Here is a 100,730-nt window from a genome sequence, read left to right on the forward strand (position 1 = left end):
GTGCCGAATATGCCGCTCAAGACGCTGCTTACGGGTTATCGCAAGGAATTGCTACAGGTTTTCTTTGCCGCGCTCATTGCGTCTATAGGCACGACGTTCGCCGTGTTTGCGCTTTCGTTTTCGCGCGCACAGGCGCAACCCATCAGCACTTCGGTCATGCTGTGGACGGCTATCGTCGCTAACTTCATCGCGGTCTTCACCATTCCGTTATGGGCCACGCTATCCGACCGTATCGGCCGACGACCTGTATTTATCGCGGGAAACTTGCTGTGCGCAGTTAGCGTCGTGATCTTTTTGTGGTCAATCACGACGGGGAGCAATGCGCTCGTTTTTGCAGCGGGAGTAGTGCTCGGCGGCTTCGCTTATAGCATCACGAATGCAGTGTGGCCGGCGACATACGCGGAACGCTTTCCGACGCAAGTCCGCCTTTCCGGCATGGCGATCGGCACGCAGTTTGGCTTCGCCGTGGCCGGGTTTGCGCCGCTAGTGGAATCCGCGCTCATAGGTAAATACGGTACGGCGTCGTGGGTCATGCCGGCTGCATTCGCGGTGCTGGTGTGTCTGTTGTCCGCAGTGTCCATCTTTTCTATGCGGGAGACTTATGACGTTCCGCTCGAGCAGCTCGGCAAACGTAATTCGATCCTCTAGCGCTGACGCCAACGCGGCCCTCGCGGCATGAAGCATAATGGCTCCGAACTCGACAGGAGCCATGCATGACCGAAACGTTGAAGGATCTGCCGTTGCCCGATGGCATCCGCTCACGTCTGATCGACAACGGCAATGGCCTCTCCATGCACGTGCTGGAAGCAGGTTTCGAAACGCCGGGCAGACCATGCATCGTGCTCTTGCATGGCTTTCCCGAGCTTGCTTTTAGCTGGCGCAAGGTGATGCCGGCGCTTGCCAATGGCGGCTATCATGTCGTCGCGCCCGATCAGCGCGGCTACGGGCGTACCACGGGCGCGGCTGCTATATTCGATACGGATCTCGACGACTTCAATTTTCCAAATCTCGTGCGGGACGTGCTTGGGCTTATAAGTGCCTTGGGCTATCACAGCGTGGCAGCGGTCATCGGCCATGATTTCGGTTCGCCTGTAGCAGCTTGGTGCGCGTTGATCAGGCCGGATGTCTTCAGGTCGGTGGTCATGCTTAGCGCGCCGTTTGCGGGGCCGCCGACATTTCCATTTGGCACCGCATCGGAACATGCGCTGCACGAGGCGGGCGATACAGCATTGACCGAGATGGCCACTGTCTTGGCGGCGCTAGACGCGCTCGACCCGCCCCGTAAGCACTATCAATGGTATTACTCGGGTGCCGATGCGAATGAAGACATGTGGCACGCGCCGCAAGGCATGGCCGCATTTCTGCGCGCTTATTTTCACGTGAAGAGTGCGGACTGGCCGGAAAATCATCCTCATCCTTTAGCGGCGTTGAGCGCGGAAGAACTCGCTACGTTGCCGACTTACTATGTGATGGAGAAAGATAAGAGCATGCATGAGACGGTCGCACCGCATATGCCTTCGGAGGAGCAGATCGCATCATGCGCATGGATGCCGGAACGCGATCTCGACGTCTATGCGGGGGAATATTCGCGCACCGGTTTTCAAGGCGGGCTTAACTGGTATCGCTGCGCGACTAGCGACGCTCACACGGCCGCGCTTAAGACATGGTCAGGCAGCACGATAGACGTGCCTGCATGTTTCATTGCTGGAAGTAGCGACTGGGGCGTGTATCAGCGGCCTGGCCAATACGAAGCGATGCGCATGCGCGCATGCAGCAATTTCCGCGCGGTGCATATGATTGAAGGTGCCGGGCATTGGGTGCAGCAAGAACAGCCGGTCACGGTGGCTAACCGAATTCTGCGATTTCTCAGGCAGGACGCGTTCGGCTTTTAGACTGCCGCACGCGTCCTCTTTCCCTGATGCTTCTAATACTCAACCGGCGGTGCGCTTACCCTTGATAAGACGCGCTACGCGTTCGGCGCCGAGCCGCCATTCATAAGGATTCGTGTAGTCGAACTCGCGCACCTTGCGGGACAAATATGGCCAAAAGCTGTCTCGCGTCCTGGAGTCGTTCACACGCGCCTGCCGTGAGAGACGGCGATTGTCGTTCCAGGGAAAGCTGCGGACTTCTTTCGATGCCCGTCGTGGCAAGCCAAACACCATCGAATACGCATAGCGCGGTGCATCCGAGTGATTCGGACCCGCGAAATGCAGCGTACGTCCCGCATGAATGGTGCAGTCGCCGAGTTCGAGCGGACAAACGACCGCCTCGCCAGCATTGAAGCCCGTGACGCATTCAAGGCCATGCGTGCTCGGATCGCCGCCAATGGGGCCATGCGGAAGCACGGGTCCAATATGCGAGCCGGCGATGAACTGCATGCACCCGTTGGTCAGCGACACCGGCTGCAAGGGGAACCAGAAATTCACCTCTCGATGTTCGATGCGCGGGTCGGTGAATGCTTCATCCTGATGCCAGGGTGTCACGGCCTCGGTATGAGCGGGCTTATGAAAAAAGCTGTCGCTCACGAAGCGTGCCTTGGGGCCGAGCAGTTGCATGGCGACACGTTGCACGCGCCGATTCAACTCGCTCTCCATGAGGCTTCGCTCGAAATGCGACGGACCATGCAATTGCGCGAGCTTAGGCTTGTCCGGACCCTCACCTTCCGGATAAAAGTCGAACAGCATGCCTTGCTTGAATCCCGCCTTTTCGCGCAGCAGGCGGTCGCCAATTGTACGCAAGGTCTTAATCTCCGCATGCTCCGCAACTTTCTCAAGACGGAGAAATCCGTCCTTCCAAAAGCCCTCGCATTGCGCTTGGGATAACGATGTCATCTCCCTTGTCGCCCCGCTCAAAGAAAGAAATGCATATCACTGGAATAAAGCTTCAACAGTGAAACAGCACACAAAACAGCGTTCTGTACGGTCTCGCACAAAGCGCCCCCATGGCCCTCGACGTCTGGCTGAACTTGCCGACTTTGATTTTTTTGAAGTCTTTAGCACGCAGCACACGGTTGAACTTTACGCGAAAGATGCTTTCACCTTTGTTCGCTGCCGCTTACTGAGAGAACAACAAGCGATACCAAATTGACGCTAATCTTGAAGAAATCGCTAGCAATCGCGCCGAGGTCCATCAAATGTGCTAGCCGCCAACCTTAGTCTACGTGGTGGAGCATACATCATGCTTTCATTCGTTGGCGCGTTACAGTCGCTTGCAACGCACCCATCTGGCGGATTCGAGCGGCATTGGCGGACAAAGCCTGGCTGAGAGCGGCAATCAGCCAGCAACATTTCCCGCTTAAACGTTTTACTGTTAAGCGGTTGCAACGATTTAATTGCCATGTCATCTCGATCATTTTTTTTAATATTGTTGCGAATCGCAGACATGCCGCTAAGACATATTCAACTCGAACAGTTTTCCTTCAACAACGACGCCGGCCACATTTACGCAAAGGTGTTTCGGCATGTATCGAATTGCGCGCGCTGGAGAAATCAGGGAACTCGTTGAAGTCATCTATGTCCACGCACCTCGCGGCTGTGAAGGCCGCTATGCATGCAAGGAGGATATCGATGCAGCAAGGACGCGTTGCCGCACTCGACGCTGGTCGTGCGCTCGCGATTGTCGGGGTTGTCGCAGTACATCTATCGTTTCAGTTCCCCAATCTGCCGGGAGCGGTGACGCTGCTGACGCACATGGGGCAGTACGGCGTGCAGTTGTTCTTCGTCATCAGCGCAATCACGATCTTCATGACCCTCGAGATGGACCATGCGCGATGTGTCGACGCGCGCCACGTCGCGCTACGCTTCTACATCAAGCGTTTTTTTCGCATCGCTCCGCTTTACTATGCGGCCATCGTCATCTACGGCCTTATCAGTTACGGGGCGACGCGCTCCGGTTACGAACACGCTTGGGTGCTCGGCGTGCATGGCCCGGTCGATATCCTCCTCAACATGCTTTTCCTGCATGCGCTCTCGCCAACGGCCATCAATAACGTGGTCCCGGGAGGATGGTCTATTGGCGTCGAAATGCTCTTCTACTTGATTGCACCGCTATTGTTTTTCCTGGCGATGAATCGCAAGCGTCTGCTCCTCGCCACCGTAATACTGCTGGCGCTTTCCTTTGCCATTACATCGATGAGCGAATGCCACGGCGTGCTCGATTGCGATGTGACGAACAACTCGTACAGTTACTTCTGGCCGCCCGTGCAGGGACCGTGCTTCATCGTTGGCATGTGGGCGTGGTATGCCTTTCGGTCGCACTTGACGGGCAACGAAAGAGTGACGCGACTTAAGTCGTACCTCTACGCTTCGCTGGCGCTTGGCTTTGCCATCGTGACCGCGATGCTCGGCGTATGGCTCGCTAAAGCTCATGCCCTCGCACCGTTATTCGCGGCATGTAGCGCCGTAGCTTTCCTGCTGTTCGTTTGCACGCGCCGCGCGCACAAAGCAAGTACGCCGCCTATCATGCGCAAGACACAAAGCCCGTCGATGATCCGCCGCTGTGCCGCCGCGTTAGGCCGTGAGAGCTACGGAATTTATCTTTGGCATTTCATTTGTGTCTACGTGACCTTCCATTTCTTTGAGGGAAGGTTCAAGGAGACAAGCAACGAGACAGCCTTGGCGCTATACGGCGCCACGCTGACGGCGGTGCTGGCGGCGTCGTATGCGTTATCGAGATTATCGGATCGAGCGATTCAGGGCCGCGCGACGCGACTCTCGCAGCACTTACTGGCAGCGCTCGACCGACACTTTAATTAGTCTTCGCCTCGTGCGTCTTAAGCGCTCGATGCCTCAAGCGTGCGATCTGCTTTAGCGCGCAGACCATAAGCCGTCAACATACGATAAAGCGTGACTCGCGAAATGCCCAACTCATTGGCCGCTTCACCCAAGCGGCCGCGATGACGCAAGAGTGCGACTTCAATGGCTTGCCGCTCTGCGGCTTCGCGTGCTTGCGCAAGCGTCGTCGGCGCAGCTTCGGCGTATTCGCCGAGTTCGAGATCGCTAGCGAGAATCTGACGTCCTTCCGCCATGACAATGGCGCGACGCACGCGATTAATCAATTCACGCACATTGCCCGGCCAGCCGTAATTGTGAAGCGCCGCGATGGCGCACGGCGAGAAGCCACGCAAGCGTCGGCTCGCATCTTTTCTATAGCGATCGAGCATATGATTGGCGAGCAGTTCGATATCCTTGCCGCGTACGCGCAAAGGGGGCTCGTCGATCTGCAAGACGCACAAACGGTGGTATAAGTCCGCGCGAAAACGGCCTTCGATCATCGCGGTTTGCATATCGACGTGCGTGGCCGAAATGATGCGCACATCCACGTCCGTCGAGGTCTGGCCGCCAAGACGTTCGATTTTGCGTTCTTGAAGAAAGCGCAAGAGACTCGCTTGACTCTCGAGCGGCAGATCGCCGATTTCATCGAGAAAGAGCGTACCGCCATCCGCGGCCTCCACACGGCCGATCTTGCGTTGATTTGCGCCCGTAAATGCGCCGCGCTCGTAGCCGAACAATTCGGATTGAAGCAGATGCGGTGGAATGGCGCCGCAGTTGATTGCGACGAATGGTTGATCGCGACGTACCGAGCGTTCATGAATTGCAACCGCCGTTAATTCCTTGCCGGTGCCTGATTCGCCGGAAATGAACACTGGTGCATCCGTCATGGCGACTTTACGGATTGATCGATAAAGCGCCTGCATGGCGTCACATGAACCGACCATGCTGCCTTCCTTGCCATCGTCCTTACGCGATTCGTTGCCAGTCGCGCTGCTTGCCGTATCGTGCAAGGCGACCATGCCATACGCATGACCGACTGCATCGACTATGCGATCCGCCGATGAAGGCACGGTCACGTAATCGAAGCAGAAGTCGCGGATAAGCCGACAAATCTCGGGATTCTCGACATGCTCGGCGTCGACCGTTGCAACCCAGCCAATCTGGCAGAGTGCAAGCAATTCGGCGACAACGGCCGTATCTTTTGCGAGCCCGCGTTTAGTCAGGTCGACAATGCCGGCGGCAGCGCGCTTGCCATGACGGGCGGCTTTAGGTGGCTTGACGGGATCGATTTGCTCAATCGTCCAGCCGCGAGCATGCAAGCGCTCGGAAAGTTCTTCCGATACGGTGCGCCCGGCATAATAAAGCGTCCTGTTTTCCCCGTGCATGGCTTTTCTCATCTTATTTGTATATGCCGCTAGTATGCGCTTTATTCCTAAGAGCTTAAACGCCCCGCAAACGATAACGCGTTTTTGAATGTTTGCATTGATCTGTACAAATCGATTAAAAACGAAAGAGAAAAATTTGCGGATGCGGTTTGCGATCTGTGTCTGTACGCTTGCGCACTGCCAATCGGCCCTGTCGGAGCAAGGGCAAACGTTGAAAACGCGCCGTACATTTTACTTGCTGGTCTCAGGAACCGCATCGGGTGAACGAATTTTTAGCGCTGGTTTGAGCCTTAGCGGAAATATCGGATAATTTGTATTCTCAAATGAACTCGTCTGCCAGACACCAGAATTTTTGAAGGCAAGGCGTAACGTCGTGGAGTGTGCCCGCCCGATGAATACCAGTCAGAAAATGGATCAGCTCAGCACCCTTGCATCCTCTCGCCAGCCGCGTTTGCTGTTCGTCGAGGACGATCCGGCCATGATTCGCATCGTGGGCGAAATGCTTGCGGAATTTCCTGATCAGCGCTTTGCCATGACAGGCGAAGCGGCCTTGACGCTCGCTCGCCAATCGATCCCCGACCTGATTTTGCTCGACGCGAATCTGCCAAACATGACGGGCTTCGACGTTTGCGAGGTTCTTAAGCGCGACCCTAAGCTTGCACACGTGCCCGTCATCTTCGTGACGAGTCATGACGCGCCCGCGTTAGAGGTCGACGCTTTTCGCATGGGCGCGGCCGACTACGTTATCAAGCCGCTGGTTGCTGCACGACTGCAGGCACGTGTGCGTGCTCAACTGCGCTTGCGCCGCCGAGTCACGGAAGCACGGACGCAAGCTGTGAACGCAGACACAACGCCGCAGGTTCAACGCAAGGCAGCGAGCATCTATGTCGTGGGCATTCTTGCGGACGATACAGCCGATGCGCATCGCGACGCGCTCGAAGCGATCGGCGCGCTGGACATCGTGGCCGATTGCAAAGCCGCGCTGGCTCTTGCAAGCCGCCATGCGCCCGCCGCGATCGTGCTCGATTCACGTTGCTGCGAAAATGGTATCGACGAAACTTTGAGCCAATTGGAAGCCTCGCATCCGCATGTGCCGATAGTCGTACTCGTCGAAGCATGCGATGTCGCAATCGAGCAGCGCACGCTGGATAGCGGTGCGGCGGATGTCATCGCCAAGCCGGCAAAGCCCGCAGTATTGCAGGCTCGCGTGCTCAACGCATTGACGGCGGCGCGCAAAGTCGAAGAGGAAATCAATGCGCTTCGTGAATCGCCGGGCGGCGCGAGCGTGCATTCGTTTCCAGCGGCTTCGCGCGAAGGCCGTGATGCGTGAGCGCTGCGATTTATTTTAAAGGTGCAAGAGCGAAGCGCGCACGTCCGGCGCGCTTTGCTTCGTAAAGAGCGTCGTCTGCGGCCTTGATGAGCACAGCGGAGGTCAGCAGTTCGCGCGATGGCAAAACCGCGGCCACACCCGCCGACAAGGTCACATGCTCATCGACGTCCGAAAGGCGATGCGCAATGGCCAACGCACGCACGGCGTCCAGCATGTTCTGCGCGACCAGTTTGGCACCATCGACATTCGTATTCGGCAAGAGGCACGCGAACTCTTCGCCGCCATAGCGCGCAAGCTTGTCATAGGGCCTGCGCAGACTCTTCCCCAAAGTCTTGGCAATCGTCTTTAAACAAGCATCGCCGGCCTGATGGCCATAGTGATCGTTGAAGCGCTTGAAGTAATCCACATCCAACAGGATCAACGAAAGCGGCGAATTCTCACGTGCGCAATGCCGCCAGTCCGCAAGCAAGTCTTCATCGAACTTGCGTCGATTAGCGACACCGGTAAGACCGTCCAGCAGGGCGCTTGCGCGCAAGCGGTCGCCTTGCAGCTTGAGCGTCAGATGCGTGCGCACGCGTGCTCGCGTGATGACAGGATTGATCGGCTTAGTGATGAAATCAACGGCGCCGAGTTCGAGCGCTTTGACTTCGTCGTCTTCGTGATCCTGCGAGGTGATGAAGATGATGGGTGTATCGCGCGTCAACGGATCGGACTTGAGGCGGCGGCATACTTCGTGTCCGTCGAGATCGTCCATCACGACATCGAGCAGAATCAAATCGGGCAGTTCGTTTTGCGCGACTTGAATAGCTTGCGCGCCGCTCGTCGCCATGAAGATGTCGCACGTGTCGCGAAAGAGTTCATACAGCACGCGAATATTGACGGGCTGATCGTCCGCGATCACGAGCTTGGGACGACGGTGCACATGCATGAGCCATTGCTCAAGCTCTTCCATATCAGTTTTGCTCCAGCATGTCGCGCGCAAGTCTTGATGCGCGCTCAAAGTCGAGAGCGCGTACACGCGCAAGCAATTGTTCAAAGGCAACGCGCTGGTCATCCGGCGCTTGCGGCCACAAACTCTCGGACATTGCAATCGCTTGAAGATTCGATGAATCGAGCAACGCAACAATGTCGTTGAGGCGCGCGCGCCAGTCTTCGTCGGCAAGAGGCTGTATTTGCGGCTTCTCTTGCGTACTTGCATGCCTTTGCGGGAATGCCTGCGTGAGGCGCTCGACGCTCGTTGCAAGCAACTGCTGCATGCGCGCGAGTTGTGCGTCGATGGAGGCGAGCGCGCGCGCCGTATCGTCCGAGGCTTTGAGATCGTTTTCGAGCCGCGCAGCGAGCTTCGCCAATGCCGATGCGCCAACAGTGCCCGCGCTACCCTTAAGCGTATGCAGTACCGATGCCACGCCCTGAACATCGCGCGCGGCAAGCCGTGCAACAAGCCGCGTCAAATGCTTGGCGGTCTGTGGTCCAAAGCCATCAATCGCGTTACGAATCAGATCATGATTGCCGCCGAATCGCGCGAGCAGCGACGCGGATGGCTCGACGATGTCATCGTCTTCCGCATGACTCGATGCCGCGTCTTCCACGACGGCTCGTGCACTGAGCACTGCCACCAGCCGCTCGACATCGATCGGCTTGCCGACGTGATCGTTCATGCCCGCAGCGAGACAGGTGTCGCGATCCGCATTCGATGCATTCGCCGTCATCGCGATGATCGGCAACGCGCCGAAGCGGCCATCCGCACGTATCAGTCGGGTGGCTTCGAGTCCATCGAGGTCGGGCATCTGCACGTCCATCAGAACGGCGTCGAAGCGCGCGTTGCCCTGGAGCACGGCATGCACGCCTTCACGTCCGCTTTCCGCAAGCGTCACGGTGGCGCCTTCCGCGCGCAACAAACCTTCCGCGACTTGCCGGTTGAGCGCATTGTCTTCGACTACGAGCAGTTCGAGTCCGGCGAGACGCCGCTTGCGCGGTGCGCTTGCCGGGACAGGCGGTGCCTCTTTGTCGTTTGCATTCGATCTTGCCACGCGAATCGCGGCGACGAGTTGCTTGGGCGTGACCGGCTTGGTCAAAAAGCCGGCGAAGGGCGGCGCGCCGCCTTCTTGCGTTTCCCTCAGCACTTCGCGTCCGAAAGCGGTGACGAGCAACACGAGCGGCGGCGCGGCGCGGCCTTTCATCGTGTGGATCAGGCGTGCGGCATTCAAACCGTCGAGCCCTGGCATGCGCCAGTCCATCAGGGCGATGTCGTAAGGCTGGTTGTCGCGTGCCGCATCGCCGATGCGTTCCACGGCTTCGATGCCGCTCTCGACCACATCGGCGTGCCATCCCAGCGAGCGCACCGTGCGCAACAGGATTTCGCCCGCGATGGGGTTGTCGTCGGCGATCAGGAGGCGCACCGGATGATCGAAGTCGATGTCATCCGTTTGTATTTTGTGTACATCCGATTGAATGCCGAATTCAATATCGAACCAGAAGCGGCTGCCCACGCCCACTTCGCTCTCTACCTGCAGTTCGCCGCCCATCATCGCGACGAGCCGTTTGCAGATCACGAGTCCGAGCCCGGAGCCGCCGAAACGGCGTGTAGTCGATGCTTCCGCTTGCGTGAAGCCTTCGAAAATGCGTTCGAGCTGAAGCGCGCTGATGCCGATGCCGCTATCGCTAACCGCCACGCGCACGCGCACCGACGCGTCTTTGACCGCTTCGATGCCGTGCACGCTCACGACGATCTGCCCGGCCGTCGTGAACTTGAGCGCGTTGCCCGCAAGGTTGATGAGCACCTGCTGCAGGCGAAAGCCGTCGCCCAAGAGCGTGTCGGGCAATTCCGGGTCGAGGTCGAACAGTACTTCCACGTCCTTCGTGCCTTGATTACCGGAGAGTACGACGCCGAGTTCTTCCATCAGCTTTTCAGGCTCGAACGGATGACTGTCGAGTTGCAGCTTGCCTGCTTCGATCTTCGAATAATCGAGAATGTCGTTGAGCAGGTTGAGGAGCGACTTGGCCGCGGTTTCGGCTTTGCTCACGTAGTCTTGCTGACGACGATTGAGCGAAGTCAGTTGCACCAGATGCAGCATGCCGAGGACCGCATTCATCGGCGTACGGATCTCGTGGCTCATGTTGGCGAGGAAGGTGGATTTGGCCGCGCTCGCTGCATCGGCCTGTTCCTTCGCGTGACGCAGGTGGTATTCGAGTTCGTATTGATCGGTGACGTCGTAATTTACGCCGGTCATCGAGACGGCGCGGCCGCTCGCATCGCGTTGAATGCGCAGTCCGCTCTGAATGCGCCGGATCGCGCCATTCGCCAGAACGATGCGAAAGGGCGGCATGACGACAGGCGCTCCGTCGATGGCCGCCTGCAGACTTTGCAGCGTCGCGTCACGATCGTCCGGGTGGATGCGCTGCTGCCAGTGCTCGATATTCAATCCTTGGTCGACTAGTTCGGGCGGATAGCCGTAAATCTCGAACATGCGCGGCGTCCAGTGCAGCCGCCCGGTAACGATGTCCCATGACCAGATACCGAGTTCGGCGATATCGGCCGCGAGCAACAGTTGGTCGCGCGCATCGGCGAGTTCACTGCGTTCCTTCTTTTGCCGCGAGATGTCCGTAATGACGCATACAAAATGCAAAGCGCCATCTACTTGCATCGCGCCCGTGGAGACATGAGCGGGGAACGACGTGCCGTCCTTGCGAAGCCCGGCGAGTTCGCCGTTCGCCGTGGGCACGCCGGTGCCAGTAGTGAATTGCGTTATGTATTCGTTATACGTTTCGATCCAGGCCGGCGGCACGAGCAAGCGGATGTTCTGTCCGATCAGTTCGCTCGCGGCATAGCCGAAGACCTTCTCTCCCGCCGTGTTGAACGAGCGAATCGCGCCGCGTTCGTCGACGGTGATGATCGGGTTTATCGCCGTATCGAGTACGGTGCGGGTAGTGGCAAGACTGCGCGCGAGCTCCTGCTCGATCTTGATGCGGCTCGTAATCTGCCGCACGATCTTGAAGCCGAACAGCGCGAGCGCAAGTGCCAGCAATGCGGTGACCGCCGCGTGCCAAAGCGTGTCGCGCCACCACGGCGCGATGATCTCGTCACGCGAGAGCGCCGCCGCCACGAAAAGCGGGTAATCCTCGAGCTCGCGGTAACTGTTCAGACGCGTGACGCCATCCTGCGACGAACTGGTTATGAAGCTTCCTGAGCGGCTATCGGCGCGATGCATGCGAAAGAGCGTCGTGTCGACCATGCTCTTACCGACGAAACGGTCCTCGAACGGTCGGCGCACGATCATCGCGCCCTCATTCGAAACCAGCGCCGCCGCGCCGCCCTGGCCGAGGTCGAGACTGTCGTAGAAGCGCGAGAAGAAGGCCACGTCGATGGTCGCGAGCGCCACGCCCGCGAAGCTGCCGTCGGGCGCATCGATGCGCCGAGATATCGGCACGATCCACTTGCCGGACGAGCGGCTCTTCACCGGCAAGCCGATATGCGGCCCGCGCCCGGTGTGCGTGCGATGGTATTCAAAATACTCGCGGTCGGCATTGTTGAAACGTTGGCTGAGCGCCGGGCGCGAGTTGACGAGCCACGCGCCGTTTTTGTCGTAGATGAAAAGACCGTTGAGTTGAGGCAACTGTTCGACCCGCGTCACGAGCGAGCGATGCAGCCGTTCGAGCGCGGCCGGTTCGGTGCCTTCCTGCTCGACACGTTCGACCATGCCGATGAGCGTCGTATCGGCTTCCTTGAAGGTGTCGTTTGCATGCTGCGCCATGGCGCGCGCGAGGTTGGCCGTGGCCGTGGTCATTTCTTCGAGCTGCACGCGCCGTGCGGCAATGCTGCGCCACACGTCGGTGCCGATCAGCAGGACACAGACGGCCACGATGAAGGCCGTCATCCTGAAAGTGAGGGATTGGCGACTGGACACGCCGGAATCTCCGTTTAAGCGAGTGCCAATGGCGCAGGCCGGGGTTCTGTTCTGAACGCTGCCGTATCTTATCGTGCCATTTCGGAGGAGACCGTCGAGGGGCGGGCCTGGCGTGTACGGGGTCGTGCGCGGTTATCCGACATGTTTACGGCAGCCACAGGAAAAATCTTGATGGCGGTTTGTCCGGGCATCGGTAAAAAGGAGGAATCGTGTTTTGCATGCAGCATGCATGGTACCGGCATGCTGCATTCGGCATGCAAAATTCCAGGCGCGAGCACGTTCAGCCAAGCAAGCCATCCCGCGACGGATCGCCTCCGCGCTGCCGGTTGACGAGTCGTCCCCGAAACCAGAACGTCCATGCAAGCAGACCGCCGTAGATTGCGTAGCTGATGAAAGGCGAGACGACGAGGTAGCGTTCGACGGGCCAGTTCCACGCTAACCAGAACCGCAACGCCGTTTCGATGGACAGTCCAACGCCCCAGACGAGCGTCATGAGTCGCAATGAGTCGCGCAGCGCTGCGCTGTCGCGCCAGTAACCCTCGAAACGCTCGGCACCGCCTTTCTGTTGGCGTGCGACGGTTGCGCGCGTGAGATAGAAGATCAGTGGACGCTCGAACAGCATCGACACGAGAAATACGACGCCCGTCGCGCCCGACGCAAGCGATTCGCGCACGAGCAGGATGCGCGGACTACCGCCGAGCGCGAGCAAAACGATAGAGAGAGCAATGCCGAACAGCACCAGCGCAGAGACCGCATCGACGCGCCGTGAGCGCGTGAACTCGAATAGGCTCCATGCAAGTGGTGGCGCGGCGGACGCATAGAGCGCGCCGACGTTGCCCCAATGCGGCAGGGCGAGGCGATATGCAACCCACGGCAGCAGCAGGTTGGCGACGAGTTCCAGTGCCAGTGCAGGTTTGATCTTTTTCATGGACTCATGACGTGACGCCTTCGCGATGAGGCGGCCTTGAGCCCGAGTATAGAAGATCGCGACCGGCTGTTTCAGCCCTTCATCGACCGTTCGAGTTGCGCGGCAATCCAGCTTCGGTCGAACGTGCCTTCAGCGATGGATCGCAAAGCCTGTGCTTCTTTTTGCTCGGTCTGACGCGCGCGCTCGATCACATCGGCTGCATCGGCTTGTGCGATGGCGAGCACGCCGTCTTCATCGCCGACGATGATATCGCCCGGATACACGACCATGCCGCCCACCGTCACCGGCACGTTGATCTCACCGGGTCCGTTCTTATAAGGCCCACGATGCGTCACGCCGCGTGCATACACTGGAAAATCGCGCGAACGCAATGAAGCGACATCGCGGATCGCGCCGTCGATGACGAGGCCCACAATGCCGATGCTCTCTGCATAGCTCGACATGATGTCGCCCATCAACGCTTGCGTGAGTTCTCCGCCGCCGTCGATCACGAGAACGTCGCCGGGGCGGCAAAAGTCGAACGCGCGATGAATCATCAGATTGTCGCCGGGCCGCGTGCGCACCGTGACAGCCGTGCCCGCCAGCGTGTTTGGCCGATGATAAGGCGTGAGTCCTATCGTGCCCGAACTGCGAGCCATGCTGTCGGAGAGAAGCGATACCGCAAGCGACTTCAATGCCGCGAGCACTTCGGGACTTGCCTGCGCGGCAGATTCATTCTGCCGCCATCCGGGGGCGTTCATTGCGAGACTCCTTGCCGTGAGCTTTGACGTGCGATTTGTGAATCGAGACGCGCATAAACAATGCGCGCGTTGTGCTCAAAGATACGCTGCCGGTCTTCATCCGCGAGCCATGTAATGCCGTCGATATAGCGGCGCGTATCGTCGTAGTGATGACCCGTTTCTGGATCGATACCCTGCACCGCGCCGATCGTCTCCGAAGCGAAAAGGATGTTCTTCGCCGGAATGACCTTGGCAAGCAGCTCGGCGCCAGGCTGGTGATAAACGCAGGTATCGAAGAACACGTTGTTGAGCAAATGCTCATCGAGACGCGGCTGCTTCATGTCTTGCGCCAGCCCGCGATAACGTCCCCAGTGATACGGCACCGCGCCGCCGCCGTGCGGAATGATGAACTTCAGCGTCGGAAAGTCCTTGAAGAGATTACCCGCCAGCAACTGCATGAACACCGAGGTATCGCCGTTGATGTAGTGCGCGCCCGTCGCATGAAAGTTGGGATTGCACGATGACGACACGTGGATCATCGCAGGCACGTCGAGTTCGACGAGCGCTTCGTAGAGCGGATACCAGTGGCGGTCGGTCATCGGCAAACCGGACCAGTGGCCGCCCGAAGGATCGGGATTGAGATTGCAGCCGACGAAGCCCATCTCTTCGACACAGCGTCGCAGCTCGGCAATGCAATTTGCAGGATCGACGCCCGGTGCCTGAGGCAACTGACATACGCCGATGAATTGCCGCGGGAACAGCGACACCACGCGATGAATGAGGTCGTTGCATTCCTTCGACCATGCTTCGTTGGCGCTTGCATCGCCGAGATGGTGGCCCATGCCGGCCGCACGCGGCGAGAAGATCGTGAGGTCTATACCGCGTCCGCCCTGCACGCGTAATTGCCCGTTTTGGATGGTTTCGCGTATCTGGTCGTCGCTGATCGATGGACGAGGCGGCACGGGCACGCCGTCCTTCAGCGCGGCGATCTGCTTCGTACGCCAGGCTTCGTGTTCTGGCGGTGACGTGGTGTAGTGACCGTGACAATCGATGATCATGGAATGAGTCTCGCGATGTTTAAAGCGTTTGTTGGGCGCGGCGAGGCGTGGTACTGGCTTCGTCTTCTGGCGGACGTACACGCATCACGAGCGCGATGATCGTCGCGACCACGAGAAACGCGGCGATGGTGACGAGCGCGAACTTGAAGCTGCCCGTTGCGTTGCGCACGAGCCCTATGCTCCACGGTCCCACGAGACCGCCAAACTGCGCGATGGTATTGATGAGCGCAATGGTCGCCGCGCCTGCCGCACCCGTGCGAAACGAGGCAGCAAGACTCCAGAACAACGGATTGCCCGCATAGATGAAGAGGCCAGTCACGCACAGAAGCGCATAAGCAATGATCGGCGAGGGCGCATAAGCGCTCCCTGCAATAGCGATGGCGCTCATGCCATAGACGAAGGCCAGATGCTTCTTGCGGTCGCCCGTGCGGTCAGAACTGCGGCTGATGAGAAAGGTTCCGAGCACGCCGAAGAGCGGAGGTGCAGCAGAAAGAAACCCTACTTCGATATTCGACAGATGGCCGAGGCTCTTCACGATTTGCGGCAGCCAAAGAAAGAGTCCATAGATGCCAACGAGCGCGCAGCCGAAGAGACATGCAAGGCTCCACACGCGAATATCGGCGGCTACACGCCACATCGAAACATGACCGCTGCCACCAAGCGCCGCGCGTTCCGTTTCGAGCGTGCCTTCGAGCCAGTGCTTTTCTTCAGCGGTGAGCCAGTCGGCATCGGCGGGACGTTCCTGCATCACGCGCAACGTGATGATGCCGAGAAGAATGGCGGGCACGCCTTCGCAAATGAACATCCACTGCCAGCCTTGCAGACCGAGAATGTCGTTGCCGTAGGTCATGAGCGTCGTCGAGATCGGTCCACCCAGCACCGCTGAAAACGAGCCTGCGATGATATAGCCGCCCACTGCACGCGCCCGATAACGTTCGGGGAACCACTTGGTCAAATACACGGCGACGCCCGGCAAAAAACCTGCTTCCATCACGCCGAGCAGAAAACGTACGGTGTAGAAGGTCGTATCGTTGAAGACGAACGCAGTGGCCGCCGCGACCGCGCCCCATGTGATCAGAATACGTGCAAGCCAGCGTCGCGCGCCGACCTTATGCAGGAGCAAGTTGCTTGGCACTTCGAGCAGCATGTAGCCGACGAAGAACACGCTGCCCGCAAAGCCGAAAACCGCTGGACTGAAGTTCAGCGCGCGATTCATATCGAGCGCTGCAAAGCCGATGTTGATGCGGTCGAGATAGTTGAAGAACATCATCGCGAAGAGCAACGGCATCAGGCGGCGATACACCTTGGCCATGGTCGCTTTCGCTATAGGGGAATCGCTCGTGGCTATTGCTGCGTTCGTTGGCTGAATCATGTCGTCTCCATGCCGCGCTTGCTCGATGCAGGCGTCTTTGCAATCCGCGCTCCTGTTTGCAGAGCGCAAGGGACATGATAGGGACGTGAGCCGTCCTCCGTCCAACACGGATTGCGCATGCTTCTATGCGTTTTAGCTTATAGCGCGCTGTCAGCGTGAGCTTCGTTCGGCAGGCAAGCGAGAAACGCTTGCAAATGCGGCGAGCTGTCATCTTCACGAAAGGTCGCTGTCAACGATGTGATCTGACTCGCGCCCGGTCCCGTGAGAAGCTTGCAGACGACATCGGCGCGCCCATGCCGCGCCACCGATTCACCGACATACGTTACGCCAAGGCCCGCGGCCACGAGTGCAATCGCGGTCTGTATCTCGTAGGCTTCATGTCCGACAATGGGCGTGATGCCGGCGTCGCGATAGAGCGTGGCGATGAAGCGCGGAAACTGCGCAGCCGGATGCTTCGGATAGACAATGAGCGGCGATGTCGCGAGGTCATCCACGCGCACGCTATCACGTTCGGCGAACGCATGATCGACGGGCAGAACCGCCATCACGCGCTCATGCAGCAGGATGCGTCTCGTGCAGCCAGGACGTTCGGGTGCTTGTCTGCCAATGCCGATATGAATGCGTGCATCGCGCAGTGCATCGGCTTGCTCCTCGGTGAGCATCTCGAAGAGCTTGAGTTCGACCTTCGGATAAGCCGCATGGAAGGCCTTCAACGCGGGCGGCAAGACGCTGTACATCGCCGAACGCGTAAAGCCGACGGAGAGCCAACCATGCGTGCCGGCATCGATCGCCCGCACGCCTTGCGTCGCTTGTTCGCAATGGTCGAGAATTTGGCGCGCTTCGGTATAAAAATAACTGCCCGCTTCGGTAAGCCGCAAGGGACGGCTTCCACGATCGACGAGCTGACTGCCAAGGCGTTCCTCTAGCGCGCGAATCTGCTGGCTTAACGCAGGCTGCGCGATATGCAAACGCTCGGCCGCGCGGCTGAAGTTCAGTTCTTCAGCTAGCACGATAAAGCATTGCAGTCCCCGTAGATTCATTGCAAAAAGGCTCCCCAGGCTCCCGCTTCCGATTGATGGCATCGCTCATGATAAAGGGGAGCCGCATTGAGAGCCCGGGAAATGTGCCTTGCAATTATCTGGACGGCGGCGTGCCACCCGTACCCGGCAGAACATGTGGTCCGCCTGTGACAGGAGTGGGCGTATTAGCGGTATTTGCCGCGTTTGCGGCATTCGCGGAATTCGCTTGCCCGTTCGAATATCCCGGCGACGACTTCGGCTGCTTCGGCTGAAGCGACTGATTGATGACGCCGATCTGCCCGAGCTTCTGCGCCGCGCGATTGTCGGCCTGCGCGGCTGTGGTGACGGCAAGGCTTGCCGTGCCGACGACAAACGCCATTACAATGCGCCACGGCATACCGTTGCGATGATTTCTCATGATGACCTCCTTCAAGCGGCTGTCTGCAAGAATCAGACAACCTACTGCTAGCATGCGCAAGGATTGCGCCTAGGTTAATGCATTACGTATGCAACATCAGTTGCTGCGCGAGAAGTGACGCGTGCGGCGTGAGCGCATCGAAGGCGCGTGCGCACAGATGCAGGCGCCGCGTTGCCCACGGTTCGGAAAGCGGCACGACGGCAAGACCCGGCCTTCGAACGAGCTCTGCGGATGCTTGCGACAGAATCGCCAAGCCAATGCCCGCTTCCACTAGCATCGCCACGTTGTCGATACTGCGCATATGAATGCGGTATTCAAGCTGGCGTCCGAGCCGCGACGCGCGTTCGGCGAGATGCATTTCGAGCGCGGCATCGGCAAGACCGACAAATGCATCGCCGACAATCTCCGCAAAGGCCACTGCGTGCTCATTCGCCATGCGATGCGCACGGTTCATCATCACCACAAGCTGATCTTCCGCCACGAGATGCGTCTGCAGATTGCCGAGGTCCGTGAAGTCCGCGACGATGCCTAAATCCGCACGTCCTTCCGCTATGGCTTGCACGATGTCGGCGCTAGGCCGTTCATCGAGATCGATGGAGAGATCGGGATAAGCCGCAAGGAAGTGCGCAAGCCGCGGCGGCAGAAACGCCGCGAGCGCAGCGGTATTCGACAGCAACCTGATGCGTCCTTTGAGACCTGTTGCATAAGTGCGCAACTCGCCGCGCATCTGCTCGACTTGAGCAAGGATCATCCGTGCATGGCGCGCGAAGGCATCGCCTGCGGCAGTGGTCTGCACGCCGCGTCGATTGCGTTCGAAGAGTGACGCGCCGAGCGCGGACTCCATGCCCGCGATGCGCTCACTCGCCGATGCCAGCGCGAGATGCATGGCCTGCGCGCCCGCCGTAATGCTGCCACGCTCGATCACGGTCAGAAAAAGCCGCATGTCGGTCAGGTCGAAGCGCATGTTTGTCTCCGGTCGCTTCGGTTGAGCCGAAGTCTCTCATTGGAAAAGCCAGATTGTATGCGCGCTCACGCAACGCTAGCATCGGGCGATGGAACCTCTTCTCATCGTCATTGGCGCGGGCTTTCTGGCGGGAGCGATGAACGCGCTTGCCGGTGGCGGCTCGTTCGTCAGTCTGCCCGCCCTGATCGCCGCGGGCTTGCCACCGGTTCAGGCGAATGCGTCGTCCACGGTCGCGCTGTTTCCAGGCGGCCTGGTGAGCGCGTGGGCGTATCGTGATGGCCTCGCGCCAGTCGGCTCGGTCGCGATCCGCGAGATGCTCGTCGTGACGCTTATCGGCGGCTTGGCGGGCGCGGCGCTCTTGCTCTGTACCTCTTCCAAAACCTTTTCGTTTGTCCTGCCGTGGCTCTTGTTGTGCGCGAGCCTTGCGCTGGCATTCGGCCGCAAATTCGGTGAGGTATTGCGGCAGCGGTTTCGTATCGGCGCGGGTGCGGTGTTGTCGATTCAATTCGTGCTTGGCGTCTATGGCGGCTACTTTGGCGGCGCAGTGGGGATCATGATGATGGCTGTGTGGGGCCTTTTCGACTCGCGCGACCTCAAAAGCCTCAATGCGCCACGCACTTTGCTCGTGAGCGCGGCGAATTCGGTCGCGGTGCTGACCTTCGCGGCGGCACAAGCGGTGCGTTGGCCGGAAACGATCGCGATGCTCGTCGCTGCCATTGCAGGTGGATACGGCGGCGCGCAAGTGGGACGCCGCGCGCCGCCCGCTGTGATTCGCGCCGGTACGATGCTGGTGAGCGCTGGCATCACGATCGCATTCTTTATACGAACGTACGGCCCGATGTTGGCGCATCGGGCCTGATGCGTCCGTTTACTCGATGGGAGAGCCGCCATGATCGATGCCTTGCTCGAAACCCTGGGAGCGCTTTCGGTGCTGGCCAGCGTGGCGGCAAAAATCGCGTGGGCGGGTGACGCGCGCGCGCACGCTCTGCAATCAGCGCCGTCAAAGCCGCTCAATGCCCGCCAGTTTGAAGCGGCGGCAGGCCGAGCGGTTTCTTCGCGGCTTCATAAGCACGCACGAAGCGCGGATCGTCGCCGAGTTCGCGCGCCATCCACTTCGACAAATCCGTGCCGCAGGCGGGGTTTGCCATGTCGGTGAAGCAGGCACCGTTCGCGGGCATCATGCTTGCGGCCCAATAGAAGCTGAAGAGCGTCTGTTTCTCGGCCGGTTCCATGCCGATGGCATTGGGATCGGCGCCCGACAGCCATCGGTCGAGCTTTGCTTCGAGTGTGGCTTCCGTGTCCTGCTTGTCGTAAGAAAACACATATCCGCCGCCTGCCTGCGCGGTATGGAAGTCGTTCATGACGATTGCATTGACGAAGCGCGCGGCGCGAGCGTTTGGCACATAGCCTTCGGCGTAGGCGCTTGCGGTCAAAAACCACAGCAGCGCGAGCAATGCATTTGTTGTGTACCGCGTCGATACGCGTCCGATTTGTCGATTGCTTCGCGAGTTCACGCAAGTAACGAGGATGGTTTTTTGGGCAGATGAGGCGAACTTCCAAGGCTCGCGTCGGCTGGCGCTGATTCTACTGAGTTATTAAGAAAACTGACGGCGACGCGCCTAAGATTTTGTGGCGTTTCCAATGAAAAACGGCCCCGAAGGGCCGTTCCTGCGCTAAGGCGAGATCAGCCGCTGCTATTACAGCGGCTGGATCGTCGAAGCTTGCTTGCCCTTAGGGCCTTGCTTGACTTCGAAGCTCACCTTCTGGTTCTCCTGGAGCGACTTGAAACCCTTTGACTGGATTTCGGAGAAATGTGCAAACAGGTCTTCGCCGCCGTCATCCGGCGTGATGAAACCAAAACCCTTTGCATCGTTGAACCACTTAACAGTACCTGTTGCCATTTGTCCAAACCCTATTGAGACAAGTTACGTTGAAAATGCGCCCTTAATTTCGAGCGGCATAGATTTTTACCACGCCAAAGAGTTTTTTTCCAATACGCGTTTTTGCTAAGGTTATGGTCATACGCGCGTCATAACGGGCGATTTTTCCTGATCGCCCTTCGCATACGGACCAATTTGCCGATGTTGCTTAAGGAACTGCCGTTTTTATAGGCAGAAAACGTTCAGACAGAAGACCACATGCAATGGCTCATACGCTTGTCACCGGTACAGCCGCTTTAGCGTCTGCGCATCGGCTCGATACACCCGCTATCGCCGAAGCTCGCTGCGAACTCGCGGCGTGTTTCCGCTTAGCCGCGCTGCATGGGCTGGAGGAGGGCGTATGCAATCATTTTTCCGCGACAGTGCCAGGGCACGACGACCTTTTTCTGGTTAATCCCTATGGTTATGCCTTTAGCGAGATCACGGCGTCGCATCTGCTGATCTGCGACTTCGACGGCAACGTGATCGAAGGTGAAGGCCAGCCCGAGGCAACTGCATTCTTTATTCATGCAAGGCTGCATCGGCTGATGCCGCGCGTGAAGGCCGCATTCCACACACATATGCCGAGCGCGACCGCGCTCTGCCTGCTCGAAGGGCCGCCGCTCCTGTGGCTTGGGCAGACGGCGCTGAAGTTCTACGGCCGCACGGCCGTGGATGAGTACTACAACGGCCTCGCGCTCGATGCAACGGAGGGCGACCGTATCGCGGCGGCAATGGGCAACGCGGACATACTCTTCCTCAAGAATCATGGCGTGATGGTGGCGGGCGCGAGCATCGCCGAGGCCTGGGACGATCTCTACTACCTCGAGCGCGCGGCCGAAGTGCAGCTCCGTGCGATGAACACGCGGCGCCCGATCAAGCCCGTGCCGCATGAGGTAGCGCAGGCCGCCTACGAGCAAATGCGCGCGGGCGATGCGCAGAGCGCGCGGGCGCATCTGGCGAGCGGCATGCGGCAGTTGCGGGCGCGGGGTATCGCGTTCGACATCTGAGCGCAGTATTCAAGACCGGCGCACGAGGCGCTTAAGCCAGCCGCGCCGCCGCCCGACGTCGGTCTGTTGTAAAAATACCGCGATCACGATAATCAAGCCCTTCAGCACAAGCTGCGTGTTGCTGTCGATGCTATTGAGCAGAAGGATATTGCTCAAAAAGCCGAAGATCAGCACGCCCGCCACGGTGCCCGAGACGCGTCCTACGCCGCCGGAAAGACTCGTCCCGCCTATCACCACGGCGGCGATTGCATCCAGTTCCCAGCCCATTCCGGCATCGGCCTTGCCCTGTCGATACTGCGCTGCATACAAAACGCCAACGAGCGCCGAGAGCATGCCCGAGATGGCATACGCCGCCATCTTGTGGCGTCCCACGTTCAGGCCGGAGACGACGGCGCACTTCTCGTTGCCGCCGATTGCATACAGATACTTGCCGAAGATCGTGCGATTCATCACGAAGCCGACGACCAGCGCGATCGCCAAAAAAAACAGCGCGGGCACGGGAACGATGTCGAAGAGCAGCGCGCGCAGCGCTTCGATATCGGTGGTGGCATTGCTGCCGCTGTAAATCGAATACACGGCGGTGTCCTGCCCGGCGATAAGCCGCGCCGCGCCTAGCACACCGACCATCGCGGCGAGCGTGACGATGAACGGCTGCATGCGGCCACGCGTGATGATCCAGCCATTGAGCGCGCCGAGCGTGAAGCCCGCGAGCGGCACGATCCAGAGCACGGCTATAAGCGGCATGCGATGCCCGCCATGTAACGCAATATAGGCGCATGCAAAAGCCGCCACGACGAGCGCTATGCCGAGGTCCATCGTGAGCGGTGCCTGCGTGGCGGGCGCGCCGCGAGCACGCCTGAAGCCGCGGACGACGTTTATCGCGGCGAGCGCGATTGCAAAGACCGCGATTGCATTCAAAATTATGGATGCCGACACCGCGCGATTCCAGGCGTCCGTGGTGAGCAGCATGGCCGTGAGCACGCTGCCGAGACCCATGATCGCGCCCACCGAGAGATCGATTCCCGCCGTGATGATGACGAGCGTCATGCCGATGGAAATCACGCCTACGTTCGCCACCTGGCGAAACACGTCGGAGATGTTCGCGCTGGACAAAAAGATATTGCTGCCATCGGCCGCGTGAGGCGACGTGAACGCACCGACCACGAGCAACACAATCAAACCGAGGTAATACTTGAGGTAAGTCAGCAATGCGCTCAGGCGCCGCTGGCGCGCGGTGGTCACCGGCTCGGCGAGTTGGTCCCGGGCGTGCAGCATGGTGTCCTTCTCCGTTTTGCATGTTGCGTTTTGCATTCGGCATCCCAGCATTCGGCATTCAAAATGCCGTCAGGGCGACGCCATCCTGACGAGTGCATCGACTGAAAATTGCTCGCGCGGCAAAATTCCGCGAGCGCGTCCTTCGCACATGACGAGAATGCGGTCGCTAAGCAGCATGAGTTCGTCGATCTCCGAACTCGCCACGATCACCGTGACGCCTTCGCGCGCGGCAGCGAGAATCTGGCGATAGATCTCGGCCTTCGCCGCTACATCGACGCCGCGCGTCGGTTCATCGAGCAAAAGAAGACGCGGCTTCGTCATCAGCCATTTACCGATGATGAGCTTCTGCTGATTGCCGCCCGACAAGGTGCTTGCATCCTGCGCGAGACCGCGATGCTTGACGTTCGAAGCGTGCGCTTGCGCATCGGCCCATGCTTGTAGCTTGCCGCGTCCATAAAACGGAAAGCCCGGCGCGCGCGAAAGCGAAGGCAACAGCAGGTTCGCCTCGAGCGACTGATCGAGTACGAGGCCGTCTTTCTTGCGGTCTTCGGTGACGAAGGCCAGCCCCGCCGCGGCCGCGCGATCGGGTGAATCGAATGCATGCGCATGACCGGCCGCGCGTATCTCTCCATCGCGACGATACGGCGACACACCGAAGATCGCTTCCAGTATCTCGGTCTTGCCCGCGCCGAGCAGCCCCGAGATGCCGAACACCTCGCCTTCCTGCACCGCGAACGACACGTCCGCCACGAGCGCACGAGCCGCATTCCAGAGCGTCAGGTTGCACACATCGAGGGCGCACGCGCGCTCAAGCGGCGCTTCGGCTTCGCTGCGCTCGGGCGGCGCGAAGTCCTTGCCGATCATCATCGAGACCAGCGCCGCCGACGATTCGACCTGTGGCATCTGCAAGGTCGCGATGCGCCGGCCATCGCGCAATACGGTCACTCGATCCGCCACCGCGAATACTTCGCCAAGCCGATGGCTGATCAGCACGATACCCATGCCGCGCTCGCGCAGATCGCGTGTGAGGGTGAGCAGCGCCTGCGTCTCGGTATCGGATAGCGCGGACGTGGGCTCGTCCATGATGAGCACGCGAGCATCGGCAAGCAAGGCCTTCGCAATCTCGACGAGTTGTTTCTCGCCTACACGCAGCGTGCCCACCAGCACACTCGGCGGCACACGAAAGCCAAGTTGCGCGAGGACCTTAGTTGCCGCCGCATGCATCGCGCGCCGATCCGGAAAGCCGAAACGTGTACGCAGTTCCTTGCCAAGAAAGATGTTGTCGACCGCCGACAAGGTGTCGACCAGATTCAATTCCTGATGAATGATGGCGACGCCCGCGAGCGCCGCATCGTTCACGCTGGCAAGACGCGTTGCTTCGCCGCGCACGCGGATGCTGCCCGCGTCCGGCGTATAGAGGCCGCCCAGAATCTTCATCAAGCTCGACTTGCCCGCGCCATTTTCGCCGACGAGCGCGTGTATCTCGCCCGCCGCGACATCGAAGTCGACGCCCGACAATGCGGCGCTGCCGTTAAAGGATATCGACAGGCCTTCGGCTTCGATGAGCGGCGTGGCTACGGTGGCCATCGATCGAACTCAGTGAGTGGCGATATATTGCTTCGCGTTGTCCTTGAAGATGCCTTGCGTCGGCAACGTCAGCTTCTTTTCCACCTTCTCGCCTTTCAGCACCTTGAGCGATTGACGGATGCCTTCCGCGCCTGGCGTCGGATACATGAAGGTGCCCGCGAGCAGGCCTTGTTCGACCCACGTCGCGCCTTCTTGCGGCAAGCCGTCGATACCCACGAACTTGATGTTCTTCTCGCGTCCCGCATCCTTCGCGGCGAGATATGCGCCGTAGGCCATCGGGTCGTTATGCGCATAGACCACGTCGATCTTCGGCTGCACGCGCAACACGGTCTTCATGTAGTCGTACGCCTTGTCCTGCTTCCAGTCGCAATCCACGCGTTCGCCCACGCGCTTGATGCCTTTCTCCGGCGCGATGGCCTTATCCGCGCCATCGTGACGATCGTGCGCGGGCTGCGCACCGAAGCCGCCCCATATCTCGACGAGATTGCCTTGCGCCTTGCCAGACCCGCCCATCACCTTGACGATGAAGTTGCCCGCTTCCTGACCGATCTGTACGTTGTCACCACCGATGAACTCCGTGTATTGATCGCCGTTCACTTCGCGGTCCAGCACGAACACGGGAATGCCCGCCTTGAAGGCTTTTTCGACGACGCCCGTCAGCCCCGCGGACTCCTTGGGCGAAATGAAGATCGCGTCCATCTTCTGCGCGATGAAGTTCTCCATGTCGGCGTTTTGCTTATCGGTACGGTCCCCCGCGTCGGCAATGATGAGTTCGACTTCCGGATGCTTTGCCGCTTCGGCTCGCATGTCCTTGTTGAACTGCACGCGCCACGGCTCGACGGTCGTGACCTGAGAAAAGCCGAAACGGTACTTCTTCTGCTGCGCGAATGCGGTTTGCGTGAAGAGTGCGGAGAACGTTCCCACTGCGCCGGCAAGCGGTATAGCGAGAAGACTTGCGGTAACGATGCGTCGTTTGCTGTCCATTTTGTCTCTCTCCTTCGTCTTATGGTTGCGGGCCCTGCATTGGCGAATAAAACGTTATAGCGTGGCGGATTTGCGCGTTCGCTTTCGAGCAGCTTGATCGATGGCTTTCATCGGAGGCGCCGTGCTTTCACGCACGAGCAGATCGGCCTTCATGCGCAGATGCACATGCTCGCCGGTTTCACCTTGCAACTGCTTGTGGAGCAACTGCCAGATCGCACGCCCCACGGCTTCTACCGGCTGATGTATCGAACTGATACGCGGATGAAGCACCGACATCCACGGGGCGTCGTCGAAAGAGAGCAAGGAAACCTCTCCAGGCAGGCGCAATTCGGCATCGCGTATGGCACGCAGTGCGCCAAGCGTGGCCACGTTCGCACCGGTAAAAAGCGCGGTGGGGCGCTCGCTTGCAGACAAAAGCCCGAGCGTTGCCGCGTGGCTTTCCGTATCCGTCATGCCGCATACCACCACGCGCGCATGTCGCGTAAGACCGGCGCGTTTCATGGCGTCGAGATAGCCGTCCGCGCGTTCGCGACTATTCACGAGATCGAGCGCATTGACGATGAACGTAATGCGCCGATGCCCGAGCGCGATGAGATGTTCCGTGCCATCGCTCGCGGCGCGGCGGCTGTCCGTTGTCACCGTGTTCGCCGGAAAGCTGTTGTCCACGCGGTCCGCCATCACGAGCGGCACATCGCATTCGCGCAATTCGTCGATGGCATGTGCATAGCCATGACACGGAATGATGATCATGCCCGCCACCTGACGCGACAACACGAAACGTATGCGCTCGGCCTCGCGCTCGGGGTCTTCCTGCGCATGCGCGAGCAGCAGCCGATAACCGCTTGCCAGCGCATGATCCTCCACCACGCATAGCAGTTCGATAAAGAACGAGTTCGTGAGATCCGGCACGACGAAGCCGATGGACGTCGAACGATTGCTGCGCAATTCCGCCGCAAGACTGTTGCGCCGATAACCCAGCGCTCGCGCGGCTTCCCATACTTGTTGCCGTCGCAGTTCGCTTACGCCTTCGGCGCCTGCCAGCACTTTCGACGCCGTGCCAAGCGAGACGCCCGCCGCACTGGCGACATCCTTCAAGGTGCTGGCAGTCTTTTTACGTGAGTCCACGAGTGCTTTTGCCGTCTTTTTTTGAAACGTTTCAGAATTCTAGAAAGCGTTCGCAAACGGGGCAAGTGAGTACTTGTACGGAGCACGCTACCGCGCTACAGAGAGGTATCGTGCAGGTCCTTTACGATAGGCGGCCCGATCTTGAAGTCGGAGAAGCGCACGGTGAGGCCGCCGCGCTCGGGCGTGCAACACATGGGTCCGACGAGCCAGTGCGGCGACGCGGTAGTCGACGCGAAGGGCGCGATACGCATGAGGGTCCAATGACGCTCGTCCGCGCTGCACTGCATCTTGAGCACGCCATCGGCGACGGTCATGCGCAGCCTGAAGCGGTTGCCGCTGGCGGGCGAGCCAAGCGACCAGTCGGAGAAATCATTGGTCAGCACGGTGCTGAAGGTCAGCGCGCCGTCGTTGTACTCCGCGCCTGCCTTGACCCAGCGCTCGGCGCTCTCGCGCACCATCAGGCCCGCTTGGTCGTAGAGCGCGGAGAAATCGCCATCGACGGTGACTTCGGCGCTGAAATCACCGTTCGCGCTCGCGGCGAAAACATGGCCGTTATCGCGGATGAAACCGTAGTGCGTCTTGCGCCAGAAGTCCGTGCTGGCGTCCGTGGTGACGAACAGCGTGCCGTCTTCAATGCGCCATTGCGCGGGCTCGTTGATCCACTGACATGGGTCGAACATGGCAGCCTCGCTACGTGGAAAGGGCGTTGGCAGTATGGCACATCGTGCATGCCGAATCGAATGGTCGTACTTAACGAAGCGGACAGAGCGATTTCATTTAAGGCCCGCACTGCACTAACATGAATGCGCGAGGCTTCTCTGCGCTCATGCAACGACACGAAAGGCAAATCCATGGTCAAGTTAATGATGATCCTGCTGGGCGTGGACTATTTGCGCGGACGCTGGCGCAGTCTGATGGTGACAGGATGGCTGCTGCTGGTCGTTGGCTTGGGCATATTCATCGATGCACTCGACGGTTCGCTCGGCTTTCCGATTCCACTCGTTGGCTGGTTGTTGTTGATCGAAGGCGCGCTGACGCTTGCGGTTGCATGGGCCGGCGTCGGCGGGCAACGCAGGTTGCGCTATTCGAAGGGTATCGTGTTCGTCCTTGCGGCCGTGCTGGTGCTTCAGGGGCCGCGTCATCACGCCAACTTCATTCTTTCGTTGTTCATTGGCGCGGCCTTTCTCTCGGATGGCCTCTTGCAAGCCGCATCCGCTGTTGTCGTGCGATATCGACGCTGGCGCGTGGCGCTTGGTTTTGCGATCTTCGAAATATTGCTGGCGGTCTTCGTCATTCAACCGTACCCGACGCATTACAAGAGCACCGTGGTGTATTGCGTGGGCGTGCTCTTCATGTTCGCAGGTTGGAATCTCGTGATGATCGCGTCGCGCGTACGCAAGCTGAACAGCAATCCGGCAGTCTGGGGCGATGCAAGCGCCGAGGCCGCGAGCGCAGCGAGTGATACGAAAGACGGTACGCCAGTCGTCTTGCCGGCAAGCGAATGGGACGGGCCGCCCGCGGACAACGAGCCCGCATTGACCGTGCATGTGTGGACGCCCGTGGGTACATCGAAGGGCGAGGTGCAACGGCATCTGATCGTCGACCGGTACATTGCGGCGGTGGATCGCAATGGCGTGATATCGACGGGACATGCCGCGCTCGAATCGCCTGAGGGCGTATATGTGAGCCTTTATCCGGCAGTCGAGATAGACCGCTCGCCCGATGACTTTGCGCGCCTCTTGCGTGCCACGAGCGATAACGACGTGCCAGGCGTGTTTCAGCCGAGCTACCCGATCGAGTCGAAGACATGGTGTCCTTCGACCACGCGAGTGCGCATTCGCAATTACGATCCAACGCGGCTAGCGCGCTTCTGGAGCACGTATCGCGAGGACACGACGTACAACCTCACGCATCGCAACTGTTCTAGCAGCGTCTCGCGCGCACTGGAGGCGGCGCTCGAAGGGGCGGCTGGGCGGCTCTATGGCGCGCGGGCGGGCTGGGGCGCGCTGTTTCGTATGCTGGTGACGCCTGAACTATGGGTGGCCGCGCAGATCCGAAAGCGTGCAGTGACGATGGCCTGGACTCCTGGCCTCACGCTCGACTATGCGCGTGCGCTTAGCATGGTTGCCGATCCGCGTCCGTATGGCTGGCTCAAGGTGGCGCGCATGGCGATAGCGAAGATGCGGCAATCGCGGCGTCAATGGCGGCATGAAGGCTCTTCGTCGATGGACCCGCCTGCAAACGCCTGAGATTCAAGCGCCTTCGTCGAGATCGTCTGCGGCCTTGCGTTCGCGTCGCGCTTCGTTGGCGCGGCGTGCACGCAGTCGCTGCTTCGACAGCTGCGTAATGACCTCGCCCGTGCTCGCGCCGGCCGGAATCTCGTTGCGAATGACCTTGGGCACCATGGGCAGACCCAGGCGCTGGCGGCGCAGGGCACGCGCGATGAGCGTGCGACAGGTCTGTCCATGGCAGTCCCACTCATCGCGAATTCGCTCGCAGTAAGGACATTTTTCCATGCAAACAGTTTACCGCGAAACGCAAAGCGCTTCGCGGGCGGGCCTGGGCGCGTGTTTCTAGCCGCTAAACTGATTCGTCGGACTATGCCGGCGCTCGCGCTGATGATGGTCGAGACTGCGGCGCAGCATCTTCTTCAGCAGGCCCTTGATGAAGTAGATCGAGCGATCGGCGCGCACGTTGAAATCGAACGGCTTGAGTGCGACGACTTCGCGACCGTTGCGTTCCGAGAGCTTGGCGCGAGTTCTGCGATGATCCACCGCCATTGCCGCCAGTGTCTCCGATGCCGCCTTGAATTGTCCCCGATCCACCCGCGCGCACACATGACATGCGCGATGAAACGCCTTGTCGAAGATCGTGAGCCAGTAATCGTCCATCTCGCCGCCGTCGCAACGCGCGAGCGCTTCGAGCCCGTTCGTGCGGAGGTCCTTCATGTCGGTGAGTGTCGCTTTCTGCGTGATGCTCCCAAAACGTCGACGATAACCGATCAGCGGGTCTGCAATGCGATAGATACTGCTTGCGCGAAGGTACATGGACGGCACGACCGCCATGTCTTCGTAGTGCCGGCCCACTGGGAACTGCGTGCCGTTGAACATGTCCGTGCGATAGATACGCGCCCAGACGAAGGTATGGAAGCCGTCCGCGAAGTGCTGAAGCGCGGCGCGGTTCATCGCGTGACCGCCGCTTGCGTGATGCATGACGAGATCGATGCCGTCGATATGGCGGCCGTCGTCGTCGATGATCTTCACGTTGTATTCGACGAGGTCCCACACGCGTTCCTTGAGTGCCGGAATCACGCTGCTCGAAAAATTCTCGAGATAGATGTCGTCGCCGTCGAGGAAGCCGACGTAGGGCGTTCGCACTGCCGCAAGCCCGGTATTGCGTGCCGCGCTCAGACCGCCATTGCGCTGCTTGATGAGCTGAATATGACGGCCGCCATCGCGCTCCACGATCGCTTCCGCGGCCGCATAGGTCTCGTCGCGAGAACCGTCGTCCACCACGATGATGCGCATGGCGTCGATATGGGGCTGCGACAGTAGGGACTCGAGTGCTTCCTCGATGTATCCCTCGATGTTGTACGCCGCGACCACGATGGTCAGTAGCGGTTCTGTGTCTCGCAAAGAGTCACTTTCAAACGGCATATCGGATGCTCCGTCGGATGAAGGGGCTCAGGGGCGTGCCAGTGCATGCCAATGCGCTGGCCTGATTACGCGGTCTCCTTCTGGCGGCCGGCGTGTCGATTTGCACGCCTGTTCGGCCGGACTGCCGAGGCTCATTGGCTTCGGCTTGCTGTGCGCGATGCGAAGAGCAATCGCAGTAGATCAGATTGATTGAAGCAGGTTCCCGCAAGCTGTGATTGTCGGCTTGGGCAGAGAGGAAGGCCCAAGTTTCGGACCGGGTTCTGCTGCATATTACCGGGTCAAAAAAACAATGTAATGACAATGACATGTCGGTTAGTCGACGCAGTGACTCCAACAGACTTGCGATGCATTCTTCAAAGAAGCTGCAGCGATTACCTGTCGGTTTTGTTCAGGCGCTTTAGCGCTAGTCATCTCATTCGTTTGCAATCTCATCGATGTTTGTCCTTCATATTGCTGCGCTCCGTGCGCTTAAGCACATCAAAATATAAGTTGATGCGTCTATGAAACGCGTATGCGCCCATGCGATACCGCTTGTTTAAGTAACCTCAAGCAGATTGAAAGATTCGGTGCTTGGCGAACGCTCTGAGAAGCTCACTAAGCATGACCTCTTCAGCAAGGCGAATGCCATGCAAGGACGGTCAGACGTTCTCGGACGTAAAAAGTTGCGCCGGAAGTGGATATTGGCTTGCTTGCGCTGTCTCTCCAGGCAAGCTATTCAACGCGCGAAGCATGGCAAGCACTGCGGTCTGAGCGATCTGTTGCAATGGCGTATCGATGACCAGATCGATGATGCCGTCCACGAGCGCGTCGTGACGGTCGGGCATGAGATCGGAGCAAACGGTGACGATGCGTCGTTCTATTGCTTCCTCGCGCAGTGCGCGTATCACGCCACCCACGCCGCCGCCTGGAATGTAAAGACCAGCGAGATCGTCATGCCGCGCAAGCATGGCAAGCGTCGCTTCATAGGCCAGTTGCTTGTCTTCCAGGTTGATTTGCGTGTCGAGCACTCGCAGCCCGGGTGCATGTTCACGCAGGTAAGAGCGAAAACTGATTTCGCAGCTTTCTTGTCCCAGATAGCGGGGCGTGCCGACGAATACGCCAACCGTACCTGCCTTGCGATGCGTGAGCCTGCTCACGGCCCACGCGGCAGTGCGGCCGCTCTTGCGCGGGTCCACGCCGATATAACCTGCACGCAATGGCGCGCTCAGGTCGGACAATAGCGTGACCGTTGGCTTGCCCGCTGCATGCAAGGTTTCGATGGCCGCGGTCACATGCGGATGATCGACCGCCACGACGCCGAGCGCATCCGCTTCTTCTCCAAGCGACAGCAACGTACGCGCGATGGACGCGGGATCGAGTTCGTCCATATACGCGATCACTGCCTTGCAACGTTCGGGTTCGTGACGCGTGACCGTCTCCGTCAGAATGCGCGCGAACGCCTGATAAAACGGGTCGGCGCGTTTCTGCAGACAGAAGCCGAGCGTGCGCGGGGCATCGATGGCTCCGAGTTGAGCGCGCATGCGTTCGCGCATCAGTTGAGCACCGTGATAGCCGATGCGCTCTGCCGCTTCTATCACGCGCAACGCGGTGCCTTCGCGCACGGTCAGGCGCCCGTTGAACACGCGATCCACCGTGGCCGAACTAACGCCAGCGGCTTCCGCCACCGACTGAAGCGTGGGACGCTTGGTCATTTTGATGGAAATGATGGATTTGCGAGGGCACGCAATGATGCTTAAAGATAGCAAATTCATACGTTTCTTGCGCACGCACGGGCTCGCTCATATCATCGACTTCAATAAAAACGAATGATGTATTCCAATCATCGGATGAGGTGACATGATGGAATTGGAGGAGACGCAGCGGCGGCGCTATCGGCTGATAGGCGGGGCAGGCGAAGAGGCGAAAGCCGCGGGCCTTGCCAACGGCACCTGGTATAGATGCCCTTTGCCGCGCCCCGTGCTCAAGCAACTCACGCAACGCAGTGATGCGCGAGCCATTCGCGACACCGTTCTTTGGTACGCAGCCATCGTCGCGAGCGGCGTCCTTGCCTGGTTCGCATGGCAGGCGCATTCGCTATGGGCCATCCCCGCGTTTTTGCTCTACGGGACGCTTTACTGCGGCCCCGCCGATTCGCGCTGGCATGAGAGCGGACACGGCACCGCATTCAAGACCGCGTGGATGAACAAGGCGCTTTATCAAGTGGCGTCCTTTCAGGTGTTTCGGCGACCGACCGTATGGCGCTGGAGTCATGCGCGCCATCACACCGATACCTTGGTAGTGGGCCGCGATCCCGAAATCGGTGCGCAATTGCCGACGGACTGGCTTGCGCTGGTGCTGAACGTCTTCGCGCTGAAGCACGTAGCGAACGAATTGCCCAAGGTCGTGGCGTCTGCGTTCGGCAATATCGGTGAAGAAGAAAAGACCTTCGTGCCTGAGACGGAATGGCCGAAGGTCGTGCGCGAGGCGCGCATCTGGCTCGCGATCTATGCAGCAGTGATCGTGACATGCATTGCGTTTCGCAGTGTGTTGCCGCTGCTTTATATCGGCTTGCCGAGTCTTTACGGCGCATGGCTTTATCTGTACTTCGGGCTCACGCAACATGCGGGCATGCCGGAGAACGTGCTCGACCATCGCAAGAATTGCCGCACCGTGATGATGAATCCCGTGTTTCGTTTTCTTTATCTGAACATGAACTATCACGTCGAACATCACATGTTCCCGATGGTGCCGTATCACGCGCTGCCGGATCTGCACGATGCCGTCAAGCACGACATGCCGCCGCCTTACACGAGTTCCATCGCGGCTTATGCCGAGATCATCCCGGCGCTCATGCGGCAGACGCGGGACCCGTCGTATCACGTCGAGAGGCCGGTGCCCACCGCCACGCAAAGCTGAGTATAAAAAGGAGACATGCCCCATGACGCAATGGATCGACGCCGCCGCGTTGGACGACATCGACGATGAAGACGTCAAACGCTTCGATCACGATGGCCGCACGTTCGCGATCTATCGAGTGAACGACGAGGTGTTTGCAAGCGACGGCCTCTGCACGCACGAACAAGTTCATCTGAGCGAGGGCTTCTTGTTCGACCATGTGATCGAATGCCCGAAGCACAATGGGCAATTCGATATTCGCGACGGCCGCGCGCTCGGTGCGCCCGTGTGCATCAACTTGCAGACATACCCCGCAAAAGTGCAGGACGGGCGCATCTTCGTGGAGATTTGAAGCGCCGATGCCTCAAACGCGGAACATGCTGACCACGCGTGCAAGGCGCTCGGCCTGATCGCGCAACTCGACGGTCGAGTGTTCCGCTTCGCTGACGAGCGCCGCATTCTGCTGTGTGGCTTCGCCAATCTGCACGACGGCCATGTTCACCTGCTCGATGCCGCTCGCCTGTTCCCGCGATGCCACGCCGATCTCATCGACGATAGCGTTCACGCGCGTCACCTGTTCGACGATGCCGTTCATCGTGCTGCTGGCTTCCTCGGCGATTCTGTAGCCGTGCGATACCTTGCCCGCCGATTCGCTGATCAGCACTTCGATTTCCTTCACCGCGCCCGCACTGCGTTGCGCAAGCGCGCGCACTTCCGATGCCACCACGGCGAAGCCTCTGCCATGCTCACCCGCGCGCGCCGCTTCGACGGCAGCATTGAGCGCAAGGATATTCGTCTGAAAGGCGATGCCTTCGATGGTCGCCGTGATATCGGCGATACGTCGTGACGATGCATCGATCTCGCCCATCGTCGAAACCACGCGGCCCACGGCTTCGCCTCCCGCACGTGCAGCTTCGGATGCCGATGCGACCAGCGTGCCCGCCTGCGCCGTATTTGCCGCGTTCTGCTGCACGGTCGAGGTGATCTGTTCCATGCTCGCGGCCGTTTCCTCGACGCTCGCAGCCTGCGTCGCGATGCGCGATGCGATATCCGTGCTGCCGGATGCGATGCGAGCGGTGCCATCGCTCATGTCGGACGATGCGCTGCGAACCTGCGCGACGATGCCCGCCAGTCCGCGCGCAACGCCGTCGATGGCGCGCATCAGGCGGCCGATATCGTCTTCGCGCGTAGTATCGATACGAACGGTCAGATCGCCAGCGGCGATACGTTCCGAGGCATGCGTGACGTCGTCGAGCGGTCGGCTGACAAGCTTCGCCACGGCATAGAGCAACACGCCGACTAGCGCCGCGATCACCACGAGGCCGATCAGCAAGAAGCGGTTGCGACTTGTGTGCACATCGGCGAGCAGTTCATCGCGATATGCAATGCCACCGATCATCCAGTTCCATTGCGGCACGGTCATAAAGACGATTTCCTTCGCGCCGCCATGCACGCGCGCATCCGCGCCCGCGATTGTGGCGCCTTCGAAATCGAGCTGGCCTTCCTGTTTGTCGAGCATCGCCTTGAACGGCGCAACGCGTTCATCGGCCATCTCGCCTTGCGCGTCCGGATGCACCAGAAGCTTGCCGCGGTTCGCACCATTCGAAGCGTCGACGACGAAGTGATAGCCGGTCGCACCGATCGTGAGCTTGCGGATGTTGTCCTGCAACGCCGCGATTTCCGCGGAAACATCGACGCCCACGAACAGCGCACCGACGACGCGGCCCGATGTATCCGTCACGGGCTTGTATTCGGTGATGTACTGCTTGCCGAACAGCGCCGCCACGCCTATGTACGACTTGCCCGCGAGAATCGGTGCATAAGCCGGTCCCTTGCGATCCAGCAGCGTGCCGATGGCGCGCGTGCCGTCCTGCTTCTTGAGCGAGGTCGTCACACGCACGAAGTCGTCGCCGGTGCGCGCAAAAACGGTCGCGATTGCGCCGCTTTCCGCGAGAAACGCATCGGGAATGGCGAAGTCGCCGTTGAGTGGCTTGTCGCCCGCGTTGATCGCAGGCGTCGCAACGCCGCCGATGTCGACCGTATGCGATTCGTCGAGCGAGAAGGCAGCAGGCAGGCGATTCGAGAACATCGTCATGAAGCGCGAGACTTCGGCGCTCACGGCCGTGTTGTAGAGGCCGATCATCGATGCGATCGAGCGATTCTCACTTTCGACGCGTGCGAGCGCGTGCGCATCGACTTGCTCGCCGGCCGAGCGGGTGACGACAAGTGTGAGGGTGGCGACGACGACGGCCGCGAGAGAACACGCCAGCGCGGCGAATTTGGTGCCGACGTTCAAGCGGGCTAGACGAATACGAAGCATGGGGAGCACTGGGCGATGTGAAAGACGTAAGTGACGGTTATCGGCAGCGAAGCCACCTGCCTTTAGCGTTTCGCGGCGCGTTTGGCATGCAAAAGACAAGATGCCGCATGACTGAATGCAAAACACCAGATTCAACCGGCGTGGGAGCCAAGCTTTGTTGGAAACAACGCAGAAAACGATTAACTCAATCTTTCAACTACATTTCGTTTAGCAGCGGGGCCTTATGTGGAGCGGCTCTGGCGGCATTAGGGAAAGTACAGGGATAGGCAACACGCACTGAAGCCATTATTCTTCAAAAAACGTTTTCCAAAACCTGGCCGGCAAGCGCGTTCTAGTCACGCGATAAGCCGAAGCCCACGGCGCTCGTCGCCGTCAATGCAACAAGTCACGCGGCACGACGAGCGCCGCCGCGTACGGAGACATTCATGCAAACAGCCGTCGTAGGCGTCGTGCGCGCAGCCAGCCGTTATCGCTGGACCGTGTGTGCGCTGCTCTTCTTCGCCACCGTCATCAACTACATGGACCGGCAGATTCTCGGTCTGCTCGCACCGGTTCTGCAGCATGACATCGGCTGGACGCAGGTTCAGTACGGGCGCATCGTGATCGCGTTCTCGGCGTTCTATGCAATCGGACTGTTGTGCTTCGGGCGTATCGTCGACTGGCTCGGTACGCGCATCTCCTACGGCCTCGCCATGTTCGTCTGGAGCATCGCCGCCATGCTGCACGCGGCGGTCGGCTCGGTCATGGGCTTTGCCATGGTGCGCGCGCTGCTCGGTATCGGCGAAGGCGGCAACTTCCCGGCGGCCATCAAGACGACGGCCGAATGGTTCCCGCGTCGCGAACGCGCGCTCGCTACTGGTATTTTTAATTCCGGCGCGAACATCGGTGCGGTGTTCGCACCGGCGATCATCCCGGCGCTCGCCGTTGCCTTCGGCTGGCGCGCGGCGTTCGTGATGATCGGTGCGATCGGTCTCGTGTGGCTCGTGGTGTGGTTCGTGATGTATCGCCAACCGGACGCGAGCGCGCATGACGACGATATCGAACGCGACGACACCGAAATCGCCGATGCCGCCAACGCTCACGCAGGCGCTCCCGGCTTCAAGGTGCTCATCAAGAAGCGTGAAACCTGGGCGTTTCTGATCGGCAAGTTCCTGACCGATCCGGTGTGGTGGTTCTACCTGTTCTGGCTGCCGAAGTGGCTCAACGAATCGCGTGGCATGGACATGCAGCATATCGGTCTGCCGCTCGTCGTGATCTATGCGATCACTACGGTGGGCAGTATCGGCGGCGGCTGGATTTCATCGGCGCTGATGCGCGCGGGCTGGAGCGTGAACGCGGCGCGCAAGACGGCCATGTTCATCTGTGCATGTTGTGTTTTGCCGATTGCATTCGTTTCGATGGCGCAGAATCTGTGGGTCGCGGTCGCTATCGTCGGTCTCGCTGCAGCGGCGCACCAGGGCTGGTCGGCAAACCTGTTCACCACGGCGTCGGACCTGTTCCCGAAGCGCGCGGTCGGTGCAGTGGTCGGTATCGGCGGCATGGCCGGCTCGATCGGCGGCGTGCTGTTCTCGGAAGTGATCGGCCAAGTGCTCCAACGCACCGGTCAGTATTGGGCGCTGTTCGCCATCGGCGCATCGGCTTACCTGATCGCGTTCGCCATCATGCACGTGCTCACGCCGAAAATGACGCCGGCCAAGCTGGAATCCTGATCGCATGCAAAATGCCGTCGACACTCGAAAGATGCCGGCGGCATATTGCGTTATGAATACATCATGCAGTAGCAGTCACCGCAGCCGTCGATTCACGGACGATCAGGCGCGGCTCGAACATGGAATTACCGGGGTCGGGATGACCGGCGAGGGAATCGATGAGCTTCTGCATTGCGAGTTCGCCCATCTTCTCGCTCTGGATATCGACGGTGGTGAGTCCGGGCGCGGCGTAAGCGCCGTACGGCACGTTGTCGATGCCGGTGACGGAGACGTCCTCCGGCACGCGAATGCCGAGGGTTGCGGCTTCCTTCATGAAGCCGAGCGCGATCAGGTCGTTGTAGCAGATGACCGCCTGGGGACGCCTCGGGCCGAGCATCACGCGCGAGCAGGCGTGTTCGCCGGCAAGCGAAGTGGGCGCGTGGGCGTCGTGGACATCGAGTTCGAGGCCCACGTCTTCGAGACACTCGCGCACGCCGCGAATCCGCTCGTCGTTGATGCGCGCCTGGCCGAAGCCGAGGTATGCAATGCGCCGGTGCCCGAGGTTGAGCAGGTGCCGCGCGAGCATATGGGCGGCGAGGCGGTTGTCGATACCGACGCTCGGAATCGGCAGCGCTTCCGCGTTGCGCAGAAGCACGACGGGCTTGCCGAGATCGAGCATCCAGTGTGCTTCTTCGTCGGGTAGCCGCGAACTGACGATCAGACCGTCCACGCGTTGCGCGAGGGCTTCGATCAGCGGACGTTCGCGGGCCTGGGTTTCGTCGATATCGACGAGCAAGAGCGTGTAGTCGTGCCGGAGCGCAATGCGGTTCGCGCCTTTCACGACGTTGGTGAAGTGCGGATTGCTGATGTCGAGAATCGTGAGGCCGATAGTGCGCGTGCGGCCGGTGATCATCGAGCGCGCAAGCGGGTTCGAACGATAGCCAAGCGTTTCGATCGCCGCCTTGAGCTTGGCCTCGACGGGTGCCGAAAAGCGCTGCGCGCCGTTGATGTATTTGGACACCGTCGCGACCGAGACGCCCGCTGCGGCGGCGACATCGCGAATGGTTGTAGAAGTTTTCTTCATTCGGAGGGTAACGTTTACTTTGGCTTTTTCCAATGTTAACGGATTTTGACGTCGGTTCGGGAAACGTCGCATCGATAAAATCGATGAGGAGCGCCTTCGCTGTGGCCGTATCGGCATCACTATAAAGCCGAAAACGTTTTCTTCCATAGAGCTTTCAATTTATCTCACGTATCTCAAGGAGTTTCGATGAAACAGCCATCCGCAACGGGCAAACCGTTCAAGCGTCTGCTTCTGACCGGCGGGGCCGGCAATCTCGGGCGCCAGTTGCGGCCCGCGCTCGCGCAATGGGCCGATGTCGTGCGCGTTTCGGACATCGCACCGCTCGATGACGCAGCCTCCCACGAGGAAGTCAGCGCGGTCGATCTCGCGGACCGCGACGCGGTAATGCGCATGGTGGAAGGCGTCGATGCGATCGTGCATCTCGGCGGCATCTCCATCGACGCGCCCTTCGACGATCTGATCGAAGCGAACATTCGCGGCACTTACAACATCTACGAAGCGGCGCGCCGGCATGGCGTGAAGCGCGTCGTGTTCGCGAGTTCGAATCATGCGATCGGTTTTCATCCGGTCACCGAGGTGCTCGACACGGATTCGCCGCATCGCCCGGACAGTCTCTATGGCGTGACGAAGTGTTTCGGCGAGTCGCTGTCGCGCTACTACTTCGATCGCTTCGGCATCGAGACGGTCAACTTGCGCATTGGCTCGTCGTTCGAGGAGCCGAAGAATCCGCGCATGCTGGTGACTTATCTGAGCTACCGCGACTTCATCGAGCTCGTGCGTTGCTCGCTCTTCGCCAACCGCGTCGGCCATGCGGTGGTGTACGGCGCATCCAACAATCCGGTGAAGTGGTGGGACAACTCGGGCGCGGCGTTTTTGGGCTTCCGTCCGCAAGACAGTTCGGAACAGTTCAACGGACTCTTCCCCACAACCGCGCCGACAGCCGACCGCGACGACCCCGCACAACGCTTTCAAGGCGGTCCATACGTCCTCGGCGAACCGCTGGAGCGCAAGTAATGGCGAGCGTGGAGCGCCTCGAAGCGGCGGGACACGCGGCGGTCGGCGAGTGCCCGGTGTGGCGCGCGGAAGAGGGCGCGCTCTACTGGGTGGATATTCCGGCGCGCAAGTTCGTGCGTCTCGTCGTCGCGAGCGGCGAGCGCAGCGAGTGGACGTTGCCCGAGCAGATCGCGTGTTTTGCATTCGATCCGTCGGGCACTGTCGTGGCGGGCATGGAGAGCGGCCTGTTTGCATTCGGCATGCAGTCGACAAAAGACATTCGACCATCGAAGCTGGCCGCACCGAGTTTTCCCGCGCCGGGCATGCGCTTCAACGACGGCCGCTGCGACCGTCAGGGCCGCTTCTGGGCCGGCACGATGGTGCAGGACATGTCGCTCGCAAGTCCGGCTGGCGCGCTGTTCCGGTTCGATACGGACGGCGTGCTGTCGGAGCCTATCGTCGATGGCCTCGTCACCCAGAATGGTCTCGCCTGGTCGCCGGATGGCCGCACGATGTATCTGTCGGATTCGCATCCAACCAAGCGTGTGATCTGGGCATTCGATTTCGATCTCGACACGGGCACACCGCGTAACCGCCGCGTCTTCGCCGATCTGCATGACTATGCGGGCCGTCCCGACGGCGCGGCCGTGGACGCCGACGGCTGTTACTGGACTTGCGCCAACGACGCCGGCCGCCTTTTGCGTTTCACGCCGCGAGGCGAACTTGACCGTGAAATCGCGTTGCCGGCCAGCAAGCCGTCGATGTGCGCGTTCGGCGGCAGCGACCTCTCGACGCTCTACGTAACGTCGATTCGCCCCGGTGCGAACGCCACCGAAGACGACGGCTGCGTCTTCGCGCTGAATCCCGGCGTCAAAGGCCTGCCCGAACCGGCATACGGTGCGATGTTACCGGTCGCATAACGACGGCCTCAAGGAGCGGCAAGTCCGCTCCGCACCTTTAGCAATGCGCGCCGCACCGCAATGGCGCGCAAATATTTAGCGCTAAAGCGAACGAAAGTTCGTGAGGCAGGCTAAACACCACTTCTGTCGTCTCCGCTTAAAGAGTAGGCTGCGCGAGTATCCCAACGTATGCCAGCCAACTACCGATTATTCAATTCGGAGGAGACATAGATGGAGCTTGAAACTCGCACCATGAAGCGCGTGATGTTTCGTCTCGTGCCGTTCCTGATTCTGTGTTACTTCATCGCTTACCTCGATCGCGTCAATGTCGGTTTTGCCGCCTTGCAGATGAACAAGGCGCTCGGCTTTTCGGCGAGTATGTTTGGCTTTGGCGCCGGTATCTTTTTCATTGCCTATTTTTTCTTCGAGGTCCCTTCCAACCTGCTGCTCGAACGTTTCGGCGCACGCCGCTGGATCGCGCGCATCATGTTCACGTGGGGCATTCTTGCGGCCTTGATGGCGTGGATTCCGCACATCGCTCAAGCAACGGGCTTGTCGAACGCTTATGTGTTCTATGGCTTGCGCATTTTGCTTGGCATCGCCGAAGCGGGCTTTTTCCCCGGCATTATTTTCCTGCTAACGCTTTGGTTTCCGGCTAAGTATCGCGGGCGAGTGGTGGGCTACTTCATGGCCGCGATTCCGCTTTCGACCGTGATCGGCGGGCCTATCTCCGGCGCCTTGCTGCAAATGGATGGCTTGGCCGGCATGCAGGGCTGGCAATGGCTTTATCTGATCGAAGCGCTGCCCGCATTGGTGCTTGCATTCGTGGTGTTCTTTTATCTGACCGACAAGCCCTCCGACGCTCATTGGCTCGCTGAAGACGAGCGCAAGTGGCTCGTCGAACGTCAGGCGCATGAGCGCGCGCATCGCGAGTCGGTTCATGCGTTTAGCGTGAAGGAAGCGATCTTTAATCCGCGCGTGCTTGCCATTGCCTTGATTTACTTCGGCGCCAACGCAACCAATTACGGCTTGAGCTTCTTCTTGCCGCAGATCGTCAAGGCATTCGGCTTGACGAATTTGCAGACTGGCTTCGTCACGGCCATGCCTTACGCGGTCGGTGTGATCAGCATGGTGCTGTGGGGTCGCCACTCGGACCGCAAGCTCGAGCGTCGCTGGCACGTGGCCATTGCATTGATGGTAGCGGCAGGCGGTATCGCGGCTTCAGCTGGCCTGGATAATCCGGTAGCAAAGATGATTGCGCTTTCCATCGCCGGCTTCGGTATTTTCGGCTGTCTGCCGATTATCTGGACCTTGCCCGCTTCGTTCCTTTCGGGCGCGGCGGCGGCTGGCGGTATTGCCGCAATCAACTCGCTTGGCAATCTCGCGGGCTTCTTCGGGCCGTATGCAATGGGCTGGATCAAGGACAGCACGGGCGGCTTTGGTGCAGGTCTGCTTTGCCTGGCCGGCGCGGGGATGGTGGGCGTCGCGGCGGTATTGCTGCTGCATCACGACCCGGCGCTTGAGAGTATCGATCCGCACGACGAAGTCGATGCCGAGCCGAATCTGGCAAGGTAAAACGCTTAAGGGCCGCCTGAATATTCGGCGGCCCTTTTCAATTTTGCGGCTGGATTCACGCCGTGGCCTGAGCTCTTCGCAATCTCTCCCTGCTGTTGATCAAGTGCAAGCGCATTGCCGTGCGCGCCGAGTCCGCATCGCCGCGTTCGATCGCATCGGCAATCTGCTCGTGCTCGCGATTCACGCGAACCAGATAATCGGCGTAATGGTCGTGTGGAATGGCGGTCGCGGTTAGCCGTGTCCTTGGAAACATCCTTAAACCAAGATGCTCCATGATCTCGACGAAATAGCGATTTCCCGTGGCATGCGCGATTTCCAGATGAAAGCGAAAGTCCGGCGATACGGTGCCATCTTCCTGACCCACGCCGCGCGTAAACTCCGCGAGCGCCGCGCGCATGGTCGCTAGTCTGCCGGCATCGCAACGCATGGCAGCAAGGCCCGCCGATTCGGTTTCCAGACTAATGCGCAATTCGAGGATCGCGAGCGCATCCATGGAGCCGGCGACGTCGGCGGGGTCGAGCTGCAATAGCGACGAGGTACTCGCTTCGCACACGAACGTACCGATGCCATGACGCGTCTCGACGAGGCCCGCAGCCTGCAGTCGAGATAACGCCTCGCGCACCACGGTGCGGCTCACGCCGAAGCGTTGCACCATCTCCGCCTCGGTCGCGATTCGGCAACCTGCTCGCAATTCCCGCGCGTCGATCTGTGCGCGCAGTGCATCGACGAGCTGTGTGGTCAGACTGCGGCGTGTGCCGTGAGAAGGGGCGGCGACATCCATGGATGCGGATACATTGAACACGTCGACGGAAGGTTCGGGCGTTAGTGTCACAGCGCTCTCTTAGTGTTTTCCAGAGGTTCTGGGAATCGGTCTTTCAACACGTTGACAAATCATTCTGCAAATGATGATATGCGGCATAGAGTGATATGACAACGTACAAGAAATGCGCGCAGGGTAATCCCTAGCATTGCATGCAGGAGACAAAACTCATGGAATCACAGGCGGACGCATTGCCGTTGCAGGGCACCCTCGAACCCGAATTGCGCTTCGACCGCTTGCTGCTCACGGGTGCGGCGGGCGGTATCGGTAAAGCCATTCGGCATCGTGTCGCGGAGTTTGCAGAGCATGTGCGAGTGTCGGATCTGCCCGGCGTATTGTCGGGCGATGCAGCGCCTCACGAAGAAATCGCGCCGTGCGATCTGGCAGACCGTCAAGCAGTCGATGCACTCGCCGCCGATTGCGACGCCATTGTCCATCTCGGCGGCGTATCGGTGGAGCGTCCGTTCGAAGAGATACTCGAAGCCAACATCAAGGGCGTCTTCAACCTCTACGAAGCGGCGCGGCTCAACGGCGTAAAGCGCATCGTGTTCGCGAGCTCGAATCACGTCACAGGCTTTTATCGGCAAGACGAACGAATCGATGCCAGCGCGCGCAAGCGTCCCGATGGCTACTACGGCTTGTCGAAGTCGTTCGGCGAGGACATGGCGCAGTTGTACTTCGACCGCTATGGCATCGAGACGGTGAGTATCCGCATCGGCTCCGTTTTTCCCGAGGCCAAGGACCGCCGCATGATGGCGAGCTGGATGAGCTACGACGACTTCCATGATCTGCTGCGCCGCGCGCTGTTCACTCCGGACGTCGGACACACGATCGTTTTCGGCATGTCGGCAAATTCGCATACCTGGTGGGACAACCGTGACGCGTCGGTACTCGGCTTCGAGCCGCGCGACTCGTCCGAGAAGTTCCGCGACAAGGTCGAAGCCACGCCGGCGCCCGCACCGACCGATCCAGTTGCGGTGTATCAGGGCGGCGTGTTCACGGTGACGGGTCCGTTCGATCCGGTGTAATGCATGCGGCATACAGAATGCCGAACTCGCGTAGTCAGTCGTCATACATCCAGAAGTGTCTGACTCGCTCCTTCGAACTGAGGCACGACCGCCATGTTCTCTCTCGACTTTGCTCCGTTATTGCCGTACTGGCCGACGTTCCTTTTAGGCGCGTGGCTCACGCTCAAGATGACGTGCGTGGCGGTGTTCTTTGGCCTCATCCTCGGCATGCTCGTGGCATTTGCCAAGCGCGCGAAGGTGCCGGTGCTGACGCGCCTCTGCATCATCTATATCGAGGCGGTGCGCAACACGCCGTTTCTCGTGCAGATCTTCCTGCTGTATTTCGGGCTGGCGAGTATAGGCTTGCGCATGCCGACCTTTGCCGCGGCTGCGCTCGCCATGACCATCAACATCGGCGCTTATGCCGCCGAGATCATTCGCGCGGGTCTGGAATCGGTGCCACGCGGGCAGATCGAGGCAGCAGAGTGCCTGGGTCTTTCGCGCTGGCGCATCGGCTGGAATGTGATGTTGCAGCCCTCTATCGAGAAGGTTTATCCGGCGCTCACGAGCCAGTTCCTGTTGATGATGCAAGCCTCGGCAATCGCTTCGCAAATCTCCGCCGAGGAACTGACCGCCGTTGCCAACACCGTGCAGTCGGATACCTTCCGCTCGCTCGAAACCTATATCGTCGTCGCGCTGCTCTATCTCGGGCTGTCGCTCATCATTAAGCTCATTGCATGGGCTGTCGGTGAGCATCTGTTCAAGCGGCGCCGCGCCATCCGTCTTGCCGCAAAACGCGCGGGCAAGACGCCGCCGGACTCCCCGCGCATCGATACCGTCATTCCCGGAGGTGCGGCATGAGCGGCGGATTCACGGCATCGCATTTTGTGTACCTCGTGCAATCGATCGGCTGGACGCTAGTGCTCTCCATGCTTGCGTTCGTGCTCGGCGGTATCGGTGGATTCCTCGTCATGCTGGCGCGCATCTCGCCGCGCCTCTGGCTCGCGCGCACAGCCATCGTGTTTATCGAGGCGATTCAGGGCATTCCGTTGCTGATCCTGCTGTTCATCGTGTACTTCGGGTTATCCGTGTATGGCTATCAGGTACCCGCGCTCGTTGCGGCGGGTCTTGCGCTGATGGTTTATTCGAGCGCGTATCTTGGCGACATCTGGCGCGGCTGCGTCGAAGCCATGCCCAAGCCGCAATGGGAAGCCGCCGAGTGCCTGTCGCTGTCGCGCTGGCAGAGTCTGAGGCTCGTCATCATCCCGCAGGCGATGCGGCTCGCCTTGCCGCCCACGGTCGGCTTTCTCGTGCAGATCATCAAGATGACTTCGCTCGCCTCCGTGATCGGCTTTATCGAACTCACGCGCGCAGGGCAGATCATCAACAACTCGATCTTTCAGCCGTTCCTCATCTTCGGACTGGTCGGCGCTTTCTATTTCGTCCTGTGCTATCCGCTTTCGCGCTGGAGCCAATCGATGGAGAATAAGCTCAATGTCAGCAATCGTTAAGGTCGACGAGGTCTACAAGAGCTTCGGCTCCAATCAGGTGCTGAAAGGCGTCTCGTTCGATGTCAACAAGGGCGAGATGATCGCCGTGATCGGTGCGAGCGGTTCCGGCAAGAGCACGGCGTTACGCTGTATCGATCGGTTGGAAACTATCGACCAAGGGCAGATAGAGGTATGCGGCATTCGCGTGGACGATCCGAAGGTGGATCTGCATCTCTTGAGGCGCGAAGTCGGCATCGTGTTTCAAAGCTATAACCTCTTTCCGCACCTAACGGTCGAAGAAAACATCATGCTCGCATTGCGGCACGTGAAGAAGTTATCGCGTGACGAAGCGAGACGCGTCGCGCTCAACGTGCTCGAACAAGTCGGGCTTGGGCAGAAGGCCGATGCCTATCCCGAGCAATTGTCGGGCGGACAACAGCAACGCGTGGCGATCGCACGATCACTTGCTATGAACCCCAAGGTCATGTTGTTCGACGAAGTGACTTCCGCGCTCGATCCGCAACTCACGGGAGAAGTGCTGCGTGTCATGGAAGACCTCGCGGCCGATGGCATGACCATGCTGCTCGTCACGCATGAAATGGCGTTCGCCAAGCGCGTGGCGGACCGCATCATCTATATGCATCAGGGCAAGGTGTGGGAAGTGGGCGACGGCAGCATGCTCGATGCGCCACGCACGCCCGAATTGCGAGCGTTTCTGAACAACGGCCTTTGAACGGCATTTTTTCAATCCAAGAAGACGGAGACATCACTTGAAAGCACAGAAACACATTGCACGCGCATGCGTGGCGGCATTGATGATGGCAGGCGCCATTCACAGCGCAATGGCCGATCAGCTTGATGACATCAAGAAGGCCGGCGTCGTGCGCGTTGCCATCGCAATGGGCACGCCGCTCTTCAGCTACGCCGACGAGAACCTCAAGCCCGCAGGCTCGGATGTCGATACCGCCGCCGCGCTCGCAAAAGATCTCGGCGTCAAGCTCGAACTCGTGCAGATCACTAACGCCGCGCGCATTCCGACCTTGCAGGCAAAGCGCGCCGATCTCGTGATCGCCGACTTGTCGATCACGCCGGAGCGCGCAAAGGTCGTCGATTTCTCGATTCCCTATGCGGTGATCACCATCATCGTGGGTGGGCTTAAGAGCATCAAGGTGAAGGACTATGCGGACCTCGATGGCAAGACCATCGGGCTCACGCGTGCAACGGTCAACGACACGCTGACGACGCAGCAAGCGAAGGGCGCGCAAATTCAGCGCTATGAAGACGACGCCACGCTCATCACGTCGATGGTCGCGGGTCAGATCGACATCTTCTCCAGCACGCCGTCGAACCTTCAGGAAATGCAGAAACGTGCGCCCGCACGCAATATCGAACTCAAGTTCGAACAGAAGAACTTCGATCTCGGCATTGCGATGAACAAGGATCAACCGGCTCTGAAAGAGTGGGTGGACAAGTGGGTCAGCACGAACCAGAAGAACGGCAACCTCAACGCGATCTACAAGAAGTTCCACGGACGCGATCTGCCCGACGCCGTCCGCAAGGGCTGAACGAATGCCGGCGACATGCGTATGTCGCCGGCATTGTTCTTTACGCTAAAGGAATGCGCGGTGCGTCGAGCGGGCGCAGCTTGCCCGGATGCACGACACGACACAAGGCTTCGACAAAGAAGAAGTCGCCGAACATGGTCGCGCCATCCACGCCAATGTTGTGCGGCTTCGAATAGCAGGAGTTGTGCAGCAGGCCGTGTTCGCCGTCCTTGGTGAACTCATCGCGGCACAACGCTTCGAGCATCGCGACTCCGTGACGGCTCCATTTCGCCGCGGCATCCGCCGATGGATGAATGCGCGCCAGTTCGAGCAAAGCCGATGCGACGATAGCGGCGGCGGCCGTGTCCTTGATGTCGGCATCGCTGCCGGTTGCGTCGAAGTCCCAAGGGGGAATTTGACGGCCATCGAGACGGCGCAGATAGTATTCGGCCAGACGCTCGGCGAGTTCAATATACGCGAGCTTGCCCGTTTCGCGCGCGGAATTCGCATACCCGTAGATCGCCCAGGCCTGACCGCGGCTCCATGCAGACTCGTCGAATGCGCCTTGAAAAGTGTAGCCACGTTTGCGCGCGCCCGTTTCGAGATCGTATTCGACGGCGTGATACGTCGAGTCGTCGGGACGCACGAAGGCGCGTGCAGTCATCGCGGCATGCGCGTCCGCTGCATGCCGATAGCTGCCGTCATCGGCATGATTCGCCGCCCAGTAGAGCAGCGAGAGATTGGCCATCGTATCGATTGCGGATGCACTTCTGCCGCGCGGATCGGCGAGCGGTCCCCATGACGCGAGATAAGCGCCATCGCGCGTGGTGACGAGGCGGGCGCGCAGTTTGTCCGCCGCCTTCAACGCGATATCGGCAAAGCGTGCATCGCCCGTGATGTGATGGCCGGGCACCGCGCTGCTGTCGAAGATGAAGCCGATGTCATGCGTGTTCGGATCGTCCGCGCGTTGTTCGACCAGCAGCATGCGCGCACGAGCCCATTCGAGAAATTTCGCGTCGCCGGTATGAAGATGCGACGTGAGCAAAAGGCCTACCCAGAAGCCACAGAACCAGTTGCCGTGACTCCAGGCGTCGCCGTCATAGCCGGCGGATAGCGAAGCGGGCAGACGCACCCATTCGCCATCGGGACCCGTGACTTGCGGAAACTCGACACCGAAACTCAATTCATCGGCCGCGACTTTTACAGCCGTGCGGTCGAGCGTTTCGCGAAAGAGCCGTGTCTGGTCCTGCGTGAGTGAATAGATATCGGAAAGCGGGGTTGTAGCGTTCGACACTTTGTCTCCTGTGGACGAGAGCGGACGCGCTTAATTCGCGCTTGTCTCATGCAAGTGGGTTGCAGAATACGTTGAACACGCACGTCGATTCTAAAAACCCATGCTCACGCGACGTTAGGATGAAACGCGGGATCTGTTGGACATTTCTGCATGGAATACCGAATGCGCGTTCAAATATGCAACTTGTCGAGGCTGCGGCGATAGTCGATCGGTGAGCGGCCTGTGTGCTTGCGAAAGCACCGGCTGAAATAAGCGGGGTCGTCGAAAGAGAGTTGCGATGCGATCTCCGCGACGTTCACTTCGGAATGCAGCAGCAAGCGCTTGGCTTCGAGCATGACGCGTTCGCGTATCAGCTTTGCAGCCGTGCTGCCGAGCGCCGCGCGCGTGGCTTCGTTGAGCGCGCGCTCGGTCACGTTGAGCAGACGCGCATAGTCGGCGGCATCGTTCATCGAGCGAAAATGCTTCTCCAGAAGGCTCTTGAAGCGGCGCGACAACAACACGTTACGCGACGTGCCCGACTCCGTGACCGCCGCCGCGCTGCTCATGCGCGCGGCCTTGAGCAAAAAGATACGCAGATAAGCCCAGATTGCATCCTGATGGCCGTGCAGTTCCGAGCGATACTCGTCCATCATGCCGTCGATGAGACGCATCATTTCATGCGCTTGCGCGTCGTTCAGATAGACCGCTGCGGCAAGCTGATCGAAGTCGTGCACCGGCACTTCGGTTTCCGAATGCCGGTTCTGCACGCGAAACGAAAAGAACTCGGATGAGAAGCTGATCGACCAGCCGACCGTATCGGGGGATAGAACGAAGTCGTGTATCTGGCCTGGTGCCATGAAGAACAGCGACTGCGGACGCACCTCGTAACGCACCGAGTCGATGACATGATGACCCGTGCCCGTCACCACCCAGGCGATGTGATAGAAGTCATGCCGATGCGGATAAGGCAGTGTCGACTTCATGACTTCGAGCGGCGCAAAGTGGAAGTCCATCGACTTGACGTGCGCGCCATATTCGTAGTTCTCGATCTTGATGACCGGAACGTGGCAACCACATGCGGTACTCAACTTTCGTCTCCTGCGGGCGGCGCTTCATTCGTGCTGCGCTCGTTTTCGCGGCGCTGCATCCGAGTCTAACGAATGCTTGCGCCGCCCGTAACTGGCGGATTCCCCGACGCGTCTCATTCGAACTTGAGTTCTTTTAGCGCGGAAAGCCCGCTCAGCACGACCTTGCCGCGTTGATTGCGAACCATGGTGTCCATCACGAGAATTCGCTTGGCGTCCTTCTTCTCCACCACGGTCACGTTGATGGTGATGGTGTCGTCGATGAACACTGGCCCCAGAAAACGCAGTTCTTGTCCGACATAAGCGAAGCCCGGACCGGTCAGTCGCGTGTGTGCGGCCGAGACGAGCGAGGCCGTCAACAGGCCGTGCACGACGCGTCTTCCGAACGGTGAGCGCTCCGCAAACGCTTGCTCCATGTGCAGGGGATTCAGATCGCCCGACAGATGACCGAACGCATTGACCGCCGATTCGACCACGGTGTGGACGTCCACCTGCGAGCGGCCGATTTCCACATCGTCGAAGCGCAGCAGTTCGGGTGCTGCGGGAGCAGCGTGTAGTTGGGCGCTCATGCATTTCTCCTCGAAGTCAGCGCGATGCCGGCATCGACCAGTTCGTCGATCCGCGTAGTGTCATAACCCAGTTCGGCCAGCACCTCACGTGTGTGCTCGCCCTGTCGCGGCGGATGCCGTCGCATGGGCGGCGCCTCGCCGTCATAGCGCACCGGATGCGCAAGTACGCGTATTGGTCCCGCCTCTTCGTGTTCGAACGACATGATCATCTGGTTATGCGCGACTTGAGGGTCGACCTCGACCTGCTCGTAGTCGTTGACCGGCGCGAACCAGATATCGTGCTCCTCGAAGACGCGCATCCATGTTTCTGTCGTGCGCCTGGTCAACGCGTCATAGACCAGTCGATTGATTTCATCGCGACGCCGCACGTTGTCTTTCGGATGCGTGAACTCGGCGAGCGCGGGGACATCGAGCGCATTGGAGAGCTTCTGCGTCGGTGTAAGCGAGATCGCGATATAACCGTCGAGCGTTTTATAGACGCCATAGGGCGCAGGATGAAAGCGGCTGCCCGTTGGCGGCTGGGTGCGCTGCCAGAGCGGTCCCTTGTTCATGTAGTACGTGAAAGGCTCGATCTGCAAATCCAGTGCCGCGTTCAGCAAATTGCTCTCGACACGCGTACCCACACCCGTGCGTTCGCGCGACTGAAGTGCAGCAACCACGCCAAACGCTGCCAGCACCGCTGCATGTTGATCGACAATAGCGGAGCCTACAGGCGTCGGCGGCGAATCGGCTTCACCTGAAAGCATGGTCATGCCGCTCATCGCTTGTAATAGCAGGTCTTGTCCCGGGCGCTTGAGATAGGGACCCGACGATCCATAACCCGTGCACGAGCAATACACGAGACTCGGGTTGACCTCGTGCACTTGCGCATAGCCGAAGCCCATCTTGTCGAGCACACCGGGGCGGTAGTTCTCTATCAATACGTCGGCTTCGCGGATCAGACGCCACACGATTTCACGCGCGGCTTCCTCACGCAAGTCGAGCGAGATGCTGCGCTGATTGCGATTGCCCAGCAGAAAGAACACGCTCACGCCTTCGACGAAAGCGTCCGCGCCGGTCCAGCTTCGCTCGAACGCGCCGCCCGGTGGCTCGATCTTGATGACGTCAGCACCGACATCGGCGAGCATCTGCACGGCGGCGGGCCCTTGCAGAAAGTGGGTGAAACTCAGTACCTTGATGCCTTCCAGCATAAACTCCCCCTTCGTCCGCGCGTTATCAGGCAAGCGCCGCACGCGCGATGATCATGCGTTGTATTTCGGATGTCCCTTCGACGATCTCGAGCACCTTGGCGTCGCCGAATGCGCGCGCTACCGGATACTCCGCCATCACGCCGTAACCGCCGTGTATCTGCAAAGCCTGATGCGCTGCGTGCATCGCCTGTTCCGAGGCGAAGAGCTTGGCTTGCGATGCCTGCATGTCGAACGGCGCGCCGCTGTCCTTCAATGTGGCGGCGTCGTAAAGCATGAGACGTGCGGCATGCGCGTGCGTCGCCATGTCGGCGACCTTGAATTGCAGGCCTTGAAACTCCGCTATCGCGCGGCCGAACGCGCGGCGCGTCTTCATGTATTCGACGGACCGTTCGAGCGAGCCTTGCAAGATGCCGAGCGCAAGCGCGCCGATTAAAATGCGGCCTGTGCTGATCTGCGCGAGCGTCTGACGCAAACCCGCGCCGCGTTCACCAAGCAAATTCTCTGCGGGAATTGCGCAGTTTTCGAAGAACAACTCGTGCGTGATCGAAGCGCGCCAGCCGATCTTGCGCAGCTTGCGGCCCGTTTGATAGCCAGTAGTGTCCGAAGGCACGATGAAGTTCGAAATCTCTTTCTTGCCATCGGCACGCGTACCGGTCACAGCCGCGATTACCACCGGCCCGCCGAGTTCAGTGCCCGAGTTGCTGATGAAAGTCTTCGCACCATCGATGACCCAGCGCTCGCCATCGAAGTGCGCACGTGTGGCGATGTTGGCCGCATCCGATCCCGCATCGGGCTCGGACAAACCGATCGAACCGATCTGGCGGCCTTCGAGAATAGGCCTTAAATAAAGGTCCTTTTGCGTCGAGGTGCCGTAGTTCGACAAGAGACTCGCGACAGTCGAATTGGCCATCAAGGCGTTCGCGACCGCGCAATCCACGCGCGCCAGTTCTTCTAGCACGATGACAAACGAAAGCCAGTCGCCACCGCCACCGCCCCATTGCTCCGCATAAGGCAGGCCGGTGAAGCCAAGCTCGCCGGCTTGACGCCAGATATCGTAGGGAAAGGCTTCTTGCTCCCAGAGCTCCTCGGAATGCGGTGCAATCTCTTTGTCGGCAAAGCGGCGAACGGCTTCACGAATCATGGCGTGCTCTTCGCCGAGCCAGTGAGGCAAACGATGTATCGTGCTCATTCAGTCACCGTCACGGTCGAGGCGCGCCGTGCAAGGCGCTTTTCCATGAACTGCCTCAAGCCCGCGCGCGCGCCTTCACTCGTGAAATTCACCGCGTATTGCGCTGCTTCAAAGTCGAGTCCTGCGGACAAGGGCATTTCGTTCGCGCGATTGAGCGCGCGCTTCGCCATTTCCATTGCGAAGGGGTCGTAGACGGCGAGTGTTTCGGCGAACTCGCGCACTGTATCGAACAATGCATCGTGTTCGACGATCTCGTGCAGAAAGCCGAACGACGCGCATTCCTGAGCCGTATGACGCCGCCCGCTCAACACGAATCGCTTGGCGCAGGCGAGCCCCATCTTGGCGACGGCGAGTTGCGTGCCACCCCAGCCTGGCATGGTATTGAGCGTGATCTCGGGAAACCCGAAGCTCGCTTTCGTCGATGCAATCACGAAGTCGCAGGCAAGCGCCAATTCGAAACCGCCGCCTAGCGCGAAGCCATTGACCATTGCGATGGTCGGCTTGGCGCTTTCATGCAGGCGCAACAACGCGCGCTGCCCGGCTACCATGTCACGATACGCGCCCGCGCTGTCGAGCGTGACCAGTCGCTCGATATCGTTGCCGGCAGCGAAGGCCTTGGGACCGCTACCCGTGATGGCGATAACGCGCGTTGCATCGTCGGCGAGTGCATCGTCGAGTCCTGCTTCGAGCGCCGCGAGCATTTCCGGCGTGAAGGCATTGAGTTTATCGGCGCGGTTGAGCGTCAGGAGACGCAGCGCGCCGTGCTGTTCCGCTATGACGGGCGAGGTGTTCATCAGCATCGTGTCACAGCACCTTGAGGTAAGTCTTGCCCGATGCCACGACCACGCCGTCTTGCCGCGTGACATCGGCGACGAATACGCACACGTTGCGCTCTTCATCCTTCTCTTCGAGCGTGAGACGCGCAGTGACCGTATCGCCTATAAACACCGGCGCATTGAACGTGATGTCATAGCGATACGACACCGCGCCCGGACTCGGCGCCTTCGCCGCCATATGGCCCATGACTGTCGAAAGAAAGCCGACCGAGAGACAGCCTTGCGCAATGCGCTTCTCGAAGCGCGTGGTCTTGGCGAACTCTTCGTTCAGATGCACGGCGTAAAAGTCGCCGACTATCCCGGCAAATCCATAGATGTCGTATTCGGATACGGTCTTTGCGAAATCGGCGGTATCGCCGATTGCATAACAGTCCATGTGCGGGCGTTTGGCCATGTTGACGAACCAGTGTATTAGGTGGGGTAAACACGGCGTATCGCTTGCGAGCGACACACCGTCAACGTGGAAGTCACTTTAAAGATGCGCTTGGTTCACGCGGTAGGACGGTTCGCGCGATCTTTTGGACTTTTTAGCGTCACGTCGCGTTTGCATGGAAACCAGCGTTAAAAAGTACAAGAAATCTGGAGCCTGGTCCTAACGCACCGTTGACGCGATCACAAATACTTGCGTCAACCCGTCGCTCTTCGACATGCACGACACATGAGGCACAAGAAGAGGCAGAAGGCGGTGTCCATATCGTGAAGAACGTGGGAAGGAGACAACATGAATTCGCTTTTCAAGGCGCATCGCTCGTTGCGCGTGACGATGAGCGCCGTGCTCGCCGCATTGTGCGTCGCCGCAACAGGCAGCGCGATGGCGCAGGACAAGGTCGTGATGAAGCTTGGCCATACGCTCGCACCGGACAATCACTATCAACTGACCGCGCAGGTCTTCGCCAAGGAAGTCGCGCAACGCACGCATGGCCATGTCGAGATTCAGCTCTTTCCCCAATCGCAACTCGGGGGCGAAGTGCAGATGGCGCAGGCGTTGCGCACCGGCACGCAGGAACTCATGATCTCCGCGCAAGCGCCTATCGACAATACGATCAAGCAATGGCAAATTTTCGACATGCCTTATCTCTTCAGCAGCATGGATGAGGCGAACAAGGTGCTGCAAGGACCCGTCGGCCGCAAGTATCTCGACATGATGCAGCCGGTCAACATGGTCGGTCTTACGTGGCTTGCTGTCGGCGAACGCAATCTCTTCACGACCAAGCGTCCGGTCACGTCGCTTGCCGACATGAAGGACCTGAAGGTGCGCGTGATGCAAAGCCCCGGCTATATCGCGGGCTATAAGGCGCTCGGCGCGAACCCCACGCCGCTCGCCTATAACCAGTTGTTCCTCGCGCTGTCGCAAGGCCTCGTCGATGGCGCGGACACATCGCCCGAGCAATTCGTGCAGGACAAGTTCTCCGACGTCGCCAAGCATTTCTATGTGACGCACGTGAACTACCTGCCCGTCGTGCTCGCGATGAGCAAGAGCGCCTGGACCAAGCTGTCGCCTGCTGACCAGAAGGCTTTTCAAGAGTCAGCCGCGGTCGCCGCCGATTTCGACCTGAAGGAGTACAAGCGCGAATACGACGCCGCACTCGCGACGATGAAGGCCAAGGGCATTCAAGTGACGATGGTCGACACTGCGCCGTGGGCCGAAGCCACGAAGTCCGCGCGTGACGAACTCGTTGCGAAGATTCCGGATGGCGCCGCGCTCTACGCCGAGATGAACGCGGCCAAGCAGGCCTCGTCCGTGGCATCCAAATGACGCCTTTGTCACCGGAAGTGCCGGAGGAAACCCGTATGGAAAAGCTCGCGCGTGGCTTGATGTTCATCGACGACATGGTTCTGAAGCTGAACCTGTTCGTCAGCAGTTGCCTCTTGCTGGCAGCGGTGATCGTCGCCGGTCTCGGGGTCGTGTTCCGCTTCGTGCTGCACGACTCGCTTTCGTGGTCCGACGAAGCCGCGGCGTATCTCTTCGTCTGGCTCACGTGCCTGGGTGCGGCGGCAGGCGTCAAGTTACGCGCACATCCTGAAGTGCGCGTGCTGGCCGATCGCGTGCCGGCGGCGATCGCGCCCTTGCTCAAGGACTTCACGGACTGCGCGATTCTCGCGCTCGGCGCCGTGTTCGTCGCGTATGGCTCGGACATGCTCGCGTTGATGGGCACGGAGACGGCCGCATCGATTCCCATCTCGATGGTCTATCCGTATCTTTCCATTCCCGTGTGCGGCGCGTTGCTCGTGTTTCATTCGCTGGTGCGCATCGTCGTGTCGCACCTCGCGCCGCAGACGCAGACCAACGCCGCTTTGATCGAAGGCGTGTCCGACCATCTCTAGGATAAAGACATCATGTGGGCAATCGCTCTAGGCGCGGGGCTGCTCGGCCTCGGTGTACCGGTGGCCATCTGTATTGGTATCGCGGCGACGCTGGCGTTGTCGATCAATGGCACGCCGCTGCTCGTCATTCCGCAACAGCTCTTCTCGAACCTCAATAACGTGGGTCTGCTCGCGATTCCGTTCTTCATGCTCACGGGCGCGATCATGGATTCGGGCGGCGTTTCGCGACGCATCATCGAGTTTTCGCAAGCGCTCGTCGGCTTCATGCGTGGCGGTATCGGACAGGTCACGATTGTCGCGAGCATGTTCTTCGCGGACCTCTCGGGATCGGCCACGGCGGATACGGCGGCGATCGGCTCCGTGATGATTCCGGGCATGGTGAAGAAGGGCTATTCGCGTGCGTTCGCGGTGGCATTGCAATCGGCGGCGGGGTCGCTCGGGCTGCTTTCGCCGGTATCGATGAGCATGCTCGTCTATGCTTACACGGCGAATGTATCGGTAGGCACGATGTTTATTGCCGGTATCTTGCCGATGCTCCTAGTGGTCGCTTCGTTCATGATCGTGAACTACGTGACCGCCGTGCGCAACGACTACAGCGCGGTGGAGCCGTTCAGCGCACGCAAGTTGTGGACTACGTTTCGCGAAGCATTCTGGGCCTTGCTCACGCCGATCATCATTCTGGGCGGCATCCTTGGCGGCATCTTCACGCCGGTCGAGGCAGGCGTGGTTGCGGCGGTGTACGTCACGCTGGTGAGCGCGTTCATCTTCCGCACCTTGAAGCTCTCGCATTTCAAGGAGATTCTCGTCAAGACGTCGGTGAACACGACGCGCGTGTCGTTCCTGTTGGGTCTTGCGTTCGTGCTCGGCCGGTATCTGATCGAAGCGCAAATTCCCTTGCATGTGGCGAACAGTTTCCTTGCGATCACGACGAGCGCGATCATCCTGCTCATTCTCATCAATCTGTTTCTGATCGCGGCGCATACGGTGCTCGAAACCATTTCGAGTATCGCGGTGATAATCCCGGTGTTCCTGCCGCTCGTCGTGCAGATGCATATCGATCCCGTCGTATTCGGCGTGATCGTGCTGATCAATTCGGCTATCGGCATCAATCTTCCACCTATTGGCTTCTGCCTCTTCACGGCGGCGTCCATTGGTGGTGTATCGGTCGAAAAGGCGACGCGTGCGATTCTGCCTTTCATTCTCGCGCTCGTGATCGACTTACTGCTGATCATTTTCTTCCCGCATATTCCGCAGTTTCTGCCGCATCTGATGTCGATGAAATAACGCTCGACGACCTTGGAAAACGCTTCACCAGGGGCCTGGTCTTCGGACCGGGCCCTTGGTATGACAGCACGGTTTACGACGCGTCAGCGTGCACTGTGATATTTCTTCTGTCTAAGTACACGTGCAACCGTCCAACGAAACCTGTATGTCATTGGAGTGAACATGGCCAAAAGCACCATCGCCGATTATCTGGCAAAGACGCTTGCCGCTGCGGGCGTCGAACGCATCTGGGGCGTGACGGGCGACAGCCTCAACGGGCTTGCCTACAGCCTCGATAAAGTCGGGTCTATCCGTTGGATGCATACTCGCCACGAAGAAGCCGCGGCCTTTGCCGCGGGCGCGGACGCAGCTTCTTCCGGCAAGCTCGCCGTCTGCGCGGGCAGTTGCGGTCCCGGCAATCTGCATCTCATCAACGGGCTTTACGACTGTCATCGTAACCAACAGCCCGTGCTGGCCATTGCCGCGCATATTCCATCGACGGAAATCGGCCTCGGATACTTTCAGGAAACGCATCCGCAAGAGCTCTTCAAGGAATGCAGTCACTTCGTCGAACTGGTGTCGAACGCATCGCAGTTCCCGCGCGTGCTCGAACGTGCGATGCGCGCGGCGCTCGATCAACGTGGCGTCGCGGTAATCGTGCTGCCGGGCGATGTTGCCTTGAGCGACGGACCCGGAGTCGAACCACGGTGGACCGCAAGCGAGCCGAGCGCAATCGTTCCAGCCGAATCGCAACTCGACACACTCGCGGCCATGCTCAACGGCTGCGAAGCCGTGACCATCATGTGCGGCAGCGGTGTAGCGGGCTCGCACGACGAAGTGGTCGCGCTTGCCGATACACTCGGAGCGCCGGTCGTGCATGCGTTGCGCGGCAAGCAATTCATCGAATACGACAATCCTTTCGATGTCGGCATGACGGGCTTGATCGGCTTCAGCTCGGGCTATCACGCCATGATGTCCTGCGATACGCTCGTGCTGCTCGGTTGCGACTTCCCTTATCGGCCGTTCTATCCGCCGCACGCGAAGGTCGTGCAGATAGACTGGCGCGGGGCGCAGCTCGGCAAGCGCACGCCGCTCGACATGGGTATCGTCGGCACCATCAAGGAGACGCTCACGGCGCTCTTGCCCAAGCTCACGCGCAAGACGGAACGACGCTTCCTCGACAACGCGCTCAAGCACTATGCAGATGCACGCAAGGATCTCGATCACTACGCGACACCTTCGGCGCCTGGCCGTCCGATTCATCCGCAATATCTCACGAAGCTGGTCGATGACATCGCCGCCGAGGATGCCATCTTTACCGTCGATGTCGGCACGCCCACGTTGTGGGCCGCGCGCTACCTCACGATGAACGGCAAGCGTCAGTTGCATGGCTCGTTCAATCACGGTTCCATGGCGAACGCAATGCCGCAGTCGCTCGGCGTGCAAGCGGCGCATCCGCAACGGCAAGTGGTCTCACTGTCGGGCGATGGCGGTTTGTCCATGCTGCTAGGCGATCTCTTGAGCGCCATTCAGTTGAAGCTGCCGATCAAGGTCGTCGTTTTCAATAACAGCTTGCTCGGCTTCGTGTCGATGGAGCTCAAGGCGGGCGGTTATCTCGACACCAATGTCGATCTCAGCAAGACCGACTTCTCGCAGATTGCGAAGGGCGTGGGCATATGGTCGGTGCGCGTGGAAGAGTCGGAGCAACTGGTGGGCGCATTGCGCGATGCCTTCGCGCACGACGGCCCCGCGCTCGTCGATGTCGTCACCGCCAAGCATGAATTGGCGATGCCGCCGACCATCGAGCTATCGCAAGCGAAGGGCTTCAGTCTCTACATGCTGCGTGCTATTTTGAGCGGCCGTGGCGACGAAATCGTCGAGCTGGCGCGCACGAATCTGCGTTAAGCAAGGCAACCGGCCGCGACTCGTATCATCAAAACGGGTTGCAAACAGAGTTGCGGCCGATTTCGCGTTCGTGGTTTATGCTGTCGGACCACATCCAACGCAGACAGCGAGCCATGAGCGATTCATCAGCGGGCGCATTGCCGCTCGACCAGGTTTTCGACTTCGAAGGTCAGGCTATCCGTTATGGCGCGATAGGCGAGGGCGCGCCGCTCGTGATGGTGCACGGCACGCCGTTCTCATCGCAGGTATGGCGGCGGATTGCGCCGGTGATGGCGCGGACGCATCGCGTGCATTACTTCGATCTTCTGGGATACGGTGAGTCGGACAAGCGCGAGGGGCAGGACGTATCGCTCGGCGTGCAGAATCGCGTGCTCGCGGCATTGCTCGATCACTGGAAGCGTGACTGGAAGGGCGCGTTGCCCGACGTGCTCGCGCACGACTTCGGTGGCGCCACTTCGTTGCGGGCCGCGTTATTGAACGGCTCCGTTTATCGTTCCTTGATGCTGATCGACCCTGTCGCGCTGTCGCCGTGGGGATCGCCCTTCGTGCTGCACGTTCGTGAGCATGAGAGTGCGTTCGCAGGCGTGCCGCCCTACATACACCGCGCCATGGTCGATGCTTATGTGCAAGGCGCGGCGCATCGGCCGCTTTCGGAAGACGTGCTGCGCATCTACACGCGGCCGTGGATCGGCGAACCGGGACAGGCGGCTTTCTACAGACAGATCGCGCAGATGGACCAGCGTTATACCGATGAAATCGAAGCACGCTTTGGCGATTTGCGTTGCCCCGTGACGGTTCTTTGGGGCGAGGAAGACCAGTGGATTCCAGCGAAACGCGGCGTCGAATTGGCTTCGCGCATTCCGGGCGCGCGGTTCACCCGAGTGGCGTGCTCGGGGCATCTCATGCAGGAAGATGCGCCCGAAGCGATTGTCGGCGAATTGCTGGCGTTCCTCGCGCGCGTGGATGCGTTAGCCTAGTCCTTGCGCTTATAACGCAGCCACACCATGTCGTTATCGAGCGTCCTCGCCGAATCGAGCTTGAGATAAGCGGGCTTTTGCCATTTGTCCGTCGCCACTTCGAATGAAGAGGGATGCGCCTCGCGGCCGTCGACGAGCGGCACGATCAGCACGCTGACTTCATCGACGAGTTGCGCATTGACGAACGCGCCCGATACATGCCCGCCGCCTTCGACTATCAACGTGCCAATCTTCAACTCGCGCTCAAGCGTTTCCACGACGCGCGCGAGCTCGATATCCTTCTTTCCGCCGAACACGTAGGACGCGCCGATGGATTGCAGATAGGCGAGGTAGTCGTCATCGACATCTTCCGCGAGCACTTCGACGATATGCGAATCGAGTGCCGTGTTCGTCTTCCACGTCACGCGGCCCTTAGGGTCGATTGAAATTGCGTACTGGCTTGCGTCGCGTTTGGCGAAATGGTCCGTGCGTTCGATAGGATCTTTGGCGAGGCCACGCGGATAATCCTTGTCCTTGCCGTGCGAGATTTCCTGCATGGTGACGCGACCGCACGCCCAGGCATCGGCCTTGAAGGTCGCGGCGGTTTCTTCATAACACGGCGATGCAAAGTCGAGATGCCAGCCGTCGGTAAGGCTGCGGCCATCGAGCGAGGACATCATGTGGCAAATGATATGCATGGGGACTCCAGCGTATAAGGAAGCAAACCGTCCGCAAGCCCCATGCCCTAAATCCTCCCATAGCGCCTCCGAACTTTCCCTATGTTACGATCTTCACAAACGTGATTTAGAATGAGATCAATCTATCAAAACGTGTTGTGCGTCGCACAAGACCGCAGCACCCCGATCTCATGCTGGAAACTGCAACGAAGTCCGTCGTCGCGTGGCCCGGGAAAGTCCAAGCCGGGCATGTGAGCGATCGTAATCCTGGCGTGCCCTTCGACCTCTCATGGCTCGATGGCCTGCGCGTGAATCAGTCCGCCGTGCTGCGCCGCGCGTCCACGCTTGGCACGCGTCGCGCGGTCAAGAAGGACGCACAGGCCGCGTGGCTGCTCAAGGCGATCACCTGCATCGACCTCACCACGTTGAGCGGCGACGACACCACCGCGCGCGTCGAACGTCTTTGCGCAAAGGCGCGTCGCCCGGTGCGAGACGATTTGCTCGAAGCGCTCGGCATGACGCCTGGATCGATCAGGACAGGCGCGGTTTGCGTGTATCACCGCTATGTCAAAGCCGCCGTGAACGCGCTCGAAGGGAGCGGCATTCCGGTCGCGGCCGTCTCCACGGGTTTTCCCGCTGGTCTCAATCCGCACGAACTCAAGTTGCGCGAGATAGAGGCCTCGGTGAAGGACGGCGCAGCAGAGATCGATATCGTCGTCACCCGCGAGTACGTGTTGACCGGTAACTGGAAGGCGCTCTACGACGAGATGCGCGACTTCCGCGCCGCTTGCGGCAATGCGCACGTCAAGGCGATTCTCGGCACGGGCGACATCCGCACGCTGTCGAACATCGCCAAGGCATCGATGATCTGCATGATGGCCGGCGCGGATTTCATCAAGACATCGACGGGGAAGGAAAGCGTCAACGCCACGCTCGACGTCTCGCTCGTCATGGTGCGCATGATCCGCGAATATCTGGCGCGCACCGGCGTTGCCATCGGCTTCAAGCCTGCGGGCGGCGTTTCGACGGCCAAGACCGCGCTCGAATATCAGATCCTCATGAAGGAAGAACTCGGGCGTGAATGGCTCGAACCGGAGTTGTTCCGCATCGGCGCGTCGAGCCTTCTCGCCGATATCGAGCGGCAACTCGAACATCACGTGAGCGGACGGTATTCGTCGTTCAATCGCCATCCCGTCGCCTGAATCACGCATCACGCATCCAACACACAGCCCTCATGAGCGTAGCCGAATATTTTTCTTCGATGGAATACGGACCCGCACCGGAAGACGATCGCGCCGTGCGCGCGTGGCTCGATCAACACGCCGGCCGTTTCGGTCATTTCATCAACGGCGCATGGCGCGATGACGACAACGCCGAGCGTTTCGAATCGCGCGAGCCGGCGACAGGGCGCGTACTTGCGTCCATCGCGCAAGGCACCGATGCCGATGTTGCGGCTGCCGTGGCGGCCGCGCAAGCCGCGCTCGAAGGCTGGCAAGCGATTGGCGGTGCGGGACGCGCGCGGCATCTCTATGCGCTTTCGCGCATGGTGCAGCGACATGCGCGGCTCTTCGCCGTGCTCGAATCGCTGGACAACGGCAAGCCGATTCGCGAGTCGCGCGACATCGATATCCCCCTTGTTTCGAGGCATTTTCTGCATCACGCGGGTTGGGCGCAGTTGCAGGATCGCGAGTTCGCCGACTGGGCGCCGCTCGGTGTCATCGGGCAAATCGTGCCGTGGAATTTTCCGCTGCTGATGCTTTCTTGGAAGATCGCGCCTGCTATCGCGTTCGGCAATTGCGTGGTGCTCAAGCCGGCCGAATACACGCCGCTTACCGCGTTGCTCTTCGCCGAACTGGCGCATCGCGCGGGCTTGCCGGCAGGCGTGCTCAATGTCGTGACGGGCGATGGCCGCACGGGTGCGGCGCTCGTCGAGCATCCACGTGTCGCGAAGATTGCGTTCACGGGATCGACCGAAGTGGGTCGGCAGATTCGCGCGACGACGGCGGGCTCGGGAAAATCGCTCACGCTCGAACTGGGCGGCAAGTCGCCCTTCATCGTATTCGACGATGCCGATCTCGATAGCGCGGTCGAAGGCGTGGTCGACGCCATCTGGTTCAATCAAGGACAAGTGTGCTGCGCGGGTTCGCGTTTGCTCGTGCAGGAAGGCATCGAAGCGGCTTTCGTCGACAAGCTCAAGCGCCGCATGGAGACGCTGCGGGTCGGGACGTCGCTCGATAAAGGCATCGACATGAGCGCTATCGTCGATGACGTGCAACTCGAACGTATTCGTTCGCTCCTCGCCAAGGGCGAAAGCGAAGGCTGCGCCATCTTCCAGCCGTCGCGTCTCACGTTGCCCGAAGGCGGCGCGTTTTTTCCGCCGACGCTCGTGACCAACGTGGCGCCTGCAAGCACGCTTGCGCAGGAAGAGATCTTCGGTCCGGTGCTCGTGACGATGAGCTTTCGCACGCCCGAGGAAGCCGTCGCACTGGCCAACAACACGCGCTATGGTCTCGCGGCCAGCGTGTGGAGCGAGAACATCAGCCGCGCGCTGGACGTTGCGCCGCGCCTGCAATGCGGCGTCGTGTGGATCAATGCAACCAATCTCTTCGACGCAGCCGTGGGCTTCGGCGGATATCGCGAGTCGGGCTTTGGCCGCGAAGGTGGACGCGAAGGCGTCTATGAATACCTGAAACCGCGTGCCTGGGCGAAGCTGCCAGTTCGCGGGGAAATGAAGGCAACGCCGGCACAGCCCGATGCGTTGCTCGATACGGGCAATGTCAGCACCATCGATCGCACGGCGAAGCTCTTTATCGGCGGCAAGCAAGCGCGGCCCGATAGCGGCTATTCGCGGCTCGTGCGTTCGCCGTCGGGCGAGATTGTCGGCGAAGTGGGCGAGGGCAATCGCAAGGACATTCGGAACGCGGTGGCCGCTGCGCGCAGCATGACGAAGTGGACGGCCGCAAGCGCGCATAATCGCGCGCAGGTGCTGTATTACATGGCCGAGAATCTCAGTGCGCGCGCCGATGAGTTCGCAAGGCAACTCGTCACGCGTGCCGGGTCCAGCGACCGCGATGCGAAGCGCGAAGTCGAAGCATCCATTGCGCGTTTCTTCACGTATGCGGCATGGTCCGACAAATTCGACGGTGCGGTGCATGCGCCGCCTTTGCACGGTGTGGCGCTCGCCATGCACGAAGCGCTCGGCGTGATCGGCGTGGTGTGCCCCGACGAAGCGCCGTTGCTCGGCTTCGTGTCGCTGGTGGCGCCTGCGCTTGCGCTGGGTAATCGCGTGGTCGCGGTGCCGAGCGAGACGTGTCCGCTGATGGCGACGGACTTCTATCAGATCGCGGAAACGTCGGATGTGCCAGGCGGTGCGCTCAATATCGTCACGGGCGATGTACGCTCGCTAGCTCAAACGCTCGCGCAGCACGACGATGTCGACGCGCTCTGGTGCTTCCACGGCGCGGCCCTTTCGACGCTGGCCGAACGTGAGTCGGTGGGTAATCTGAAACGCACGTTCGTCGATAACGGTCGCGTGTTCGACTGGCACGATGCATCGAGCGAAGGCTTGCCGTTCTTGCGGCAGGCCGTGCAGGTGAAGAATATCTGGGTGCCGTACGGCGATTGATCGACGGTACGCATGTGAGAATTGAAGGGCGAAGACTTCGGGACGAAGCGCGCCCATGCATGGAGGAGACGCTGTGCTGAAGAATATCGATCCACTATTGAATGCCGACATCCTGTACGCGCTTGCCGCGATGGGACATGGCGACGAAGTGGTGATCTGCGACGCTCATTTTCCCGCTGACTCGGTGGCCCGGAAAACGGTGTTAGGCAAGGTGCTGCGCATGGATGGCGCGAGCGCGCCGCGTGCGGTGCGTGCCGTGCTTTCGGTGTTGCCGCTCGATACGTTCGTCGAAGATCCGGCAGGCCGCATGGAAGTAGTTGGCAATGCAACTACTTTGCCTGCCGTGCAACGCGAGGCGCAACGCGAAGTGGACGACGCAGAAGGGCGTGCACAGGCTTTCGCGCCGATCGAACGTTTTGCGTTCTACGAACGCGCCAAGAATGCGTATTGCGTGATAGCCACGGGCGAAGCGCGCGGTTATGGCTGCTTCATCTTCAAGAAGGGCGTGCAGCTCGCTGCCGACGCGTCTGAAGGAGAAGCGCGATGAGCGTGGTCATTCTCGGCATCTACGTCACCGACCTCGCGTTCCGTGCACAACGCATGCCCTTGCTTGGCGAAACCGTGGCAGGCTCGGCGTTTGCAATGGGTCCGGGTGGCAAGGGCTCGAATCAAGCCGTGGCGGCCGCGCGCGCGGGCGCCGACGTGATCTTCTGCACGCGCATTGGCAACGACGCGTTCGGCCAAATCGCACAGGCAACGTGGGCGGCTGAAGGCATCGCATCGCGTGCGACCGTGCTGGACGACATCGCCACGGGTGCCGCGCATATTTACGTCGACGAAAACACAGGCGGCAACGCGATCATCGTGGCGGCCGGCGCTGCGGGCACGCTTGGACCCGAAGACGTCGAGGCGATCGAAGCGGATATCGCACGTGCATCCGTGTTCGTCACACAACTCGAACAGCCGCTGCCCGCTGCGCGTCGTGGTCTCGAACTCGCGCGCAAGCATGGCGTGACAACGGTGTTCAATCCCGCGCCGGCGCTTCCGCTCACCGACGACATCTATCCGCTCTGCGACTACATCACGCCCAATGAAACGGAAGCAACCGCGCTCACGGGCGTGGCGATCGAATCGGTCGATGACGCTCGCCGCGCATCGGATGTCTTGCTCAAGAAGGGCGCGCGTGCGGTGATCGTCACGCTCGGAGAAAAGGGCGCATTGCTGCATACGTCGGGCGGCAAATCCGAACTCGTGCCGGCCTTCGACTGCGGCCGTGTAGTCGAGACCGCAGGCGCGGGCGATGGCTTCACAGGCGGCTTCGCAGCGGCGCTTGCACGCGGCGATTCGGCGCTGGCTGCCGTGCGCTTCGGTTGCGCGCTGGCGAGCCTTTCGGTGACGCGCGCGGGCACCGCTCCGTCGATGCCGCGTCTCGATGAAATCAACGCTGTGCTCGGCGAAAGGAGTGAGGTGCGATGAAGGGATCGAAGTGGCTCGCCGATCGCCAGCTGAACTTTCTGGTCGGCGTGAACTTGCTGGTCGTGATCATCGCGACATGGCTTTCCAAAGGACAGTTTCTCGACATCGACAATCTTCAGTCGATGGGCGGACAGTTGCCCGAACTCGGGCTGCTCGCACTCGGCATCATGCTGTCGATGGTGTCGGGCAATGGCGGGATCGATCTGTCCGGAGTGGGGCTCGCGAATCTGTCCGGCATGGTCGCGGCAATGTTGCTGCCGCAAATGGTCTCGGGCGACGACTCACCGGCGCTCTATACCGGCGTGTTCGTATGCATCGTCGTGGCAATGGGTGCGCTTGGCGGTATCCTAAATGGCGTGATGATCGCAAAGCTGAGGCTCACGCCCATTCTCTGCACGCTCGGCACGCAACTGCTATTCACGGGTATCGCGGTGGTGCTGAGTAACGGTGCTTCGGTGCGGGTGGAATATGTCGATCCGCTTTCCGACATCGGTAACGGCACCTTCCTGCAAGTACCCATATCGTTGTGGATCTTCGTCGCCGCCGTCTTGTTGCTCGGTTGGATATTGAAGCGCACGCCGTTCGGTCTGCGGCTGTATCTCATGGGCACGAATCCGAAGGCCGCGTTTTATGCGGGCATTCCGCGCACGCGCATGCTGATCGTCACGTATGGTCTTTGCGGCGTGCTTGCATCGCTTGCCGGACTCATCAGCGCGACGCATACGTCGAGCGCGAAATGGGATTACGGCAATTCTTATTTGCTGATCGCAATCCTCATCGCGGTCATGGGCGGCGTGAATCCCGCTGGCGGCTATGGACGTATAGTCTGCGTCTTTCTTGCCGCGACCGTCTTGCAGTTTCTGTCGAGCCTGTTCAATCTGCTCGGCGTGTCGCAATTCTTCGGTGACTGCGCGTGGGGTTTCTTGCTGCTTGCATCGCTTGCATTCGCAGGTGGCGAACGCGTGCGCGCGATCTTCGGTATAGGCGGCGCGAAGCCTTCCAGCAAGGTGCCGCAACCGCCCGCATCGACCGGACGTTGAAACGCTTTTATTTCCCCGTGATTCATAAAGAGACCAAGTGACAGAGGCAAAGGAGACAGCACTATGAAACTCAAGAAAATCACCACCGCGCTCACGGCAATCGCGCTTGCGGCAGGAGCCATTGCGGCCGCGCAAGCTGCGAACAACGAGACCATCGTGACGGTCGTGAAAGTGACCGGCATCAACTGGTTCAATCGCATGGACGAAGGCGTAAAGCAGTTCGGCAAGGACAATCCGAACATCTCCGTGTATCAGACAGGGCCGGGGCGTGCCGATGCCGCGCAACAGCTGAAGATCATCGAAGACTTGATCGCGAAGAAAGTCACGGCGATTGCAGTCGTGCCGTATGATCCGCCGACGCTCGAACCCGCGCTCAAGAAGGCGATGGATCGCGGCATCAAGGTCGTCACGCATGAAGCGGACAACGCGAAGAACACCATGGTGGATATCGAAGCGTTCGATAACACCGCCTACGGTGCGGGCTTGAACGAACGTCTTGCGAAGTGCATGGGAAGCCAGGGTAAGTGGGCCGTGCTGGTGGGCTCGCTCGGCAGCCGCTCGCAAGTGCAATGGGCCGATGGCGGTATCGGCAATGCAAAGGCCAAGTATCCGAAAATGGATCTGGTCGAGCCGAAGCTTGAAACGAATAACGACGGCGAGCGTGCTTATCAGGTCGCGAAGGAAGTGCTGCGCAAGCATCCGGATCTGACGGGCTTTCAGGGCTCGTCGTCGCTGGATGTGATCGGCATTGGCCGTGCAGTGGAAGAAGCGGGCAAGGTCGGCAAGATCTGCGTGTATGGCACGGGCCTGCCGACTGAAGCAGGCAAGTTCCTCGAAAGCGGAGCGGTCAACGGCATCGCGTTCTGGGACCCGAAGCTCGCCGGTCTCGCAATGAACAAGGTCGCGCAGATGTTGGTGGAAGGCAAGACCATCGACAACGGTACGGACCTCGGCATCACCGGATACAACAAAGTCACCGTGAGCAAGGGCCCGGGCAAGGGTGTGATCGTGCGCGGTACCGGTTGGGTTGATGTCGACAAGACCAACTACAAGCAGTATCCGTTCTGATGTGACGTACGCGGCGCGTGGTTCATTGCCGCGCGCTGCCTGCTTTCTATAAGCCATGACCAAAGAGACACCGCTCCTCGAAGTCGTCGATATTCATAAGCGTTTCACAGGCGTTTATGCGCTGCGTGGCGTGAGCCTCTCGTTTGAACGCGGGCAGATCTATCATCTGCTCGGCGAGAACGGCTGCGGCAAGAGCACGCTCATCAAGATCATCTCGGGTGCGCAACCGCCCGATGAAGGCGAACTCGTGATCGAAGGCGTGAGACATGCGCGGCTATCGCCGCTCGAATCGCTTTCCGCGGGTATCGAGACCGTTTATCAAGACTTGTCGCTGCTGCCGAACATGAACGTGGCGGAGAATGTCGCGCTCACATCCGAGCTTGCCGAACACAACGGCAAGCTCGCGCGCACGTTCGATCGCCGCGCGCTTGCCGAAACCGCTGCACGGGCGCTGGAAGCCGTGGGCTTGCCGGGCGATGCGGATTTTCAGAAGACCTTGATCGAGCAATTGCCGCTCGCCACGCGGCAGCTCGTGGCAATCGCACGCGCCATTGCCAGCGAAGCGAAGTTCGTCATCATGGACGAGCCCACCACGTCGCTCACGCAAAAGGAAGTGGACAATCTCATCGCCGTGCTCGCGCGTTTGCGTGCCGACGGCGTCGCCGTGCTGTTCGTGAGTCACAAGCTCGACGAGTGCTACGCAATCGGCGGCGAAGTGATCGTGCTGCGCGATGGTCAGAAAATGGCGCAAGGTCCTATCGAAAACTATACGAAGGCGCAGATCAGCGAGCTTATGACGGGCAAGCATCTTTCAACCGAGCGTTATCGCGCGCAAGGGGAAGAAGGCGCATCGCAGATCGTGCTCGACGTGCAGGCGCTCGGACGCAAAGGCCAGTTCGCCGATGTATCGTTCAAGCTGCACAAGGGCGAGATACTCGGTGTGACGGGGCTGCTCGATTCGGGCCGTAACGAACTCGCGCGCGCACTGGCAGGTGTCGCGCCCGCCGACATGGGCACGGTCACGCTCGACGGCATGCGCGTGCGCCTGCAAACGCCGGCGGATGCGAAGACGCAACGCATAGGCTATGTCCCGGAAGACCGCCTGAACGAAGGGCTTTTTCTCGACAAACCGATTCGCGATAACGTCGTGACCGCGATGATTTCGAGCTTGCGGGACCGCTTCGGTCAGATCGATCGCAAGCGCGCGCAGGAGCTTGCCGAGCGCACCGTGAAGGACTTGCAGATCGCCACGCCCGACGTCGACAAGCCCGTGCAATCGCTTTCGGGCGGCAATCAGCAACGCGTGTTGATCGGGCGGTGGCTTGCCATCGATCCGCGCGTGCTGATCCTGCACGGACCGACTGTCGGTGTCGACGTGGGATCGAAGGACATCATTTACCGCATCATGCAGCGGCTTTCGAAGGAGGGCATCGGCATCATTTTGATCAGCGACGACTTGCCCGAACTGCTGCAAAACTGCGACCGTATCTTGATGATGAAGAAGGGCCGGATTTCGAGCGAGTATCGCGCGGATCGTCTGAGCGAGGCCGAGCTTTATCACGCGTTACTTTCAGAGGCAGCATGAGTATGAGCGAATCCATCCGCCGCACGGGAAGCGAGCCGGTGCCGCAAGCCGTGAGCGACGTCGCGCCGCGCGTGCGCAAGGGCAGTCTTTATGCGCGGCTGATGCGCAATCCCGAGTGGTTCACCCTAGGTCTGATTCTCGTAACGTGTCTGATCGTGGGTGGCCTGAACCCGCGGTTCTTCCAATTCGCCACGTTGTTCGACTTGTTGCATTCGGCGACCACCGTATCGCTCTTTGCGCTGGGTACGCTCGTCGTGCTGGCTTCGGGCGGTATCGACGTGTCGTTCACGGCGATAGCGGCACTCACGATGTATTCGATCACCAAGGCCGTCTTCGCATGGTGGCCGGAGTGTCCGTTCGCGTTGATACTGATCGCGGGCGCGCTGGGCGGCGTCTTGCTTGGCATCATCAATGGCATGCTCGTGCATCGGTTGAAGGCGCCTTCGCTGATCGTGACGATCGGCACGCAGTATTTGTATCGCGGCTTGTTGCTGACTTTCGTGGGCACGCAGTTCTTCATGAACATTCCGCACAGCATGGATACGTTCGGACGCCTGCCGCTCTTCTTCTATCACACGTCCGATGGTTTGCGTGCCGTGTTGCCGGTCTCCGTGCTCGCGCTCGTGATCGCGGCGGTCGTCACATGGTGGCTGCTCAATCGCACGATGATGGGTCGCGGCGTCTACGCGATGGGCGGTAGTCTCACCATCGCCGAACGGCTCGGTTACAACTTGCGCGCGATCCATCTGTTCGTGTTCGGCTATACGGGATTGCTTGCGGGCGTCGCGGGCATTCTGCATGTATCGACCAACCGGCTTGCCAATCCTTTCGACTTGGTCGGCACGGAACTCGATGTGATCGCCGCCGTGATTTTGGGCGGCGCACGCATAACCGGTGGTACGGGAACGGTGGTGGGCACGTTGCTCGGCGTCGTGCTCGTGACGCTCATCAACAGCGTGCTGATTCTGGTGGGCGTGCCGAGCACTTGGCAGAAGGTGATCATCGGCGCATTCATTCTCGTCGCAGGGACGTTGTTCGCGCTCGGACGACGGCAGTAGTGGGTTGGTCGTTCAGAAGCCGCAGAGAGCCCGCATAGCGTTTTGCGGGCTTTTTTACGCGTGCTTGCGTCTGCGCTGCCCTTCCTCGGTGATGACCGAGTCGAACTCGGAAATCTGTGAGAAGCGCACGGCCTTGACCTTGCCGAGCTTGCTTGCATCGACGACGAGATGGCGCTCCACCGCGCTTGCCATGGCCGCCTGCTTGATGGCCACTTCGTGAAAGTTCCAGCACGTCACACCGCGCGCTTCATCCACGCCACCCGCCGACATGAACGCCTTGTTGATGCCCATACGCCTCAGCGTCTCGACGCTTTCATCGCTCGCAAACGATTCGGATGACGGCACATAGACGCCACCAAGAAGGATCAGCCGGACATTGGGCTTGCGGCGCAAAATCTCGGCCACGTTGAGCGAATAGCACACGACGGTGAGATGCATGTCCGTGGGAATCTGCCGCGCGAGCGTGGTAAGCGTGGTGCCGCAATCGATGAAGATGGTCTCGCTATCGGTAAGCAGATGCGCGGCATGGCTCGATGCAATCGCCTTGGCCTGAGCGAAGTGATCCTTCTCTTCCTCGATGGTATAGCCTGCTGCATTGGGCAAATCCGCCGCGCTGACGATATAGCCGCCGAGGTAAGTGAATTGACCGGGATGCGCTGCGATATCGCGGCGAACGGTCATCTCGGAGACGCCGAGCAAGGCGGCTGCATCGCGCAAGCGCATCACGTTCTGCTTTTCGAGCGCGCTTGAGAGCACGCGCAGGCGTTCGGGTTTGGCCATCGGATTACGGCTTTTATGCGGTGTTAGGTTTTAGTCGTGGGTTGAAAGGATTATAACAATGCGGACCGGCGTGTGAACGCTGGCGCGGGTAAGTACGGGGTTGTCCATATGGCCAAGCAGTCGAGCGAGCGTTAAGCATCGGCCGCTCTACGCTATATTCTTGCTCCTCCAAGAACTGACCAAACCGCAATGTCCGAACCGCTCTCCGATGACGCACGACTGGCCGCCGCCATTGACCGCCTGAAAGTCGAATTCCCGAAAACGCGCGAGCTCTACCGGGAAGTCTGCACGCTCCTGTTCTTTCGATTCGGCGTGCCGCCGACGGCCAATCGCCTTTACAGCCTGGTTCGGCGCGGCACCATGAGCACGCCGGCATCGGTGCTGGGCGAGTTCTGGGCCGAGTTGCGAGAGAAGAGCCGGGTACGCATCGAGCATCCGGACCTGCCGCCGGATTTGAGCGATGCCGCTGGCGAACTCATCGGCACGCTTTGGACGCGCGCAACTACGTCGGCACAGGCCGAACTCAACACGCAACGCGAAGAGCTTGACGCGCAACGCGCCGGGGCCGAGCAGAAGGTAGTTGCGGCGCGCGAGGAACTGGGGCGCATGGAAACGACGCTGGAACAGCGCACGGTTGCATTGTCGGCCGCACAGGCGGAGATTCGCGAGTTGGAGCGGCAACGCGCCGAAGACGCGGCCACGCGAAAGGCAGTCGATGCCGAAATCAAACGGCTCAACGACGAAGCAAGCGCACGCGCCCGAGAACTGGACAAGGTGCGCGAAGGCTTTTCGCGCGATCTCGAGAAGCTGCGCGAAACGGCGAGCCGCGCCGAGGAGCGTTTGAGAGCATCGGAGAAACGCGCGCTGCTCGAAATCGATCGCGAACGCAGCGCGACGGCCAAGCTTCAAAAGGAACTGGCCGAGGCGGTCAAACGGGCCGACAAGCGCGATGTGGACCATCGCCGTGCCGTCGATGTCTTGCAAGCGCAAGTTGGCGACGGCCGTCATCATGCCGGCGTGCTCCAAGGCAAACTGGCAGCGCTGGAAACGGCGCATGCGTCGTTGAAAGACGAGCTCAAGTCGATGCGTGATATCGATAAGACGACGCCCAAGCGTGCGACGCGTAAGCCCGCGGTTAAAAAGACCGTCGCGGCACGCAAGAAAGGCGGCTAAAGCCTTCAGTGCGCGTCGTGAGTCAGCTCCCGCCAATCCGATGCCAACGCAAGGAGGGTGTCTGCGCGCATCCGCATGAACAACAATGGCTTCCATCGCAAACGTTTCGGGAGCCAGCATGTCAGCACGTATTCAAGCCTCTTCCGTCGACGCATACGCCACGCGTGGGAGCTAGCCGTGACTACCGCCACCTGGCTTGCCTTCTCCATTGCAACGCTCGCCGCCACGGGCTCCCCGGGCCCCAATGCCATGCTCGTCGTGCGCAATACCGTGCGTCACGGACTGTATGCCGCGCTCTTCACGGTCTCGGGCAATCTGTGTTCGCGCTTCGTCATGGCAAGCGGCGTCATGCTCGGCTTGAGCGCCTTGCTCAACGCATCGCCGTGGCTTGTCATCGGTCTGCGGCTAGCGGGCGCGCTATATCTGATCTGGCTCGGCATACGCGCGATGCGTGGACAGGGCCCACAAGCCGCGGTCACGCATGTGACGCCGCACGTCAGGCAGCCTTGTCTGCGCATCTTTCTTGAGGCCGCTACGGTATCGCTCGTCAATCCGAACACGCTCGGCTTCTTCGCGGCCGCCGTGCCACAGCTAGTCGATCTGCATACGCCGATACTGCCGCAACTCGCCACGCTCATCGCGATCGATACAACCGTGGTGCTCACTGTGATGTCGACTTACGCGTTCGTCACGCATGCCGTGCATCGGCGTATCACGAGCCACAGTCGTCTCATGATGATTCGGCGCGGCGGCGGTGCTGCGTTGGTTATCGTCGGACTGACGATGCTGCCGCTTCGTTGATACGCACAATGTCGCATCGAAACCCGTTAAGCAAAGCCGACGACCGTTTCGATTCGCAACGTTAAGAATCTTTACGGTCAGCCCTTTCGACCATTCAGCGATTTGCGGCGAGTCCCGCCAGCCGGGGCTTTCGCATGATTGGCCCAGCCCTTGCATTGATAGCTCCGATAACAAACCGGAGCCGTCCATGATCGAAGCAGGCCGAACCGCCACGCTTACGCATACCGTCTCATCCGCCGATCTCGCCTCTGCTCACGCGCATGAAGCGGATGAGCGCTATCCCGACGTGCTATCCACGCCCGCATTGTTGTCCCTTATCGAGCGCGCCTGCGCGGAACTCATGCGCGACTCCCTGCGCGACGGGCAGCTCTCCGTGGGCGTCACCACGCATCTCAATCATCTCGCACCGACACCACATGGCGCCGATGTCTCCGCCACCGCGACGTTTCGTGCAATCGAAGGCGCGCTGTACTGGTTCGACGTTGTCGCAGCCGATAACGGCGGCCCCGTCGGCAGCGCGAGCCATGCACGGGCCATCGTCGAGAGATGCGTCATCGAGGCGCGCGCCGCGAAGCGCCGTTCGTCATGAGCGTGCCCGCCATAACGAAGAATTCGCGGCAAAGGCCGCTCAACCGAGGAAAGACATGGACGTGGCTGTGACTGCCCAAACGCATGGCGTGTACTTCGACGAAGCCATCGAAACGCTGCCGTCAGCCGGCGTGCGTCGTCATCAGGACGCGCTCTGGTCGACGCAATGGACGTATCTGCGTGCAATGTCGGCGTTCTATCGTTCGAAGCTTGCACGCTGGATCGAACGCGACGACATCACGCTCGATTCGCTGCAGGACCTGCCCTTCACGGAGAAGGACGAGTTGCGCGTGAGTCAGGAGGGTGCGTCGCCATTCGGCGATTACGTGGCCTGCGCGGAAAGCGCCATTGCGCGCTTGCATCGCACGTCGGGCACGACCGGGCGCCCTTTGATTCTCGCGAACAGCACACGCGATGCATTGGACATTGCCCGCGTCGGCGCACGCTCGATGTGGGCGGCGGGTCTGCGCCCCGATGATCGCGTGATCCACTGTCTCAACTATTGCATGTGGACCGGCGGCTTCACCGATCACACCATTCTCGAAGCCACTGGCGCGACGGTGGCGCCGTTCGGTGTCGGCAACACGCGGATGTTGATCGACTCCATTCTGAGTCTCGGCATCAACGCGATTTCTTGTACGCCTTCGTATCCCGCGCTTATCGAGCAAGTGTTGCGCGAAACAGGCGGACCTACACCGCGCGAACTCGGCCTGAAGCTCGGACTGTTCGGCGGCGAAGCAGGTCTCGACAACCCCGAGTTACGCGCGACGATGGAAGACAAGTGGGGCTTCAAGGTGCGCAATGCGAACTTCGGCTTATCGGAAGTTCTGAGCATTCTTGGCGGACAGACGGACTGGACCAACGACCTCTTGTTTCATGCGGCGGATGTCGTGTTCGCGGAGATCATCGATCCGGAGACACTCGCGCGTTTGTCCATGGAAGAGGGCGTCACGGGCGAGCTCGTGTGCACGCATTTGCGCAAGCAATGTCAGCCACTCGTGCGTTATCGCACCCGCGACGTGGTGACGGTGACTGCCGTCGATGCCGGCGAGGATGGACGCACGGCATGGCGTTTTCGCGTGACGGGTCGCACCGACGACATGTTCAACGTGCGCGGCATCAACGTCTTTCCGGGTGCCGTCCGGCTCGCTGTGGAAGCGCTGCCGCAATGGGCCTCGGGACAGTTTCGCATCGTGCTCAAGGGCGATGGCCCTTACGACCGCATTGCGATGACTGTGGAAGCGGCGAGCGGTCTCGATATCGCCCGCTGGGGCGATGCCGCGCATCACATCGAGGCGGCCGTACGAAATCGTATAGGCGCGAGCGCAACGGTCACGATGGTGCCATTCGAACATTTTCCGCGTACCGAGGGCAAGACGCGCTGGATCGACAAGGAGCTCGCATGAGCGACGTGACGCTACACATGGAAGGACCGGTTGCCATCGTCACGTTGAATCGACCAGAGCGCATGAACGCAATCGGCGGTGCGTTGCTCGACGATCTGCACGACGCGCTGCAAGGCGCGCTCGGCGATGCATCATGCCGCGTCATCGTGCTCACCGGTGCGGGACGCGCGTTTTGCGCGGGCGACGACCTCAAGGAGTTCGACGCCCAAAGCGAAAGCGATGAAAGTATCCGCAGTCATATCGGGCGCATTCAGCGCATCACACGCGATCTGATGTTCGGTGCCAAGCCCGTGGTCGGCGCGGTGCATGGTTATGCTGTCGGCGGCGGCTTCGAGTGGATGCTCAATTGCGACATCGTGGTCGCATCGGACGATCTCGTGTGCTTCTTTCCCGAGATGGAGTGGGGGCAATTCGTGACGGGCGGCGTCACGCATCTGCTGCCTCAGGCGATAGGGCATCAACGCGCGATGGAGCTTTGGTTGCTCGGCGAAAGTCAGAGCGCGCAGACGCTGCTATCGATGGGTTTGGTCAATCGCGTGGTTCCGCGCGATGCCGTACTTGAAACCGCGCTCGAACTATCAGCACGTATCGCACAACGCTCATCGACGTCCGTATCGAAGCTAAAGAAACTGGTGACGAGCGACCTGTCGGGCTTGCTGGCTCGCAGTCTCGAACTCGAGAGTGCCGTCACCATCGAGGCATTCGCGCTGCCGGATGCCGCCGAGCGCGTGAAGGCCTTCGCGAACAGGAAGACGTCGCAATGAGTCCCAAAGCCCTTACGTTCGATTACTTCGGCACGCTCGTCGATGTGGATCAAGGCGGCACGCTCGGCATGGCGGAAGTCCTGCGGCGCATCTCGGTCGAGGCAGACGAACCTGTCTCTCAGATCTATCTCGATTGGGACATCCGCAACGTGCGGCTTTATCGAGGCCAGGCATACGCGCGTTATCGCGATGTCGCGCAACAAGCACTCGCCGATTGCCTCGATACGCACTGGCCCGGCGCGCGTAAAGGCCATGCGATGGAAACGCTAAACGACGTGTTCCTCTCGCATCTGGTCGAAGCATCGCCGGCACACGCCGATGCTGAGCCATTCCTCGATTGGGCTGCGGCGCGCTATCCGCTCATGCCGATCACCAACATGGACAGCGATCTGTGGCGGCGCACGCGGCTTACACGCTATTTCGAGCATGTGACAACAGCGGAGATGGCGCAGGCCTACAAGCCATCGCAGGCGATCTTTGCGCTCGCGCTCGACCGCCTGGCGGTGAACGCGCACGACGTGCTGCATTGTTCGCTCGCGAGCTGGGCCGATATCGACGGAGCAAAGCCTCTTGGTATGGCGGTGGCCTGGATCAATCGCACGCAAGAGACGCTCGGAACGTGGCAGCCACGTCCCGATTTCGAATTCGACACGCTGTCGCCGGTACGGGACGTTCTTGAAGGTCTGTCATTGACTGCGACTGGGGAAACGATATGAAACGATTCAACTTGGCGATGGCGTTCATGGCATGCGCATTGACAATGGTCGGCGCAACGCGCGCGGCATACGCGCAGGAAGTGATTAAGATCGGTGTGGCAGGGCCGCTCACCGGCAGCGCGGCGCAAAGCGGCAAGGACGATGAGCGCGGTGTACGGCTTGCCATCGACGAACTCAATGCGAAGGCTTTCACAATTGCAGGCAAGCCCGTGCGCTTCGAACTGATCTCGATGGACGACCAGGGGGATCCGAAAGTAGGCGTGAGCGTAGCGCAAAAGCTCGTGGACGATGGCGTATCCGCCGTCATTGGCCATTACAACTCGGGCGTGAGCATTCCCGCCGCGCGCATCTACAACGATGCGCACGTGGTGATGATGACCGGCGCGTCATCGAACCCGCAACTCACGCACCTCGGCTATCCCTATGTCTTCCGGCTCGCGACCAACGACAACGTCATGGGTGGCCGCATGGCGCTTTATTCGGCGAAAGTGTTGAATGCACAACGCGCCGCGGTAATCGATGACCGCACCGCTTATGGCGTTGGCGTCGCCGATGTATTCGTCGACAGCGCAAAGAAGGCGGGCTTGCAGGTCGTCGCGCGTGAATACAGCACGGACAAGGCAACCGACTTCAAGGCCATTCTCACGCAGATCAAGTCGCGTAATCCGCAGGTCGTGTTTTATGGCGGCTACTATGCACAGGCCGCGACGCTTGCGCGGCAAATGGGCGAACTCGGCATCAACGCAACGCTCGTAGGCGGCGACGGTATTTGCTCGCCTGAATTCGACAAGCTATCGGCCGGAGCCGCCGACAAGCGCATGTTCTGCGCGCAAGGCGGCGCGCCGCTCGACTCGTTACCGGACGGCAAGACCTTTCGCACGAAATTCAAGAGTGCGTTCAGCGCCGACGTCGATACCTATGCGCCCGCGTTCTATGCCGCAACGCTCGTCGTCGCGGACGCGATGCAGAAAACGGGATCGTCGAAGCCCGAGGTGTACGTCAAAGCGCTGCGCGAGCAGGCGTTCACGAGCATTCTCGGCCCCGTGCGCTTCGATGCAAACGGCGATTGGGTCGATGCGCCGGTCACGGTGTATCAGTTGAACAGCGGCGCGCTCACTGCGATTGCGCAGAAGGATTGACGCGTCCGCTCTGAAAAATCGCAGTGCGGCGGCGGGATTTTGAACTGCTATATTCGATGACGTTGCCCGACCGCTTGCAGGAAGACATGGCCACCGTCGCGCTCGATCCCGATACCGTCACGCTCGAAGGGGCACTCGCCAGCACGAGATGGAAGAGCGCGCGCGTGCTTGCCGCAAACGAAGCACGGGTATGCCTGTTCACGCTGGATCGCGCGGGGCACGTGCTGGAAAGCATCGACGAATTCACGAAAGCGGACGCGGCGACACGCGATACGTTCTTTGCGCATTGTCCGTCCGCGCAGCTTGCCGCGTTGGCGGAAGCGGCCACGTCGATGTCGGATGGACGCTGCGTGATGCTGACGCTCGCGGGACGCGCCGCATCGTTTGCGCAGGCGTTCGCGCTGCGAGTCGAGACGCATGGGCGACGTGTTTTCCTCGTCGCATTGCGTGTGCTTGACGCAAGCTGCAACGGCAAGGGCTCGCCTGCAAGCCTCATCACGCTGCTGGGTGCAACGCTCGACGTGCTCCTCCAAAGCGCCTTCGATCTCGCCGTGTACGACACGCTCGTCGAAGAGCAACGCGCGATCATCGACCATATCGGCGATGGCTTGATGGTGATCGGGCAGGGCCATGTGCTACGCCACGTCAACTCGGTGGCGGGGCGTATTCTCGGCATCGATCCGAAAGCGAGTATCAGCAAGACGCTCAACGAGGTGATCGACTTCGAGCCGATTATTGGCCCGATCTTTCGCACCGGCGTGGGCTATGTTGATCGCGAGTTGATAATCGACTCTCCAGCGCGCCATCTTCATCTACTGGATACGGCCATTCCCATCAAAAACCGCTGCGGGGAAGTGGTGTCTGTCGTCAACACGTTCCGTGAGATGCGTCGTGTGCGGAAGATGGCGGGACGCTATGCGGGCAACCATGCGCGCTTTACCTTCGACAGTGTGATCGGTTCGAGTGCCGCTTTGAAGCGCGCGCTCGATGCGGCGAAGAAGGCGGCGCGCGGCGCGTCCAACGTCCTACTTTCGGGCGAAAGCGGCGTCGGCAAGGAGGTTTTCGCGCAGGCCATTCACAATGCGAGTGTGCGCAGCACGCTGCCGTTCATCGCAATCAATTGCGCGGCGCTTCCTCATGCGCTCATCGAAAGCGAACTCTTCGGACATGCGCCCGGCAGCTTTACGGGCGCGGCGCGCGATGGTCGTCCAGGCAAGTTCGAATCCGCCGATGGCGGCACGGTATTCCTCGACGAGATTTCGGAGTTGCCTATCGACGTGCAGGCGAAACTGCTTCGCGTGTTACAGGAACGCGAGGTCACGCGTATTGGCGATACACGAGGCATTCCGGTGGACGTTCGCATCGTCTGCGCGAGCAACCGTGATCTTGCGGCCATGGTGCGGGAAAAAACCTTCCGCGAAGACCTGTTTTATCGATGCAACGTAATCGAGATCACGATTGCGCCGTTGCGCGAGCGGCGCGAAGACATCGCGGCAATGACGGCATTCTTCCTCGAACGATACTGCACGCGGATGCACAAGCCGACGCCATCGCTCTCGAAGCATGCGCTGCAACAGCTCGAAGTTCACGCTTGGCCCGGTAACGTGCGCGAGCTGGAAAATCTCGTCGAGAAGATGGTGAATTTGAACGAAGGCGATTGCATTGCGGATGTATCGCCGTTTTTGCGCAGTACGACGAGCGCGCAGCCAGGCAGCGATACGCGCAACGCTTCACGTCAAGAGCCAGTGTCGCTTCAGGAGGCCGAGCGCATTGCGATCGAGAATGCGCTCGAAGCATGTCGCTTCAATGTTACGACCTGCGCGAAGTTGCTGCGCGTATCGAAGCCCGCGCTTTACGCGAAGATGAAGCGGCACGGCATTCGTATCGAGCGGTCGCTTCGACAGCCGTTCTAGAATCTCGTTTCCAAGAGCCACCCTATGTTCCTGAGGTTCGCCTCGATTTGCTCGAGAGCGAATAACAGCGTAGCCAGCGCCTGCAGTTGTTGCGACGACTCATCACGACGTTCGGCGGCCTCTACGAAGCGCGCTTTGACGGATGCGGATGCATCGCCGAGCGGCTTTAGAAAATGCTCGCTGGGTGGAAGCGCGGCGCCGTCGCGCAGGTACGCGGCGAGTTGTTCCAAGTAGCCGCTCGCGCATTCGCCTACTGCGTTGACGCTTTCGCGCAGCAGCTTGCGCTCATCTTCGGGAAGCACCCTGCATTGCGATTCCCCGACACGATCGAGCAGTACCAGCCCATGCCACAAGGTTTCGAACGCTGTCAGCGCCGCACTAAGCGTCGGTCCTGCGCGAAAGCGCGCCTTGACGCGAGCATCGCTACTGACCGCGCGAGCGTCCACGAGACGGCGTAAAAAGCGCTCATGCAAGGCGTCGACGGATGCGCGGTTCTCTACGGCGCTCAAGATCGGCAAGGCATGCAGCAATGCGCGGCAATCGTCGATGAGATCCCCCATGATGCCGAACGCACGCGAGCGCGCCAGTTGTGGCCAGACGCTCACCGATACCACGATGCCGATGGCAGATCCCAACACGATGGCCTCCGCACGCGACATGGCGCCCGCGAAGCCCGCCGAAGGCTCGAGCGCGATTGCGGCAGCGACCACGATGCTGTAATTGGTCGTCGGGAAGATCGACGACATCAGGCATGTTGCGAGCGTGGCGACGCCTAACCGCAGTATCGCGTCGCCGGCATCCGGGAAGACATGCAGGGTCGCCAGACCGACAACCGTACCGGCCACCGCGCCAATCATCTGACCGATGCCATGTTTGAGACTGCGGTCGAAATTAGCCTGAAGGGTGAACAGACTAGAGAAGACGGCCCAAGTCAAGCTCGTCGAGCCCATCCGCTTCATGCACGCATAAGCGAGCGCGCTTGCAATCAGGGACTGGAGACAGATGCGCAATGCATCGAACCGATCAATGCGTCGGTAACGATTCGATAGGGCGGTCACTTAGGGGCGTGAGGGCTTCGATTGAACGAAATGCGGGTTTGCCATACGGAGGAGCGCTTTATTTCTCATGCAGCGCTTGAGCTAAGAAAAAAATAGAAGCGGAAAAAACCGCGTTTATGAAGGCAGATTTTGGCGTACGCACGTTCGTATAAACAGTCGAATCTCGGATAAATTTTTGATGCGATGATTCCACGATATGAGAGTTCACGCCTGAGGCCACCGTCCGACATGGCCTTACGCCAAATAAATTAACAAAAGGTAAGATCTACTTAGCAACAACGACATCAAAATTAAAAAGGTACAATTTGCCCTTAAGCGGCGATTGACTAGCGTCATTTGTTCCGCTCAGACTAATTCGAACAGCCCTTTTCTTGCTTTTCTTCCAGAAAGTACCGAACGAGGGTTCACGAGGCGTGTCATTTTAGGTAATATCCTCTTATCGTATGACCTCTAAGGCAAGCGTTTGCGTTCCACAAGGTGCGTATCTGCCATGTCTTCTGCAAATCGCGGAACCACTGTGTCTCTCGGAGTCGTCAGAAGTTCCTTAGTTTTTTGATGCAGCAAGGGTTAGTCACCGCGCAACGGCCGTTATTTCCGGCATCGCGCATCGGTGATCACCATCCTTAGAGCTTCCAAGGTCGACACGCTGTCAGATAGCGTAAGTACCTTGGTTCATCCGTTAGCAGTCCTCTTTAAAGGGGGCACGAAGACATCAATCTCTAACCTCAGGGAGTTTTCCGCCCGACTTGGCGGAAGTACGAAACGATGATTAATCGACGGAAATTTCTAGCTAGCATGACCGCGCTGCCCGGAACCTATATGCTGTCCGCTTGTGGTGGCGGAGGTGTGGGCGAACTGCCGGAGTCGTCGGCAAAGGCTTCGGATGACTCCGCCTTGCCGGATTCGACTGCCAAGGCAGCAGCGAACGCGTCAGCGGATGGCACGACCATCCCTAACGGAACGTCGATCATCGATAAAACGGGAGCCGTGTGGACGCTCTCAGGCGGTATGGTCTACAAGAACAAGACCTCTGTGTCGATTGCAAATGTCGTCATGCTTCTTTGGTCGGGCGGCAAGATCTACCAGAAGAACAAGAGCAATCAGTTCTATGTCTGGTCGAACAAGTGGCTCGCATGTAACGACCCGCGCGTCGACGTCGCCGCACCGGCAGGCACCTTCTTCGGCATGAATGGTCACTGGGACTACCGCTATACGCCCGCCGAGACCATCTCTATTCTGAAGGCCTTGGGCTGTACCATGTATCGCCTCGGCAGTAACGGCACCACGCAGCAGAACAACGCCGTAGCCAAAATGGCTTCGGCCATGAATGGGACCGGTATCAAAATCCTCGCGCTCGTTCAGCAAGGCTTAACCGACGCTTCGGGCAATCTGTTCGGTAGCGAGGCAGCGGCTTACGCTACGGCCTACAACACCGGCATGACTGTGGCCGCCGCGCTCAAGCCGCACGGTGTGACCATGTACGAGTGTGGCAACGAACTCACCCGTCGCTCGCAGACCGTGCTGCATTCGAACCGTGCGGGTACGGACGTAGTGGATTTCAACAACGCGAACTGGCCCGTCATGCGCGGCGTCATGCGGGGCCTGATAGCTGGTGTGAAGGCCATTCAGCCGGACGCGAAGTGCGGCATCAACTTCTGCGTGGCGGACATCGGTGCATCGGATGCACTTTGGGACGGCATGCAGCCGGACGGTACGAGCGGGCATCCCAAGGTTCGCTGGGACATTACGACATGGCACAACTACGAGGTGTACGGCGACTTGTTTGATATCGGTTCGGACGGCGCGGGACCTCACTTCGATTTGCCGCAGTACTGCAAGGCACGCTACGGTGTTCCTTTCATGATCACCGAGTGGAACGCGAATCCCGAGCAGACCGATGCTTACCGCGCCACGTTTGTCCAATCGCGCCTGCAGTCGTTCTACAACGCACGCAAGACGCACAACATCCAGTCGACCATGTACTACGTGCTCGATAGCGGCGATCACACCTTTGGCATCATGACCAACGGCGTGCCTATCAACCCGGTGTACTCGAGCTACACCAACTTCGCCCGAGCGCGCTCTGGTGCTTGATTGCCCGCGCTAGTGACCGGAAACATAGTGGTCGAGTTCACTGTGGTTCCGGCCGGACGGCGAGCGCGCTTCTGACCGGCGCTCTCGCCGTGCGCGAGCGAAGAAAGCGCATCGAAAGTCCGCGAGACGACACCACAAGAGACAGCACAAGCGCCAGCGGTAACACGTTGGATGGCGACGTCAAGCGGTGTTCCGTGGCCGCCATGACCATCAGGCAGACCGAAGAAAGCTCCACGAAGCGAAGCGCAACGAAGTCGCGCGAGCCTCTCAAGAGCAACGATTCCTGTGCCTTCCGCTGACACCAACCCGTCAGCCTCCAGTAGAAAGACAACATCAACACCAGTCCAACGATCCCGAGTTCCGCGAGGAAGTTGAGGTAAGAGTTGTGCGCGTGCGAGTCGCTATGATGCGTGGTGATCCGCAGCGGTTGGGCGAATAGGTGAAAGTAATTGATGTATGAGGCTATTCGATCATCGAACGATCCAAAGCCCATTCCCACGATAGGACTCTGCTCGAAGTACGCCAGCGCACGAGGCCATAACCATTCATAGCGGATGTTAAGATTCGCCACTTTCTCGTCGGGATCGCTGATCGCGAACGTGTAGCCCATGTAATTGATGTGCGGTAACGTATGCCACTGCGCCACCGCTAGCGACGCCAGGATCATCCCTGCGATCATGGTCGCCAGCACCCAGCGTTTGCGACCCAGCACAATGTAAGGCACGATCATCACGATGCCGAGCAACGAGCCGCGGCTGTAAGTCGACCAAAGCATCAAGAAGTTCGCGCCCATGAGCGCAAGCATTGGCTTGCTGGGTTTATGCATGTAGTTTGCAATGCCCAGGCAAAGCAGCATGGCAAGGAAGCCGCCCGCCGCATTTCGTGCGATGAACAAGCTCCCGTAGCTATCGCTGGGATGCTTGAGAATCGAGAGCAGTCCGGCGTGTGCCAGATAATAAGCGTAAAGCGGAGCGTTGACGCAGACCGCGAAGATATAGAAGCGGCGTAGAAGCTTGTTCAGATCGAGGTCGTGCGTGTATAAGAAGCCTGCGAGTATCGGCGCGTAAGAGATGTAAAAGTTGCCATCGCGACGATAGAATTCGAAATCGACGAGAGAAGCGGGATCATAAAATATGGTCGATATCGTCGCGAACGCGGCAAAGGCCACGAGCGGCGTGACGAACGAAGGGTAAGAGCGTCCGAAGAAACGCCACCCGTAAAGAAGGATCGGCAGAAATCCTATCGCGCTTAACGGCACGAAGTTCGTCACTGTCAGCAACAACGCAATCAGCGTTATGTAGACCATGCTGAGTCCCCTTGATTTAATGCTTGAGCTCAGGCCTTACGCCGCAGAACAAGATAGCTGAGATGCTTTTTTTCGCCGGTGCCGAGTGCGGCAGGCGTAGAAAAGCTCACGTTGATCTGACTGCCCTGACGCTTTTCGACCTGAGCCGTCGACACGGCGCCGGTAACTGCATCTATCAGCGATGCATCCAATCCGCCGCTTGCAAGCTTGCTACCATCACTCAACTGTACGGTCGATTGTCCTGGGGAAGAGCCGACCAGGACGATCAGATCGTTGTCCGAGTACAGCGCCTGAGGACTCTTGTCGTCGCTTGCCGTGACTTGGCCTGTATAGGGCGAAAGCGTGCCGCGAAGCGTCGAGCAGAGAACGATCAATGTGCGGCCGGGGACGTTATAGGTACGTGGCGTGCCACGCTTGGTGAGTCGGAATGGATCGTAGCCGTCCCAGTGATAAATCATCGAGACATATTTGTTCGGATCGTCCCATCCGCGCTTAAGCGCCCATACCGCGAACGAAAAAAAATACTGAGGCAGGTAATGTGGATCGATCATGTAGCGGTCGCCGATCTCCGTCTGCCAGATGCCTCGAACCGTCCCAGGCTGCACGTAACGCGAGTAAAGCTTGTCCAGATCCTTGACGCTCATGTAGTGAGTGTCGAGATAATCGACATTGTCGATCATGCGAGTCTGGTAAGTGCCGCTGCGATAATCGAGCCACTTCACGTACGAATCCACGCCGCCTTGATCGGGCCAGCCGCCATAAACAACATAGCCTTTGTACTTCCTAATGATGGCCGCCGCCGGAAGATGGATCTTGTCTACATAGTCCTGCATGGCGCTGTCATAGCTGGACGAGAGCTTACGGTCCTTGTTATATCCCGATCCGTGCCAGAAAGTCGCCTGCGGCGATCCCCCCGACAAGCGCCCGGCCGCTTCATTCCAGATCTGGAAATACTTCACGTTGTACGGAGGCGCGCTGTACTTGCTAACGGCCGCTTCGACATATTTCTGCCAATAGCTCACGTCCTTAGGCGCGGATTTCGAATCGCCGTCAACGCTCGCGTTCCACTTCGGCGTATAGCCAAGATAGAGCAGCGTATGCACGCCGTTTTGATTGTTCCTTAAAATGCAGCTCGACAAGTCCACGTCGAAACCCGGACTCGTCTTCGAGACGATCATTGCGTCGCTTGAAGAATTCGGCTGACCAGGTCCCACCGAGTCACGGCCCCAAGTCAATCCCATTTCGCGCCACATACAGATGTCGGTAGGCGTCTGAGGAAAACCATTCGAGCCGATGAGGTCTGTAATGCGTCGCGGTCCGGTGCTAAGGGCTGGACAATTGCCTTGCGCTTGTGAATTCAACGCGTGAACGCTTAGCGCCGGCGCTGCGCTAAGGCAGGCCAGTCGCAAAAGCGTGCGTCGCTTTTCAAATAGCTTGGAAAATGCGCTTTCTGGGATCGAAGGATCGTTAGTCAAGGTATTCAGGCAAAGAGACTGTAATGCCGCGGGCAAGCCGCGCAAGGCGGCGACGAATACTAGTCGCTAAGGCGGCTAGCATTCGCTGCAAGAAGAAACGCGATGTGCTTCGTTGCTTAGCCCGGTTGTGCCGCCGCTGCGGTGTCCGCCATGATGTAGCTATAGCTCTTGTCGCTACGGCGTATCGGAATAGCGTTGAAGACCGCGCCGAGCACGCGCGCGTCGGATCTCTCAAGCTTCTTGACCGTCTCCGAAATTTCTTTCTCACTCTGCAAGCCCGAACGCAGCACGAGTAAAGTGGCGTCGGCCTTGGTTGCAACGATAGAAGCGTCGCCCACCGCGAGCATCGGCGGCGTGTCGATGACGATCACGTCAAAGAGCGGTCTCAAGTCCCTCAATACCTCATCGAACGATGTCTTCATCAAGAGCATGGCTGGATTTGCGCCGCGCGATCCGCATGACATGAATGAAAGGCCATCCACGCCTACAGACCGTACCACCGAGTGTAGATCACGATCGCCGCGCAGTACTTCATGCAGGCCGCCAGCGTTGCCTTGACCGAATAGCGATGCAAGACGTCCACGACGCATGTCGCCATCGATGAGAAGCACGCGATGACCGATCTCCGCAAGCACTGCCGCGAGATTAGCCGCGATAAAGCTCTTGCCAGCGCCTGGTGTCGGTCCGGTCAGACAGATGACTTTGTTTGGGATATGACTGAGGTCATTGAGTAGGGGCGAGCACACCTCTCTGATCGCTTCGACCGCCGGGTCTTGCGGGTATTGCGCGGCAAGCAACGCCAGATGATCGTCACGGAACGGATCAGCGCTTCTACGTTTGGACCGGTAGGGCGCCGCAATGCCAGTTGAACGCTTGCCCGGAATTCTTGATGAGCCGGAAGGCAAGGCGAGCCGTTGGGCAGCGCTCTTCGAATACATCATCTGATGCTGGCTGAAATAGACGGCACCGATGAGCGGAACGCTAAGCTCTTCGATGTATGACGGGTCAGTGACGCCAGTCATGACGTGCTTGCGGATGAAGACCGAGAACACGCCAAAGATGAGCCCGACAAACACACCGCCACCAATCACGAGAAGTCGATTAGGTTTGACCTGATGCAAAGGCGTGATGGCGTAGTCGACAATATGCGCGCCACCTGTCGAGCTCGCACGCCGCACGGAGAGCTGCTCCGACTTCTGCACCATCCCAAGGTAAATCGTTTCGGCAACTTTGGCGTCACGTTCAAGATCGAGGCTCTGGCGCTCGGAGGACGGCATCTCGGAGAAGCGCGTGTCCAGCGTCGACATTGCGCGCTTGAGATCGTTGAGCTGATCGTCGATATTCACTATCCAGCGGCTGCTCGGCTGGAAGCGATTCAGAAGCTGAGTCCTCTCCATCTGCAAAGCTGCATATTGCTTTTGCAGTTCGATGCCACCTTGAAGATACGCTTGCGACTCTGCGGTCGGTTGCAATGCCTTGGCTCTGGAACGGTATTCGTTGAGCGCCAGTTCCGAGCGCTTGAGATCCGCCTTCAATCTCGGCAATTCCTGATTGATAAACTCCAACGTGGCGCTGTCCGAGCGTTGCTTCGCGGCCACCGCGGTGGCAATGTACTGATCGACAAGTGAGTTCGTCACTTGAGCCGCTTTCCAAGGGTTGCTGTCGAGGAATGTAAATTCGATGACGCCCGTGTCTTTAGCCATGTCCTGCACTTGCAGCAGGTCGGTGAAACGCGCTACGGCATCGCGCGAGTTATAGCGGATCAAAGTGAAGTCGGTACCCGGGCGAGCGACGATCTTCTTGATATCGAGCGATACACCGTTGGCGCTGGCCGGCTTGCCAGCGACGCCCGCAATGAGCAATTCGCCGGAGGGACCCGAAAGCTGATAATGCCCATCAGCACCTGCCGTCAAAGTGAATTTCTCTTCTTCCAGTTCATGCGGCACGTCGAACGAAGCAACCTGCAGTTGCTCGCCACCCCACGCGAATGAGCTGAGCCCAAGCCAAGGAGACGCGGGCCTTCCCGGCGTAGCCAATTTATTCGCGAGCGACCCGATAATAGGGATCTGCTTCGGAATCACGGCGACATCGAATCGATATTTTTCGATGACCGGCTGAAGCACGGATCGGCTCGTCATGACCGCCATTTCGGCGCCAGGAGACGGGTTCATCAATACTTGCGCATCCTGATTCTGCAGGGCGATGCCAAGCGCATTGGGCTCCGTTGGATCGACTCTGACCACCGCATCGCCTTGATATTGAGGCGTGGCGAGAAATGCATACGCGACCGCGATCAATGTGACGCCAAGCGCCACAAGGAGAATTTCCTTGTAATGATCTCTCATGAGAGCCAACATGGCGCGCACAGATAACTGGCCGCGCTCGTGGCTAAAATCAGGCATATGTGTGGCGACGGAGTCTTTCACGTGTATTTCCCGGAGCGTGGAACAGGATAGAAAGCTTACGAATGCCCGGTTAAAACCGGGCCGCACTATCACAAACGCGCTACGCGTGAGCGGCGATCAATCGCAAGACGAGGCTAAGCACGGTGGAACCGCGCAAACGAAGACACGTTTGACCTTGGTTGGTCGCCGCGTCTTAGACGATCTTTCTTTCAAATTAGTGACCTTCGAAATAAAGAACTCTAAATGTCACATCAGAGTCAGGCTTTAACGCCTATCGTGCCTTTGAAGAGGCTGAACCCAATTTACCTTGGGAGAGTTTTTTGGAAATGTGGTCCTCCTCACACACGTACGGAAGCGCGCTTCGCGCAAGTTGCATTGACAAAATTTGCGCGCATACGGCAAACGCATGCCAGGCGGTTCTGAACCGGCCCAAAAAGGGATAAGTGAGGCGTCTTCATCTAAAAAAATAGAACGATAAACACGACGCCTCATAAGCATTTAATAGGCATCGCCCGGTTTGCGCGAGACTGCGGGCTGAACGATAAACGGCGCGTCGTTGGTTAATTCGACGCGAACTTCGCCTACTGTCATGACCTCGCCTTTTGCCGTCTCGGATCCGTTCACGCGCACTAAGGAAACGACATACTCTCGGGTCGCGCCAGCGCCCATCTTGGCAAGCGCCTCGGTTGCGGGAAATTCAAGCTCGACGTCGCCGTGATGCGCAGCCCCGGCTATCTCGAATGGACCGAGCGTGCCAATAAAATAGGTGGATTTGGCGGTTTCGGCGTCGACCTTATCTGGCAAGTTGAGATAGACGTTATAGAAGTATCCGCCAGCAGCGCCTGCGCGCGTCAAGGCGAGTCCGTCGAAGACAATCTTGACCGACCGATAACGACTTGCAGGGACGGCTAGCGCCTGCGTTGCCGATGAGCTTTTAGCGTCCGTGGACGAGGCAATCGACTTTGCGGATAGTAAATCCTGAAGGTCTTGCGTCGAACTCGCTTCCGTCGTTACGCGAACGCTGACCGATGCTTCTCGTAGTGCCAAGCCTTTCACGCCGCCTATTGCGCGTCGTCCGGTGGCAAGCGTGCGTGCGGGTGTGGCGGCAAGGCTCACGAGTGCCGGGCGCGAGCGAAGCGGTGTGATTTGCGCCTGGACGCGAATAATGTGCGCTGCATTTGCCTGCGGCGGAAGCGCGGTAGGGCGATTGGTGTTGGCGTAATCGTAGCCAAGCGTGCGACGGTTCGAATAACAGTCGGACTTTTTGATGGTTAATCCCGTTGCATAGGTGAACGTGCCTGCCCAGTAAGCTGCAGTCGGAACAGGCATGGTTCTGCCATCAGGCAAGGCCCATGCATGCCAGAGGCGATCCACGTTTGCATGATGCAGGTAAAAAATAGGATCGCGCGGCGATTGCATTGTTGCCATGACGTTGCCGATCAGGTTGTGCACCGGATTGTGAGGCGCGGTTTCGAATTTTTCCTCGAAGGAGTTAGCGGTCCCGCGCTGAAAATTTACGGTCGTGGCGGCGAATGGCGACAGGTCCAGCGACGAGTACACATTGTTGTTTAGCCGCGGACAAAAAAGCGGGTTGCCGCTAGCCGAATCGGTGAATTCTGGTGGGATGCTTGGTGTGTGAAACCAATCCCAGTACGGCAGCGTCAGAGCGTTGTCACCGGACACGATCCGCAACTGCTTCTCCAGGTAATAAAGATATCCGCGATGCCAAGCCAAAAAATATGGCATCTTATGCGGACAGTAATTAGCATGCACGTTCGCCCAGTACAGCCAGGAATTGGGACTGCTGGCCGTCTTGTTTGCCATCATGGTCTGCAGAGCGTTAATGAACGATCCATATTGTGGCGTCAGCTTGAATTGCTCCCATTCGAGGCGTACGTATGTCGTGGTAGCCAGTGCGTTTTGTGGAAAGGGAGCCACAAGTAATGCGGACGCAGAGGCGCCCAGGAAAGTGCGACGGTCAAGTTTGAGATACGACATCAGCGCTCCATAACGTAGTTTGCCTAAGTAATGCGGGTCCGTCGAAGCGCGATCTTGGTGCGCTTTTTCGTGTCGGAAGAGGTTCAGGCAAGGGCGGATCGGACGAGCCAAGGGCTCGATCAGCCTGCTTCAGGCGGGTGGCGACTTCGAACGTTCGCGTAGCCGAGGAATTGACGTGTTGATATGAAGTTCTACTGCATTCGATGCCGTTCTGATCGTACGGTCTCGCACACGACAAAGTGTTTTCACCGAGCTTTCGACACGAACGAATTTATACCGCTGCAGCCCCGCCCGTAAGCCCGCATAGTAGGGCTTGAATTTTTCGAACTTGTGTTCTTAACCGGCTAAGCGCACCTTTGCGAATGACGCAGTGCGATAGTTTGAAGGACTTAATGGTCTTTCATGCGATTTTTCGAGCGCTGCTTAGCGCGGCTGTGTCTGTCGCTGTTTGCCGCACTCATCGCGTGTGCTCGCCCGTGACTGGAATGCGACACGTGAAACCCTTCACGCTCGAGTACATATATGGCTTCTTCGTTCCGGAAGAATTTTGCGGTTTTGTTGCTTCTTCAGGTATCGACCTACGCGGTTCCACTGCTCACGCTTCCCCTGCTCACCCGCGTGCTTACACCGGAGGGGTACGGGCGCCTCGCGTTTGCGCTGGCCTTCATTAATTATTTTATTGTCTTGACGAACTACGGCTTTGGCTTAACTGCTACGCCGCAAATCTCCGTCAACCGCGCCAATCGCGAAGAGCGCTCTCGAGTCTTCTGGTCGACGCTTTGCGCGCAGGGTGTGGTCACGATTGGCGGCTTTACCATCTTGCTGACCCTGTCTTTCGTGTTTGACCGCCTTGCACAAGATCGCGAACTTCTCCTCCTAGGCTTTGGCCTTGCCGTTGGCGCGATGCTCACGCCGACGTGGTATTTCCAGGGCATCGAAGACTTGCGCATCACGGGCGCCATTGTCTTTGCGAGTCGCGTGCTGAGCGTTCCCGCGATGTATTTGCTCGTGCACAGTCGAGACGACATTTACTGGGCAATGGGCGTCAATTCGCTCGTACCTTTGATGTCGGGTCTGACCATCATGACGTACCTTTACTTTCGTCGTGAGCTCGACTTTGTTTCCGTATCGCTGGATTCGATTGCAAAGTCTCTCAAGGACGGCTGGAGCGTCTTCCTCGCGACAGCCATCAATGAATACAGCGCGTCGAGCAACACGGTGCTGTTAGCCCTTATCTCCGGGAACGTTGCCGCCGGCTACTTCGCTGCGGGCGATAAGCTGATCCGCGCCGCCATAGGCATCATGAGCCCGCTCAAAACCGCCGCTTATCCGCGCATCAGCTATCTGATGCATCATTCGCGCGATGCGGCTTTTTCCTTCTTGAGAAAAATGCTAGCGTTCCAAGGGACGGTTGTTGCGTTGATCTCTTTGACCATCTTTACAGCCGCGCCATTAGCGGTGAAATTGCTTTACGGTCCGCACTATCAGCCTACAGTCGACGTATTGCGTCTCATGGCGTTCGTGCCGTTCCTGTCAGGTATTGCAGATGTTTTTGGCGTGCAGACCATGCTGCCCCTTGGAATGAAGTCGCAGTTTGGGCGCGTGCTTTTGGGCGCGGCGGTTCTTAACGTTGCGCTTCTGACCGTTCTATCCACTTTCTTTGCGGAACTAGGCGCCGCAACAGCGCTTCTCACAGTGCAGGCATACGTCGCGATCGCCATGGCGACAACGCTCTATATGCAGCGAGTTCCGTTCTTTTTGAAGCAGGGCGTTCCCGAATGAAGCGGCAGGCGCCGCCTCGGCGAGATAGATTGTGCGATGGGGTTGCTTTAAGCGACGTTCTTGAGAACAGGCTTAGTCAACGCAGTTTGATAGACGTCGATATAGGCATCGACCATCGCGGCAACGCTAAAACCTTCGGCGTATTGGCGCAAGCGGTCGTGCAATGACGTGTCCTGCAAGAGCTTCACGGCATCGCGGAGTTTGTCTATAAGCGTGTGCGGCTGCTCCATATCGAAGAGAAGGTTGGAGCCCGGCTCGATTACTTCCGGAATTCCACCTGTGTTTGCAGCCACGACCGGCACGCCGTGTGAGTAAGCTTCGACCGTCACGCGTCCAAAGGGCTCATTCCATTTCGATGGCACGATGAGAATGTCGATAGCTTCCAGAAATTCGCCAGGCTTCACTTGCCCCAGGAATTCGACGCGCGGGTCGGCATAGTTCTCTTTCAGCTCCCCCAGATATTCCGCATCGCCCTTACCACCGATGGCAAGCGTCCATTCGAGCGAATGATCCGCAAGAAGCTGCTCGAACAAAACCTCAAGTCCTTTTTCCGGCGAAACGCGTCCGAGCACGCCAAGCCGTACAGGGCCGCTTTCGTACTTTGAAACGCGCTTAATGGGAACAGCATCGTCCAGCGGAACATAACAATTGCTGATGACCTCGGTGCGCATTGCGCTTGGGAAGAAGCCATTATCGACGTGCTTCTGCAAGACAAATCTGCTTACGCCGACGGCCACGTCCACACTCGCGGATGCGGCACGCTTTGGTCCCGCATACAACGAGCACATGCCGCATTGACGCTCACAAGGTTTCGCACCGGAAAACATGGTGGACGTCGGGCACATGAGATAGTAGTCGCGAGCTGTATGCACTATAGGCACGTTGGCATTACGAGCCACGCGCCAGATGTCAATTGAGAGGCAGGAAAGGTTGCTCGTGTTGACTATGTCGGGCTTTTCCCGCGCAATGATATTTTTGAGCTTCCGCGACATGATCACGTTGTGCAGATCGATGGCGTGCCAGATGAGCTTGACGACAGACGAATGCTTCTTCGGTTTGTGCGGCCAATAAACATTGACCGAGCGAAGATGGTAGACCTTTACGCCGTTAAGTCTGCTGATCCGATCCACGCCGGCGCCTGTAGCGCAAACTACGCACACTTCCATTCCGGCCTTGACGAGACCCTCTGCAAGGAGTCGCGTCGATATCTCTGCCCCGCCGACGGAATCCGGATGATACAAAGTGTTCGCGATGAGTATTTTCACGGCATCCGCAGTAGTTGGTGTTATCGCTGATCCAGGAAGCGTTCCGCAAGTCATCTGTAATACTACGGTATTTATTTAATCCTTGGTAGGTTGCGTCTTTAAGTAAAGCGCACTTTCGTGGCGTTCGCCATAGAGAATTTGCGCAAGCGCATACGCAGCGCGGTCCCACCTGAACTGGTTGGCTCGCGCGTATCCGCGTTGACGATGCCACTCGCGGACATCGTGTTGTGTGGTCATCACTTCGATCTTCGCAGCAATATCAGCGGCTGAAAGCGGATCACAGTACATGGCCGCGTCGCCACAGACCTCGGGAAGCGAAGCTTCCGAAGACGTAATGACCGGACACCCGCAACGCATGGCCTCTAGCGGCGGAAGTCCGTAACCCTCATACAGAGATGGGAAAACGAGGCAAGCAGCGCTTCCATACAGCGCCTTCAATTCGCCGTCCGATACAAAACCTGCCCAAGTCACCTTATCTGATTGCGCGACGCCCTGCACGTCCTGTGCGGCGAAAACACGCGGATTTGCTCCTCCCGCCACGACAAACTTGATATCGGATTTTTTTTCGAGCAGCTTCGTAGCATCGAGCACGCGCTGCAGATTCTTGCGAGGATCCAGGCTCCCGACTAGAACGCAGAATTTCCCTTTCTCAAGCGATAGATGAGTGAGAATAGCCGGATCAGGCTCTATGCGATCCATGTGATCCGCGCCGGGACGAATAACCTCGACATGCGATTCCGCTAAGCCTAGATGGTGGCAAATGCGCCGTTTCGAGAAGTCCGATACGGTGAGAATCAGTCGGGTCTGCTTAGCGAGAACTGAGAACTTGAATCGGTACCAAAAAGAAAACTTTTTCGAGAATGCTTGAGGGACGTCGTAAACCGCCATATCGTGAATCATCACCAGTTGGCGACGTTTAAGCAACGGCCCGGTATTGCACAAGCTGATCAGTGTGTCCTGTGCCGATTCGAGCGGTAAAACGACTTGCTCCCACAGGTTTCCCTTGAGCAACCGCGGCAAACGCCATTTGCGGCTGGCTAGTCCAAGGTCTTTGGCGTCGGGTGGCACCACGAGCGGCAGATCGTTCGGAGTCGAAGCCTGCGCCTGCAACGCCCGCGTCAATTCAAATGCAACGCGTTGCACGCCTGTGATGCGTTGAGATGCAAATTTGCCATTAATGGTAAACCCCATGGACCCCCCGTCAATACTGCGAATTATTCCGGTGCGTACCGGCTACGACGTGGTACGAAGGCTTATCGTTCGGCCACGGGAATTTGTGAACTTGCATTTGTCAGACGTTCCAATTCGGCCGTCTCAGCTACTTCAATTAGAAGCCGTAAGTCCGACACGAGAACGGCGGATGACCGCATGTTCAAGGCATCAGCGGTGTTAATCGACTTCCTAATTCGCTCCAGCGCAAATTGCACTGCTTTCATGGAAAGCTCTCCGAGGAAGATAACCATTGCTCAACGACAAGGAAGGCGAGTCCCGGACAAAATAGTCCGAGATGGAGGAGCCCAGCCCAGCGACACGTGCAGTCGGCGTCAGTGGTGCACGCGCATTGGTGTGATGAAGACACACAGGAAGTTTTTCTTGCCGCTATATTTGGCTCTGTGCGGGAAAACACTGACGTACATGCCATACAAAAAAGCAAGCACTAAGAATCGTTTTGTTTCAAAATTGAAAAACGTTGCCGCTTTTTAGATCGTACGTTCACTCTTTAATGACTCCGCGCTTTACCTTTACGCTTGGCGAAATCCCCTGATAAAATCGGCTTCATCCTTACATGTGCTTGACATCTTGAAATTGGTGGTCCCAACTAACGTTTTCGCGCAAAGGTTTGCGCGAAACTCATCAGACAGAAAGCATGCAGCTCGATCAAGCACGTCGGCCAATTAGTCTGATGAATGCGGCATAGCGTATTTGTTGTTTTTTGTGGTAAGCAGACCCGATTTCCGCTAGCTAACTGGGCACCTAATACCTGAGTACTTGATCGCATAAAGCACTTTGCAGCTGGCACGCGTTTTATCGTACTCCTCATTGGTTGAACAAGACTTTTTTCGTTTTGATGGAATGTGAGCATTGAAATTTCGAGCGCTTTGGACTTTAGTGCCCTAGACCACATTGAACCTCGTAAGCAATCTACGATAGTTAGTAGGCCTAGGACCTGTTCTCTGGAGGTGCATTCGACTGATACGCAGCATTCGACAACATCTTTAGAGCAAAGTAGGGCGCCGCTCGTCTAAGGACGATCATGCGGAAAGTCAACAGCCCTATTGGACAACGCGTCGGTGCGAACGCTCCACCGTGTGTCCGCCGTCCCGCCAGTACGAGATGCCGACGGTCTCCCTACAGAGGCACGCGGTTGGCCAATCTCGACTTGAAGGGATTTGGACTACGAACCTTCGTTCACGGAGTCGTCTATGTGGATCATCGACCGAGCGCGCGCATTCTTCGCTCTCATCGCTCGTGCGGCTTCAGTTGTCTGGGTGTTGTGCACATTTGTTTTTTTGGTCGTTCTCATGTCGCTTTTCAGCAAGTTGGAGCAGCGATCGGAAAGGTTGTCGAAATTCCGCCAAGACCGGAAGAATCGTCATCCGATGGGTGCAAACCCCTCCACCGTGCCCGCTAGCGGAAAGCTACGAGATTCGAACGAATAGCTGATTCACCTTCTAGAGCGCGTGTTGTTACGCGCCCCAAAAAAACGAGAGCGAGTTTATGCTGAATCTTCAATCGGATCTGCACGGAAATCATTTGTTGCGAGCGTTGCCACTGGAAGAATGGCAGGCGCTCGCACCCGATCTCGAGATCATCGAGTTGCGAGCGGGACAGGTGCTTTGCAATGCACATGACTCGTTTCTTCATGTGTACTTTCCGGCGTCCGCGGTCATCTCTCTGTCACATGCGTTGGACGGCAATTGCTCGGTCGAGATTGCAACGGTAGGGCGTGAAGGCATGGTTGGCGTGCCCGTATTAACGGAAGGCGACACCATGCCCACGATGGTCACAGTGGAATGCAGCGGCACCGCGTACCGCATGGACGCGCATCTGCTGCGCGAACACTTGCAGCGCTCGCGGCTCCTTGATCGTCTTTCCATGCTTTATATCCATGCGTTCTTCACGCAGATCGCGCAGAACGCGGCATGCAATCGGTATCACTCGCTAAGCAGTCAACTCTGTCGATGGCTTCTGGTCGGGCTCGACCGGGCTTCATCGAATCAATTGCGCGTCACGCAGCAGCATATCGCCGACTTGCTGGGGGTGCGTCGCGAAGGCGTCACCGAAGCAGTCGGGAGATTGCACTCGCACGGCGTCGTGTATCAGACGCGCGGCTGCATTCGCGTTCTTGATCGCAAGGCGCTCGAAGCGCGTGCTTGCGAATGCTACGGTCTTATCAAGGCAGAGTTCAATCGCTTGCTACCAGCGACGATCACGACCCCGTAAAGAGAATGAGCTTGTCGCTTGCAAAAGAGCAGGTGCATCAACGAGCTTCAGACACCGAACAGGAGATGCTGCGATGGCCCGTGTGCTCATTCTCAATCTTGCTGCGTCATCGACGGACACCGCCGACAACGATCTAACCATGCCGGTCGAGATACGGAACGAAGCGGGATCGGTAATAAAGCGCGTGATACTCGCGAGGGCGTGGCCAACGAGAGTCGAATTGCCGGACGACTTCGAAACGCGTGGTGTTCCAGCCGATGAGGCAAAGCCGCCTAGCGGCCTGGCCGTAATCATCGTCGCAACAAAAACATACGGCGGTCAAGAAGCACAGCGTCGGCTCATGCTCATTGGTCGCTTTAGCCAGCATACCGTCGATTTCATGCTCGACGTCTCAAGAAGTGGTTAGTAAGGCCTTTTGACCGTCGTGCCGCTTAGACGGTCCCTTTTAACTTTTCTATTGTGAGCGGGCTTATGAAAGTAACCGTCGTTGGTACGGGCTATGTTGGCCTTGTTACAGGCGCATGCCTGGCCGAAGTGGGCAACAGCGTTCTTTGCATGGATGTCGACCAAGAAAAAATTGATTTGCTTAACCGGGGCGGCATTCCCATTCACGAGCCAGGACTCAAGGAGCTTATTCAGGGCAATGTGAAGGCAGGACGAATCAGCTTTACGACGAGCGTCGCCAAGGCGGTAGAGCACGGAGACGTACAGTTCATTTGCGTAGGTACGCCACCTGATGAAGATGGTTCCGCAGACCTTCAATACGTATTAGCGGCTGCCGAGCAGATTGGCAAGTACGCGCAAGGTTTCAAGACGATCGTCGACAAGTCGACCGTTCCGGTCGGCACAGCAGATAGAGTCACCGACACCGTGCGAAAAGCGCTTGATGCCAGGGGCGTAAATCATCAATTCTCGGTCGTGTCTAATCCTGAGTTTCTGAAGGAAGGCGCAGCCGTTGTCGACTTCATGCGCCCGGACCGGATCGTACTTGGCTGCGCGTCCGATACCTCGGGCGAACGCGCGCGCGCCATGCTTACGCGTCTTTATGCGCCATTCAATCGGAACCACGAACGTACGATGTATATGGATGTGCGCTCCGCCGAATTCACGAAGTACGCTGCTAATGCAATGCTTGCGACGCGTATCTCGTTCATGAACGAGTTGGCGAATCTCGCCGATATGGTGGGCGCGGACATCGAGGCAGTGCGGCGTGGCATAGGATCGGACCCGCGCATCGGCTACGATTTTCTTTATGCGGGTTGCGGCTACGGTGGCTCGTGTTTCCCTAAGGATGTGCGTGCATTGATTCAAACAGCGCATGAGTACGGCCGCGATCTGCAGATACTGAACTCGGTGGAGTCGGTGAATCATGCGCAAAAGGACGTGCTTGTCAGCAAGGTCTGCGCGCGGCTTGGTGAGGACCTGACGGGGAAAACACTTGCGGTTTGGGGGCTGGCCTTCAAGCCGAACACCGACGACATGCGCGAAGCACCGAGCCGCAGGTTGATTGCCGAATTGCTCAAGCGAGGCGCGACTGTTCGTGCATACGATCCGGTTTCTTCGGAGGAGGCGCAACGGGTTTTCGCGCTTGACTTGGCAGACGACCCTTCGTACGGCGCAAGGCTTAAATTTTGTAGCAACCAGTATGAAGGAGTGAAGGACGCCGACGCGCTTGTAATCGTCACCGAATGGAAAGCGTTCAAGAGCCCCGATATCGCAGCGCTGCATGCTGGTTTGAAGAAGCCGTTAATCTTCGATGGGCGCAACTTGTTCGATCCCGAGAATATGGCGGAGCTGGGCTTTGTCTACGAGGCCATCGGTCGGCCCACGGTTGAGCCGAAGTAATCCCTAAAAGATAAAGGCGTTGCGGGTTGATTACTCGCAACGCCTTTTTTCGCATCCGAGGTGTTCGGTCACACTTGCGACTCGGTCACCGCTACATTGCTTCGACTTGGTACAGGAGCCACTTCTTTTTCGGCACGGAAACGAGCAAGCCTGACTTCGATGAACGCCGAGAACGACGCCTTGAATTTTTCGGTCGAAAATCTTTCGGCATTCTCGCGGCATGCGCGCGGATCGAACAGATGCGCGTTGCGCTCAAAGCGCTCGATGGCATCGATAAGCGACTCACACGTTGGCTCCTTGAAGAAGAGGCCTGTGGGGCGTTCGCGTGGCAGGCCGATCACCGTCTCCAGTGCGCCGCCTTTGCCGAACGTGACGACCGGCGTGCCGCATGCTTGGGCTTCTATGATCGATATGCCGAAGTCCTCCTCGGCCGCATACACGAAAGCGCGCGCGCGCTGCATGTGGTCACGCAAGACTTCGAATGACTGATAGCCGAGGATCTCGACGTTCGGACCTGCGGACGCACGAATCTTATGCATGTCAGGACCGTCCCCGATCACGACAAGACGCCGCTCCGGCGTGCGGGAAAACGCCTTTACGATAAGGTCGATGCGCTTGTACGGTACAAGTCGCGATGCGGTCAAATAGAAGTCGTCTTTCTGTGTTCGCATGGGAAGTGAACGCACATCGACCGGAGGATAAATCACAGTCGAGTCACGTTGGTAAGCCTTCCTGATACGGCGCGCGATGAAGTGCGAATTGGCGATCAGATAATCCACGCCGTTGGTCGAGCGTGCGTCCCATACGCGAATATAGTGCAGCAAAAGCCGCGCCATGACCGACTTCAACCCCTTGGTCAGGCCTGCTTCGTTGAGATATTGATGCTGCAGGTCCCAGGCATAGCGAACCGGCGAATGAACATAGCTGACATGAAGCTGATCCGGCCCGGTAATTACTCCCTTGGCAACCGCGTAAGAGCTGGAAATGATGAGATCGTAGCTTGAAAGATCGAGCTGCTCGATTGCTATAGGCATTAGCGCCAGATAAGACCTGTAGCGCTTTTTTGCAAAGGGCATTTTTTGAATGAAGGACGGGTGTACTTTGCAATCCTTGACGCAGGCACGGTCTTTAAGAAAGTCAACGATGGTGTAAATCTCGGCGCCTGGAAAGCACTCGATAATTTGCTGCAGAACTTTTTCCGCGCCTCCAGACACCACGAGCCAATCATGGACAATCGCAATTTTCACGGTTTTCCCTCGTTTAGAGAAACGAATGAGGAGACTTTCTTAGGCTTAAGGCCTTATGGTCCTAGGTAGAAATCCCAATTTTTGTGGTGTACCTAACACTTCGATGGCCGCCAACGAATTGCAAGGGAATCCTCAAAATAGGTGAAATTGTTTCGGGCGTTTTGCCCTGCCGCGTATATCGTTTCCAGTAAAGAATGACCGGACGTCGTGCTTAAAAACGCAGATCGTACGTCTGTTGGTTAGCGCACAACGTCGAGCATTCGAGCTGTTCATACTGTGGTCAACCAATCGAAAGTTTCGAGAGTTCTTCCTTGCATGACCGTGCATTCACAAGACGAGGTCACCGAGTAAGGTGACGCAGTGGCTTGTGGGCTCGAATGGATGGATCACAGCAAGCGCTACATAGAAATTCTTAAGGAGAGAGGGATGTCGCTTCCGAGGAGACTGTTCAACGGTGCAAAGGGGTGGCTCCCTGATACCGCGTATCTCATGCTCTACCATCGTCACAAGGTAGGACGTTTTCCCAACGTGCGCGCTCCCGAGACGTTCAACGAGAAGATTCTGTACCGGTGTCTTTTTCCGGACCCCCGGTATGCGGACCTTGCGGACAAGCTCAATGTGCGCGACTACGTTCAGCGCAAGGTCGGTGAGCGATACCTGACCAATATAATCGCCACACCAGAGAGGTTCACCCGCGAGGAGTTCGATTTTCTGCCGACAAGCTTTGTGATGAAGGCGAATCACGGTAGTGGTTTCGTCAAGCTAGTTCGCGACAAGGCCGAGACGTCCTTCGAGGAGCTCGACGCGCTTGCGCGCGAATGGCTGATCACCGACTTCTATCGCATAGCGCGGGAGCGTCACTATCGGACCATCAAGCCGCGCATTTTCTTTGAAGAGCTTTTACTCGATTCCAGCGGTGCCGTTCCTGCTGACATCAAGATCCATTGCTTTTTTAACGGAAGAGACAGCCAGCCCACGATTTACATCGCGCTCATTTCGGACCGGTTTGGCGAGCATCCACGTGGCGACATGTATGACGGGAACTGGAACCGGCTCGATATTGCGATCGGCCACTATCCGCGTAGTGAGGTCGCGGCGCCGCGACCGCAGTGCTTTGATGAGTTGATCTCGGTCGCCGTTAGCCTTGCGGAAGGCTTCGAATATGTGCGGGTAGATCTTTACGCACCGGACGATCGAATCCTTTTCGGCGAGTTAACCTTCACGCCGGGTGCAGGCGTGTTTCCCATGCATCCGGATATCGTCGATTACGAGTGGGGGAGGTTGATGGAGGTTAAGGGGGTGGGTTAGATTGGTCGCTTATGCCTTTGCCCGGGCGTCGGGCGAAGGCTATGCGCCGCCTGCTTGTACCGCAGCATCGGTCAATTCATTGAGGCCGTTGATTCGTACATTCGCTGGTACACGAGAAGCGGATCGAGATCTCGCTTGGCGCACTCACTCCGATTGAATACCGGGCGAGCCTCGGGCTGACGATATGAGGCAGTCCAAGAATTCCTCCGCATCCCCAAACACGACACTAGGATACTGCCGCTACACGCATGTCGAGGCCAATTTGAAATGTCCGATATCCGGCTAAATTGAAATGTCCGGTTTGGGGTCGGTTCCTGCTTCCAAAGAAGACAGTTTCCCCACCGAGGCTGCCCGCATTTCGGCACTTCTGAGCATCATCGCGTT

General features: G+C 59.0%; 86 protein-coding genes and 1 pseudogene (1 of these 87 cut by a window edge). 46 read left to right on the forward strand and 41 right to left on the reverse strand.

Going from position 1 to position 100,730, the window contains the following annotated elements:
• Window positions 1-648, forward strand: partial view of an MFS transporter gene (locus NCT04_RS23755; RefSeq protein WP_250467973.1) — the 3' end only. Its footprint begins 708 nt before the window's first position; 648 of the gene's 1,356 nt are visible here — the last part of the coding sequence; its start codon lies off the left edge, out of view; its stop codon occupies window positions 646-648.
• A 65-nt stretch (window positions 649-713) separates the two neighbouring features.
• Entirely contained in the window at window positions 714-1,892 is a 1,179-nt protein-coding gene (locus tag NCT04_RS23760; protein ID WP_250467974.1) for an alpha/beta hydrolase, read from the forward strand.
• Window positions 1,893-1,931: 39 nt separating this feature from the next.
• On the opposite strand, the gene NCT04_RS23765 is transcribed toward NCT04_RS23760, so the two are convergent.
• A complete protein-coding gene (locus NCT04_RS23765; protein ID WP_284503899.1) occupies window positions 1,932-2,831 on the reverse strand; it encodes a phytanoyl-CoA dioxygenase family protein in 900 nt (299 codons plus the stop codon).
• A gap of 735 nt (window positions 2,832-3,566) precedes the next feature.
• Between NCT04_RS23765 and NCT04_RS23770 the strand changes: the two genes are divergently transcribed.
• Window positions 3,567-4,754 carry an acyltransferase family protein gene (locus NCT04_RS23770; RefSeq protein ID WP_250467975.1) on the forward strand — a complete coding sequence of 396 codons (1,188 nt, stop codon included), beginning with the start codon at window positions 3,567-3,569 and terminating at the stop codon, window positions 4,752-4,754.
• Between the two features lie 17 nt (window positions 4,755-4,771).
• On the opposite strand, the gene NCT04_RS23775 is transcribed toward NCT04_RS23770, so the two are convergent.
• Window positions 4,772-6,157, reverse strand: coding sequence for a sigma-54 dependent transcriptional regulator (locus tag NCT04_RS23775; RefSeq protein WP_250467976.1), 1,386 nt, complete (start codon window positions 6,155-6,157; stop codon window positions 4,772-4,774).
• Window positions 6,158-6,656: 499 nt separating this feature from the next.
• Between NCT04_RS23775 and NCT04_RS34895 the strand changes: the two genes are divergently transcribed.
• The gene (locus tag NCT04_RS34895; RefSeq protein WP_284509422.1) at window positions 6,657-7,487 is read left to right on the forward strand and encodes a response regulator; all 831 of its coding nucleotides are present in this window, start codon (window positions 6,657-6,659) and stop codon (window positions 7,485-7,487) included.
• A gap of 10 nt (window positions 7,488-7,497) precedes the next feature.
• Here the strand turns inward: NCT04_RS34895 and NCT04_RS23790 are convergent, their stop codons facing one another.
• From NCT04_RS23790 to NCT04_RS23830, 9 genes are all read right to left on the reverse strand, one after another.
• Window positions 7,498-8,439, reverse strand: coding sequence for a diguanylate cyclase domain-containing protein (locus NCT04_RS23790; protein ID WP_250467977.1), 942 nt, complete (start codon window positions 8,437-8,439; stop codon window positions 7,498-7,500).
• 1 nt (window position 8,440) lies between these two features.
• The gene (locus NCT04_RS23795) at window positions 8,441-12,391 is read right to left on the reverse strand and encodes a response regulator (protein WP_250467978.1); all 3,951 of its coding nucleotides are present in this window, start codon (window positions 12,389-12,391) and stop codon (window positions 8,441-8,443) included.
• Between the two features lie 280 nt (window positions 12,392-12,671).
• The gene (locus NCT04_RS23800) at window positions 12,672-13,319 is read right to left on the reverse strand and encodes a VC0807 family protein (protein WP_250467979.1); all 648 of its coding nucleotides are present in this window, start codon (window positions 13,317-13,319) and stop codon (window positions 12,672-12,674) included.
• A 71-nt stretch (window positions 13,320-13,390) separates the two neighbouring features.
• Window positions 13,391-14,059, reverse strand: a complete 669-nt coding sequence (locus NCT04_RS23805; protein WP_250467980.1) for an RraA family protein — start codon at window positions 14,057-14,059, stop codon at window positions 13,391-13,393.
• The gene (locus NCT04_RS23810; RefSeq protein WP_250467981.1) at window positions 14,056-15,096 is read right to left on the reverse strand and encodes an amidohydrolase family protein; all 1,041 of its coding nucleotides are present in this window, start codon (window positions 15,094-15,096) and stop codon (window positions 14,056-14,058) included. Before NCT04_RS23810 ends, NCT04_RS23805 begins: the two co-directional genes overlap by 4 nt.
• A gap of 19 nt (window positions 15,097-15,115) precedes the next feature.
• Window positions 15,116-16,468, reverse strand: a complete 1,353-nt coding sequence (locus tag NCT04_RS23815) for an MFS transporter (RefSeq protein WP_250467982.1) — start codon at window positions 16,466-16,468, stop codon at window positions 15,116-15,118.
• A gap of 137 nt (window positions 16,469-16,605) precedes the next feature.
• Window positions 16,606-17,508: a LysR family transcriptional regulator gene (locus NCT04_RS23820; protein ID WP_250467983.1), complete on the reverse strand. Its 903-nt coding sequence runs from the start codon at window positions 17,506-17,508 to the stop codon at window positions 16,606-16,608.
• 94 nt (window positions 17,509-17,602) lie between these two features.
• Window positions 17,603-17,905: a hypothetical protein gene (locus tag NCT04_RS23825; RefSeq protein WP_250467984.1), complete on the reverse strand. Its 303-nt coding sequence runs from the start codon at window positions 17,903-17,905 to the stop codon at window positions 17,603-17,605.
• A gap of 82 nt (window positions 17,906-17,987) precedes the next feature.
• The gene (locus NCT04_RS23830; RefSeq protein WP_250467985.1) at window positions 17,988-18,869 is read right to left on the reverse strand and encodes a LysR substrate-binding domain-containing protein; all 882 of its coding nucleotides are present in this window, start codon (window positions 18,867-18,869) and stop codon (window positions 17,988-17,990) included.
• A gap of 88 nt (window positions 18,870-18,957) precedes the next feature.
• Between NCT04_RS23830 and NCT04_RS23835 the strand changes: the two genes are divergently transcribed.
• Window positions 18,958-19,728 (forward strand): sulfite exporter TauE/SafE family protein, encoded by a 771-nt coding sequence (locus NCT04_RS23835; protein ID WP_250467986.1) that lies wholly within the window; start codon window positions 18,958-18,960, stop codon window positions 19,726-19,728.
• Between the two features lie 151 nt (window positions 19,729-19,879).
• On the opposite strand, the gene NCT04_RS23840 is transcribed toward NCT04_RS23835, so the two are convergent.
• Window positions 19,880-20,323, reverse strand: coding sequence for a hypothetical protein (locus tag NCT04_RS23840; protein ID WP_250467987.1), 444 nt, complete (start codon window positions 20,321-20,323; stop codon window positions 19,880-19,882).
• 243 nt (window positions 20,324-20,566) lie between these two features.
• Window positions 20,567-20,770 (reverse strand): cold-shock protein, encoded by a 204-nt coding sequence (locus NCT04_RS23845; protein ID WP_008347993.1) that lies wholly within the window; start codon window positions 20,768-20,770, stop codon window positions 20,567-20,569.
• Window positions 20,771-21,012: 242 nt separating this feature from the next.
• Here NCT04_RS23845 and NCT04_RS23850 point away from each other — a divergent pair, with 242 nt between their 5' ends.
• Window positions 21,013-21,798: an aldolase gene (locus NCT04_RS23850; RefSeq protein WP_250467988.1), complete on the forward strand. Its 786-nt coding sequence runs from the start codon at window positions 21,013-21,015 to the stop codon at window positions 21,796-21,798.
• 9 nt (window positions 21,799-21,807) lie between these two features.
• Here the strand turns inward: NCT04_RS23850 and NCT04_RS23855 are convergent, their stop codons facing one another.
• The 5 genes from NCT04_RS23855 to NCT04_RS23875 all read right to left on the reverse strand — a co-directional run bounded on the left by NCT04_RS23855 (window position 21,808) and on the right by NCT04_RS23875 (window position 27,449).
• A complete protein-coding gene (locus NCT04_RS23855; protein WP_250467989.1) occupies window positions 21,808-23,073 on the reverse strand; it encodes an ABC transporter permease in 1,266 nt (421 codons plus the stop codon).
• Between the two features lie 69 nt (window positions 23,074-23,142).
• Complete coding sequence (locus tag NCT04_RS23860) at window positions 23,143-24,660, reverse strand: sugar ABC transporter ATP-binding protein (RefSeq protein ID WP_250467990.1); 1,518 nt, start codon at window positions 24,658-24,660, stop codon at window positions 23,143-23,145.
• 9 nt (window positions 24,661-24,669) lie between these two features.
• Window positions 24,670-25,644, reverse strand: a complete 975-nt coding sequence (locus tag NCT04_RS23865) for a substrate-binding domain-containing protein (RefSeq protein ID WP_250467991.1) — start codon at window positions 25,642-25,644, stop codon at window positions 24,670-24,672.
• Window positions 25,645-25,698: 54 nt separating this feature from the next.
• Window positions 25,699-26,769: a LacI family DNA-binding transcriptional regulator gene (locus NCT04_RS23870; RefSeq protein ID WP_244831330.1), complete on the reverse strand. Its 1,071-nt coding sequence runs from the start codon at window positions 26,767-26,769 to the stop codon at window positions 25,699-25,701.
• Between the two features lie 95 nt (window positions 26,770-26,864).
• On the reverse strand, window positions 26,865-27,449 hold the full coding sequence (locus tag NCT04_RS23875) for a DUF1349 domain-containing protein (RefSeq protein WP_250467992.1): 585 nt from the start codon (window positions 27,447-27,449) through the stop codon (window positions 26,865-26,867).
• Between the two features lie 171 nt (window positions 27,450-27,620).
• On the opposite strand from NCT04_RS23875, the gene NCT04_RS23880 reads away from it, so the two are divergent.
• Window positions 27,621-29,018: an HdeD family acid-resistance protein gene (locus NCT04_RS23880; RefSeq protein WP_250467993.1), complete on the forward strand. Its 1,398-nt coding sequence runs from the start codon at window positions 27,621-27,623 to the stop codon at window positions 29,016-29,018.
• 3 nt (window positions 29,019-29,021) lie between these two features.
• Here NCT04_RS23880 and NCT04_RS23885 read toward each other — a convergent pair whose 3' ends face one another.
• The 3 genes from NCT04_RS23885 to NCT04_RS23895 form a co-directional block, all read right to left on the reverse strand.
• Window positions 29,022-29,285: a hypothetical protein gene (locus tag NCT04_RS23885; RefSeq protein ID WP_250467994.1), complete on the reverse strand. Its 264-nt coding sequence runs from the start codon at window positions 29,283-29,285 to the stop codon at window positions 29,022-29,024.
• Between the two features lie 57 nt (window positions 29,286-29,342).
• A complete protein-coding gene (locus NCT04_RS23890; protein WP_244831334.1) occupies window positions 29,343-30,425 on the reverse strand; it encodes a glycosyltransferase family 2 protein in 1,083 nt (360 codons plus the stop codon).
• A gap of 638 nt (window positions 30,426-31,063) precedes the next feature.
• On the reverse strand, window positions 31,064-32,116 hold the full coding sequence (locus NCT04_RS23895) for a LacI family DNA-binding transcriptional regulator (RefSeq protein ID WP_250467995.1): 1,053 nt from the start codon (window positions 32,114-32,116) through the stop codon (window positions 31,064-31,066).
• A gap of 145 nt (window positions 32,117-32,261) precedes the next feature.
• On the opposite strand from NCT04_RS23895, the gene NCT04_RS23900 reads away from it, so the two are divergent.
• Window positions 32,262-33,320 carry a fatty acid desaturase family protein gene (locus tag NCT04_RS23900; protein ID WP_244831336.1) on the forward strand — a complete coding sequence of 353 codons (1,059 nt, stop codon included), beginning with the start codon at window positions 32,262-32,264 and terminating at the stop codon, window positions 33,318-33,320.
• Between the two features lie 22 nt (window positions 33,321-33,342).
• The gene (locus tag NCT04_RS23905; RefSeq protein ID WP_244831337.1) at window positions 33,343-33,651 is read left to right on the forward strand and encodes a non-heme iron oxygenase ferredoxin subunit; all 309 of its coding nucleotides are present in this window, start codon (window positions 33,343-33,345) and stop codon (window positions 33,649-33,651) included.
• Window positions 33,652-33,663: 12 nt separating this feature from the next.
• Here NCT04_RS23905 and NCT04_RS23910 read toward each other — a convergent pair whose 3' ends face one another.
• On the reverse strand, window positions 33,664-35,619 hold the full coding sequence (locus tag NCT04_RS23910) for a methyl-accepting chemotaxis protein (RefSeq protein ID WP_250467996.1): 1,956 nt from the start codon (window positions 35,617-35,619) through the stop codon (window positions 33,664-33,666).
• 425 nt (window positions 35,620-36,044) lie between these two features.
• Here NCT04_RS23910 and NCT04_RS23915 point away from each other — a divergent pair, with 425 nt between their 5' ends.
• Window positions 36,045-37,328, forward strand: a complete 1,284-nt coding sequence (locus NCT04_RS23915) for an MFS transporter (protein WP_250467997.1) — start codon at window positions 36,045-36,047, stop codon at window positions 37,326-37,328.
• Between the two features lie 61 nt (window positions 37,329-37,389).
• On the opposite strand, the gene NCT04_RS23920 is transcribed toward NCT04_RS23915, so the two are convergent.
• Window positions 37,390-38,391: a LacI family DNA-binding transcriptional regulator gene (locus NCT04_RS23920; protein WP_309847794.1), complete on the reverse strand. Its 1,002-nt coding sequence runs from the start codon at window positions 38,389-38,391 to the stop codon at window positions 37,390-37,392.
• A gap of 186 nt (window positions 38,392-38,577) precedes the next feature.
• Here NCT04_RS23920 and NCT04_RS23925 point away from each other — a divergent pair, with 186 nt between their 5' ends.
• From NCT04_RS23925 to NCT04_RS23935, 3 genes are all read left to right on the forward strand, one after another.
• Window positions 38,578-39,405 carry an NAD-dependent epimerase/dehydratase family protein gene (locus NCT04_RS23925; RefSeq protein WP_250467999.1) on the forward strand — a complete coding sequence of 276 codons (828 nt, stop codon included), beginning with the start codon at window positions 38,578-38,580 and terminating at the stop codon, window positions 39,403-39,405.
• Window positions 39,405-40,304 carry an SMP-30/gluconolactonase/LRE family protein gene (locus NCT04_RS23930; protein ID WP_250468000.1) on the forward strand — a complete coding sequence of 300 codons (900 nt, stop codon included), beginning with the start codon at window positions 39,405-39,407 and terminating at the stop codon, window positions 40,302-40,304. The genes NCT04_RS23925 and NCT04_RS23930 overlap by 1 nt, the downstream gene beginning before the upstream one ends.
• A 210-nt stretch (window positions 40,305-40,514) precedes the next feature.
• A complete protein-coding gene (locus NCT04_RS23935) occupies window positions 40,515-41,858 on the forward strand; it encodes an MFS transporter (RefSeq protein WP_244831343.1) in 1,344 nt (447 codons plus the stop codon).
• 55 nt (window positions 41,859-41,913) lie between these two features.
• Here NCT04_RS23935 and NCT04_RS23940 read toward each other — a convergent pair whose 3' ends face one another.
• On the reverse strand, window positions 41,914-42,639 hold the full coding sequence (locus NCT04_RS23940; RefSeq protein WP_250468049.1) for a FadR/GntR family transcriptional regulator: 726 nt from the start codon (window positions 42,637-42,639) through the stop codon (window positions 41,914-41,916).
• Window positions 42,640-42,848: 209 nt separating this feature from the next.
• Between NCT04_RS23940 and NCT04_RS23945 the strand changes: the two genes are divergently transcribed.
• The 5 genes from NCT04_RS23945 (at window position 42,849) to NCT04_RS23965 (ending at window position 46,740) form a co-directional block, all read left to right on the forward strand.
• Entirely contained in the window at window positions 42,849-43,706 is an 858-nt protein-coding gene (locus tag NCT04_RS23945) for an NAD-dependent epimerase/dehydratase family protein (RefSeq protein WP_250468001.1), read from the forward strand.
• Between the two features lie 93 nt (window positions 43,707-43,799).
• Window positions 43,800-44,546: an amino acid ABC transporter permease gene (locus NCT04_RS23950; protein ID WP_250468002.1), complete on the forward strand. Its 747-nt coding sequence runs from the start codon at window positions 43,800-43,802 to the stop codon at window positions 44,544-44,546.
• On the forward strand, window positions 44,543-45,196 hold the full coding sequence (locus tag NCT04_RS23955; RefSeq protein WP_244831347.1) for an amino acid ABC transporter permease: 654 nt from the start codon (window positions 44,543-44,545) through the stop codon (window positions 45,194-45,196). Before NCT04_RS23950 ends, NCT04_RS23955 begins: the two co-directional genes overlap by 4 nt.
• Window positions 45,180-45,908: an amino acid ABC transporter ATP-binding protein gene (locus NCT04_RS23960; protein WP_244831348.1), complete on the forward strand. Its 729-nt coding sequence runs from the start codon at window positions 45,180-45,182 to the stop codon at window positions 45,906-45,908. The genes NCT04_RS23955 and NCT04_RS23960 overlap by 17 nt, the downstream gene beginning before the upstream one ends.
• A 37-nt stretch (window positions 45,909-45,945) precedes the next feature.
• A complete protein-coding gene (locus NCT04_RS23965) occupies window positions 45,946-46,740 on the forward strand; it encodes a transporter substrate-binding domain-containing protein (protein ID WP_244831349.1) in 795 nt (264 codons plus the stop codon).
• Window positions 46,741-46,780: 40 nt separating this feature from the next.
• Here the strand turns inward: NCT04_RS23965 and NCT04_RS23970 are convergent, their stop codons facing one another.
• The 7 genes from NCT04_RS23970 to NCT04_RS24000 form a co-directional block, all read right to left on the reverse strand.
• The gene (locus NCT04_RS23970) at window positions 46,781-48,013 is read right to left on the reverse strand and encodes an AGE family epimerase/isomerase (protein ID WP_250468003.1); all 1,233 of its coding nucleotides are present in this window, start codon (window positions 48,011-48,013) and stop codon (window positions 46,781-46,783) included.
• Window positions 48,014-48,183: 170 nt separating this feature from the next.
• Complete coding sequence (locus NCT04_RS23975) at window positions 48,184-49,080, reverse strand: helix-turn-helix domain-containing protein (RefSeq protein WP_244831351.1); 897 nt, start codon at window positions 49,078-49,080, stop codon at window positions 48,184-48,186.
• A gap of 113 nt (window positions 49,081-49,193) precedes the next feature.
• On the reverse strand, window positions 49,194-49,646 hold the full coding sequence (locus tag NCT04_RS23980; protein WP_244831352.1) for a MaoC family dehydratase: 453 nt from the start codon (window positions 49,644-49,646) through the stop codon (window positions 49,194-49,196).
• A complete protein-coding gene (locus NCT04_RS23985) occupies window positions 49,643-50,836 on the reverse strand; it encodes a CaiB/BaiF CoA transferase family protein (RefSeq protein WP_250468004.1) in 1,194 nt (397 codons plus the stop codon). The genes NCT04_RS23980 and NCT04_RS23985 overlap by 4 nt, the downstream gene beginning before the upstream one ends.
• 25 nt (window positions 50,837-50,861) lie before the next feature.
• Window positions 50,862-52,025: an acyl-CoA dehydrogenase family protein gene (locus NCT04_RS23990; RefSeq protein ID WP_250468005.1), complete on the reverse strand. Its 1,164-nt coding sequence runs from the start codon at window positions 52,023-52,025 to the stop codon at window positions 50,862-50,864.
• The gene (locus NCT04_RS23995; protein WP_244831355.1) at window positions 52,022-52,825 is read right to left on the reverse strand and encodes an enoyl-CoA hydratase/isomerase family protein; all 804 of its coding nucleotides are present in this window, start codon (window positions 52,823-52,825) and stop codon (window positions 52,022-52,024) included. The genes NCT04_RS23990 and NCT04_RS23995 overlap by 4 nt, the downstream gene beginning before the upstream one ends.
• Before the next feature lie 4 nt (window positions 52,826-52,829).
• Window positions 52,830-53,255, reverse strand: coding sequence for a MaoC family dehydratase (locus NCT04_RS24000; protein ID WP_244831356.1), 426 nt, complete (start codon window positions 53,253-53,255; stop codon window positions 52,830-52,832).
• Between the two features lie 327 nt (window positions 53,256-53,582).
• Between NCT04_RS24000 and NCT04_RS24005 the strand changes: the two genes are divergently transcribed.
• The 5 genes from NCT04_RS24005 (at window position 53,583) to NCT04_RS24025 (ending at window position 59,331) form a co-directional block, all read left to right on the forward strand.
• Window positions 53,583-54,617, forward strand: coding sequence for a TRAP transporter substrate-binding protein (locus NCT04_RS24005; RefSeq protein ID WP_244831357.1), 1,035 nt, complete (start codon window positions 53,583-53,585; stop codon window positions 54,615-54,617).
• Complete coding sequence (locus tag NCT04_RS24010; RefSeq protein WP_244831358.1) at window positions 54,614-55,186, forward strand: TRAP transporter small permease; 573 nt, start codon at window positions 54,614-54,616, stop codon at window positions 55,184-55,186. Before NCT04_RS24005 ends, NCT04_RS24010 begins: the two co-directional genes overlap by 4 nt.
• A 12-nt stretch (window positions 55,187-55,198) precedes the next feature.
• The gene (locus NCT04_RS24015; protein ID WP_244831359.1) at window positions 55,199-56,470 is read left to right on the forward strand and encodes a TRAP transporter large permease; all 1,272 of its coding nucleotides are present in this window, start codon (window positions 55,199-55,201) and stop codon (window positions 56,468-56,470) included.
• A 162-nt stretch (window positions 56,471-56,632) separates the two neighbouring features.
• Window positions 56,633-58,354: a ubiquinone-dependent pyruvate dehydrogenase gene (gene poxB / locus NCT04_RS24020; protein ID WP_250468006.1), complete on the forward strand. Its 1,722-nt coding sequence runs from the start codon at window positions 56,633-56,635 to the stop codon at window positions 58,352-58,354.
• A gap of 113 nt (window positions 58,355-58,467) precedes the next feature.
• The gene (locus tag NCT04_RS24025; protein ID WP_250468007.1) at window positions 58,468-59,331 is read left to right on the forward strand and encodes an alpha/beta fold hydrolase; all 864 of its coding nucleotides are present in this window, start codon (window positions 58,468-58,470) and stop codon (window positions 59,329-59,331) included.
• Here the strand turns inward: NCT04_RS24025 and NCT04_RS24030 are convergent.
• Entirely contained in the window at window positions 59,328-60,008 is a 681-nt protein-coding gene (locus NCT04_RS24030) for a dihydrofolate reductase family protein (RefSeq protein WP_250468008.1), read from the reverse strand. The genes NCT04_RS24025 and NCT04_RS24030 overlap by 4 nt on opposite strands.
• 170 nt (window positions 60,009-60,178) lie before the next feature.
• Here NCT04_RS24030 and deoC point away from each other — a divergent pair, with 170 nt between their 5' ends.
• From deoC to NCT04_RS24070, 8 genes are all read left to right on the forward strand, one after another.
• Window positions 60,179-61,189 carry a deoxyribose-phosphate aldolase gene (deoC, locus tag NCT04_RS24035; RefSeq protein ID WP_250468009.1) on the forward strand — a complete coding sequence of 337 codons (1,011 nt, stop codon included), beginning with the start codon at window positions 60,179-60,181 and terminating at the stop codon, window positions 61,187-61,189.
• A gap of 32 nt (window positions 61,190-61,221) precedes the next feature.
• Complete coding sequence (locus NCT04_RS24040; RefSeq protein ID WP_250468010.1) at window positions 61,222-63,612, forward strand: aldehyde dehydrogenase family protein; 2,391 nt, start codon at window positions 61,222-61,224, stop codon at window positions 63,610-63,612.
• Between the two features lie 73 nt (window positions 63,613-63,685).
• A complete protein-coding gene (locus NCT04_RS24045) occupies window positions 63,686-64,159 on the forward strand; it encodes an RbsD/FucU family protein (protein WP_244831365.1) in 474 nt (157 codons plus the stop codon).
• The gene (gene rbsK, locus NCT04_RS24050; RefSeq protein WP_250468011.1) at window positions 64,156-65,088 is read left to right on the forward strand and encodes a ribokinase; all 933 of its coding nucleotides are present in this window, start codon (window positions 64,156-64,158) and stop codon (window positions 65,086-65,088) included. The genes NCT04_RS24045 and rbsK overlap by 4 nt, the downstream gene beginning before the upstream one ends.
• Entirely contained in the window at window positions 65,085-66,128 is a 1,044-nt protein-coding gene (locus NCT04_RS24055) for an ABC transporter permease (RefSeq protein WP_250468012.1), read from the forward strand. The genes rbsK and NCT04_RS24055 overlap by 4 nt, the downstream gene beginning before the upstream one ends.
• Before the next feature lie 63 nt (window positions 66,129-66,191).
• Window positions 66,192-67,196 (forward strand): autoinducer 2 ABC transporter substrate-binding protein, encoded by a 1,005-nt coding sequence (locus tag NCT04_RS24060; RefSeq protein WP_250468013.1) that lies wholly within the window; start codon window positions 66,192-66,194, stop codon window positions 67,194-67,196.
• Between the two features lie 55 nt (window positions 67,197-67,251).
• On the forward strand, window positions 67,252-68,781 hold the full coding sequence (locus NCT04_RS24065; RefSeq protein ID WP_244831368.1) for a sugar ABC transporter ATP-binding protein: 1,530 nt from the start codon (window positions 67,252-67,254) through the stop codon (window positions 68,779-68,781).
• Window positions 68,778-69,839: an ABC transporter permease gene (locus NCT04_RS24070; protein ID WP_244831369.1), complete on the forward strand. Its 1,062-nt coding sequence runs from the start codon at window positions 68,778-68,780 to the stop codon at window positions 69,837-69,839. The genes NCT04_RS24065 and NCT04_RS24070 overlap by 4 nt, the downstream gene beginning before the upstream one ends.
• 54 nt (window positions 69,840-69,893) lie before the next feature.
• On the opposite strand, the gene NCT04_RS24075 is transcribed toward NCT04_RS24070, so the two are convergent.
• Entirely contained in the window at window positions 69,894-70,619 is a 726-nt protein-coding gene (locus NCT04_RS24075) for a DeoR/GlpR family DNA-binding transcription regulator (protein ID WP_244831370.1), read from the reverse strand.
• A 189-nt stretch (window positions 70,620-70,808) separates the two neighbouring features.
• Between NCT04_RS24075 and NCT04_RS24080 the strand changes: the two genes are divergently transcribed.
• From NCT04_RS24080 to NCT04_RS24115, 8 genes are all read left to right on the forward strand, one after another.
• Window positions 70,809-71,792, forward strand: coding sequence for a DNA-binding protein (locus tag NCT04_RS24080; RefSeq protein ID WP_250468014.1), 984 nt, complete (start codon window positions 70,809-70,811; stop codon window positions 71,790-71,792).
• Window positions 71,793-71,969: 177 nt separating this feature from the next.
• The gene (locus NCT04_RS24085; protein ID WP_250468015.1) at window positions 71,970-72,593 is read left to right on the forward strand and encodes a LysE family translocator; all 624 of its coding nucleotides are present in this window, start codon (window positions 71,970-71,972) and stop codon (window positions 72,591-72,593) included.
• 187 nt (window positions 72,594-72,780) lie between these two features.
• Window positions 72,781-73,182 (forward strand): thioesterase family protein, encoded by a 402-nt coding sequence (locus NCT04_RS24090; RefSeq protein WP_250468016.1) that lies wholly within the window; start codon window positions 72,781-72,783, stop codon window positions 73,180-73,182.
• A 55-nt stretch (window positions 73,183-73,237) separates the two neighbouring features.
• A complete protein-coding gene (locus tag NCT04_RS24095; RefSeq protein ID WP_250468017.1) occupies window positions 73,238-74,587 on the forward strand; it encodes a phenylacetate--CoA ligase family protein in 1,350 nt (449 codons plus the stop codon).
• Window positions 74,584-75,351 carry an enoyl-CoA hydratase/isomerase family protein gene (locus tag NCT04_RS24100; protein WP_250468018.1) on the forward strand — a complete coding sequence of 256 codons (768 nt, stop codon included), beginning with the start codon at window positions 74,584-74,586 and terminating at the stop codon, window positions 75,349-75,351. The genes NCT04_RS24095 and NCT04_RS24100 overlap by 4 nt, the downstream gene beginning before the upstream one ends.
• Window positions 75,348-76,067: an HAD family hydrolase gene (locus tag NCT04_RS24105; protein WP_250468019.1), complete on the forward strand. Its 720-nt coding sequence runs from the start codon at window positions 75,348-75,350 to the stop codon at window positions 76,065-76,067. Before NCT04_RS24100 ends, NCT04_RS24105 begins: the two co-directional genes overlap by 4 nt.
• A complete protein-coding gene (locus NCT04_RS24110) occupies window positions 76,064-77,206 on the forward strand; it encodes a branched-chain amino acid ABC transporter substrate-binding protein (RefSeq protein WP_250468020.1) in 1,143 nt (380 codons plus the stop codon). Before NCT04_RS24105 ends, NCT04_RS24110 begins: the two co-directional genes overlap by 4 nt.
• An 86-nt stretch (window positions 77,207-77,292) precedes the next feature.
• Window positions 77,293-79,119, forward strand: a complete 1,827-nt coding sequence (locus NCT04_RS24115) for a sigma-54 interaction domain-containing protein (RefSeq protein WP_250468050.1) — start codon at window positions 77,293-77,295, stop codon at window positions 79,117-79,119.
• Here NCT04_RS24115 and NCT04_RS24120 read toward each other — a convergent pair.
• A complete protein-coding gene (locus tag NCT04_RS24120) occupies window positions 79,116-80,129 on the reverse strand; it encodes an FUSC family protein (RefSeq protein ID WP_250468021.1) in 1,014 nt (337 codons plus the stop codon). The two genes, NCT04_RS24115 and NCT04_RS24120, sit on opposite strands and share 4 nt — an antisense overlap.
• Before the next feature lie 813 nt (window positions 80,130-80,942).
• On the opposite strand from NCT04_RS24120, the gene NCT04_RS24125 reads away from it, so the two are divergent.
• The gene (locus NCT04_RS24125) at window positions 80,943-82,271 is read left to right on the forward strand and encodes a hypothetical protein (protein WP_250468022.1); all 1,329 of its coding nucleotides are present in this window, start codon (window positions 80,943-80,945) and stop codon (window positions 82,269-82,271) included.
• A gap of 37 nt (window positions 82,272-82,308) precedes the next feature.
• Here NCT04_RS24125 and NCT04_RS24130 read toward each other — a convergent pair whose 3' ends face one another.
• The 4 genes from NCT04_RS24130 to NCT04_RS24145 all read right to left on the reverse strand — a co-directional run bounded on the left by NCT04_RS24130 (window position 82,309) and on the right by NCT04_RS24145 (window position 89,455).
• A complete protein-coding gene (locus tag NCT04_RS24130; RefSeq protein ID WP_502800701.1) occupies window positions 82,309-83,541 on the reverse strand; it encodes an O-antigen ligase family protein in 1,233 nt (410 codons plus the stop codon).
• A gap of 65 nt (window positions 83,542-83,606) precedes the next feature.
• Window positions 83,607-85,052 (reverse strand): hypothetical protein, encoded by a 1,446-nt coding sequence (locus NCT04_RS24135; protein ID WP_250468023.1) that lies wholly within the window; start codon window positions 85,050-85,052, stop codon window positions 83,607-83,609.
• A gap of 116 nt (window positions 85,053-85,168) precedes the next feature.
• On the reverse strand, window positions 85,169-87,478 hold the full coding sequence (locus tag NCT04_RS24140) for a polysaccharide biosynthesis tyrosine autokinase (RefSeq protein ID WP_250468024.1): 2,310 nt from the start codon (window positions 87,476-87,478) through the stop codon (window positions 85,169-85,171).
• 477 nt (window positions 87,479-87,955) lie between these two features.
• A complete protein-coding gene (locus NCT04_RS24145) occupies window positions 87,956-89,455 on the reverse strand; it encodes a tyrosinase family protein (RefSeq protein ID WP_250468025.1) in 1,500 nt (499 codons plus the stop codon).
• A 522-nt stretch (window positions 89,456-89,977) separates the two neighbouring features.
• On the opposite strand from NCT04_RS24145, the gene NCT04_RS24150 reads away from it, so the two are divergent.
• Entirely contained in the window at window positions 89,978-91,237 is a 1,260-nt protein-coding gene (locus tag NCT04_RS24150) for an oligosaccharide flippase family protein (RefSeq protein ID WP_250468026.1), read from the forward strand.
• Between the two features lie 47 nt (window positions 91,238-91,284).
• Here NCT04_RS24150 and NCT04_RS24155 read toward each other — a convergent pair whose 3' ends face one another.
• Window positions 91,285-92,502, reverse strand: a complete 1,218-nt coding sequence (locus NCT04_RS24155; protein WP_250468027.1) for a glycosyltransferase family 4 protein — start codon at window positions 92,500-92,502, stop codon at window positions 91,285-91,287.
• A 75-nt stretch (window positions 92,503-92,577) separates the two neighbouring features.
• Window positions 92,578-93,693: a glycosyltransferase family 4 protein gene (locus NCT04_RS24160; RefSeq protein WP_250468028.1), complete on the reverse strand. Its 1,116-nt coding sequence runs from the start codon at window positions 93,691-93,693 to the stop codon at window positions 92,578-92,580.
• Window positions 93,694-95,220: 1,527 nt separating this feature from the next.
• On the opposite strand from NCT04_RS24160, the gene NCT04_RS24165 reads away from it, so the two are divergent.
• From NCT04_RS24165 to NCT04_RS24175, 3 genes are all read left to right on the forward strand, one after another.
• Window positions 95,221-95,946, forward strand: coding sequence for a Crp/Fnr family transcriptional regulator (locus tag NCT04_RS24165; protein WP_244831387.1), 726 nt, complete (start codon window positions 95,221-95,223; stop codon window positions 95,944-95,946).
• Between the two features lie 73 nt (window positions 95,947-96,019).
• Window positions 96,020-96,352 (forward strand): hypothetical protein, encoded by a 333-nt coding sequence (locus NCT04_RS24170; protein ID WP_250468029.1) that lies wholly within the window; start codon window positions 96,020-96,022, stop codon window positions 96,350-96,352.
• 65 nt (window positions 96,353-96,417) lie between these two features.
• Complete coding sequence (locus NCT04_RS24175) at window positions 96,418-97,791, forward strand: UDP-glucose dehydrogenase family protein (RefSeq protein ID WP_250468030.1); 1,374 nt, start codon at window positions 96,418-96,420, stop codon at window positions 97,789-97,791.
• Window positions 97,792-97,859: 68 nt separating this feature from the next.
• Here NCT04_RS24175 and NCT04_RS24180 read toward each other — a convergent pair whose 3' ends face one another.
• Entirely contained in the window at window positions 97,860-99,038 is a 1,179-nt protein-coding gene (locus NCT04_RS24180) for a glycosyltransferase family 4 protein (RefSeq protein WP_250468031.1), read from the reverse strand.
• Between the two features lie 426 nt (window positions 99,039-99,464).
• On the opposite strand from NCT04_RS24180, the gene NCT04_RS24185 reads away from it, so the two are divergent.
• Both NCT04_RS24185 and NCT04_RS24190 read left to right on the forward strand, forming a co-directional pair.
• Window positions 99,465-100,346, forward strand: a complete 882-nt coding sequence (locus NCT04_RS24185) for an ATP-grasp fold amidoligase family protein (protein WP_250468032.1) — start codon at window positions 99,465-99,467, stop codon at window positions 100,344-100,346.
• A 63-nt stretch (window positions 100,347-100,409) separates the two neighbouring features.
• Window positions 100,410-100,534 (forward strand): annotated as a pseudogene (locus tag NCT04_RS24190) (IS3 family transposase); the annotation flags it as partial.
• Window positions 100,535-100,730: the final 196 nt, after the last annotated feature.

This window comes from Caballeronia sp. GAFFF2 (genome assembly GCF_023631485.1).
Taxonomy (GTDB): domain Bacteria; phylum Pseudomonadota; class Gammaproteobacteria; order Burkholderiales; family Burkholderiaceae; genus Caballeronia.

Excerpts from the sequence above, each read along its gene's own strand:
- NCT04_RS23760 (WP_250467974.1), top strand. The coding sequence starts at position 714 with ATGACCGAAACGTTGAAGGATCTGCCGTTGCCCGATGGCATCCGCTCA.
- NCT04_RS23765 (WP_284503899.1), bottom strand. The coding sequence starts at position 2,831 with ATGACATCGTTATCCCAAGCGCAATGCGAGGGCTTTTGGAAGGACGGA.
- NCT04_RS23770 (WP_250467975.1), top strand. The coding sequence starts at position 3,567 with ATGCAGCAAGGACGCGTTGCCGCACTCGACGCTGGTCGTGCGCTCGCG.
- NCT04_RS23775 (WP_250467976.1), bottom strand. The coding sequence starts at position 6,157 with ATGCACGGGGAAAACAGGACGCTTTATTATGCCGGGCGCACCGTATCG.
- NCT04_RS34895 (WP_284509422.1), top strand. The coding sequence starts at position 6,657 with ATGCTTGCGGAATTTCCTGATCAGCGCTTTGCCATGACAGGCGAAGCG.
- NCT04_RS23790 (WP_250467977.1), bottom strand. The coding sequence starts at position 8,439 with ATGGAAGAGCTTGAGCAATGGCTCATGCATGTGCACCGTCGTCCCAAG.
- NCT04_RS23800 (WP_250467979.1), bottom strand. The coding sequence starts at position 13,319 with ATGAAAAAGATCAAACCTGCACTGGCACTGGAACTCGTCGCCAACCTG.
- NCT04_RS23805 (WP_250467980.1), bottom strand. The coding sequence starts at position 14,059 with ATGAACGCCCCCGGATGGCGGCAGAATGAATCTGCCGCGCAGGCAAGT.
- NCT04_RS23810 (WP_250467981.1), bottom strand. The coding sequence starts at position 15,096 with ATGATCATCGATTGTCACGGTCACTACACCACGTCACCGCCAGAACAC.
- NCT04_RS23815 (WP_250467982.1), bottom strand. The coding sequence starts at position 16,468 with ATGATTCAGCCAACGAACGCAGCAATAGCCACGAGCGATTCCCCTATA.
- NCT04_RS23820 (WP_250467983.1), bottom strand. The coding sequence starts at position 17,508 with ATGAATCTACGGGGACTGCAATGCTTTATCGTGCTAGCTGAAGAACTG.
- NCT04_RS23825 (WP_250467984.1), bottom strand. The coding sequence starts at position 17,905 with ATGAGAAATCATCGCAACGGTATGCCGTGGCGCATTGTAATGGCGTTT.
- NCT04_RS23830 (WP_250467985.1), bottom strand. The coding sequence starts at position 18,869 with ATGCGCTTCGACCTGACCGACATGCGGCTTTTTCTGACCGTGATCGAG.
- NCT04_RS23835 (WP_250467986.1), top strand. The coding sequence starts at position 18,958 with ATGGAACCTCTTCTCATCGTCATTGGCGCGGGCTTTCTGGCGGGAGCG.
- NCT04_RS23845 (WP_008347993.1), bottom strand. The coding sequence starts at position 20,770 with ATGGCAACAGGTACTGTTAAGTGGTTCAACGATGCAAAGGGTTTTGGT.
- NCT04_RS23850 (WP_250467988.1), top strand. The coding sequence starts at position 21,013 with ATGGCTCATACGCTTGTCACCGGTACAGCCGCTTTAGCGTCTGCGCAT.
- NCT04_RS23855 (WP_250467989.1), bottom strand. The coding sequence starts at position 23,073 with ATGCTGCACGCCCGGGACCAACTCGCCGAGCCGGTGACCACCGCGCGC.
- NCT04_RS23860 (WP_250467990.1), bottom strand. The coding sequence starts at position 24,660 with ATGGCCACCGTAGCCACGCCGCTCATCGAAGCCGAAGGCCTGTCGATA.
- NCT04_RS23865 (WP_250467991.1), bottom strand. The coding sequence starts at position 25,644 with ATGGACAGCAAACGACGCATCGTTACCGCAAGTCTTCTCGCTATACCG.
- NCT04_RS23875 (WP_250467992.1), bottom strand. The coding sequence starts at position 27,449 with ATGTTCGACCCATGTCAGTGGATCAACGAGCCCGCGCAATGGCGCATT.
- NCT04_RS23880 (WP_250467993.1), top strand. The coding sequence starts at position 27,621 with ATGGTCAAGTTAATGATGATCCTGCTGGGCGTGGACTATTTGCGCGGA.
- NCT04_RS23885 (WP_250467994.1), bottom strand. The coding sequence starts at position 29,285 with ATGGAAAAATGTCCTTACTGCGAGCGAATTCGCGATGAGTGGGACTGC.
- NCT04_RS23890 (WP_244831334.1), bottom strand. The coding sequence starts at position 30,425 with ATGCCGTTTGAAAGTGACTCTTTGCGAGACACAGAACCGCTACTGACC.
- NCT04_RS23895 (WP_250467995.1), bottom strand. The coding sequence starts at position 32,116 with ATGACCAAGCGTCCCACGCTTCAGTCGGTGGCGGAAGCCGCTGGCGTT.
- NCT04_RS23900 (WP_244831336.1), top strand. The coding sequence starts at position 32,262 with ATGATGGAATTGGAGGAGACGCAGCGGCGGCGCTATCGGCTGATAGGC.
- NCT04_RS23905 (WP_244831337.1), top strand. The coding sequence starts at position 33,343 with ATGACGCAATGGATCGACGCCGCCGCGTTGGACGACATCGACGATGAA.
- NCT04_RS23910 (WP_250467996.1), bottom strand. The coding sequence starts at position 35,619 with ATGCTTCGTATTCGTCTAGCCCGCTTGAACGTCGGCACCAAATTCGCC.
- NCT04_RS23915 (WP_250467997.1), top strand. The coding sequence starts at position 36,045 with ATGCAAACAGCCGTCGTAGGCGTCGTGCGCGCAGCCAGCCGTTATCGC.
- NCT04_RS23920 (WP_309847794.1), bottom strand. The coding sequence starts at position 38,391 with ATGAAGAAAACTTCTACAACCATTCGCGATGTCGCCGCCGCAGCGGGC.
- NCT04_RS23925 (WP_250467999.1), top strand. The coding sequence starts at position 38,578 with ATGAAACAGCCATCCGCAACGGGCAAACCGTTCAAGCGTCTGCTTCTG.
- NCT04_RS23930 (WP_250468000.1), top strand. The coding sequence starts at position 39,405 with ATGGCGAGCGTGGAGCGCCTCGAAGCGGCGGGACACGCGGCGGTCGGC.
- NCT04_RS23935 (WP_244831343.1), top strand. The coding sequence starts at position 40,515 with ATGGAGCTTGAAACTCGCACCATGAAGCGCGTGATGTTTCGTCTCGTG.
- NCT04_RS23940 (WP_250468049.1), bottom strand. The coding sequence starts at position 42,639 with ATGGATGTCGCCGCCCCTTCTCACGGCACACGCCGCAGTCTGACCACA.
- NCT04_RS23945 (WP_250468001.1), top strand. The coding sequence starts at position 42,849 with ATGGAATCACAGGCGGACGCATTGCCGTTGCAGGGCACCCTCGAACCC.
- NCT04_RS23950 (WP_250468002.1), top strand. The coding sequence starts at position 43,800 with ATGTTCTCTCTCGACTTTGCTCCGTTATTGCCGTACTGGCCGACGTTC.
- NCT04_RS23955 (WP_244831347.1), top strand. The coding sequence starts at position 44,543 with ATGAGCGGCGGATTCACGGCATCGCATTTTGTGTACCTCGTGCAATCG.
- NCT04_RS23960 (WP_244831348.1), top strand. The coding sequence starts at position 45,180 with ATGTCAGCAATCGTTAAGGTCGACGAGGTCTACAAGAGCTTCGGCTCC.
- NCT04_RS23980 (WP_244831352.1), bottom strand. The coding sequence starts at position 49,646 with ATGAGCGCCCAACTACACGCTGCTCCCGCAGCACCCGAACTGCTGCGC.
- NCT04_RS23985 (WP_250468004.1), bottom strand. The coding sequence starts at position 50,836 with ATGCTGGAAGGCATCAAGGTACTGAGTTTCACCCACTTTCTGCAAGGG.
- NCT04_RS23990 (WP_250468005.1), bottom strand. The coding sequence starts at position 52,025 with ATGAGCACGATACATCGTTTGCCTCACTGGCTCGGCGAAGAGCACGCC.
- NCT04_RS23995 (WP_244831355.1), bottom strand. The coding sequence starts at position 52,825 with ATGCTGATGAACACCTCGCCCGTCATAGCGGAACAGCACGGCGCGCTG.
- NCT04_RS24000 (WP_244831356.1), bottom strand. The coding sequence starts at position 53,255 with ATGGCCAAACGCCCGCACATGGACTGTTATGCAATCGGCGATACCGCC.
- NCT04_RS24005 (WP_244831357.1), top strand. The coding sequence starts at position 53,583 with ATGAATTCGCTTTTCAAGGCGCATCGCTCGTTGCGCGTGACGATGAGC.
- NCT04_RS24010 (WP_244831358.1), top strand. The coding sequence starts at position 54,614 with ATGACGCCTTTGTCACCGGAAGTGCCGGAGGAAACCCGTATGGAAAAG.
- NCT04_RS24015 (WP_244831359.1), top strand. The coding sequence starts at position 55,199 with ATGTGGGCAATCGCTCTAGGCGCGGGGCTGCTCGGCCTCGGTGTACCG.
- poxB (WP_250468006.1), top strand. The coding sequence starts at position 56,633 with ATGGCCAAAAGCACCATCGCCGATTATCTGGCAAAGACGCTTGCCGCT.
- NCT04_RS24025 (WP_250468007.1), top strand. The coding sequence starts at position 58,468 with ATGAGCGATTCATCAGCGGGCGCATTGCCGCTCGACCAGGTTTTCGAC.
- NCT04_RS24030 (WP_250468008.1), bottom strand. The coding sequence starts at position 60,008 with ATGCATATCATTTGCCACATGATGTCCTCGCTCGATGGCCGCAGCCTT.
- deoC (WP_250468009.1), top strand. The coding sequence starts at position 60,179 with ATGCTGGAAACTGCAACGAAGTCCGTCGTCGCGTGGCCCGGGAAAGTC.
- NCT04_RS24040 (WP_250468010.1), top strand. The coding sequence starts at position 61,222 with ATGAGCGTAGCCGAATATTTTTCTTCGATGGAATACGGACCCGCACCG.
- rbsK (WP_250468011.1), top strand. The coding sequence starts at position 64,156 with ATGAGCGTGGTCATTCTCGGCATCTACGTCACCGACCTCGCGTTCCGT.
- NCT04_RS24055 (WP_250468012.1), top strand. The coding sequence starts at position 65,085 with ATGAAGGGATCGAAGTGGCTCGCCGATCGCCAGCTGAACTTTCTGGTC.
- NCT04_RS24060 (WP_250468013.1), top strand. The coding sequence starts at position 66,192 with ATGAAACTCAAGAAAATCACCACCGCGCTCACGGCAATCGCGCTTGCG.
- NCT04_RS24065 (WP_244831368.1), top strand. The coding sequence starts at position 67,252 with ATGACCAAAGAGACACCGCTCCTCGAAGTCGTCGATATTCATAAGCGT.
- NCT04_RS24070 (WP_244831369.1), top strand. The coding sequence starts at position 68,778 with ATGAGTATGAGCGAATCCATCCGCCGCACGGGAAGCGAGCCGGTGCCG.
- NCT04_RS24075 (WP_244831370.1), bottom strand. The coding sequence starts at position 70,619 with ATGGCCAAACCCGAACGCCTGCGCGTGCTCTCAAGCGCGCTCGAAAAG.
- NCT04_RS24080 (WP_250468014.1), top strand. The coding sequence starts at position 70,809 with ATGTCCGAACCGCTCTCCGATGACGCACGACTGGCCGCCGCCATTGAC.
- NCT04_RS24090 (WP_250468016.1), top strand. The coding sequence starts at position 72,781 with ATGATCGAAGCAGGCCGAACCGCCACGCTTACGCATACCGTCTCATCC.
- NCT04_RS24095 (WP_250468017.1), top strand. The coding sequence starts at position 73,238 with ATGGACGTGGCTGTGACTGCCCAAACGCATGGCGTGTACTTCGACGAA.
- NCT04_RS24100 (WP_250468018.1), top strand. The coding sequence starts at position 74,584 with ATGAGCGACGTGACGCTACACATGGAAGGACCGGTTGCCATCGTCACG.
- NCT04_RS24105 (WP_250468019.1), top strand. The coding sequence starts at position 75,348 with ATGAGTCCCAAAGCCCTTACGTTCGATTACTTCGGCACGCTCGTCGAT.
- NCT04_RS24110 (WP_250468020.1), top strand. The coding sequence starts at position 76,064 with ATGAAACGATTCAACTTGGCGATGGCGTTCATGGCATGCGCATTGACA.
- NCT04_RS24115 (WP_250468050.1), top strand. The coding sequence starts at position 77,293 with ATGGCCACCGTCGCGCTCGATCCCGATACCGTCACGCTCGAAGGGGCA.
- NCT04_RS24125 (WP_250468022.1), top strand. The coding sequence starts at position 80,943 with ATGATTAATCGACGGAAATTTCTAGCTAGCATGACCGCGCTGCCCGGA.
- NCT04_RS24145 (WP_250468025.1), bottom strand. The coding sequence starts at position 89,455 with ATGTCGTATCTCAAACTTGACCGTCGCACTTTCCTGGGCGCCTCTGCG.
- NCT04_RS24150 (WP_250468026.1), top strand. The coding sequence starts at position 89,978 with ATGGCTTCTTCGTTCCGGAAGAATTTTGCGGTTTTGTTGCTTCTTCAG.
- NCT04_RS24160 (WP_250468028.1), bottom strand. The coding sequence starts at position 93,693 with ATGGGGTTTACCATTAATGGCAAATTTGCATCTCAACGCATCACAGGC.
- NCT04_RS24165 (WP_244831387.1), top strand. The coding sequence starts at position 95,221 with ATGCTGAATCTTCAATCGGATCTGCACGGAAATCATTTGTTGCGAGCG.
- NCT04_RS24170 (WP_250468029.1), top strand. The coding sequence starts at position 96,020 with ATGGCCCGTGTGCTCATTCTCAATCTTGCTGCGTCATCGACGGACACC.
- NCT04_RS24175 (WP_250468030.1), top strand. The coding sequence starts at position 96,418 with ATGAAAGTAACCGTCGTTGGTACGGGCTATGTTGGCCTTGTTACAGGC.
- NCT04_RS24185 (WP_250468032.1), top strand. The coding sequence starts at position 99,465 with ATGTCGCTTCCGAGGAGACTGTTCAACGGTGCAAAGGGGTGGCTCCCT.